The sequence below is a fragment of the Paenibacillus sp. FSL K6-1566 genome (genome assembly GCF_038050475.1).
Classification (GTDB): domain Bacteria; phylum Bacillota; class Bacilli; order Paenibacillales; family Paenibacillaceae; genus Paenibacillus_AQ; species Paenibacillus_AQ lactis.
In genome coordinates this window covers 4599789-4715131 of the sequence record NZ_JBBOSR010000001.1, presented here as the reverse complement: position 1 = coordinate 4715131, position 115343 = coordinate 4599789, and the positions used below count along the sequence as shown (strand labels likewise).

At 51.5% G+C, this 115343-nt stretch carries 105 protein-coding genes, 1 tRNA gene, 1 other RNA gene and 3 pseudogenes (1 of these 110 only partly in view); 84 read left to right on the top strand and 26 right to left on the bottom strand.

Annotated features, from left to right (window positions below):
- Together ssrS and NST08_RS20945 are read left to right on the top strand one after the other, a co-directional pair.
- A non-coding RNA gene (ssrS, locus tag NST08_RS20950) (6S RNA) lies at positions 1–130 on the top strand (it extends 62 nt beyond the left edge of the window).
- A gap of 143 nt (positions 131–273) precedes the next feature.
- Entirely contained in the window at positions 274–666 is a 393-nt protein-coding gene (locus tag NST08_RS20945) for a DUF1499 domain-containing protein (protein WP_007127702.1), read from the top strand.
- Between the two features lie 85 nt (positions 667–751).
- Here the strand turns inward: NST08_RS20945 and tpx are convergent, their stop codons facing one another.
- Positions 752–1270: a thiol peroxidase gene (gene tpx, locus NST08_RS20940; protein ID WP_007127703.1), complete on the bottom strand. Its 519-nt coding sequence runs from the start codon at positions 1268–1270 to the stop codon at positions 752–754.
- A 120-nt stretch (positions 1271–1390) separates the two neighbouring features.
- On the opposite strand from tpx, the gene NST08_RS20935 reads away from it, so the two are divergent.
- Positions 1391–2005 carry a rhomboid family intramembrane serine protease gene (locus NST08_RS20935; RefSeq protein ID WP_007127704.1) on the top strand — a complete coding sequence of 205 codons (615 nt, stop codon included), beginning with the start codon at positions 1391–1393 and terminating at the stop codon, positions 2003–2005.
- An 83-nt stretch (positions 2006–2088) separates the two neighbouring features.
- Positions 2089–3027, top strand: coding sequence for a LysR family transcriptional regulator (locus NST08_RS20930; RefSeq protein WP_007127705.1), 939 nt, complete (start codon positions 2089–2091; stop codon positions 3025–3027).
- A gap of 166 nt (positions 3028–3193) precedes the next feature.
- Here the strand turns inward: NST08_RS20930 and NST08_RS20925 are convergent, their stop codons facing one another.
- On the bottom strand, positions 3194–3874 hold the full coding sequence (locus NST08_RS20925; protein ID WP_007127706.1) for a zinc metallopeptidase: 681 nt from the start codon (positions 3872–3874) through the stop codon (positions 3194–3196).
- 42 nt (positions 3875–3916) lie between these two features.
- Entirely contained in the window at positions 3917–4363 is a 447-nt protein-coding gene (locus NST08_RS20920) for a MerR family transcriptional regulator (protein ID WP_007127707.1), read from the bottom strand.
- 331 nt (positions 4364–4694) lie between these two features.
- On the opposite strand from NST08_RS20920, the gene NST08_RS20915 reads away from it, so the two are divergent.
- The 3 genes from NST08_RS20915 to NST08_RS20905 are packed head-to-tail and all read left to right on the top strand — an operon-like array spanning position 4695 to position 8005.
- A complete protein-coding gene (locus tag NST08_RS20915) occupies positions 4695–6134 on the top strand; it encodes an ammonium transporter (RefSeq protein ID WP_007127708.1) in 1440 nt (479 codons plus the stop codon).
- Positions 6135–6179: 45 nt separating this feature from the next.
- Positions 6180–7268, top strand: coding sequence for a DUF294 nucleotidyltransferase-like domain-containing protein (locus NST08_RS20910; protein ID WP_341342262.1), 1089 nt, complete (start codon positions 6180–6182; stop codon positions 7266–7268).
- Positions 7265–8005 carry an exonuclease domain-containing protein gene (locus NST08_RS20905; RefSeq protein WP_007127710.1) on the top strand — a complete coding sequence of 247 codons (741 nt, stop codon included), beginning with the start codon at positions 7265–7267 and terminating at the stop codon, positions 8003–8005. Before NST08_RS20910 ends, NST08_RS20905 begins: the two co-directional genes overlap by 4 nt.
- Positions 8006–8083: 78 nt before the next feature.
- Here the strand turns inward: NST08_RS20905 and NST08_RS20900 are convergent, their stop codons facing one another.
- Positions 8084–8578, bottom strand: a complete 495-nt coding sequence (locus NST08_RS20900; protein ID WP_007127711.1) for a M67 family metallopeptidase — start codon at positions 8576–8578, stop codon at positions 8084–8086.
- Between the two features lie 148 nt (positions 8579–8726).
- Here NST08_RS20900 and NST08_RS20895 point away from each other — a divergent pair, with 148 nt between their 5' ends.
- A complete protein-coding gene (locus NST08_RS20895; protein ID WP_007127712.1) occupies positions 8727–9284 on the top strand; it encodes a TlpA family protein disulfide reductase in 558 nt (185 codons plus the stop codon).
- A gap of 77 nt (positions 9285–9361) precedes the next feature.
- Here NST08_RS20895 and cimA read toward each other — a convergent pair whose 3' ends face one another.
- Positions 9362–10978, bottom strand: coding sequence for a citramalate synthase (gene cimA / locus NST08_RS20890; protein WP_007127713.1), 1617 nt, complete (start codon positions 10976–10978; stop codon positions 9362–9364).
- Between the two features lie 334 nt (positions 10979–11312).
- Between cimA and NST08_RS20885 the strand changes: the two genes are divergently transcribed.
- The 3 genes from NST08_RS20885 (at position 11313) to NST08_RS20875 (ending at position 14760) form a co-directional block, all read left to right on the top strand.
- Positions 11313–12614, top strand: coding sequence for a DNA polymerase IV (locus tag NST08_RS20885; protein ID WP_007127714.1), 1302 nt, complete (start codon positions 11313–11315; stop codon positions 12612–12614).
- A 146-nt stretch (positions 12615–12760) separates the two neighbouring features.
- Positions 12761–13000: a ferredoxin gene (locus NST08_RS20880; RefSeq protein WP_007127715.1), complete on the top strand. Its 240-nt coding sequence runs from the start codon at positions 12761–12763 to the stop codon at positions 12998–13000.
- Between the two features lie 314 nt (positions 13001–13314).
- The gene (locus tag NST08_RS20875; protein ID WP_007127716.1) at positions 13315–14760 is read left to right on the top strand and encodes a L,D-transpeptidase; all 1446 of its coding nucleotides are present in this window, start codon (positions 13315–13317) and stop codon (positions 14758–14760) included.
- On the opposite strand, the gene NST08_RS20870 is transcribed toward NST08_RS20875, so the two are convergent.
- Complete coding sequence (locus NST08_RS20870) at positions 14757–14894, bottom strand: hypothetical protein (protein WP_007127717.1); 138 nt, start codon at positions 14892–14894, stop codon at positions 14757–14759. The two genes, NST08_RS20875 and NST08_RS20870, sit on opposite strands and share 4 nt — an antisense overlap.
- Before the next feature lie 187 nt (positions 14895–15081).
- Between NST08_RS20870 and NST08_RS20865 the strand changes: the two genes are divergently transcribed.
- From NST08_RS20865 to NST08_RS20855, 3 genes are read left to right on the top strand one after another with little or no spacing between them, the layout of a single operon-like run.
- Positions 15082–16176, top strand: a complete 1095-nt coding sequence (locus NST08_RS20865) for a quinone-dependent dihydroorotate dehydrogenase (protein ID WP_341342648.1) — start codon at positions 15082–15084, stop codon at positions 16174–16176.
- 26 nt (positions 16177–16202) lie between these two features.
- A complete protein-coding gene (locus tag NST08_RS20860) occupies positions 16203–17015 on the top strand; it encodes a GTP pyrophosphokinase (RefSeq protein ID WP_007127719.1) in 813 nt (270 codons plus the stop codon).
- Entirely contained in the window at positions 17008–17463 is a 456-nt protein-coding gene (locus NST08_RS20855) for a DUF309 domain-containing protein (protein WP_007127720.1), read from the top strand. Before NST08_RS20860 ends, NST08_RS20855 begins: the two co-directional genes overlap by 8 nt.
- 133 nt (positions 17464–17596) lie before the next feature.
- Here NST08_RS20855 and NST08_RS20850 read toward each other — a convergent pair whose 3' ends face one another.
- A complete protein-coding gene (locus tag NST08_RS20850; protein WP_007127721.1) occupies positions 17597–18055 on the bottom strand; it encodes a PCYCGC motif-containing (lipo)protein in 459 nt (152 codons plus the stop codon).
- Positions 18052–18579 (bottom strand): thioredoxin family protein, encoded by a 528-nt coding sequence (locus NST08_RS20845; protein WP_007127722.1) that lies wholly within the window; start codon positions 18577–18579, stop codon positions 18052–18054. The genes NST08_RS20850 and NST08_RS20845 overlap by 4 nt, the downstream gene beginning before the upstream one ends.
- A gap of 240 nt (positions 18580–18819) precedes the next feature.
- Here NST08_RS20845 and NST08_RS20840 point away from each other — a divergent pair, with 240 nt between their 5' ends.
- Genes NST08_RS20840 through NST08_RS20830 form a run of 3 tightly spaced genes read left to right on the top strand, consistent with a single transcriptional unit; the run spans position 18820 to position 22039 of the window.
- Entirely contained in the window at positions 18820–20424 is a 1605-nt protein-coding gene (locus NST08_RS20840; protein WP_007127723.1) for an RsmB/NOP family class I SAM-dependent RNA methyltransferase, read from the top strand.
- Positions 20421–21182 (top strand): pseudouridine synthase, encoded by a 762-nt coding sequence (locus NST08_RS20835; RefSeq protein WP_007127724.1) that lies wholly within the window; start codon positions 20421–20423, stop codon positions 21180–21182. The genes NST08_RS20840 and NST08_RS20835 overlap by 4 nt, the downstream gene beginning before the upstream one ends.
- A gap of 56 nt (positions 21183–21238) precedes the next feature.
- On the top strand, positions 21239–22039 hold the full coding sequence (locus tag NST08_RS20830) for a Cof-type HAD-IIB family hydrolase (protein ID WP_007127725.1): 801 nt from the start codon (positions 21239–21241) through the stop codon (positions 22037–22039).
- Between the two features lie 144 nt (positions 22040–22183).
- On the opposite strand, the gene NST08_RS20825 is transcribed toward NST08_RS20830, so the two are convergent.
- Positions 22184–23569 carry an RsmB/NOP family class I SAM-dependent RNA methyltransferase gene (locus tag NST08_RS20825; RefSeq protein WP_007127726.1) on the bottom strand — a complete coding sequence of 462 codons (1386 nt, stop codon included), beginning with the start codon at positions 23567–23569 and terminating at the stop codon, positions 22184–22186.
- A 267-nt stretch (positions 23570–23836) separates the two neighbouring features.
- Positions 23837–25003: a GGDEF domain-containing protein gene (locus NST08_RS20820; protein ID WP_007127727.1), complete on the bottom strand. Its 1167-nt coding sequence runs from the start codon at positions 25001–25003 to the stop codon at positions 23837–23839.
- A gap of 114 nt (positions 25004–25117) precedes the next feature.
- Between NST08_RS20820 and NST08_RS20815 the strand changes: the two genes are divergently transcribed.
- From NST08_RS20815 to NST08_RS20805, 3 genes are read left to right on the top strand one after another with little or no spacing between them, the layout of a single operon-like run.
- Entirely contained in the window at positions 25118–26254 is a 1137-nt protein-coding gene (locus tag NST08_RS20815) for a glycosyltransferase family 4 protein (protein WP_007127728.1), read from the top strand.
- Between the two features lie 9 nt (positions 26255–26263).
- Complete coding sequence (locus NST08_RS20810) at positions 26264–27577, top strand: metallophosphoesterase family protein (protein WP_007127729.1); 1314 nt, start codon at positions 26264–26266, stop codon at positions 27575–27577.
- On the top strand, positions 27574–30801 hold the full coding sequence (locus tag NST08_RS20805) for an AAA family ATPase (protein ID WP_007127730.1): 3228 nt from the start codon (positions 27574–27576) through the stop codon (positions 30799–30801). Before NST08_RS20810 ends, NST08_RS20805 begins: the two co-directional genes overlap by 4 nt.
- Positions 30802–30865: 64 nt before the next feature.
- On the opposite strand, the gene NST08_RS20800 is transcribed toward NST08_RS20805, so the two are convergent.
- Complete coding sequence (locus NST08_RS20800; protein WP_007127731.1) at positions 30866–31912, bottom strand: YkvI family membrane protein; 1047 nt, start codon at positions 31910–31912, stop codon at positions 30866–30868.
- On the bottom strand, positions 31909–32145 hold the full coding sequence (locus NST08_RS20795; RefSeq protein WP_210095058.1) for a hypothetical protein: 237 nt from the start codon (positions 32143–32145) through the stop codon (positions 31909–31911). Before NST08_RS20795 ends, NST08_RS20800 begins: the two co-directional genes overlap by 4 nt.
- 199 nt (positions 32146–32344) lie before the next feature.
- Between NST08_RS20795 and NST08_RS20790 the strand changes: the two genes are divergently transcribed.
- From NST08_RS20790 to NST08_RS20775, 4 genes are all read left to right on the top strand, one after another.
- Entirely contained in the window at positions 32345–32914 is a 570-nt protein-coding gene (locus tag NST08_RS20790) for a xanthine phosphoribosyltransferase (protein ID WP_007127732.1), read from the top strand.
- Positions 32915–33135: 221 nt separating this feature from the next.
- On the top strand, positions 33136–33465 hold the full coding sequence (locus tag NST08_RS20785) for a hypothetical protein (protein ID WP_007127733.1): 330 nt from the start codon (positions 33136–33138) through the stop codon (positions 33463–33465).
- Between the two features lie 127 nt (positions 33466–33592).
- Entirely contained in the window at positions 33593–33811 is a 219-nt protein-coding gene (locus NST08_RS20780) for a hypothetical protein (protein WP_007127734.1), read from the top strand.
- A gap of 123 nt (positions 33812–33934) precedes the next feature.
- Positions 33935–34258: a carboxymuconolactone decarboxylase family protein gene (locus tag NST08_RS20775; RefSeq protein WP_007127735.1), complete on the top strand. Its 324-nt coding sequence runs from the start codon at positions 33935–33937 to the stop codon at positions 34256–34258.
- Between the two features lie 130 nt (positions 34259–34388).
- Here the strand turns inward: NST08_RS20775 and NST08_RS20770 are convergent, their stop codons facing one another.
- Positions 34389–34805, bottom strand: a complete 417-nt coding sequence (locus NST08_RS20770) for a hypothetical protein (RefSeq protein ID WP_028405202.1) — start codon at positions 34803–34805, stop codon at positions 34389–34391.
- A 182-nt stretch (positions 34806–34987) separates the two neighbouring features.
- Between NST08_RS20770 and NST08_RS20765 the strand changes: the two genes are divergently transcribed.
- The 3 genes from NST08_RS20765 (at position 34988) to NST08_RS20755 (ending at position 36599) form a co-directional block, all read left to right on the top strand.
- Positions 34988–35071 (top strand) — tRNA-Leu (locus tag NST08_RS20765).
- 339 nt (positions 35072–35410) lie between these two features.
- Positions 35411–36370, top strand: coding sequence for an SGNH/GDSL hydrolase family protein (locus NST08_RS20760; RefSeq protein WP_276824952.1), 960 nt, complete (start codon positions 35411–35413; stop codon positions 36368–36370).
- A gap of 1 nt (position 36371) precedes the next feature.
- Positions 36372–36599, top strand: a complete 228-nt coding sequence (locus NST08_RS20755; protein WP_245255961.1) for a hypothetical protein — start codon at positions 36372–36374, stop codon at positions 36597–36599.
- Between the two features lie 221 nt (positions 36600–36820).
- Here NST08_RS20755 and NST08_RS20750 read toward each other — a convergent pair whose 3' ends face one another.
- A complete protein-coding gene (locus NST08_RS20750) occupies positions 36821–37546 on the bottom strand; it encodes a type II toxin-antitoxin system prevent-host-death family antitoxin (protein WP_210094803.1) in 726 nt (241 codons plus the stop codon).
- A 346-nt stretch (positions 37547–37892) separates the two neighbouring features.
- On the opposite strand from NST08_RS20750, the gene NST08_RS20745 reads away from it, so the two are divergent.
- The 4 genes from NST08_RS20745 (at position 37893) to NST08_RS20730 (ending at position 40973) form a co-directional block, all read left to right on the top strand.
- The gene (locus NST08_RS20745) at positions 37893–38450 is read left to right on the top strand and encodes an RNA polymerase sigma factor (RefSeq protein WP_210094802.1); all 558 of its coding nucleotides are present in this window, start codon (positions 37893–37895) and stop codon (positions 38448–38450) included.
- Complete coding sequence (locus tag NST08_RS20740; protein ID WP_210094801.1) at positions 38419–39426, top strand: DUF4367 domain-containing protein; 1008 nt, start codon at positions 38419–38421, stop codon at positions 39424–39426. The genes NST08_RS20745 and NST08_RS20740 overlap by 32 nt, the downstream gene beginning before the upstream one ends.
- A 116-nt stretch (positions 39427–39542) precedes the next feature.
- Positions 39543–40334, top strand: a complete 792-nt coding sequence (locus tag NST08_RS20735) for a hypothetical protein (protein WP_210094800.1) — start codon at positions 39543–39545, stop codon at positions 40332–40334.
- Positions 40335–40484: 150 nt separating this feature from the next.
- The gene (locus NST08_RS20730; protein ID WP_007127742.1) at positions 40485–40973 is read left to right on the top strand and encodes a hypothetical protein; all 489 of its coding nucleotides are present in this window, start codon (positions 40485–40487) and stop codon (positions 40971–40973) included.
- 336 nt (positions 40974–41309) lie between these two features.
- On the opposite strand, the gene NST08_RS20725 is transcribed toward NST08_RS20730, so the two are convergent.
- From NST08_RS20725 to NST08_RS20715, 3 genes are all read right to left on the bottom strand, one after another.
- A complete protein-coding gene (locus tag NST08_RS20725) occupies positions 41310–41816 on the bottom strand; it encodes a DinB family protein (protein WP_341342261.1) in 507 nt (168 codons plus the stop codon).
- Positions 41817–41945: 129 nt separating this feature from the next.
- On the bottom strand, positions 41946–42053 hold the full coding sequence (locus tag NST08_RS20720) for a rhamnogalacturonan lyase family protein (RefSeq protein WP_341342260.1): 108 nt from the start codon (positions 42051–42053) through the stop codon (positions 41946–41948).
- Between the two features lie 5 nt (positions 42054–42058).
- Positions 42059–42922 (bottom strand): AraC family transcriptional regulator, encoded by an 864-nt coding sequence (locus NST08_RS20715; RefSeq protein WP_028406322.1) that lies wholly within the window; start codon positions 42920–42922, stop codon positions 42059–42061.
- Between the two features lie 205 nt (positions 42923–43127).
- Here NST08_RS20715 and NST08_RS20710 point away from each other — a divergent pair, with 205 nt between their 5' ends.
- The 11 genes and pseudogenes from NST08_RS20710 (at position 43128) to NST08_RS20660 (ending at position 58106) form a co-directional block, all read left to right on the top strand.
- The gene (locus NST08_RS20710; protein WP_341342259.1) at positions 43128–44828 is read left to right on the top strand and encodes an ABC transporter substrate-binding protein; all 1701 of its coding nucleotides are present in this window, start codon (positions 43128–43130) and stop codon (positions 44826–44828) included.
- A gap of 107 nt (positions 44829–44935) precedes the next feature.
- A complete protein-coding gene (locus NST08_RS20705; protein WP_341342258.1) occupies positions 44936–46462 on the top strand; it encodes a glycoside hydrolase family 43 protein in 1527 nt (508 codons plus the stop codon).
- Between the two features lie 268 nt (positions 46463–46730).
- A complete protein-coding gene (locus NST08_RS20700) occupies positions 46731–47915 on the top strand; it encodes a GntR family transcriptional regulator (protein ID WP_341342257.1) in 1185 nt (394 codons plus the stop codon).
- Positions 47916–48531: 616 nt separating this feature from the next.
- Complete coding sequence (locus NST08_RS20695) at positions 48532–49824, top strand: ABC transporter substrate-binding protein (protein ID WP_251537732.1); 1293 nt, start codon at positions 48532–48534, stop codon at positions 49822–49824.
- Between the two features lie 27 nt (positions 49825–49851).
- Positions 49852–50739, top strand: a complete 888-nt coding sequence (locus NST08_RS20690; protein WP_028406317.1) for a carbohydrate ABC transporter permease — start codon at positions 49852–49854, stop codon at positions 50737–50739.
- Positions 50740–50767: 28 nt separating this feature from the next.
- Positions 50768–51700, top strand: coding sequence for a carbohydrate ABC transporter permease (locus tag NST08_RS20685; RefSeq protein WP_213614623.1), 933 nt, complete (start codon positions 50768–50770; stop codon positions 51698–51700).
- Positions 51701–51718: 18 nt separating this feature from the next.
- Positions 51719–52786 (top strand): glycoside hydrolase family 76 protein, encoded by a 1068-nt coding sequence (locus NST08_RS20680; protein WP_028406315.1) that lies wholly within the window; start codon positions 51719–51721, stop codon positions 52784–52786.
- Between the two features lie 17 nt (positions 52787–52803).
- Positions 52804–53889, top strand: coding sequence for a glycoside hydrolase family 76 protein (locus tag NST08_RS20675; RefSeq protein WP_341342256.1), 1086 nt, complete (start codon positions 52804–52806; stop codon positions 53887–53889).
- A gap of 27 nt (positions 53890–53916) precedes the next feature.
- Positions 53917–54036: pseudogene (locus NST08_RS20670) on the top strand (carbohydrate ABC transporter permease); the annotation flags it as partial.
- 25 nt (positions 54037–54061) lie between these two features.
- The gene (locus NST08_RS20665; protein ID WP_341342255.1) at positions 54062–55330 is read left to right on the top strand and encodes a glycoside hydrolase family 125 protein; all 1269 of its coding nucleotides are present in this window, start codon (positions 54062–54064) and stop codon (positions 55328–55330) included.
- 79 nt (positions 55331–55409) lie between these two features.
- Complete coding sequence (locus NST08_RS20660) at positions 55410–58106, top strand: carbohydrate-binding protein (RefSeq protein WP_341342254.1); 2697 nt, start codon at positions 55410–55412, stop codon at positions 58104–58106.
- A 94-nt stretch (positions 58107–58200) separates the two neighbouring features.
- Here the strand turns inward: NST08_RS20660 and NST08_RS20655 are convergent, their stop codons facing one another.
- On the bottom strand, positions 58201–59007 hold the full coding sequence (locus tag NST08_RS20655) for an N-acetylmuramoyl-L-alanine amidase (protein ID WP_341342253.1): 807 nt from the start codon (positions 59005–59007) through the stop codon (positions 58201–58203).
- Positions 59008–59168: 161 nt separating this feature from the next.
- Between NST08_RS20655 and NST08_RS20650 the strand changes: the two genes are divergently transcribed.
- Positions 59169–59360: a YqzE family protein gene (locus NST08_RS20650; RefSeq protein WP_340899939.1), complete on the top strand. Its 192-nt coding sequence runs from the start codon at positions 59169–59171 to the stop codon at positions 59358–59360.
- Between the two features lie 389 nt (positions 59361–59749).
- On the opposite strand, the gene NST08_RS20645 is transcribed toward NST08_RS20650, so the two are convergent.
- From NST08_RS20645 to NST08_RS20630, 4 genes are all read right to left on the bottom strand, one after another.
- Positions 59750–60100, bottom strand: coding sequence for a hypothetical protein (locus NST08_RS20645; RefSeq protein ID WP_341342252.1), 351 nt, complete (start codon positions 60098–60100; stop codon positions 59750–59752).
- Positions 60101–60205: 105 nt separating this feature from the next.
- Entirely contained in the window at positions 60206–61294 is a 1089-nt protein-coding gene (locus NST08_RS20640; protein ID WP_341342251.1) for a hypothetical protein, read from the bottom strand.
- Between the two features lie 142 nt (positions 61295–61436).
- Positions 61437–62399: a YqhG family protein gene (locus tag NST08_RS20635; protein WP_210094793.1), complete on the bottom strand. Its 963-nt coding sequence runs from the start codon at positions 62397–62399 to the stop codon at positions 61437–61439.
- A 1-nt stretch (position 62400) separates the two neighbouring features.
- Positions 62401–64158: a DEAD/DEAH box helicase gene (locus NST08_RS20630; protein ID WP_341342250.1), complete on the bottom strand. Its 1758-nt coding sequence runs from the start codon at positions 64156–64158 to the stop codon at positions 62401–62403.
- 610 nt (positions 64159–64768) lie between these two features.
- Here NST08_RS20630 and NST08_RS20625 point away from each other — a divergent pair.
- The 11 genes and pseudogenes from NST08_RS20625 to NST08_RS20580 all read left to right on the top strand — a co-directional run bounded on the left by NST08_RS20625 (position 64769) and on the right by NST08_RS20580 (position 79321).
- Positions 64769–67408, top strand: a complete 2640-nt coding sequence (locus NST08_RS20625) for an adenosylcobalamin-dependent ribonucleoside-diphosphate reductase (protein ID WP_445670727.1) — start codon at positions 64769–64771, stop codon at positions 67406–67408.
- 138 nt (positions 67409–67546) lie between these two features.
- Entirely contained in the window at positions 67547–68455 is a 909-nt protein-coding gene (locus tag NST08_RS20620) for a hypothetical protein (protein WP_340899945.1), read from the top strand.
- 31 nt (positions 68456–68486) lie between these two features.
- Complete coding sequence (locus NST08_RS20615) at positions 68487–68732, top strand: hypothetical protein (protein WP_340899947.1); 246 nt, start codon at positions 68487–68489, stop codon at positions 68730–68732.
- Between the two features lie 397 nt (positions 68733–69129).
- Positions 69130–69337 (top strand): annotated as a pseudogene (locus tag NST08_RS29950) (RNA polymerase subunit sigma-70); the annotation flags it as partial.
- Between the two features lie 586 nt (positions 69338–69923).
- The gene (locus NST08_RS20610) at positions 69924–71066 is read left to right on the top strand and encodes a LacI family DNA-binding transcriptional regulator (RefSeq protein WP_341342647.1); all 1143 of its coding nucleotides are present in this window, start codon (positions 69924–69926) and stop codon (positions 71064–71066) included.
- A gap of 632 nt (positions 71067–71698) precedes the next feature.
- Complete coding sequence (locus tag NST08_RS20605; RefSeq protein ID WP_341342249.1) at positions 71699–72649, top strand: ABC transporter permease; 951 nt, start codon at positions 71699–71701, stop codon at positions 72647–72649.
- A gap of 32 nt (positions 72650–72681) precedes the next feature.
- A complete protein-coding gene (locus NST08_RS20600) occupies positions 72682–73602 on the top strand; it encodes a carbohydrate ABC transporter permease (RefSeq protein WP_007127767.1) in 921 nt (306 codons plus the stop codon).
- A gap of 56 nt (positions 73603–73658) precedes the next feature.
- On the top strand, positions 73659–75350 hold the full coding sequence (locus NST08_RS20595) for an extracellular solute-binding protein (protein ID WP_244869163.1): 1692 nt from the start codon (positions 73659–73661) through the stop codon (positions 75348–75350).
- Positions 75351–75486: 136 nt separating this feature from the next.
- Complete coding sequence (locus NST08_RS20590) at positions 75487–76470, top strand: Gfo/Idh/MocA family protein (RefSeq protein WP_007127769.1); 984 nt, start codon at positions 75487–75489, stop codon at positions 76468–76470.
- 18 nt (positions 76471–76488) lie between these two features.
- Entirely contained in the window at positions 76489–77565 is a 1077-nt protein-coding gene (locus tag NST08_RS20585; RefSeq protein WP_007127770.1) for a Gfo/Idh/MocA family protein, read from the top strand.
- A gap of 382 nt (positions 77566–77947) precedes the next feature.
- Complete coding sequence (locus NST08_RS20580; protein WP_341342248.1) at positions 77948–79321, top strand: alpha/beta hydrolase family protein; 1374 nt, start codon at positions 77948–77950, stop codon at positions 79319–79321.
- Positions 79322–79398: 77 nt separating this feature from the next.
- Here the strand turns inward: NST08_RS20580 and NST08_RS20575 are convergent, their stop codons facing one another.
- The 3 genes from NST08_RS20575 to NST08_RS20565 are packed head-to-tail and all read right to left on the bottom strand — an operon-like array spanning position 79399 to position 82113.
- Positions 79399–80199: an ExeA family protein gene (locus NST08_RS20575; protein ID WP_251537695.1), complete on the bottom strand. Its 801-nt coding sequence runs from the start codon at positions 80197–80199 to the stop codon at positions 79399–79401.
- Positions 80192–81541, bottom strand: coding sequence for a DDE-type integrase/transposase/recombinase (locus NST08_RS20570; protein ID WP_251537694.1), 1350 nt, complete (start codon positions 81539–81541; stop codon positions 80192–80194). Before NST08_RS20570 ends, NST08_RS20575 begins: the two co-directional genes overlap by 8 nt.
- Before the next feature lie 41 nt (positions 81542–81582).
- Complete coding sequence (locus NST08_RS20565) at positions 81583–82113, bottom strand: DUF6431 domain-containing protein (RefSeq protein WP_285852639.1); 531 nt, start codon at positions 82111–82113, stop codon at positions 81583–81585.
- A 429-nt stretch (positions 82114–82542) separates the two neighbouring features.
- On the opposite strand from NST08_RS20565, the gene NST08_RS20560 reads away from it, so the two are divergent.
- From NST08_RS20560 to NST08_RS29945, 29 genes and pseudogenes are all read left to right on the top strand, one after another.
- Complete coding sequence (locus tag NST08_RS20560; protein WP_341342247.1) at positions 82543–83019, top strand: HAD-IA family hydrolase; 477 nt, start codon at positions 82543–82545, stop codon at positions 83017–83019.
- Entirely contained in the window at positions 83020–83565 is a 546-nt protein-coding gene (locus NST08_RS20555; protein ID WP_341342246.1) for a GNAT family N-acetyltransferase, read from the top strand. It begins immediately after the preceding gene.
- Positions 83562–84029, top strand: a complete 468-nt coding sequence (locus NST08_RS20550) for a DUF2691 family protein (RefSeq protein WP_341032839.1) — start codon at positions 83562–83564, stop codon at positions 84027–84029. Before NST08_RS20555 ends, NST08_RS20550 begins: the two co-directional genes overlap by 4 nt.
- On the top strand, positions 84023–85072 hold the full coding sequence (locus NST08_RS20545) for a serine hydrolase domain-containing protein (protein WP_341032840.1): 1050 nt from the start codon (positions 84023–84025) through the stop codon (positions 85070–85072). Before NST08_RS20550 ends, NST08_RS20545 begins: the two co-directional genes overlap by 7 nt.
- Before the next feature lie 190 nt (positions 85073–85262).
- Positions 85263–86807 carry a response regulator gene (locus NST08_RS20540; RefSeq protein WP_341032841.1) on the top strand — a complete coding sequence of 515 codons (1545 nt, stop codon included), beginning with the start codon at positions 85263–85265 and terminating at the stop codon, positions 86805–86807.
- A 22-nt stretch (positions 86808–86829) separates the two neighbouring features.
- Positions 86830–88650, top strand: a complete 1821-nt coding sequence (locus NST08_RS20535) for a sensor histidine kinase (protein ID WP_007127854.1) — start codon at positions 86830–86832, stop codon at positions 88648–88650.
- Positions 88647–90182: a response regulator transcription factor gene (locus tag NST08_RS20530; RefSeq protein ID WP_341342245.1), complete on the top strand. Its 1536-nt coding sequence runs from the start codon at positions 88647–88649 to the stop codon at positions 90180–90182. The genes NST08_RS20535 and NST08_RS20530 overlap by 4 nt, the downstream gene beginning before the upstream one ends.
- A gap of 125 nt (positions 90183–90307) precedes the next feature.
- Positions 90308–92002 (top strand): hypothetical protein, encoded by a 1695-nt coding sequence (locus NST08_RS20525; protein ID WP_007127856.1) that lies wholly within the window; start codon positions 90308–90310, stop codon positions 92000–92002.
- A gap of 86 nt (positions 92003–92088) precedes the next feature.
- A complete protein-coding gene (locus NST08_RS20520; RefSeq protein ID WP_007127857.1) occupies positions 92089–93048 on the top strand; it encodes an ABC transporter permease in 960 nt (319 codons plus the stop codon).
- Complete coding sequence (locus NST08_RS20515; RefSeq protein WP_007127858.1) at positions 93048–94007, top strand: carbohydrate ABC transporter permease; 960 nt, start codon at positions 93048–93050, stop codon at positions 94005–94007. Before NST08_RS20520 ends, NST08_RS20515 begins: the two co-directional genes overlap by 1 nt.
- 3 nt (positions 94008–94010) lie before the next feature.
- A complete protein-coding gene (locus tag NST08_RS20510) occupies positions 94011–95582 on the top strand; it encodes a glycoside hydrolase family 43 protein (protein ID WP_341342244.1) in 1572 nt (523 codons plus the stop codon).
- On the top strand, positions 95579–96601 hold the full coding sequence (locus tag NST08_RS20505; protein WP_341342243.1) for an endo-1,4-beta-xylanase: 1023 nt from the start codon (positions 95579–95581) through the stop codon (positions 96599–96601). The genes NST08_RS20510 and NST08_RS20505 overlap by 4 nt, the downstream gene beginning before the upstream one ends.
- A gap of 338 nt (positions 96602–96939) precedes the next feature.
- Entirely contained in the window at positions 96940–97686 is a 747-nt protein-coding gene (locus NST08_RS20500; protein ID WP_341342242.1) for a hypothetical protein, read from the top strand.
- Between the two features lie 13 nt (positions 97687–97699).
- Positions 97700–99388 (top strand): substrate-binding and vWA domain-containing protein, encoded by a 1689-nt coding sequence (locus NST08_RS20495; RefSeq protein WP_341342241.1) that lies wholly within the window; start codon positions 97700–97702, stop codon positions 99386–99388.
- A 33-nt stretch (positions 99389–99421) separates the two neighbouring features.
- Positions 99422–100561, top strand: a complete 1140-nt coding sequence (locus tag NST08_RS20490) for a toxic anion resistance protein (RefSeq protein ID WP_341342240.1) — start codon at positions 99422–99424, stop codon at positions 100559–100561.
- 901 nt (positions 100562–101462) lie between these two features.
- A complete protein-coding gene (locus tag NST08_RS20485; protein ID WP_341342239.1) occupies positions 101463–101909 on the top strand; it encodes a hypothetical protein in 447 nt (148 codons plus the stop codon).
- A gap of 590 nt (positions 101910–102499) precedes the next feature.
- A complete protein-coding gene (locus tag NST08_RS20480) occupies positions 102500–103480 on the top strand; it encodes an ABC transporter substrate-binding protein (protein ID WP_341342238.1) in 981 nt (326 codons plus the stop codon).
- Positions 103481–103560: 80 nt separating this feature from the next.
- Complete coding sequence (locus NST08_RS20475; RefSeq protein ID WP_445670728.1) at positions 103561–104517, top strand: FecCD family ABC transporter permease; 957 nt, start codon at positions 103561–103563, stop codon at positions 104515–104517.
- A complete protein-coding gene (locus NST08_RS20470; RefSeq protein ID WP_341342237.1) occupies positions 104514–105566 on the top strand; it encodes a FecCD family ABC transporter permease in 1053 nt (350 codons plus the stop codon). Before NST08_RS20475 ends, NST08_RS20470 begins: the two co-directional genes overlap by 4 nt.
- Positions 105567–105598: 32 nt before the next feature.
- Entirely contained in the window at positions 105599–106414 is an 816-nt protein-coding gene (locus NST08_RS20465) for an ABC transporter ATP-binding protein (RefSeq protein WP_341342236.1), read from the top strand.
- Between the two features lie 250 nt (positions 106415–106664).
- Positions 106665–107852, top strand: coding sequence for a GTP-binding protein (locus tag NST08_RS20460; protein ID WP_007127870.1), 1188 nt, complete (start codon positions 106665–106667; stop codon positions 107850–107852).
- Between the two features lie 34 nt (positions 107853–107886).
- The gene (locus NST08_RS20455) at positions 107887–108702 is read left to right on the top strand and encodes an AAA family ATPase (protein ID WP_341342235.1); all 816 of its coding nucleotides are present in this window, start codon (positions 107887–107889) and stop codon (positions 108700–108702) included.
- 93 nt (positions 108703–108795) lie between these two features.
- Positions 108796–108945 (top strand): 50S ribosomal protein L33, encoded by a 150-nt coding sequence (gene rpmG, locus NST08_RS20450; protein ID WP_007127873.1) that lies wholly within the window; start codon positions 108796–108798, stop codon positions 108943–108945.
- A gap of 77 nt (positions 108946–109022) precedes the next feature.
- On the top strand, positions 109023–109730 hold the full coding sequence (locus NST08_RS20445; protein WP_341342646.1) for a metal ABC transporter ATP-binding protein: 708 nt from the start codon (positions 109023–109025) through the stop codon (positions 109728–109730).
- Positions 109676–110539 (top strand): metal ABC transporter permease, encoded by an 864-nt coding sequence (locus tag NST08_RS20440; RefSeq protein ID WP_341342234.1) that lies wholly within the window; start codon positions 109676–109678, stop codon positions 110537–110539. Before NST08_RS20445 ends, NST08_RS20440 begins: the two co-directional genes overlap by 55 nt.
- Positions 110532–111776: a metal ABC transporter solute-binding protein, Zn/Mn family gene (locus NST08_RS20435; protein WP_445933636.1), complete on the top strand. Its 1245-nt coding sequence runs from the start codon at positions 110532–110534 to the stop codon at positions 111774–111776. Before NST08_RS20440 ends, NST08_RS20435 begins: the two co-directional genes overlap by 8 nt.
- 9 nt (positions 111777–111785) lie before the next feature.
- Positions 111786–111887: pseudogene (locus tag NST08_RS20430) on the top strand (30S ribosomal protein S14); the annotation flags it as partial.
- Between the two features lie 215 nt (positions 111888–112102).
- The gene (locus NST08_RS20425; protein WP_028404689.1) at positions 112103–112564 is read left to right on the top strand and encodes a Fur family transcriptional regulator; all 462 of its coding nucleotides are present in this window, start codon (positions 112103–112105) and stop codon (positions 112562–112564) included.
- A 458-nt stretch (positions 112565–113022) separates the two neighbouring features.
- Entirely contained in the window at positions 113023–113391 is a 369-nt protein-coding gene (locus NST08_RS29945; RefSeq protein WP_007127878.1) for a hypothetical protein, read from the top strand.
- A gap of 322 nt (positions 113392–113713) precedes the next feature.
- Here NST08_RS29945 and NST08_RS20420 read toward each other — a convergent pair whose 3' ends face one another.
- Positions 113714–114496 (bottom strand): M15 family metallopeptidase, encoded by a 783-nt coding sequence (locus NST08_RS20420; RefSeq protein WP_007127879.1) that lies wholly within the window; start codon positions 114494–114496, stop codon positions 113714–113716.
- Between the two features lie 367 nt (positions 114497–114863).
- On the opposite strand from NST08_RS20420, the gene NST08_RS20415 reads away from it, so the two are divergent.
- Positions 114864–115331 (top strand): NUDIX domain-containing protein, encoded by a 468-nt coding sequence (locus NST08_RS20415; RefSeq protein ID WP_341342233.1) that lies wholly within the window; start codon positions 114864–114866, stop codon positions 115329–115331.
- Positions 115332–115343: the final 12 nt, after the last annotated feature.

Sequence of the window (115343 nt, the reverse complement as noted above, 5' to 3'; positions counted from 1 at the left end):
ATCAATATGTAACCGTGGCTGGAAAGCCCTGTCTATATGACAAGGGGAATTCATAAGCGGTTCTGCGGTCACCCACCTGCTTAAGCAGGTTCGAAGACAATGTTTACCGGACGGCATAGGCGGGTTTCGTACTGATTATGAAGCGGCATCTCTTTATTTCGAATCCGAAGTGAAGAGATGCCTTTTTTTGCTGGATATAAAGGTTTGCTGAAAGCCTAAACAATGTTAAACTAGTAGGTAAAGGAACGGTCATTTATAAAGGAGGAACGGTCTTTGTCATTAAAACGAGTTCTAATCGGTATCGTGCGCAGCTATGACGGCACAAGCGACCGTGCGAAAGATCCCAAGCTGAAGACGCGTTATTACAATCTTTCAAAAGAAAAGTGTTTTGAAGAGGTTACCTCGACACTCAAAAAAATTCCGGGCTATAAAGTGCTGCATGAAGTAAAGTCCGTTGGAGAAATCACACTCGAGAAAAGAACGTCCTTCGGACGAACGCTGGACATTACCGTATCCGTGCTGGGCATCAGTCCCGTACGCAGCGCAGTTGATATGTATTCGGCCTCCCGCGGCTCGCTGGGCGACCTGGGGGCGAATTACCGGGTCATCCTGAACCTGTACGCTGTGCTGGACAAGAAGCTCGGCAAGTATAAAGTGGATGCTTAGGCAATAGATAAAAGCGGGAGAGCTGCTCTCCCGCTTTTTTAAAGGTGATGCTTTTATTTTCGTATGTAACCGCGGCTAAGCGGTTCTATCGAAGAGACTTCACGGCATCGACGGCCGCTTCGTAGTTCGGATGCTCTGTCATTTCACCGAGGTATTCCACATAGGCGATCTTGTCTTCCTTGTCGACCACGAAGATCGAGCGCATATCAAGCTGGAATTCCTTGATGAGCACGCCGTAGGCTTCCCCGAAAGAACGGGATTTGTAGTCCGACAGTGTAATGACACGGTCGACGCCGGCTGCTCCGCACCAGCGGGCTTGGGCGAACGGCAGGTCGGCGCTGATCGTCAGCACGACAACGTCGTCTCCGAGCCCTGCGGCTTCTTCGTTGAAGCGGCGGGTCTGCGCATCGCATACGCCGGTGTCGAGGGAAGGGACGACGCTGATCAGCTTGATTTTGCCTGCAAAGTCCTTAAGGGATGCATCCTCCAGCAGGTTTTTGCTCACCGTGAAATCAGGTGCCGAATCGCCAACCTTAAGCTGAGGTCCGATAAGTGTAATAGGATTGCCCTTGAATGTGGCAGCCCCCGTGCGTTCTTGAGCCATGAGAAATCTCCTCCTTGGATATCAAAGTTTGGTGATCAGGTTCATGGTACATTATAATCTTTTTAAAAAGGATATGTCCACTTTCCGGACGTCCTGTTTGGCTTGGAAGAGGAGGATGCTATGATATTTGTTCGTTATGAGAACTGGAGAAGCTATCTCCGTTATTATCCCGTCACTTCGCTGCTGCTGGTTGCAAACCTGGTGATGTTCTTTATTACGGTCTTCGACGGCGGCTCCCGAAATCCGATCACGCTGCTGAAATACGGGGCGCTGACGGATCTGCCGCAATTTACGGGGGAACCTTGGCGTTACGTGACGGCGATGTTTTTGCACAACGGGTTCGATCACCTGCTGTTTAACAGCTTTGCCCTGCTCGTCTTCGTCCCGCCGCTGGAGCGCATTATGGGAAGCTGGAAGTTCGGGCTGCTCTACCTGCTCAGCGGCATTCTGGGGAACGTGATCGCCCTGGCTTATTACGGCCGTATGGAAGGCTATGAGACTCTTGTGGGCGCGTCAGGCGCCATCTACGGGGCCTACGGAGCCTATCTGTATATTGCGCTCTTTCAACGGCATGTCATGGACATGGCGTCGCGCAGGACATTGTTCACTTTGCTGATCTTAGGGATTGTCCTCTCCTTTACGCCGGGAATCAGCCTCGTCGCGCATTTCGGCGGACTGATCGGCGGGTTTTTCCTCTATGGTCTGATGATTCGATTATTTAAGCAGAGGACTTAATCAGATCTGTAGAGGTGCTGTAACAAATATAATGAATGATCCGATAAAGTTTTCTAGGGAATGAGAATGGAGCGATAAAAGGCGTGGAATTACGACAGTTGCAATACTTTGTAAAGGTTGCGCAGAAGGAACACGTTACCCAAGCGGCGGAGGAGCTTCATGTGGCTCAGTCAGCCGTCAGCCGTCAGATTCATCAATTGGAAGAAGAGCTGGGTGTTAATTTGTTCATGCAGAAGGGCCGGAATCTGCAGCTGACTCCGGTCGGACAGCTTTTTTGCAAACGGGTGGAAAGCATCATGAAAGACTTGGAGCGGGCGGTCGTCGAAATTCATGAATTTCTGGACCCGGAGCAAGGGGAGATTCGCATCGGATTTCCTCACAGCCTTGGCATACACTTGATTCCTTCGATTGTAGCCGAGTTTCGGAAGAAGTATCCGAACGTCAAATTCCGGTTCAAGCAAGGCATGTTTCCGACGCTGATCCGGGATGTGGTGACGGCGGAGGTGGATCTGGCCTTCGTGTCGCCGTTTCCGGAACGGCATGAGCAGGTGGATGGAGATATCGTGCTGACGGAGGAGCTGTTCGCGATCCTGCCTCCGAATCATCCGCTGGCCGGCGAGAAGTCGATCAAGCTGGAGCAGCTCAAGGATGAGCGGTTTGTGCTGTTCAGCAAAGGCTACTCCCTCCGTCCGATCGTCTGGCATGCTTGTCTGGAAGCCGGATTCACCCCGAAGATCGCCTTCGAGGGGGAAGAGACGGATACGATTCGGGGACTGGTTGCAGCCGGCATGGGGGTTAGTCTGCTCCCCGAAATGGCGCTGTTTCAGACCAACCCGCTTCAGCCGGCCCGTGTTCAGATTTCCGAACCGAAGGTTACGCGTTCAATCGGCCTGATTCATCGCGCGGATGAGAAGCTTCCGCCTGTTGCCCAGGCCTTCCGCACATTCCTCCTTCAATATTTCGGGATTGATCCATCCGTCAAGCCGGAAGGAGAAGAAGGGGAGTCGGTTTCATCTCCCTAGTTAGCGCATTGCGGTTCGTTATTCGAATTATCATAAGTTTCCACAGAAAAAGGGCTTCCCTTTACGCCGGTAGCGGCTGTAAGGGGAGGCCCTTTGCTTGTTGCATCTTTGGATTGTCATCCGATCATGCCGCTAGCGGCCCGATCGGGGGTGATGGTAAGCAAGATTACTCTCGATTGCTTGTAAAGATCATAATGTAACGGATCAGCTCCAGCAAGGAAATCAGCGCTGCTGCGACATAGGTCAGAGCGGCAGCATTCAGTACCTTGGCCACACCGCGTTCTTCGTTGTTCGCAATATAACCTTCCTGAACCATCAACTGGCGGGCACGGCTGCTGGCGTTAAACTCGACAGGGAGTGTTACCAGCTGGAAAGCCACGGCGCAAGAGAAGAAGATGATACCGAGACCGACGAGGTTCATCGCCTGGAACAGGAACCCGGCAATTAGGAGAAACGGTGCGATGCCGGAAGCGAAGTTAACGACCGGGAACATCTTATGACGCGCCACCAGCATCGGATAATGCTCGGCATGCTGGATTGCGTGGCCCACCTCGTGACATGCTACCGAAACCGCAGAGATCGAACGCTCGTAATATACCGGCTCCGACAAGCGAACCACCCGTTTAACGGGATCGTAATGGTCGGACAGTGCGCCCGGCACCGGTTCGATCGGCACATCGTGCAGACCGTTGGCGTCGAGCATGCGTCGTGCGGCATCATAGCCGGTCAATCCGGTGCTGTTGTCAACCTTAGCCCATTTATTAAACGTTCCTTTTACCCGGAACTGTGCCCATAAAGAGAAAATAAAAGCGATGATAATAAGAACAAACATCCAGTCAGCGTACATTTATCATACCCCCATCGTAATAAGATTGTGACTGCTACATGACTACATCGACGTGAATTGATTCAGCAAAATTTGAAGTGACTCGATACATGCAGCTCCTTTGGGCAAAATATTCGCAAGTACCTCCCGGGCCTGACTAGGCTTCATCTCACGAAGAAGCGGATTGAGCTCCTTGACGTTGCGCTCCAGCTGCTTCATCTGGATTTCCAGTTCGGTCAGCTTTTCGGTCATTTCGGAATCATTCGGTACGGATTTCCACCGGTTCAATCTGTCCTTAATCTCTTCGAGAGTATATTTCTCTTGCTTCAACTGATTAATACGTTCGAGCGTGCTTAAGGTTTCGGAACTGTACAAACGGTAATTTTTTAACGTCCGTTTTTCAGGGGAGATCAATCCCAGCTTGGTGTAATAATCAATGGTTCTTTCACTGATTCCGGCTGCCTTCGCCAGCTCTCCGATCCGGAAAAGGTTTCCTTTCATGATCCCCATAATGAAATCACCTCACAGGTTCTTTGATTGGACATTAATGAAAGCAATATATTTTCATTTTAATAGAAATATGATACATGATTCGGAACCGTACAGTCAAACGTCATAGTTGTGACGAATATGCTGGCCGATGCCCCTATACCGCTTCCTAAGAAATGTACGGAGAGTTTGCACTGTAAACACTATATGTTATATTTTATTACATAAAACGGCGGTTTGTTATCATTTTTTTGAAAAAAGCCGTTGAAATCGCGAAGGATGCTCCCTATAATAACAATAAGAATTTGAACTTGTGTTATATTATATGACATGAAGGGGAGTGCAAGGCTTGATGAAAAAAAGATGGATTGGTTTAATGGTGGGGATGCTCGCATTACTGGTGTTTCCGGTTAATGCGTTCGCCGCGGAAGAAGGGGCCTCAAACGTTGAATTGACGGCGGGATTAAACTCCGTATTCGTATTTCTGGCTGCCTTGCTTGTATTCTTTATGCAAGCCGGCTTCGCATTGCTGGAGGCAGGCTCGGTCCGGATGAAAAACGCCGGGCACGTCGCTGGGAAGACCTTCCTCACCTTCGGCATTTCGATTGTCGCATTCTGGGCGTTCGGATTTGGTCTGGCCTTCGGCAACGGCAACAGCTTCTTCGGGTTTGAGGGCTTCTTCCTAAGCGGAGATAATGCCGCAAGCTCATTCGACTCATTGTCGATTTATGATGTGCCGACAACGATTATGTTCTTATTCCATCTGTCCTTCGCTGCCGTATCCTTGGCAATCGCCTGCGGCGGCATGGCAGAACGCGCTAAGCTCAGCGTGTATATCGTGTTTGGACTGTTGTTCACGATCGTCATTTACCCGGTCGTTGCTCACTGGGTATGGGGCGGCGGCTGGCTCGGTGCTCTGGGGATGCAGGATTTCGCCGGTTCGACCGTCGTTCACTTGACCGGTGCTACGGCAGCTCTGGTAGCTACTATTCTGCTGAAGCCTCGTCTTGGCAAATACAACAAAGACGGGAAGCCCAACAGCATTCCCGGCCATAACCAAGTGCTGTCGGTTCTCGGTGTATTTATCATTTGGATCGGCTGGTTCGGCTTTAATCCGGGCAGCACCATTTCGGCGCTGACGGACGGATTCTTCGGCTTCGTTTCTTTAAATACGAATATCGCAGCGGCAGCAGGCGCGCTGGCAGCCCTGCTCATTTCTTGGGCGGTGCTCGGCAAAGCCGATATTCCAAGCATGCTCAACGGTATTCTGGCTGCATTCGTTGCAATCACCGGCGCTTGTGCATTCGTAGAGCCATGGGCCGCAGTCGTTATCGGTGCGATTGCAGGAACGATTACCTTTTTCACGGCGCAGTGGTTTGACCGCAAAGGCATCGACGATCCGGTATACGCGTTCTCCGTGCACGGCGTCGCCGGAATGTGGGGGGCGGTATCCACAGGCCTGTTCGCGGCTCCACGACTTGTTGAAATTACCGGCGTCGGTAAAGCAGGACTGTTCTACGGCGGAGGCTTCGGCCAGCTTGGCGTGCAGCTCCTCGGGCTGATCGGCACATTCGCATTCGTGCTCGTGATCTCCTTTATCATTTTGTACATTATGAAAGTAACGATGGGTCTTCGCGTAACGGAGGAAGAGGAGTTGATGGGTCTGGACATCAGCGAGCACGGAACGTATGGTTATCCGGAGCAAATGAAGCTGATGACCGAATCCGAAGTAAAATCGGGCAGCTTCCGTACCGGACCGAATCCGGCACCGGGCAGTGATCCTGCGCTTTAAGCATTACTGTCATGTGAATGATTGAATAAATAAGGAGGCCGCAGCATGGAATCCAAAGCATCCGTCAACCGGCTTCCGGAGCATTCGGAAATGCCGGACATTCAGAAAGCAAATTCAGTCGAGCAATTGCGTGATGTACGGATTACATGTCAACAGCAGCTGCTTGATCTGCGCCCCAAGATGGAGTTTTTGGAGTGGGTCGCTTCCGTGAACAGCATGCATGACCAGATCAACAGGCGCGCAGCGGAGCTCTGTGAGCAGAACATGTGGGAGGCCGGCTTCGGACGGCTTCCCGCACGTTATGCTTTTGTTGCTTTTGGCAGCATCGGAAGGCAGGAGGCGACATTATGGAGCGATCAAGATAACGGTCTGATCATCGGCGATGAGATGCAGGGGGAGGATCTGGCATATTTCCGCGAATTCGGTTTGAGACTCGCCGACATGCTGGAAGTGCTGGGTTATCCAAAATGTCCGGGCAGGGTGATGTGCTCCGAGCCCTTGTGGAGTATGCGTCTTGAAGACTGGAAGAATCAGATCCTTGAATGGAGCAGTAATCACGAGTGGGAGCCGATCCGGAATCTGATCATAGCCTCCGATCTTCGCCTCATCGCCGGATGCCCCGAGCTTTCTGATGCATGGCTGTCCCATTTCCGAAGCTCGGTCGGGCAGCATCCGGGAATTACGCATGCCGTGTTGCGAAACACGGTCCGGCATAAAGCTACGCTAAACGTGATGGGCAGAATCGTGACCGAAAGGTTCGGCGAGCATGCAGGCGATTTTGACGTGAAATACGGGATGTATATCCCGCTGGTGAACAGCATTCGAACGATGGCGCTGCAGCGGGGAATTATCGAGCATTCCACCTTGAAGCGGATGGAGAAAGTGATGCTGCTCGAAGGGGATAATTTGCTGCTCGAGAGCGTGCAGCGCGCATTCCTTACAGCCTTGCGTTACCGTAACGATACTCCTTGGCGCATCGAGGATGGGCTAGTCAAGAGCAGCGGTTATATTCAGAAAGAGCAGCTTAAGAACAAAAACGTGCAGTATGAGCTCCGCGATACGCTGGGCGTGGTGAGACGGATTCACCGCTCCTTGCAGCGAGAGCATCGTTTTGCGGAAAGGAGGAACCTATGACAGAGCCAGTCCAACCGGGCGGAGGGTTCTGGAATATGCTCCGCCCCCGCAACATCCATTCCGCCATCACGTCAATGCGCGGTGCCCAGACGGCGCAGCAGCTTGCCTTTATCCGTTCGCAAATGAAGGATAACCGGAGGCCGGAAGCTTTGGGGACGCCCCTGAACGAGTTGGAGGTCGTCGTGTTCGATCTGGAGACGACAGGGTTCCATCATCAGCACGGTGATGAAATCTTATCGTTCGGAGCGGTCAGGGCCATAGGAGAGCGAATCATCGAAGAGGATGAATTCCACATGATCGTTAACAGCGGCGCTCCGGTGCCTCCTTCGATCACGGAGCTGACGGGCATAACGCAGGCTATGGTCGATGAAGCCCCGCCTTTAGTGGAGGGGCTTCGCGATTTCATGAGCTTTGTCGGCGGCAGTGTTCTGGTTGCCCATGCTGCCGCGCATGACCGGGGGTTTCTGAATGCGGCGCTGTGGAAAACGTCTAAGGTCCGTCTCTCCCACAGACTGCTGGATACGATGATGCTGGCACAGAAGCTCTTCCCCGGACAAACTGGCTACAGCCTGGATGAGCTGCTGCAAAGCAGCGGCATTCCGGTGGAAGGAAGGCACCAGGCATTGTCCGATGCCCGGATGACCGCCCGCCTGTGGACGCGCTATATACGGGAAATCCAGGAGCGGGGCTTTGCCGAAACGCTTGGCGATATGTACGTTTATTTAGGCAAGGATTGAATCGCAGCACGAGCCCCGAGCCGTTTCCGGCCGTTGAAGGGCCAGTAGCAGTATCGTTCAGCAGCCGGGGTGGGCTGTCTAACCATCGTCCCGGATCTCGAAGGTATGAGGGAGGAGCGATTGTATTTTCTTAACCCCTCGTTCATCCTTGTCCATGCGTGCTTCAACCCGGTAGGCGTTCAGCTTAAGCTCTTCTGTCCCGGTTCCAGCCGGTGTGCCGATGAGATAAATACTGAACAGGCCGCCGAAGGCCTGCAGGTCGGCAAGGTCCTTCCGTGAGGGCTCCGGGTGGGAGGAGGGATGGCTGTGGAACAAGCCGATGATGCCGCGCTTCGACAGGAGAAGGCGGGTCCATTCCGCCGGCTCAAGCCGAAAATGATGCAGCGGATCCTCGGCGGTATTCGGTACAGGTATAAATTCCGATACGCTTATCGGTGCATTTTGATGATTCCCCTGCCCGATAAGGATTCCGCATGCCTCTTGAGGAAGCGCGGCGTATGTATAAGCAGCCATCTGCTCGAATACGGGCCTGCAGAGGAGAATGGGGCGGAACGGATTCTCTGATTTATTCATGGTCATCCTCCAATTACTATCTTCGTGCTGCGTGGTTTGAAAGTTGCCGGTTTCAGGGTACAATAGGTATTGGATGCTGATTGATATTAGCGGGGATACGCTTCTTCAAAGCAGCATCCTACTAAGTATAGCAAAGGAATCCATACCCATGAAACGTAACATCATGATCCTGGTTCTGATCATTATCGCGGCGGGTGCCGTCATTTATAATCAGGCCGGCGACGATATCGAGGCCGTCTTCTTGCAGGAGAAGCCTCTTCCGACCGAGACGGGAGCCAAAGCAGGGCTGCTCGCCCCGACTTTTACGCTCCAAGGCTTTGATGACAAAGAGACGTATTCCGCCGGAGGCCCGCGTGATAAGGCGCTGCTGATCAACTTCTGGGCGTCCTGGTGCGGTCCCTGCCAGCAGGAAGCGCCGGAGCTTAACAAGCTGGCGGAGCAGTACGCAGATGAACTGGAGATTTACGGGATTAATGTAGGCAAATACGATAATAAGAAAAAAGCAGAGCAGTTTATTCAAGACTACAATCTTCGTTATCCGATCCTCACGGACCCGAAGGGGGAGGTGTTCGAGGGGCTGTACCATGGCCAAGCCTTCCCTACGAACGTCCTGATCGATCGCAACGGCGTCATCCAGGAAATCATACTCGGTGCGCCTGATCCGAAAGATCTGCACAAGAAGGTTGCGAAGCTTGTCAAGGAGTAAGCGGCGGCATATAAAAAAGCGCAGGTATCCGATCTTGCTTGGATACCCGCGCTCTTTTTCGTTAAGTGGAGTAGTGATTAGTGATTGACCAGCCCCTGCCGTTTCTCGGCTGCATGCACATGCTCCGGCGATATTTGGCCGAGGAGGGCATATCTCATACTGTCGACCAGCGCCTCCCAGCTCGCTTCGATGACGTTGCTGGATACGCCGACCGTATTCCATGAATTCTCGAAGTTTTTCGATTCGATCAATACGCGGACCTTCGCGGCAGTGGCGTCTTTATCATCCAGGACGCGCACTTTATAGTCGGCCAGATGCATTTCCTTAAGCGTTGGAAAGTATTGAACGAGCGCCTTACGGAGCGCGTTGTCAAGCGCATTGACCGGTCCGTTGCCTTCAGCCGCCGTGTAGATGCTCTCCCCGGCAACGTTCACCTTAACGAAGGCCTCGGAGACTACCGGCTGTCCGGCTGCCTTCTCGACAAGCATTTTGAAGGATTCGAAGGTGAACAACTCCTTCAGCTCCCCGCTCGCTTCCCGCAGCAGCAGCTCCAAGGATGCGTCGGCACCCTCGAACTGGTAGCCTTCATGCTCAAGCTCCTTGATCTTTCCGATAATATGCTTTGACTGCTCGCTTGCCGGATCGAGCGCTATGCCCATATCTTGAGCCTTGGAGACGACATTGCTCTGGCCGGCCAGCTCGGATACGAGCACCCGCTGCTTGTTCCCGACCTTCTCAGGCTCGATGTGCTCGTACGTCCGGGAATCGCGCAAAATGGCGGAGACGTGGATGCCGCCCTTGTGGGCAAAGGCCGCATTGCCGACATACGGCTGATTGACCGGCATGTTGACATTGGCAATTTCGCTGATATATCTTGCGGTATTGGTCAAGGTCCGCAGATTCTCTTCGCCGATGCATTCGTAACCGAGCTTCAGCTGCAGATTCGGGATGATGGAGCACAGATTCGCGTTACCGCAGCGTTCCCCGTATCCGTTCATCGTTCCCTGAACGTGGCGGACCCCGGCCTGTACAGCGCTTAGCGTATTGGCTACCGCCAGCTCGCAGTCATTGTGCGTATGAATCCCCAGGTTGGCACCTGGCAGAGGGCCTTGCAAAGAAGTGACGATCTGCGAAATTTCATGCGGCAGGCTGCCCCCGTTCGTGTCGCACATGACGAGCCAATCGGCGCCTGCTTCACGGGCTTTGGACAACACGGCAACCGCATACTCCGGATTATTCTTATAGCCGTCGAAGAAGTGCTCGGCGTCAAAGATAACCTCGAGTCCCTTCTGCTTAAGAAAGGCGATGGAATCATAGATCATGGACAGATTCTCTTCCAGCGTCGTCTGAAGCGCCGTATGGACATGGAAATCCCATGACTTCCCTACCAGCGTCGCGGCCTGTACGCCCGACTCCAGGATTCGCTTCAGATTCGCATCCTGCTCCGCAACGGAACCTTTGCGGCGGGTGCTGCCGAACGCCGTTATTTTGGAGGTTAAGCGAAGCTCCTGGACTCTTTTGAAAAACTCGATGTCCTTGCTGTTGCTTCCCGGGATCCCGCCTTCAATATAATGAACACCAAGAGCATCCAGCTTCTTGGCAATTTTGACCTTGTCGTCCGCTGACAGGCTGACTCCTTCGCCTTGGGTTCCGTCGCGAAGCGTCGTATCAAAGATGGAAATGGACTTAGACATGATGTCCTCCTTTTTGGGTGTCCGGGATGGACTGTTTTTAGTTTGTGTGTGATTCATTCATAGCGCTTGCATTCCAGATGCCGCAAGCCTGAAGCAGTGCTTCTTATGATGCTTGTTGGTATACGATTTTCTTATAATTTTGTATTATAGCATTTCTTTGCGGGAAAGTAACAGAGTAAAACAAACTTTTAAGAAAGCAAGCCGTCTTGACCGTTCGATTCGTCGAGGGGTATGCTGTAGGCGTCAGGAATGTAACCTTATCCTTATCGAATATGAGATTAACCGCGTCTCGGATTTAAGATAGAACCGTACCAAACAGAAAGAAGGTATCCCCATGGGACATATTGATGATTATTATCCGGCCAGCGGCCGCGTCATTCTACATGTGGATATGAATGCTTTTTACTGCTCGGTGCATGAGGCGGAAGAGCCGGAGCTGTATCGCGGCAAGCCGACGGCCGTCGCCGGGAGCGTCGAGCTGCGCAAAGGGGTCATCGTTACCTGCTCCTATGCTGCACGTGCCCTCGGCATTCGCACGGGAATGAATGTAAGGCAGGCGCTGCGGCTGTACCCGGACCTGATCATCATTCAGCCTGATTTCCATCTGTACCGGAAGTACTCCAATGCGTTTATGAATATAGCGTATGCTTACACGCCGCTGCTGGAAGCGACGTCGATCGACGAATGCTATCTGGATATTACCGGCTCCAAGCAATTCGGCACACCGCTCGATATCGCGAAGGAGATCCAGGAACGGATCCGCGAGGAGCTGTCCCTGCCATGCTCCGTCGGCATCGCGCCGAACAAGCTGCTCGCCAAGATGGCGTCGGACATGAAGAAGCCGAGCGGGCTCTCGGTGCTCCGGATCCGGGATGTGCCGAATGTGCTGTGGGGCAAGCCGTGCGCCGAGCTGTTCGGCATCGGCCGCAAGACGGCCGAGAAGCTTCGCAAGCTGAACATTCTCACCATCGGCGATCTGGCCAAAGCCGATGAACATTTGCTGACTTCGGCCTTTGGCGTGACGGGGGCTTGGATGAAGCGCGCCGCGAACGGGATTGACCATTCACCTGTCGTGGCGGAACGGGAGCAGAGCAAATCCATCGGGCACACGACGACGCTGCCGCAGGACGTCACCTCGAGTGACGAAGCGAAGCGCGTGCTGCTGAATTTAAGCGATCAGGTTGCGCGCCGGCTAAGGCGTAAGGGCTTGATGGCCAGCGGGATCCAGATTACCCTGCGCACGCCGGATATGAAGACGATCACCCGATCGAAGCAGCTTTCCGTTCCGACCGAGAATACGGAAGACATCTACCGGGAAGCCTGTGTATTGTATGATCGGCATTGGAAGCAGGAACGCCCGCTTAGGCTGCTCGGCGTCACGCTGCAGCAGCTTGCCCGGAAGGAGGAAGCGGCGATTCAGCTCGATCTGTTCGATTATGAGAAGCAGCCGAAGAAGGAGTCGCTGACCCGGGTTATGGACGAGCTGCGCAATAAATTCGGGGAGAGCGCCGTGCTGACGGCCGGCATGCTGGGTGATGATCCGTCGTCCCTCATCCGCGATCATAAACGGAGAGGAACATCGCTGCAGATGGACTTTGCCAGAGAGCATGGCCAATCGCGAAATAACGAAGATTAGACGTCGTTTTGTCGGAATATGTTAGGAAATTTATTTGTATTCCTAAAAAAATTGTATTAATATATGAAGATGGCGGAGCAAATCCGTTGGCTTGTATTTTGTTCATTTAAAAGAATGTTTATAGATATACAGGAGGAAGAGAGACTATGGCTAAATACACCTGGGTTGATAAAGATACATGCATCGCATGCGGCGCTTGCGGAGCAACAGCCCCTGATATTTACGATTATGATGATGAAGGCCTGGCGGAAGTAATCTTTAACGGGGACAATAACCGCGGGGTGACGGAAATACCGGAAGACATGCACGACGATATGCTCGATGCTTGCGACGGTTGCCCGACGGATTCGATCCGCATCGCTGACGAACCGTTCAACGCTGAATAATTGCGAGTCGGCTAAATACTATAACATCCTATATTTATGAACTCATAACTTACGTCCCCTGCCTGCAGCGGCAGGGGACGTTTTTCGTATGCGCAAATGACGATAATTGCGAGCGACATACACGAGAGAGTGGCGTAAGACTAAGATGACATGGGGCAGAAAATATGGGGCTAGCATGACATAAGGACATAAGGCTAGAATGACATATGGCATCAATCTGTAATTTATACATATTCCGGATGCAGGATCCGATATAAAGGATATGGACATATCCAGATCTAGATAACAATTGAAGCCGTATTGGAGGCTCTCATATGAACAATTCAATGTACCTTAAAAGGTATGTGGAGACCCATCCCGATAACAAGATGGCCTGGTATTTGCTGGGCAAGGAGTACGAGCGGGCAGGAGAGCAGGGCAAGGCCACTTACTGCTATAACCGGGCTGAGGAGGTATACGAGGCCTTCGAGCTAAGCAAAGTCCCTTCGGACATATGGAAAAATTACGAGCAGCGTCTGCTGCAGCTCGAGCGGGAGAAGGAGCTCAAGCGGAGGCGGAACCGGCGCTGGCTGGTAGCCCTCGCGCTGCTGCTCCTCGTTCTCATTCCGCCTGCGCAAGCTCCGGGATATCCGGGAGGATTGCCGGCGGAAGCCGATGCTCAGCCTGAAGCCCCGGCTTCCGCAGCGGCGATCAGGCAAGCGGTGGGCGAACGTGCGGGTAAACCGATGTTCACAGCTGTGGCCGAAGGCAGGAACGCAGTAGCCGGCGACGGGGCGGACGAAGAGGGAGACAGCGCATTGCCTCGCCTTCTAATGCATCCCGAGCAATTACCTTCATGGTCGGTTGCGCTTGGTATGCCTCTCCGGGGCAAGTGGCTGCTCTGGAGCAGCGATATGGAGCGGTTATATGCATTGCATCGGGACCGGGCAGGGGAAATAGCGATTACGCCGTTCGAAGGAGCTGCCGGAGAATGCGAGTGCGAGCCGCAAAGCAGTGCGGGATTGGCCCGCAGCGCGAAGCAGTGGGCGGATCTGCAATTGGAGACGGCCGTGCTGGAGAAGGCGGTGGAGAACTATCAAACACGGCACGGGCGGCTGCCGAGTTCGCTGGATGAGCTGACTCGGCCGTTTCCGAACAACTGGCTGTCCGGGCGCTCGACTGCGATGGAGGACATGTTTGATGTCCTGATTCAGCTGAAACAGGACGATGCCCCTCCCGGCAAGGTACAAGACGATGCCAAGGGGAATGCGGAAGAAGGAGAAGCGGCGGACAAGCCCGGATACTGGGGCACCTCGCCGGACGGAGCTCCGTATTTCAAGGAGCCGCTGCAGGTCATCATTGACAAGGACAAGCATCGCCTCGCCGTGGTCAGCGGTAAGATCATGCTTCGGAACTATGCGGTCGGGCTTGGCGGAGCCAAGACGCCGCTTGGGGATTTTCAGATCAGCGATAAGGTGGTTAACCCGAATGGGACGACCAGAGGCCCCTACGGCACACGAGGCATGCAGTTATCCGATACGCAGTACGCGATACACGGCACGGAGGATTTGGACAGCATCGGCGCGGACGAGTCCGAGGGCTGCATCCGGATGCTGAAAGAGGATGTCGAAGAGCTGTTCGATCTCGTTCCGATGGGAACCTCGGTGAAAATTCGGGAAGGGGTTCTGCCTGACGACCTGTGGACGCCGAAAGAGCGCTTCAAGCTGAAGCACAGCCAGGGTCAGACCAACCCCGCCAAAGTGTATCACTGGCTTGATTAAGGCTGGGAAATCACAATCAGTACGATAATGAGGATAACAAGGAGTGCGATGCCTGTGCCGATCCACAGCAGAGCTTTCTTGTTAACCTCTTCTTTTTTTTGCTGCAGGACTGGAGGCTTTCGTTTGGCTGACATATGGCGTTCCCTTCTTTCTCAATGAAATAATCGCTGATTTCCTTATATTGTATAGGGTTTGCGCCCAAAAATCCATAACATGTCCGTACGCAAGCGCGCCCGGTTTATGCCCAAAAACTTTCTTTTTGCGGCGGAAACGGATAAACTGAAGGGTAGAGAAATTAATTGGATGAGAGGAAGAGTCGATGTGCTGTACCGCAATATAGGCAAACCTTTATTTTTCAAAATGGACCCGGAAAAGGCCCACCATCTCGTGGTCGGCGGCCTTGGGCGTGCCTCCGGCGTCATCGGCGCGGAAGCGGTCATGCGGGGGATGTATGGCGTGAGCGAAACCCCGGATTTGGCCGTGGACCTGTTCGGACTTCACTTCCCGACACTGGTCGGGCTTGCCGCCGGTTTGGATAAAAATGCGCAAGCCGTCAAGGGATTTTCCTCCATCGGCTTTGGTTTTATGGAAGTTGGTACGGTTACGCCGAAAGCCCAGCCGGGTAATGAACAGCCGAGGCTGTTCCGTTTGCCTCCGGATGAGGCGCTCATCAATCGAATGGGCTTTAATAACGAAGGCGCCGATGCGATGGCGAAGAGGCTGTCCGCGCTCAAGGAGCGCCGGATTCCGGTAGCGGTCAACATCGGTAAAAATAAAGTTACGCCGAACGAGAAGGCGAATGGCGACTACGAGGCCTGCATCCAGGCTTTGTTTCCGTATGGCGATTTTTTCGTGGTGAATATCAGCTCGCCGAACACGCCGGACCTGCGGAGCTTGCAGCACGGCAGCGAGCTCTCGTCATTGCTGGAAGCGGTGATGAACGAGATGAACCGGCAGGCGGAGATTCACGGCAGCCGGAAGGCTGTGCTCGTCAAGATTGCGCCGGACGTGAGCGATGCCGAGCTGGAGTACATGGTGGAGACGATCCGTGCCAGCGGGGTGTCCGGCATTATTGCTACCAACACAACGCTCTCCAGGGAGGGGCTTACGCACACCAACGCCAAAGAGACCGGCGGGCTCAGCGGGAAGCCGCTGCGCGAGCGCTCGACTGAAATCATCTCCAGGATTTATAAGCAGACCGGCGGAGCGCTGCCGATCATCGGCTCCGGGGGAATCTTCACGGCAGCCGATGCCTATGAGAAAATACGCGCAGGCGCCAGCCTGGTAGAAATTTATACGGCACTTATCTATGAAGGGCCCGAGGTCAACCGCAAGCTGCACGCCGGTTTGAGGCAGCTGCTGGCCAAGGACGGCTTCAGCCATATTTCCGAAGCTGTCGGGGCGAATCATCGGTAAAGGGGTAAAGACAGGAGGCAAGGGCAATGGACGTTAGAGACTGGGGGACATTTTTGCTTCCGTACGAGCAGACCGTTGAAGAATTGAAGGTCAAATTCAAGACGATGCGCGCAGAGCTGAAGAAACGGGAGGAATATGCGCCTATCGAATTCGTAACGGGCCGGGTCAAGCGGATATCGAGCATTCTGGACAAGGCAAAACGCCTTAATGTTCCTATGGATCAGCTGGAAACCGGAATCGAGGATATCGCGGGCATCCGGATCATGTGCCAATTCGTGGAAGACATCCGGCGGGTTGCCGAGTATATTCGGGCACGGAAGGACCTGACGGTATTATATGAGAAGGATTATATAACAAACTTTAAGGAAAGCGGCTATCGCAGCTTCCATATGATCATCGAGTATCCGGTGCAGACCGCGCTCGGGCAGAAGAAGGTGCTAGCCGAGATTCAAATCCGGACGCTTGCGATGAATTTCTGGGCTACGATCGAGCACTCGCTCAGCTATAAATATAGAGAAAGCCTGCCTGACGATATCCGGGAACGTCTGAAAAAGGCCGGAGAAGCGGCGAACACGCTCGATACCGAAATGTCCAGCATCCGCGAGGAAATACTGGAAGCGCAGCGTCGGTTCGAGGATGATTCCAACATAACGACCCAGGTGCTGCATGCGATTCACCAGCTGTATTTTTTCCACCTGGTCAACGAAGCGATCTCCTTCCAGGAGCGCTTTAACGCCATCTGGCAGGAGCATGACATGGAGGAAATGAAGCTGCTCTTGGACGAGGTGAAGGAGCTGTTGTCACAGGCCAAGAAGAAAGTGAACGAGTACGATGTATGAGCGGCTGTACGTAGCGTTCCTCGTTTACTTCAACCGGGACCGGGACTATTTCGAATGTCATGAGGTGCTGGAGGAGCTTTGGCTCGATACGGATAAGGATCCGAGATACAAGGGGCTCCTTCAAGCGGCTGTCGCCTTGTTCCATTTCCGGAACGATAACATTCGGGGCGGATTGAAGATGTTTCGCAGCGCCGTAAACAAGCTCGAAGGCTATGCCGAAGATGAGCTGGGCATCCGGATGGGAAAACTGGTGGAGGAGATGCGGGAGTATGTCCGCGGACTGTCCGGGTACGAGCAATACCCGATTCCGTATCGGGATTTGACGATCGACATCGTGGATCCGAAGCTTCGGAAAGCCGTCGATGAGGCCTCGAGGCATATTCCTCCGAATGTGCCGCAGCGGCGTAAGCCGGAACGGCCGCGTGCGAAGCAAGGATTGTCCTCTTAATCCGGGAAGCGAAATGCATGGTCGGAAATATCGATCAAGGAGTTAGCGCAAGATATAGAAAAGATAAACAAGAGCTGCCCGTCAGTAGAATAATCTACTTGAGAGCAGCTCTTCTTTTTGCAAATATATCGAATCAGGACTCGGTGCCTTTATATTTATTGTCGATAAATTGCTTGATTTCATCGACGGATTTGCCTTCGTCATGAAGCCGCTTCGCATCCTGAAGCTCGGTAAGGCATATGCCGCACTGGGCGCCATGGTCCGTCCATTTCACCTCGCCGTCCTTGTTCTCGGCGATGAAGCAGCGGTGAAGGGAATCGTGATAGCCGGTTTCCTCGTCCATGCAGCCGCAGTAGCATTTGATCTCTTTAATGATATCTTCCAGTTCGCCGACCGTCGCATAGGTCGCCTGCGTATTGTCGGTGTAGCTTGATAGGAATTTCGGCATCTCGCTCACGCTTGCCGTTGTTTCATACCGTTCGGAGGCGGCCCCATGATGATGCCCTGCGGTAGCAGATTCCTTGCCGCCGCATGCGGCAAGTAGCATGCCTGACAGCATGAAGGTAAATAGGATGGCCCGAGTGCGCTTCATTTCGTCACACTCCCTTTATATTTGTCCAGGAATTGCTTGAAATCGTCCAAGCTGTACCCTTCCGATGCACCTTCCGGCTTCAAACCGCCGACCATGCGTTCCTTCTCCACACCGTTCTCGAAGTAGACAAGGGTAGGGGTGAACTCGATATTGTAATCTCTCCAGCCTTCCTGATATTCACGCAGATTGTACTGGTGCAGTGAAATGCCGGCGTCGCTGGCCAGCGGCATCAGTTCAGGGGTTGTCGCCCGGCAATGCGGACAGTCGGATGCGAAGAAGTATACGAAGAAGTTCTCCTTGTTGTTGACCTTGTCCTTCAACTGATCCGGAAGTATGATATTCTGATAGTTCGGATCATTCAGCAGCTCTTGCGTAGCCGGATTCAGGCTGGATATTTTCTTGCCGCCGTACAGGTCGCTCTTCCCGCCCGAGAGGTTCAGAATGACAAGCGCCGCAACAAGGACAACAAATACGCCTCCGAATGCGTAAAGCGCTGTGTAGTTATTCTTTTTTTTTCGATTCATGAATACACCCCTTAAGGATTAATAATAAGCGCACAAGTGAGAGTTCAAAAAGGTCGAGTTACTTTATGACCCCCTTCGTGATCAAAAGACGACTTTTTGAACAACCTCTATAAGGACTTGTCCTTTTTAATGTAGTTTATTATACAATATTAACGGTAGGAGCGGAACATGCGAAACGCCGCTACATATTGACGAAATAAGCGGGCAACAGATCTGATACAGAACAGGTAGGTACTAAACATGGCATTACGTCTGCCCTCGCCGTTTCAGGCGAAGATGAAAACACTGCTGGGACCGAACTATGACAATTTTATGAAATCCTACGAACAGCCTCCGTTTGCCGGGATCCGGGTCAACACGCTGAAGATTTCGGATGAAGATTTCCGCCGCATCTCGCCATATAAGCTGGACCCGATACCTTGGTGCAAGACCGGCTATTATATTGAAGAAGGGGAGCGCCCGGGACGGCACCCGTATTATCATGCGGGGCTGTATTATATTCAGGAGCCGAGCGCCATGGCTCCGGTTGAGCTCCTTGGCGTTGAGCCGGGCGATGTCGTGCTGGACCTGTGCGCCGCACCGGGCGGGAAATCGACGCAAATAGCTGCCAAGCTGCAGGGTAAGGGGGTGCTGGTCAGCAATGACCTGCATCCGGACCGCACCAAAGCGCTGGCCAAAAACTTGGAAATGTACGGGGTACGCAATGCCATTGTGCTTAATGACAGCCCGGAGCGGATTGCCGAGGCCTTTCCCGAGGCCTTTACGAAAATACTGATTGACGCACCCTGCTCAGGTGAAGGCATGTTCCGCAAGGACGAGTCGATGCTGAAATATTGGGAGGAGTCGTCCCCGCTGACGTTTGCCGAAATGCAGCGCGACATTTTGCATTCAGCCGTGAAGATGCTGCGTCCGGGAGGAACGCTTGTATATTCTACATGTACCTTCTCGCCGGAGGAGAATGAGGGAATGATTGCAGAGCTTCTGATGAAGCATCCGGATTTCCGGGTCATACCGATCGATCATTCGGGCCCGTTTTCGCCGGGGGAAACCGAGTGGTTAGCTCGGCACATGGAACATATCTCCGCTGAAGTGCGTGAGCAGGTCGCCGGAACAGGCAGGCTGTGGCCGCATAAAGTTCAAGGGGAAGGCCATTTTGTTGCCGTTCTGCGCCGGGAAGGCGAGCTTGCACGGATGGAGGAAGCTGATGAACAAGCGCCCCCTGTTCATGTGGATACTGCTGCCGGCGGCCACCTGGCGGTCTCATCCGGTAAGGAGAAGCGAAGCGAACGCAAGGGACGGGGGTCCCTCCGGGATCCGCGCAAAGGCAATCCGCGCGGAGGCGGAAGAGGCGGTCAGCATGATTCGACTCGCCAGCAAGGCTCCGGGCGTCCTGCCGACTCCATCTCGCTGGAACCTTTTACAACGTTTCTGAGGGAGGATCTGCCAGGAACTCTACATGGTTATACGGTTACCTACGGGAATCATGTGTATTTGTCCCCGTTACCGAAAGAACGCCTGGAGAGGCTCAAGGTGATTCGCCCCGGGTGGTATATGGGTCAGATCAAGAACGAACGCTTTGTTCCCGGCCACCCGCTGGCAACCGCTCTTCGCGCTGAGGAATTCGTGCGGACGATCAGCCTGCATTCGGAAGACGGGGAAGCGATCCGTTACCTGAAGGGCGAGACGCTGTCGATACCGGAGGAGCGGCTGCAAGTTTTCGGGGCTGCAGAAGGAAAGGGATATGTGTTAGTCTGTATAGATGGCTACTCGGCAGGCTGGGGCAAATGGCAGGGCGGCATGCTTAAGAACGAATATCCGGCAGGTTGGAGGTGGACATCCGTATGAGAGCAAAGGGAAAAACGACACAGCGGTTGGATAAGGTGTTGTCCAATATGGGGTTCGGCTCCAGGGCCGAGCTGAAGAAGAAGGCCAAGAGCGGCAGCATTGTAGTGAATGGCACTGTCGTAAAAGATCCGGGGAAGCATGTGGATCCGTATACGGATTCGATCGAAATCGATGGGGAAACCATCGCCTATCGGGAGTTTGTGTATCTCATGCTGCATAAGCCTCCAGGCGTGATCTCGGCGACGGAGGATGTGCGGGAACGGACGGTACTGGATCTTCTGGATGAAAAGTATCTTGTATTCGAGCCTTTTCCCGTTGGAAGATTGGATAAAGATACGGAGGGCCTGCTGCTGCTGACCAATGACGGCAAGCTCGCACATGAGCTGCTGTCACCCCGAAAGCATGTGCCTAAGACCTATCAGGCGATCGTCGAAGGACGGGTGGACGAGGAGGATATCCGGCAATTTTCCAGGGGCGTGACTTTGGATGACGGTTATGTAACCTTGCCGTCGGAGCTCGTTATCGACGCCTTGGAAGAGCAAGGCGATGGAAGCATCCGCTCCCGCATTACGCTGACCATCCATGAAGGCAAGTTCCACCAGGTCAAGCGAATGTTCGAAGCGGTCGGCAAAAAGGTGATTTACCTCAAGCGGATCAGTATGGGAACCCTCCGGCTGGACGAATCGCTCGAGATCGGCTCTTACCGGGAGCTGACGAAAGCGGAGCTGGCCGGGATCGGACGGGCGACGGACGAATAAAATGGACGAGCTAAAGATATAGACAACGATAAAAAGTGGATAAGGATGGGTAGAGAATGGCATACAAATTAGTAGCGCTTGACGTAGACGGGACGCTTCTGAATGATGAGCATGAAATAACCGAGGTAACCAGGAACACCGTGATGGAAGCTGCAAGGCAGGGGATTGAGATCGTGCTGTGCACGGGCCGCGGACCGCTCAACTCGATTCCGTTCATGGAGAGCATGGGGCTCGGCGGTTATGTAATCAGTCATAACGGGGCGGCTACGGTGGAGGTTGAAACGAAGCGAATCGTTCACCAGTTCGGCATGGAGCAGGCGGAGCTGGATCCGTTTATGACCTATTGCCGGGAGCGGGGTGTTCATTTCGACATCAATACAGCCTTCGAAATGTATGTAGACAATGTGGAGGAGCTTGCAGGCCCTGTCCGGCATATGTATGAAAATTACTTGATGATGCCGAGCAATCTCCCGGCCTGGGAGGAGCTGCCCGACCCGGTTGTCAAATTTACCGCCTTCGGCGAACCCGGGGATATGGACGCCGTCCTCAAGGACTGGAGCACATGGACGATGACCCTTAATATGCTCCGCAGCGGCGAATACTTCATCGATCTGATGCATGCGGAGGCCTCCAAGGGCAGTGCGCTGAAGCAGCTTGCCGCGAAAAGGGGATACCGGCAGGAAGAGGTGCTTGCCATCGGCAACTATTATAACGATATTACGATGCTTACATTTGCCGGCATGGGCATTGCCATGGACAACTCGCCGGTCGAGGTAAAGGCTGCTGCGAATGCGGTGACCGCGTCCAACAACGAAGACGGCGTTCACGAAGCTTTGGTCAAATACTGCTTGTCCTAGTGCTATTATGCTCCGCGCATAAAACAAGGCGCTGCTGCAACCACGGATATGTGGCTGCAGCAGCGCCTTATTTGCTTGAATGACGGCTCACATGAATCTACCGCAATGTCGTCAAGCATGAAGGAGCCTTAAATGTCACTGTCATTACTTAAACTGGCGCAGGCCCTTAGGCAGGTGATTCTTGAGCTGTCCGCCGCTGGCCTTGCCCCATCCGAGCGGCAGCCCGTCGGTCGTCACGAGGGTCCATCCTTTATAATCGGCTGGAACCGATAGCGTTTCACCCCTAAGGTAGGCCGAGACCTCGGCCGAATCCGGGGGCAGATCGACGGCGCGAGCGGCTTGCTCCGGCTTGCTGGCCATCGCGAGCGCGTGGGCGGGCTCGATCCGGTTCTTCTTGAGGTGGGCGAGATGAAGGCCGGCACGGAGAATTTTCAGCCCGCGCAGCTGATGCTCGCTCCAGCTCCAGCCTTCGCCGGCCGGCAGCCAATAGAGCTCATCCCCGAACAACAGAGGAGCGCCCGGAGGCAGCTCATGGCCCGGTAAGTCCTGCTCTGCCCACGCTTTAAACGCTTCAAGGGCGGATCGCTCCGCCGAGGGCTTGTCTCCTCGGCGTGATTTGCCGCCTCGCTTGGACTCTGCCTCCGTGTGAGGCTGCTCGCCCGCTGATCCTCCCTCCGCGTTCTTGACGAGGACGGCCACGAAGTGGCCTTCTCCCCGTTCCCGGTGCGGCCACAGGCGCTTCATGCCGCAAAGCTGAAGCTCAGGATACCGGGCGAGGATGCGCTGCACCATGTTCTCGTTCTCGTCTTCGTTGAAGGTGCAGGTGGAGTAGGCTAAAGTGCCTCCAGGCTTCAGCATGGCACAAGCGTCCTGCACAATGTCCCATTGCCTGGAGACGCATAGCTCCACGTGGGAAGGCGACCACTCTTCGATCGCGCCGGGATCCTTGCGGAACATCCCTTCGCCCGAGCAGGGGGCGTCCAGCATAATCCGGTCGAAGCATCCGGCGAAGCGCCGGGAGAGCTCGTCCGGTGCAGCACTGGTCACGACGGCATTGGAAATACCCATTCGTTCCACGTTCTCGGAGAGGATTCTGGCCCGCTCCGGATGAATCTCATTGGCGATGAGCAGGCCGCGTCCCGCCATTTTGGAAGCAATGTGGCTGGTTTTTCCTCCCGGCGCCGCAGCAAGGTCAAGGATCGTCTCTCCCGGCTGCGGGTCAAGCAGCTCTACCGCTGACATCGCCGAGGGTTCCTGAATATAATATAGTCCGGCAGTATGGTACGGATGCTTGCCGGGACGTACCGTTTCATCGTAATAATAACCTGTATCGCACCAGGGAACCGGTGTCAGCCGGAAATCCCGCAGGATGTTCCGTACAGGTTCAGCAGCCCGTTCCGCCTTCAGCAGATTAAGACGAAGGCCTTGCGTGCGGGGCATGTCATAGCTGGCAAAAAAATCGTCCGACTCCTCTCGAAGCAGCTCCTGCATACGGGAGACGAAGTCGGCGGGCAGTTGTTCCTTTCCCATCCGGTCAGCAGCTCCTTTTTCGTGCAAAATATCCGTTGTTCTCTCTCGTAACCACGAGCAGCTCACGCAGAAGCAACTATAAGGTAACGGCACTTAGGAAGGCGGCCGCGCCAGGACGAAACATCATGCGAATTCCATGCGGCAACTTCCCGGGCTCTTGAGGAACGGTCAATAGTTTATCACGCGGCAGCGGTGCTCGTAAAGAATACATTACGACCCGCTCTGCCGCAAAAAAAGACCGCCCTGATTAAGGGACGGCCTTGGCCTTTACTGGACGGCGGCTTCCTTCGGCTCATTGAGCAATTCCTCCAAAGAGCGGTAATCGGTAACCTTATTCTTACCCGTCGTTTTTGAATGATACATCGCTTTGTCGGCTTGATTCATCAGCTCGTCCCCCTGGACGCCCTGACGGAGCACGCTGTATCCGACACTGATGGTCACGATGGTCTCCGCAGCCACGCGGGCCCGGATATTCTCGGCAACCTGGGAGGGCTTGATCTTGCGATCCACCACGAGCGCAACCAGCTCCTCGCCTCCGTATCGGCCGGTAATCCCGATCCCGTCTAGCTCCTCTTCCATGATGGCAGCCACTTGCTTCAGCACTTCATCGGCTCTGGCGTGGCCCTGGGTATCGTTCAGCTTCTTGAAATTGTCAATATCGCAGAAGATCGCGGATATCTTCAAAGCCTGGGCAGTGTAGTGATCCAGGTATTTCATGAAATGTCTCCGGTTGTATAGGCCGGTCAAGCCATCCGTGATCGCCGAGCGATAGATGGATTGCATCAGTTCTACGATCCGCCGGAACAGGATGAAGAATACAAGGGTGTAGAACAACACCGGGAGCGCGAGCGCAAAGCCCTGCAGCGGGATGGATACGATGCCTGTGTAGGTTTGTACGGCTTGAAGCGCGAACCACAGAGCGTAGGCGGCAAGTCCGACCGCATATTTCACGGGCTGCCCGATGCGCGGAACCCCTTTCGTAAAGGCGACATATAAAGCGCAGAGCAAGATGACGTCAAAATATACGCTTTGCCAGACCGGATCAATGGTGAAGGACAGAAATGATGGAAGAATCAGCGGAAGCAATAGAAGGGCGGCGGTCAGCAGCGGGAGCCAGTAATGCATCGTCTTGATTTTGCGGTACAGCATGACAACGGACATATTGAGCAGCACGAATGAGAAGAGGCGGATGATGCGAAGCACGATCGGTTCTGGCGAAAAATCGACAATTCCGATCCATGCCGAATGGATGTTCAGACCCTCGTGTGTCATAATGAAAGAGAAAGCGGCCGCCATATAAATATATGCGCTCTTCCGCTGCCTGCTGTACATAAAAAGGCACATGATCAGCATCATGAACGCGATGCAAGCCCCGCAGACAGCGAATATCATTGGCAGAGGCGAAGTCGACCAAGAGGTCAAATCTGTGGACAAATGGCTTCACTCCTGTAGGTTTCCTTTGCATGAAACATATGTTCTAATATATCATATCGAAAAAGATTCTGGAAAGAGATTTAAAGAAAGAGATTTATAGAAAGGGAGATCCCCATGAAACTTCTTCAAGCATTATTCTTCCCTCCTGAACAGCCGGGCGGCGTATCGTCGATGATTCCATATTTGCAGGAACGGTTCCATTCCTCCCGATGGGAGATGGAGATGTTCTGGCTCCCGAAGCGGATCCGCAATAAAGGCCACGAGGATCCGGTCTTTCATACCTTTGATTGGAAGGAATTCGAGGAAAGTCCGATTGTTGCAAAATATATACAGACCTACCGGGATTATTTATGGTGGACCCGGCTGCGCATCCAAAAGCCTTATGATCTCATTCATAGCCATCATCCGATTGCAGGCATGTCCATGAAAGCCGTATTCCCGGAGGTTCCGCTTATCCAAACCGTCCATTCGAGTTATGAGCGGGAGCTGATTTTGAACGGAAAAATTCGAGAGGGCGGGCCTGAGCACCGTTTCCTCACCTCTCTGTACAAAGAGCTTGAGTTTATCAGCGACCGTCTGGTGACGGTGTCGGAATCCTTCAAGTCCTATATGTCTCCATATGTGGATCAAGCCGATTCGATCGAGGTCATCCATAACGGATTCGACGATCGGCGCTTTAAGCCGGTTCCCCATGAAAATACGGTCCCTCAGCTGGTGACTGTATGCCGCCTTGTTCCTGCGAAGGGACTGGATATTCTGCTCCAGGCTTGCGCCGAGCTGAAACGAAAAGGCCATGATTATGTCCTTCATATCATCGGAGACGGCCCTGCTCGCCAAGAGCTGGAGGAGATGGCCAAATCGCTGGGCATTTACCAGGAAACGATATTTTACGGTTATACGCTTCATCCCGAGGAATTCATGCCATTCTTTGATATCTTCGTTCTGCCATCGAGGGCGGAAGCCTTCGGCTCCGTATTCGCGGAGGCGGCGCTGAGCTGCCTTGCGCTAGTCGGCACCAATGTCGGCGGTATTGCGGAGCAGATTGAGGACGGGGTGAACGGGCTGCTGGTACCGACGGAGGATCCGAATGCGCTGGCGGACGCCCTGGAGAAGGTCATCGTGGACCCGCTGTACCGGTATGAGCTGGCCCGGACCGCGTCGGATAAGGCGAAAAACCAATATTCGTTGTCCCGTTCAGTCAATCAGCTGAAAAAAATGTATTTGAATTATCAACCGAAGAAAGAGAGCTAAAGAGCGGCTATGGCTTCATTTCGATTTATACATGCTGCGGACCTCCATCTAGACAGTCCGTTCATCGGCCTGCGGGGACTGGATGACGGGATGCGCTCCTTCATTCAGGATTCGACCTTCCGGGCGCTGGAACGGCTGGTTCGGCTTGCCGTAAGCGAGCAGGTGGATTTTATGGTCATTAGCGGCGATATTTATGACAGTTCCAACATTTCGCTCCGCGCGCAGCTTCGCTTCCTGGATGCGATGGAGTCCTTGGCGCGGGAGGGAATAGCGGTATACGTTATCCATGGAAACCACGATCCGCTGGACAGCGCGAAGCTTGCGGTGAAGCTGCCCCCGAACGTTCAAGAGTTCGGGGCCGAGCCTTCCCGGGTGACGGCCGTCCGGCGTTCGGACAAGCGGGAGGTGGCGCAGATCACCGGCATGTCCTATCCGACATCGAAGGTGACGGATAATATTGCGCTTACCTATCCGCAGGCAACCCGGGAGCTTTATCATATCGGGCTGCTTCATGCGAATGTGGATGGCGATGCCCAGCACGAAACGTACGCGCCGTGCACGCGTAAGGATTTGTCGCAGGCCGGTTATCACTACTGGGCGCTCGGGCATATCCATACCCGTCGGATGCTGCAGGAATCGCCCTATATTGTGTATCCGGGCAATATTCAAGGGCGGCATATCAAGGAAACCGGACCGAAAGGGTGCTATGTCGTCGATGTCGACGAGGGGTATAACACCGTGCTGAGCTTCCATGAGCTGGACTCCATGCGGTGGAGCCTGGTGCAAGCGCCGATCGATGGATGCGGCAGCGTGGACGAATGGAGGCAATACCTGGAGCGTACGCTCGGGCAGGTTGCGGAGGAAAACAGGGAGAAGCTCAGTTTGGTCCGGGTCATGATCACGGGCCGCAGTCCTGTCCACCGGCAGCTTGAAAACGGCTACGTGCTCGATGAGCTGCTAAGCGAGATGAGGAGAAGGGAAGCGGCTAAGGCGAAGACCCAGGGCTACGGCGGCTGCGTCTGGATCGAGGGCTTCGCGCTTCAATCCGGGGATGTGCTTGATCTGGACCGTCTGCTTGCCGAGGACAGCTTCGCCGGGGAACTGCTCCGTCTTGCTCGCAAGGAGCAGTCGGAGCAGCGCTTGCTTGCGGACGACGGGATTGTACCCTATGCATTGGCGCCGCTGATGGAGCATGCCGAAATCCGGGCGCTGCTCGAACGCATGCCCGCCGAAGAACTGCTGGACTGGCTGCGCAGGGCGGAGGAGCTGACGCTTACGCTGCTGACTCAAGAGTCTAAGCGGGGAGAAGGTGCCGGGATATGAGGCTTGAGCGGTTGCATATTCAGGGGTTCGGCGGCGTACAGGACAAGCGTATCCCGATCGAGGCGCCGGTAACGGTACTGTACGGGCCGAATGAAGCGGGTAAGAGCACGGTGCTGTATTTTATAAGAGCAATGCTGTACGGCTTTCCCGGAAAGAGTGTGCCGGCGGAGCGCGGTGAACCGGCGGATTCCGGCGTTCATGGGGGAGAATTGCGCTTCTTGGACGATGAGGGAACGTTATGGACGATCCGCCGCTTTGGTCAGCCGAGTGAGGGCTCTGCGGGAAGCCGGAAGGAACGCGTACATATCCAGAAGCAGGCCGGTGACGGCACGGTGCTTGAGCTGGGGCAGTATGACCTTGAACGGGAAGCGCTCGGCGGTGTATCGAAAGATATGTTCCGGCAGCTGTTTGCCATCTCGCTTAGCGAGCTGCAGGAAATTCGCAGCCTGCAGTCCGCCGAGATCAGCGGCTATCTGTTCCATGCCGGAATCGGCGGCGGCGCGAATATTTTGGAAGCCGAGCGCCGATTGACGCAGGAGATGGACAAGCTGTATAAGCCGCGGGGCAAAGTACAGCATGCGGCAAAGCTGCTGCAGTCCATCGAGCAGCTCAAGGCGGAGGTGACAGAGAGCAGGACGTATGTCCCTCGTTATAACGAGGTCATCGATGCTATCCGGGAAACGGAGGACCGGCTGGAGAGGCTGGAGCTTGAACGCGCGGACACTGCAGAGGATCTAACGCTGCTGCGCAAGGCGATTGATATCCGCCCGTTGTGGCTGGCTTGGCGTGAGGCCAAGCTGGAGCTGGACGGCTTGCCGGATTGCGGCAGCTTCCCGCCGGAGGGTGCCGCGAGGTGGGAGAGAATCGAAGAGGAGCTGCTGCAGCTGGAGGCGCAGATCCAGCGGATCGAGCGTGCGCTCGGGGATACCGAGGCGAAGCTTGCCGACATGCCCCGGCTGACATGGCTGGAGGAGCAGGGACAGCGAATTGAGGATTTATGGGGCAAGCGGAGTTTGTATGAGGCGGGAAACCGCGAGCTTGCACAGCTTACGGCAGAGCAAACGGCCCAGGCCGACCGTCTTGCAGGGCTGCTGCGAAGCATCGATCCGGGCTGGACCGAGGCGGAGCTGCTCGCGCTGTCCACCTCGGCGGCCGAACGCGAGGAGGTTCGGCGGCTCGGAGCTGCCTTTGCCGGCTATGACCGCCGGATGGAGCAGCTGTCGCTGGAGCTGCGCGGAGCCCAGCGGGCGGCAGTCGCTGCGGAGTCTGAATTAAGCGAAGCACGGCGGCAGCTGCGCGAGGAGATGGAGCGGGGGAAAGAGAATTTTGCGATGCTTAAGCCCCGCTCGCCACAAGAGACGGCCATGCTATGGAGCCGGCTTCAGCAGACGGCGGAGCGCTGGCGGGAGCGAAGGCTCAGCCAGGCCCTGCCTGAGCTTAAGGCTTCCGGGGCAAGCGAGCATGGCTGGCTGCCGTCCGCTTATTCGGGCCTGCTTGCCGTCATGGCCATATTAACGGTTGTCCTGGTGTCCTTCCTGTTCTGGAGCGGTGCGAACGGCGCAGCAGCTATATCCGGCGTGCTCATGCTGGCGGGTATGGTCTATGTGATCTGGAGCGGCCGAAGAAATGTGAAGGACAGTCCTTCCCGGGAATCCTCCCCTTCTGCCGGGGAGCCCGGCGGAGATGATGCCCATGAGGTTGAACAACTGTTGTCGGAGCTTGTTTCCAGTCCATACCATGCTGCCGCTGCGACGCTGGAGTATCGGGGGAGCCGACGGGCGAAGACCGAAGCGCGGCCTGCGCGGGATCCGCTCGCGGTGGAGGCTCAGCTGCGGGAGCTCCGATCGGTCATGGATGCCTGGCAGGCATGGCGTCAGCGGCTGGACCGCTTGACGTCCGAGTGCCTTTCGGCCGAGGAGAAGGTTAAGCTCCAGGCTGCCGAGCGATCGGCGATCGAGAGTGCAATTCAAAGTGAAGAGAGGCGGTTTGTCCAGCTGGAGCGGCAGTGGGAATCCTGGCTGATGCAGCGTTTGCTGCCGCAGAGCCTGTCGCCTGATGCGATGCTGGATATGTTTAGTGCGATTGAGCAGGGGCAAGAGATCGTGCGGCAGCAGAGAGCGAGAGCGGCAAAGATCGCTGAGCTAACGCGAGATGCCAAGGCTTATGCGGCTTCCTGCCTTGAGCTGGCTCAGGGCGAACAGGACCCGGAGCGAAACAGAGAGTCCCTGACTACCCCGGATGCCATTCTGTCTTTGCTCGGCGATTTGCACCGGCGCTGGAAGCAGTATCAAGAGGCTTCGGCACAGCGGGAATCGCTTCGGCATCGGCTCTTGGAGCTGCAGGAAGAAGCGGCAGCCGCGGACGAAGCCCGCTCGGCAGTGCTGCAGCGGAAGGAACAGCTGCTCGGCTTGTCCGGGGCAGCCGACGGGGAAGCCTATCTGCGGATGGGCGCTGCCGCACGGCGAAAGGAAGAGCTGGAGCGCACGGTCCGTCATCATGAAATCACGATGTTCAGCGGGCTGGGCAGCCAGCTCCGAAGCCAGGTCTTACAGCTGCTTGAATCGGCCGACGGTGCGGCGCTGGAGGCCATGCTCAAAGAGCGGGAGGCGGCCGATGCCTCTTTGGCTGAGCTGCGGGATGAGCTTCAGGAGCGGCGCGGAAGATTGCTGCAGGAGCGGGAATCGCTGGAGGCCGCCGGGAATCGCGACTCTGCGAACCAGCAGCTGGAGGAGCAGCGGGCAGAGCTGAAGGAGCTCGTCAGCCAATATGCCGTTCGCGCCATTGCAGCTGGGCTGATTGAGCGCACAAGACGCTTCTATGAACAGGAGAAGCAGCCGCAGGTGCTGCGGCTTGCTTCCCGCTATTTCTCGAAGCTTACAGGCGGCACCTACAGCAGGATCGTTATGCGCATGGGAGATCATGCCCTATTAGCCGAGCGGCCGGACGGCGGGCTTGTCGAGAGCGCGAAGTTGAGCCGGGGGACGGCGGAGCAGCTGTATCTGGCGATGCGGCTTGCTCTGGTACAATCCATGCCGCATGCGGCGGGCATTCCGCTTATGCTCGATGATCTGTTCGTCAATTTTGACAGCCGGCGGCTCGGGTATGTCCTGGAGCTGATATCCGAGCTGTCGCACAGCCGCCAGATCGTCATGATGACGTGTCATCCGCACGTTACAGATCAGATCCGGCAGCGTATTCCCGGGGCGCAAGTCATCGTAATGTAAATATAAGGGAAGACCGGTTCCAGTCGGAGGAAACCGGTCTTTTTTTCGATTAAATGCTGGTCGCTTACTTCGTGTTCGTCAAGGGGGTGCCGAACAAGGTGAGGCGCAGCACCCACAGCAGGCAGAGGCCGCCAAAGATCGGATAGAGCAGCGACAGCAGCGAACTGAAGCCGAATTGGCTGAAGAAATAGCAGAACAGCATGATCCCGAAAGTGATCGTTCTTGAGGACCATGAGGTCCACTGCTGCACCTGCAGTGTTATCCCGTATATATTCGCCACGAAGGTGCTGAAGATTTCGAGGAAGATCAGGATCAGGTAGATCATTTGCACGAACCAGCCGAGATGAGCGGCAATGCTCCCCATCGGAATTTCAAACTGGGCGATGCCGGGCATCTGCGCGGATAAGGCGAAATGGGCAGCCATCAGCATAAATCCAACCCCCGCTCCGCCGAGGATGCCGCCCCATTTTACGACATTCGTATTTTCGGTCTGATTGCCGAGGGGCACCAGTACGGGCATCGCCAGCACCAAATTAAAGGCGGTGTACAGAAGCGGGGCCAGCCATGCCGCGGGCAGGCTCTGATCCGTCGTTAAGGTGAGAAACCGGGTGGCGCCGGGAGCCTGGAACGTCTGCGAGATCACCGCAATGGATAATGTAATCATCATGGGGACGACGAGCGAGTTCATGGTCATGATGGACTGGATGCCCTTTCTCAGAATGAAGTAGGCCCCGATCATGGTTACGAACAAGCCGGTCTGATAACCGATATTTAAATGCTCCACGAACACCGACCCGGCGCCGGCCAGCATGATGCTGTTGACGCCAAGCAGAATGACGAACATGAACACGCTGATCCAGCTCCCTGACTTCGAGCCGAACAAAAATTTATTTAAATCCTCGAACGATTTCGCGCCGATCCGCCTGGAGATCATCAGGATTTTCGTGCCGAGCCAAATGAACAAACCGGTTGCGAGAATGATGGTAAGGGTTGCCCAGTGACCGTATTGGGTAAAAAACTGTAGGATTTCACGGCCGGTGGCAAAGCCTGCGCCGACGATGGTTCCGATATATGTGAAAGCGATCTGGAAAACACGGATAATATCCTTCAAGCGCTAAGCCCCCTTGCTAATGGTGTGATCGGCACATCTGTGTATAGTACAAGGTATGCCTGACCGCGCATGGACATGACTCGAACCTGTCCTGCCACGCTGGGTTTAGGGGGATTGTGCTTGGTGCTTGCGCTTCCCAGCACACTGGCGGGAAGCGCACTGCCATGCAGCGCACTGCCATGCAGCACACTGCCATGCAGCACACTGCCATGCATCGCACAAGCGAGCATCACACTGCAACATCCTTACACCGTGCTTCAGAAGGGGCACATGGTAAGGTGAACCGATGGCTCCACTCCCAATGTCAGGTATAATGACGAATTCCCGTGTAATTACATGACGGATAAGTGACGGGTGGAGCGTTTGTACTTGCCGTACAAGGGTTGAATATGTTACTTTTACGACAAAGGAATGGGTGGGAGGTCATTGTGGATGGATTGGTTAAAGGAGCGGATTGTTAAAGAGGGGGTCGTGCTGTCGGATCAGGTGCTGATCTTGGACGCCCTGCTGACGCATCAAGTGGACCCGGCTCTTATTATGGATATGGGCAGGGAATTTGCTAGGCGTTTTCGGGATCAAGGCGTGACGAAGGTGATTACGCTGGAATCCTCCGGCATATCGGTCGCGTTTGCGGCTGCGCTGGAGCTCGGGGTGCCGATGGTGTTCGCCCGGCGGAAAAAGACGCTGCTCGCCGATCCGGATGCTTTATGCGAACGGGTTCCGTCTTTTACAAAAGGGATTGTGACCGACATCATGGTGTCCAGGCAGTATATACGGGATAATGACAGAGTACTCTTCATTGACGATATTATTGCCAATGGCGATGCAGCCAGAGGCTTGATCAAAATTATCAGCCGGGCCGGCGCGGAGCTTGTTGGTCTTGGCGTCGTGATCGAGAAAAGCTTCCAGGCGGGTGCGCGGACACTCCGCGAGCAGAATGTTCGCGTGGAATCCCTGGTCACCATTTCTTCGCTGGAGGACGGACATATTCATTTCGACTAGCCGGGATGCAGGTGATCCCGATCGATCCTGCCGATGCAGTCGCATCCGCGCGCTGCCGATACCAACTGCCGCCCTAAGCGAAGCTTGGCGAACCTTGTTTTTTTAAGTGGGCAACCGCTTGTCGATTCGAATTTTCGGCCTAAAATCACAACAAATTCTTTTCGCCCCGGGCATTTTCGCTTATAATAAAGAGGTATAGGCAAGAGAGAGGAGGCAGCAACATGGGGAAACAACCTGTAACCGAGCCGTTTATGATTGAGAAGCTGAATGAAGCGAAGGTACACTTTGAACGTGCTTTGGACTGTAAACATACGGAGTTCGATGATCTATATCCCTATATGATTGAACATCCTCAGTTTTTCTGGTACAAACGATATGTTGCCTGGTCCGAACTTCTGACGATTGCCGGTCTATGCGAAGAGCTTTCCTTCGAGTGGAAGGAGCAGTTTACGCCGCAGCAAGTGGAATATATCGAGAAGCGCGTCATGTCTTCGACGGTGCTGGATTTCTGGTACGAGAAGAATGACAGCATTGAGCCAGCGCAGCGTTAATGGGAATATAGAACATCTGAGGCTTCAGATGTTTATCCATATCGTACAGGAAGACCTAAATGGTTTCATTTAGGTCTTTTTGTTGCAGGAAATGCGCATCCTATTCTAAGGGAGGGAATGATCGACTATGATTAGCGATGAACGGCTGGACGAGCTTCGCTTGTCCGGCGACCTTGTTCGGGTTGTCCGGGACGGCCTCGAGAGCAATGATATTATCGGCTTCGTCGTGGCATGGGATCCCCAGCATGTCATTATCCGCCGGAGAAATCGGCGCGTTGTGAAGCTGGACCGGAATTACAGCTACCAGCTCAAGAGCGAGCCGCGGGTAAGCCCGATTGAACCATAGGGCAGAGGATAAGCAGATGATAAGCAGGCAATAGGCAGGGCATAAGGCATAGATCAGCCGAACGTCGGACATCTTAAGCTGGACGCATGATTATTCAGAAAAGGTGTGATTAGACGCTTGGACATGATCAATGACAAAGTAACAGCTTACAAGAATGAAATTCTCAATCTGAAGCAGAGCATGCCGGAGATGGCAGAGGCTTATCATCATTTCACGGGCGTGTGCTTCCGTGAGGGAGAGCTGGACGAGAAGACGAAGCAGCTGATTGCTCTTGGCATCGGTTTGTTCGCGAACAATGAGCTGTGCACGTTCTATCATATGGAGGAAGCTCGCTCGAAGGGGGCTACGGAGGCTGAAATTATGGAGGCCGTAGCGGTCGCTTCGGCTGCAAGCGCAGGACATGCCCTGTCGCAGGGTCTGACCCGGGTACAGCACCATCTGCAATAGCCTCTAAGGAAACAACCGTCTGTTCCGAATGGATTTCGGGGCAGACGGTTGTTGTTATGTTGTGGACACCGATGGGACCCGATTCATTAAGATCAAGCAAGGTCATCCGTGTAGTCCAGTGGTAATCCGCTCAGCGGACTGGGGCGGCCTCAGCGGGAGTTAGGACGCCTTCTTCCGCCTCCGAGGTGGGCAGATTGAGGTAGGCCCGCATGCGGTCCATCATCTCCTCGCGAAAGGAGGGCCATAGAATGTTGATCGATCCAATGTAGCCCCTGCACGCATAGCGCGCCTCGATTCCTTCCTTGCCCTGACCGATGTCGAACACCTTGATCGCCCGCTTCGCGAATTCCTGCTTCACTTCACGGAGAAGCACGGCCGCCCGCTTCGCTCCGTTGCCGACCACCTCCACATACAATTGCGGGGTCTTGAAGACACCGCTCTCCTGAATGATTCGGCAATCCCGCTCAAACACCTTATGAATGAACATCAGAAGCAGGTAGCTCTTAATCAACGCCCGCTCCTCTGAGGTAACAGCCGGTATGGCCATTAACTTCACCGCCTTTATATAGAAATTGGATATATTATACGAACTTATGTTCTTATTTTAACCGAACATCCATGGTTTAATCAAGTTTTAAAAAAAGTGTTGACTCCCTATTATTACCGTGATATTATATATCTTGTCGCCGCTGATAAGAGCTTGTCTCCGAATAGCGAAGAACATGATACGCGGTCGTGGCGGAATTGGCAGACGCGCACGGTTCAGGTCCGTGTGGGCTAACCCCCGTGGAGGTTCGAGTCCTCTCGACCGCATACCTTATTTACCATGAAGAAGCTCTTGAATTTCCCTTGTGGGAGTTCAAGAGCTTTTTTGTGTGCTTCCCAAAAAAGCCTTAAACTGGTTGCTGGGTTCCAGGAGGCGCCGGGCAAGCTGTTAGCATCATGATGCGTAAAAAAATGAACACAATTCCACCGGATTGATCTACAATGAGCATTAGGCCGGATAACAGGACAACTGGCGGCCATGAGCATCGGCCGATTATCAGCAGTCGATGCCGGTGGGGAACGAGGCCGACGATAGATTAAGCAAGAAGCGGAACTGCAAACGATTCCCGCAGATTCCCAAGATCATAGAGCTGAGGGTGAGACATTGTGAGAGGAAGATATGCATCATTAACGGTAGTATCAACGGCAACCAATTTTATTATGGAGCAAGGGGATGGAAGTACACGTACATATCGAACCTATATGAAACCGAGAGAGTCCGGGCAGCTGGAGCTGAGATTTTGGCATAGCAACTCGGTCGATTCTACTTGGGATGTTGGTTCGGTCGCAAAAGGGAGCATGCCTGGGGGAGCGTGGCGCATTGAAGCGGCTTATGCTGCCGATGGCGGCATGGGCCGAGATGGACAGGTTGTACCTGGAACCAGCGTACAAATTACTTTTGACGGGAAGTCCGGTAAGGAGGTGGCTCCCGGCGAGACGTTCTGGAGCGATCCGGTACAGCTCGAACTGCCCGATGGACATGATCTGGCGTTCACGTGGACGATTAGGACGCTCTCCCCGGGGAAATCGGTGCCGTACAATACGGAGGGGCTGCTCGTATCAGCTTATGAGGCTGAGGGAAACCTGACGGATGACGAGCTTGGAACAGCGTTCATGCCGGCAGAGAACCGTTTGGTCATGCCAGCATTTATAGGATACGCCCGACCGGTCAAGCAGCGGATGATCTTCCTGGGCGATTCCATTACCCAAGGCGTAAGAACGGCTAAAGACGGCTACGATTACTGGGTAGCCCGAATTGCGGATGGCCTATCGCCGGACTACAGCGTATGGAATCTGGGTTCCGGCTGGGCGAGAGCTTATGACGCTTCGGCAGATGGCCCGTGGCTCGCGAAGGCAGCGAAAGGGGACGTTGTTGCGATCGCGCTCGGCGTCAACGATATCGATATCGGAGCGAGAAGCTCCCGGGAACTGCTGGATGACTTGTCCGCGATTGTAAGACGCTTAAAGCAGAGGGAGGACGGGACGAAACCGCGGATTATCCTCTTCACTGTACCTCCGTTTCAATTTTACCGGAGACAGGGAAGAGGTATGGCGTACCGTCAATGAAGTGATTCGCACCCGTCCTCCGGAAGGCGTGGACGCCGTGTTCGATATCGCGGAGATCCTGTCCTGCCCGGCTCCGGAGGAGCATCAGATCGAGCCGAAGTATATGAGCTCTTCCGATGATCCGCATCCGAACGGGCTTGCGGGTGCGGTGGTTGCCGAAGCTTTCCTGAAATGGTTTGAAGCGCAGCCGAAAGACCAAAACGCCCTCATGCAAGATTTATCCAAGTAAACAGCAGCAGGTATGCCTGATTCCGGAAGGTAGTTAACCGAGCAGTTAACTGATCTTAAGGGAAAGCTGGTCCCTTTTGTACAGATCTGCGAATATGGCGGCAATAACCGGCGTTTTCGCTTACCAGCCTCAGCACCAATCTTTTATCGCAGTGTAGCGGCGGTTTCATAAGCTAGGAAGCAGGTGGCCGAAGGGGCCCCTGCTTTTTTTATATGCAAAGCTCAAGCAAATAAATCTTGCGTTGAAACCTGTAAGCCCGGGTAAAGTGCGGATTCCACAAAAGGATCATGGGCCCCCGCGTAATAGCTCACATCCGCAATCTCCCCGTCTAACAAGGAATACACCGTGACTAGAGCTTTCATCGGATCGACGATCCAATACTCCTTCAAGCCGCATTGCCGATAGAGATCAAGCTTCGGGATCATGTCCTTGCTTCGCGTGGACGGGGATAGCACCTCGATGACGAGATCAGGCGTGCCCATATATTTTCCCCTCTCATCGATCCGATCTTTGTCGCAAATGACGACCAGATCCGGCTGCACGACACAGATGTTTGTCTTCTCCTTCTCTAACGTAATATCGAATGGAGAAGTCAGGGGAGTGCAGGGTTTTCCTTTAAACCAGTTGTAAAAGCTGCCGTGCAGTTCAGTGACCGCGTGTTGGTGTTTGTATGAAGGGGAGGCCAGGTTATAGACGATCCCGTCGATCAGCTCGTAGCGCTGTTCCGAGCTTTCGGTCAGCTCCAGAAATTCCTCGTAGGTGACTCTGTCGTTGTCAGCCGTATACCTCGCAGCTCCCTCCCTTAGTACAAGTTCATTTGCGTCGGTATAGGTTGTTAATTTGGCAACATCTCTGCCGTTCTTCGTCACGATGATTTCCTCGCCCGCCTCGGCAAACTTTAGATATTTTCCGAAATGGTTTTGCATATCGGTGGAAGGCACTCGCATACATTTCACCTCGAATTAGCTAATTTAATGATATATTAGCTAATTCTGAGATGGGAATCAACGAAGATAGCTAATTTGTTGACGAAATCCATATTCCGAACTAAATTGGAAGAAGAAGGATTTCGGTTTTGGGCCAAAGCATAGTTACATCAAAGGATGAAGAAGAGGCGGCCATGCATTAGGAGGGTCGTCTCTTTTTTTGCGCGGTTAAGCGGTCATCGCGTTTGTCCGCATGGCTTCCCTATGGGGCGTCTATTGGAAGCATCGTTCATGAAATAACGAAAGCGGGAATAAGTGTCCCTTTTGCTGCCGCTGAAGTGTTTTATAGTAGGAAGGAGGCGGCTTCATGGAGTCTGCGGAAAAATGCGTAATGGAAGTCCAAGCGGGCGAAATTCAGAAGTATGTACATATCGTGGAAGCATTCCAGGCTCCGCTGTACCGCTACTGCACCCGGATGTTGGGGAACCGGCAGGAGGCGGAGGATGCAGTGCAGGACATTTTGATCAAAGCGTTTGAAAAAATAGAAGGGTATGAGCCGACAGGCAGCTTTTCATCCTGGTTATACAGAATCGCATATTACCATTGTCTGAATTTACTTCGTAAGCGTAGCGTTCAGCGCAAGTTCCAGCGTTGGTTCCGGCAGGATACAATAACCGAAAGCGCAGAGCAAACGATAACCGGACGCTTATTCGGGGAACCGCTGGCTTCCGCCATCACCTCGTTAAATGCGGAGGAGCGCAGCTTGCTGATCTTACGGGCGCTTGAAGAGAAGTCTTTTGCCGAGATAGGAGAAATTTCGGGGAAGAGTGAGGGAGCGGTCAAGAAAAAATACGGCCGGTTGAAGCTGATGGAGCAGAAGGGAGGAGCAGGTTATGCGCAAGGCCAAAGCTACACTTCAAGATGAAACGATCAAGGGACTTCTCGTTCGGGGGGAGCCGGAACCCATTGATGTACGCCTAAACGTGATGGACCGGGTTCGGGAGATTCATGAGCGGCGCAGCGGCAAAAACAAGGCTCGGCACCGGACTGGAGCTGTTGTTACAATCACCTGTCTCGTTCTTGTGCTGACCTCCTTAACCGGCTACGCGGCTTCCCGGTATGTGCAAATTTTGAACTCCAAAGGGGAAGTGGTCGTTCAAACGAAGGAAATTCGAGAAGATAAGTATACGCCGCATGCCAAGACGTATATGAAGATGCGGTCCGCATACAAAGAGGATGTCCTGAAGCAGCTCAAACCGGGAGAACTGGCGGCTTATTATGTCCATGACGAAACACTGAATGCTTACGATACAGGCAATAGGGTTCAGACCGTATACCAACCGATTGTGTACAAAACTTATGCGGAATTGAAGAAGCAGCTTGAAAACACGGCTGGGCCGCTGCTTCCTGAGCCCAGATATTTGCCAAAAGGTTACACCTTTGCAGCAGGTAAGTTATTTCCTAGTATTACGGAAGGGGAGGCCGATCTGGATCATCTGAAGAAGCTGGAGCCGGAATTTATCCGGATGGCGGAATCCTCCTCCAACGGCACCAAATTGTTCATCAAGAAGTTGTCTTGGAATAAAGCGGGCAGTGCGAATGTCAGCTATACCAACGGGGAGGATACGATCCATATAACCGCCTTCGTACGGAAAAAACAACCCTCCTCGGTAGTAACCAGGAATCCCAAGGGCGTGTCCGTTGAGAAGCTGACGGCAGGCGGGCATGAGATGGTTTATATGGAGGCATCGGCAGCTGCATCGGTTGACGAAGTTTACTATAAACATAAGCTGGAATGGCTTGATGAGGAGGGTGAGGTCTTTTATAGCGTTTTCGATAATCAGGGCAGCACTCTGTCCAAGTCCGATTTCATCCGGATCGCAGCAAGCATGGTGCAATAATATCATTCCAAAGTGTCCCTTTTCAGGCGGTACAGGTGTTATACAAGTAAGGGTTTTGCAAATAACCCGAAGGAAATAAAACCATGTGCCTGTTTTGGCCGAAAGGAGATTTACCCGTGAATCTTACGAAAAAAACGATTATTGTCGCTGCAGGTTTCCTGCTGGCGCTGAGCTCGGCAAGCGGTTATACGGCGGGTGCCGCCGCCGCACCGCAGAAAGCGTCCAAAGCCCAGACCGCTTCGAGTAAGGAGCGTCTCGAGCTGCAAAAAAAAGAAGCATTTGCCATACACTCCAAAGCGAAGAAGCCGGGCGAGTTAACCGTTATGTATGATGGGACTGACAATACGCTTTCATTTAGCTTTTACTCCATAACCAGCACGGATTACGATGATTATTCGAAGCTGGTGTCTAAATACAAAGCCCCGGCGTTAAAGCAGCCGGAATGGCTTCCGGAAGGGTATGCTTTTCAATCCGGCGATATCGTCCCTCCATACTACGATTCTTATAGCGAACCGTATCAAGATATGCTAAAGGAACTCAAGGCCGAAGCGAAAGGAAAGAAATATTACGCGAAAAAAGTAAAATGGAGCGAAGCAGGGGGAGCGGCTCTCCTCTTCTCGAGAGATTCAGATATCATCCGCATCAGCGCCAAAAAGATATACCCGTTCGTTACCGAAATTACACGGGTGCCCGGGAAAGGCGAGAAGTTTGAAAGGCTGAGCATAGAAGGGGTCGATGCTCTATACGCTACGAACTCGAACGCTCTTTATTCCACGAAGTTAACATGGGAGGACCCGGAAAAAGGGCTGGAATACGAGATTTCTACCTATAAGACAAGTCCTCTGACGAAAGAAGCGCTCGTATCGATTGCGGAGAGCATCATATCGAGTAAATCTCAGAATCCATAAATCTGATCCAAGAGTCTGCCTTCCAGGCAGGCTCTTTGTCAGCTTCTTCGAAGGGGATTACCCAAACTATAACAAATATCTGTTTTTTATATTCCAATTGAAAACAAAAGCACCTCTTATTACGTCAGTGTGATTAGGAGGTGTTTAATCTTGAAAAAGTTCGCTATGATCTTCCTGTTGTTTATACTCGGTTGTCAGTCTGTTGAATCCGAACGATCCCTGGCTGATAAAGCAGAGACCATTCCTTCATCTACGTCAGAAGCAGAGCAGTATCCAGTTGCGGTTGATGTTATTGTTCCGGAGCAAGTGGGGGTTAACGAGTCTTTTACGATGAATGCGGAAATTAAAAATACAGCGGATGAAATGCTTGAAATTACTACTGGAGATCCAGTGTTTTACTATATTATTCGGGACAGCACGGGCAAGGCTATAAATACGGTTGCCAGAACGGATATCGGAATTGTACGGACTATAGATATGAAAGAGGTAATAGTAGAGAAGCATTCTTATCGGTTTAAAAATCCGGGGATATATGAGATCTCGGCAGTCCTTGAATTTACACTTCATTATGGAGACGGGAGCAGTAAAGTATACGAATTGGAAACCGAGCGAAAGAAGATTCAAGCGCTTGAGGATTGAGCTCCGTTAGGACGATTGCACTCCCGCCGAAGGAACAACTGCAATTTGTAACAGCGGCAATCCTGCGCTTATTATTCCAATATCCAACTAATAGCTTTTACATAAAGCTGTTGGTTATCTTTTGTGTGATTCGCAGTTTTGCAGTAAATTGCAGTACAGAAGCAAGTGGTAATACACCGAATGTCTTAACTATTCCCCACCGGAATGTTCCATGTCCCCTGCAGCAACAACAAAAAGGGCCGCCCCCCAGGCAGCCCTTTTTTCTCCCACCGTTAATATAGCAATCCGTTTAAAACAGCGAAGCAGTGAGCACTGCTCCTGCCACAGCGACAAAACTTAAGCCTGCTCTCTTGCCGCTTTCATCGCTGCGGTCTCTTCCTCATTCGGTCCATACACGCCCGGCGCTGCCAGTCCGGCTTGACGCATCAGGATCGTGAGCTGGCCGCGATGGTGGATCTGGTGACGCACCATTTTGTCCAATACGCCGGCATTGGTGGTGTCGATGAAGCCAAACAGCTTAACAGGCTCCCGCAGCTTGTCCTCCTGACCCTCCCATTTCGTGCGGAATTCCGCAATGGACGATTCGTTGGTACGGCGGTAAGCTTGGGCGATGGCCGCCGCGGAGCTTCCCTCGGCTGCCGGGATCTCCTGCTCCAGCCCGATTTGATTAAAGAATACGCTGATGCTCTGGGTGATATGCCATGCGATTTCGCCGAGCGTACGCGGCTGTGCCTCTGACACCGCCTGGCTCAATGAGTCGTCTGTCAGCTTGTCCAGCACCTGCAGAGTAAGATCAGCTTCCTGTTTCCAATCGTTCAGAAATTGTTCGATGGTTGCATACATGATACATCTCTCCCTTTTATTCATGATCAATTCTTAAGCAATGCTTTCAATTCTTATAGCTTCTCCAAAAAAATACTACATCTATATTGTACTGCAGTTCGCCGTTTATTCAATTCTTCCCTGCAGGGATTAGTACACCTGGATAATCGGTTTGGTAACAGGGCCCATGCCATTGTCCAGGAAGAATTCCGCATGCGGCGGCTGGTTATAGACGGTGTTCTGCCAGGCGATGCTCATAGCACTTATCTCCTCTTTCGATATACTTTTGGCGATAGGCCAATCACCTTTGTGAACTGACGAGTAAAATAATTGCTGTCATTAAATCCGCTCTGATAAGACACTTCCGAAATGGGAAGGTTGGTCGACTTCAACAGCCGGCACGCATGCTCCAAGCGAAGCTGCAGGAGATAGGCGGAAGGGGTCGTTTTGTAATAGGATTGGAAAATCCGGTTCAAATGCCTGACGGAAATATTCGATTTGGCCGCAATTTCTTCGCGTGAAATTGGCTGCAAATAGTTATCCTCCATAAAGGAAATGGCCTTGGCCAAATGCATCAGATGATGTTGGACCCCTTGACGCTCCTGGTTCTCATACTGCCTGGACAATTGGACGACGAGCTCCATAAAACGCGAACGCAGGATGGTCTGGTAACCCTGCTGCTTGTTCGTGTATTCCTCAATCATGAAGTCAACGACGGACGCTACGTATTCCAGGCTTGAGATTGATAGGCTCATCTTGCTCAAGGCGTGGTTGATATTGCGGTAATACGGTTCCAGAACGAACAGCGCCTGATACCCGTTCGATCTTTTGAAATCAGGACCGGCCGATTCCAGCATCTCGGGTTTATACATGATGTTGCAGATACGAAACTCATGGGGGTCTTTATATCCATGGGAGGTTTCGCCGTTAATGACAAATACGTCCCCTTTCTTGATGAACGATTCCTCGGAGTTGACGATATGGGTGGCATTGCCGTGTAAAACGATCACAAGCTCGGAGAAATCAACATGCTGATGCACATACATATCCTCTTCATGCTTGCCGTACTGAATAAAAAACTTAAACTCCTCATCGTCTGTAAACCAATTCAGGGGAACGCTTCGCATTTGATTTCCCTCCCACTCAGGTCTTGCATTTTATGATGTCCTTATCATGCTATTTTTGGACTCTAAAATCAAGGATTGAGGACATTGCTATCACTATAATAGATTTCGTGAAGTGAAGCTCTGAACGGTTCATACCTAGAAAGACTTGAGAAGCGGGAGCCGAGTATGACCTGATCGCTAAGATATTTGGAATGGGGGTAAATCCATGATACACAAGAAGAGACTGTCACTATTTCTTGTAATGATCATGCTTGCCGCATTTAGTCTAGCTGCATGCAGCAGCGGTAATGAAGGCAAAGGCGCAACGTCCGCGAGCAGCGGGGAAGGCAGCGAAGGAGATGTTTTGGAACCGATTACAATCACTTATTTCAGCGCGGATTCGAATGCCAACTGGGCCAATATGCAGGATGCCGTCGGCAAGAAGCTGACGGAGAAGACCGGTGTCACGATCCAGGCCGAATTCGCGGTCGACGGCTCCAATCAGAAGCTGCCGTTGATGGTAGCGAGAGGTGAATATCCGGATCTCGTTTTCGCTAAAGGCGATGCGAATCTGTTTGTTGATTCGGGCGCTTTTATCGACCTTACGGATTTGATCGAGGAACATGCACCGAACCTGAAAAAGCTCTATGGGGATTACATGAACCGTTTGAAGTGGAACAATGAGGATGAGTCGATTTATGTCCTTCCGACACTGAATGCCGTGGATCATCAGCAGCTGGATGCCGGAGGAAACTTTCATATTCAGCATGAAGTGCTGAAAGAGCTCGGTTATCCGGAAATTAAGACCGTAAAGGATTTTGAGAAGGCGCTGGAGGATTATTATGAGAAATACCCGACGATCGACGGTCAACCGACGATTCCGCTCACACTCAATGCAGACGGCTGGCGGTTCATGATCTCCGTCACGGATGCAGCCGTCATTGCTACGGGGTTGTCCGGGGATGGGGAGTATTATATTGATCCGGAAACGTATGAGGCGAAGTTGCACTACAGACGCCCGGAGGATAAGGAGTATTTCCGCTGGCTGAATCATCTCAACGCCACGGGCCTGCTGGATAAAGAAACGTTCGTTCAGAAGACGGACCAATACGAAGCGAAAATCGCCTCGGGCCGCGTCCTTGGCGTCATTGACGCCGATTGGGGATTTGGAAACCCGACGAATGCGTTGAGAACGGCCGGCAAAGAGAATCGCACCTATGCAAGATTCCCGATCCAATTGGATGAGACGACCAAGGATGCTTCGTTCCAGGATGCAGGTTATGCGGCTGGCTGGGGCGTAGGGATCACAACATCCGCGAAGGATCCGGTGCGAATCATCAAGTTCCTCGATTATTTGGCTTCCGAGGAAGGGCAAGTTTTGATGAACTGGGGGATTGAAGGAGAGCACTACCAAGTTGTGGATGGCAAGCGCGTGATCCCGGAAGACGTGCAGGACCGTAAAGTTAACGATAATGCCAACTTTACCAAAGAGAGTGGAATTGGATTATACAACAGTTTGTTCCCACGTTACGGCGACGGCGTGATGGATTCGACCGGCAATTATTATACGACCAATTTCCCGGAACAAATTAAGGCCAACTATACGCCATCCGCCAAAGAAACGCTGAAAGCCTATGGTGCGGAAATGTGGAAGGATCTCTGGCCGAAATCGGAGGAATTTCCGCAGAAGCCGTGGGGAGCGGCATATCTCATTTCCCCGCCGGTTGACTCCAATATAACGATCACCTACAAGCGGGTTGAAGAGATTGTTCGCAAACGGATCCCGGAGATCATCCTTGCGGACCCGTCCCAGTTCGATACGCTTTACGATCAGTTCATCCAAGATTTGAACAACGCCGGGGCGGAAAAAATGGAGCGGGAATATTCGGAGCTGGTCCGTGACCGGGTGAAGCTGTGGAATAACTGATCCGTTTGATATACAGGGGCAGGCCATTCGCTGCCTCTTTTTTATGCCGAGTGATTTGGCAATTGTGTCTAGACATAAATATGGCATGCAGAGGAGTGTTTTCTTTCATGAAATTCAACAACCCGATTATACCCGGCTTTTATCCTGATCCGAGCATCTGCCGCGTTGGTGAAGATTATTACTTGGTTACGAGCACATTTGGATATTTTCCAGGCGTTCCTGTTTTTCATAGCAGGGATCTGGTAAACTGGCATCAAATCGGGCATTGCCTGACATCGGCAGAGCAGCTGCCGCTTGCGAATGCTTCGACTTCCGGAGGCATTTATGCGCCGACCCTTCGTTACCATGAGGGCAGGTTTTACATGACAACCACCAATGTTAACGGAGTCGGCAATTTTATAGTCACAAGCAAGGACCCAGCCGGTCCGTGGTCTGATCCGGTCCCCGTCGCCCAGCAGGGCATAGACCCTTCGCTTTTGTTTGATGACGATGGCCGCGTGTATTTTCAGACAGCCTGTTTAGGCGACGAGGGAGAGGGAATCTACCAATGTGAAATTGACATTTCAAGCGGCAGGAAATTAACGGAGACCCGCTTAATCTGGAGAGGAACGGGGGGAGCCAGCCCGGAAGCCCCGCACTTATATAAAATGAATGGCCTGTATTACTTAATGATTGCCGAGGGCGGAACCGAGTATGGTCATATGGTTACGATTTCGCGCAGCCATCATCCTTACGGACCGTTTGAGCCATGTCCCCGTAATCCCATCCTGTCCCATCGAAGCCGGAGAAGCAGCATACACGCGACCGGACATGCGGATTTGGTACAGGCTCAGGATGGCACGTGGTGGGCCGTTTTCTTGGGGATCAGGCCTGTTTCATACCCGATGCACCATCATCTTGGCAGGGAGGTTTTCTTGGCTCCTGTAACCTGGGCGGACGACGGCTGGCCGAGCATCGGCATCGAGGGGCGGGTTGAAGAGACGATGGAACGTCCGCAATTGCCGGAATGCCGGTGGCCAGGAAAGCCGATCCGGGATGATTTTGATAGTAATGCGCTGGGCCTGGACTGGATCTTCTTGCGCAATCCTAAACAAGGAAGCTGGTCGCTGCGCGAGCGTCCGGGCTCTCTGGTGCTTCGGGGCAACGCATCCTCTTTAAACGATGCAGGCTCCCCGGCGTTTGTCGGGCGACGGCTAAGCCATTTTTCCAGCCATATCTCTGCCGCACTGGACTTTGAGCCTGCGTACGAGGGGGAGGAAGCAGGATTAACGGTGTTTATGAACGAAAGGTATCATTACGATCTTGCTGTAAAGTTGATTAACGGGGAGAAATCCGTCGTCTTCAGACGAACAGTAGGCTCGCTCCGTTCAGAGCAGACCCGGCGATGCTCAGAGGGACCTGTCGTATTCAGGGTTGACGCAAAGCCCGAGATCTTCAGTTTCTCCATTGAGCAGAACGCGTCCGATGTCATCGATATGGGATCAGGCGAGAGCCATTTGCTTTCGACAGAAGTTGCCGGCGGCTTTACAGGCGTCATTATTGCGATGTATGCACACGGTGAGAATGGAACCACGCCTGCGGCGTTTGACTGGTTCGATTATGAAGTTGCTGATAACCATGCCAGCGGAGTGTGATGAAGTTAAGGCTCGACCAGAGTGAGCATAAGCGCCACAGCTCGGGGGCTTCAGCAGGGAATTAATGAGAGGGTCTGTGACAAGGTTCAGCCAAGTCACGGGCCTCTTTTTTTCACACGATGTTCCTGGAAGATTGACTCCTTGTCGCCCCGTTTTCACTAACATGGGAGATACGGCTGGCTGCTCGCAACGATTCGACAATGATAATATATCATGATATATTATAACATATATCAATTTCTTTTGGAGGAAACACGGGAGGATTGTCATGAATGAAACGACCTCGTCCAAACCGATGTACGAGAAGATATTCGATGATGTAAAGCACCAAATTATGTCCAATAGCTATAGACCCGGGGACCGGATTCCTTCGGAGAAGGAGCTGGCTGAAGCGTACAATGTGAGCCGGATCACCAGCAAAAAGGCGATGGAGCTGCTGGCAGCCGAAGGGATGATTGTGCGGAAGCCGGGGCGCGGCTCGTTTGTCGCCGATCCGGAGACAGGCATGCAGGAGGCGGCAGTGCCCGGGCGGCAGGACGGAAGCCGGGGAGTAAACGGGCATGGCCAGGAGCAGGCCGTGAAGCTGATCGGCGTTGTGCTGACCGATTTTGCCGGCAGCTACGGCACCCGGCTGATCTACGGGATGGAGGATGCCGCGCGCGAACGGGATTGCTTTCTGGTGCTGCGGCGGACATTCGGCGTTCAGGAGAACGAGGAGGACACGATCCGCAAGCTGCTGCAGCTTGGGGTGGACGGACTGATCGTGTTTCCCGCGCAAGGGGAGTTCTTTAATGCCGAGATCCTTAAGCTGGTGATCGAGCGATTCCCGCTTGTCCTGATCGACCGTGAGATCAAGGGAGTGGCTGCGGCGTCGATCAGCACCGACAACACGAAGGCGGCAACGGAGGCGGCGGAGCATCTGTTCGATCTCGGGCATACCCATATTGCCCTGTTGTCCCCGCCTCCGGTGGATACGTCTGCGGTGGAGGATCGGATTGAGGGCTTCGTCCAGGCCCATGCCGGACGCGGCGTGGCCGCAGACCGGAGCTTGTGGATTTGCGATCTGACCTCCACGCTGCCCAACTCGTTCAACGACGAGAACATCGAGCGGGATATCGGGAGAATTATGAAGCATCTGCAGGAGCAGCCGGCGATTACGGCTATTTTTGCCATCGAATACTATATCGCGCTGCTGGCGAAAGAAGCGGTAACCCGCCTTGGACTTAGCATCCCGGAAGATATTTCGATTATTTGCTTTGACAGCCCGCAATTCCGCATCGGAGAAGGGTATGCCTTCACGCATATGCGACAAAGCGAGGAGGAGATGGGCAAGCTGGCCGTAGAAAACGTGCTGGCGATCATGGAGCAGGAAACGGTCGCGAACAAAATCAAGCTTCCTGCACAGCTCATCCCCGGGGAATCCACCGGTCCTGCCCGCGATCAGGGCAAGTAGCAAGTTATCTAGCGATTGCTCTAGAGGGTCGGACACATGGTGCGCGGCATACAAGTATCCTCATAACGGAAGTTAAAAGGGTGGCTTCGATTGTTGAAGTCACCCCTTTTCAATCCTAATCTCATGTGGTGCACGTTATTCCATATTTCATGTAGTAGATCCTTATTTCAAGAATTATGGCGAGCATTATAAATAATTCCGCATTCCTTAAGCCCCAGTCTTAAACTTGTTTAGTTTTTCGCTTAATTAAAACTTCTACAGATCCCCCCCCTTTCCGTCAAACATTCGCTCATTTGGTAGCCTTCCTTTAACACATACCAATTATATAACATGATATAAATATGCTATGATGTTCACACTGGTTTGCAGCCAGGCTTATTTTCTTTCTGTGTCTATGCTTCCGCTAGCAAGATCCATTGAAAGTTCCCTATGCCATTTTTGCAGAAGCAGCCAAATTACGTTAGCGGATGTAATAACATACTCACCATATTCATTTTTATACCAGGGAAATCTCATTTTTCTTTATTGACATAATGATATGCTGTTAATATACTATATTTACTGAAAGCGCTTTATAATTATCTTTATGAACTTAAATCAAAAGGGAGGTTTATGTATGAGAAAGTGGCTGATCATGATGCTGACGATAGTGATGTTCGGAGGGCTGCTCGCCGGTTGTGGAGGAAGCGGGGGGAGCAGCAGCGGGGACAACGGGGGCGACGGTAAGAGCGGCGGTAAGGTTCAATTGACCTTTTGGGGCGATTGGGGCGGAGAGGGACAGAAGCAGTTTGAGACGATGGTGGATGCGTTCAACAAGTCGCAGGATAAAATTGAGGTCAAATATATGCTGCAGCAGGATATGGTCACCAAGTTTCTGACGGCTGCAACGAGCGGCGGCGCGCCGGACATTCTGTTCTGGGACCGCTGGAGAACATCGCTGTACGCCCCGAAGAACGTGCTGCGGCCCATTGACGAGTACATGACCAGGGATGGTTTGAACCCGGATGATTTTTACGAGGAATCGTTAAAGGAGCTCACGCATGATGGCAAGCTCTACGGCCTGCCGTTAACGGTTGATGCACGCGCGCTGTTTTACAACAAGAAGATGTTTGCGGACGCGGGATTACAGCCGCCGACAACATGGGACGAATTGGAACAGGCGGCCAAGACGCTGACGAAATGGAATGGCAGCAAGCTGGAGGTCGCCGGCTTCTCGATGGGCGATCCGGGACTGTTTAACATGTATCTGCAGCAGGCCGGCGGCCAGATGCTGACCGAGGACGGGAAGACGAATTTCAACAACGAGCAGGGCAAGCAGGTATTGGAGTTTTGGCAGCGCTTGCTGAACGAGGACAAAGTGTACAAAATCGGCTTTGAAGAGGGGCTTGGCGAAGGCAACGACGCATTTGTTACCGGCAAAGTGGCCATGCTGTACACCGGACCTTGGATGATGAGCACCTATAACAAATACGGCAAGGACCTTGATTACGGCATCGTGCCGCCGCCGAGCGGGCCAAACGGGGATCGGGGCAGCGTGATGGGCGGCTTCGGCCTGGTGATCCCGCAAGGCTCCAAGCATCCGGATGAAGCGTGGGAGTTCATCAAATGGTGGACGGCGAATAAGGACAATGCGCTGCTGTGGGCCAAGACCAGTCTGAATATGCCTGGCTTCAAGCCGGCGCTTGCGGATCCGTTCTTTACGGAGGACCCGCTGTGGAAGCCGTTTACGGAGACGCTGGAGTTTGCCAAGACACGTCCGACGCATCCGGGCTACTCCGTGATGGAGGAGAATGCCGTAATCCCGAATCTGGAGCTGTTCATGCAAAACAAGCAAAGCCTCGAGGATACGCTGAAAAAAGCCCAGGAGCAAGGCGACAAGCTGCTTGCGGACAATGCGTCCGTGGAATAAAACGGGCCGATGAAAGGGGAGGAAACTATGGCATCCGTCAATAAGCTGGGGCGGCATCAAGCCCGAATGGCCTATCTGTTCATTACGCCAACGATGCTGCTGTTTGCCGTGTTTATGGTCATTCCCGTCGTAATGGCCCTTTATCTCAGCTTCACCAACTATGACGTGCTTAGCAGTCACGATTGGGTGGGGCTGGACAATTACCGGCGGCTGGCGGGCGATACGCTGTTGTGGCAGACGTTTCTGAACGTCATGTACTACGCGGTGGTGTTTGTGCCGCTGAATCTGATGATTTCCCTGCTGCTGGCGATGCTGCTTAACAAAAGAAAAGCCGGGGTCAAGCTGTTTCGCACATTTTACTACTTGCCAACGCTGACCTCGGCCGTCGCCGCCGCGACCGTATGGATCTGGATGCTGCACCCGGAATATGGCCTGATCAACGGGCTGCTGGGGTACTTCGGCATGACGGGACCAGCCTGGGTGTCGCAGACGGAAACGGCCATGTTGTCCATCATCGTCATGACGCTATGGCAATCGGTCGGCTCCAATATGATCATTTATTTGGCCGGTCTGCAGGGTGTGCCGGATTATCTGTACGAGTCGGCCCGTCTGGACGGCGCGTCGCGGTTCGCCTGCTTCCGCTACATTACCTGGCCGCAGCTGCGCCCGACCACGTTTCTCGTCAGCGTCATGGCGATCATCGGTGCGCTGCAGCTGTTTGACCAGGCCTTCGTCCTGACGCAGGGCGGTCCGGCCAACGTCACCAAGACGCCGGTCTACCTGATCTATCAGCAGGGCTTCAACCAATTGCAGATGGGCTATGCCTCGGCACAGGCATTTGTGCTGGCGATGGCGATCCTCGTGTTTTCTATCATCAGCATGAGATTGACCAAAGCGGAGGAGCCGATCGTATGAGCCGGCAGCGGAAGGGAGGTCGAAAGCGATGATGGCGGAACATGTTCCTCAATCGAACGGGCGTCCCCGGCCCGGTACTGAAAGGCTGGGAGCGCCGGCGAGAAAGAGAGGGCTGAACTTTATTTTTTACCTGATCAGCAGCGTGATTGCCGTGATGATGTTTTTGCCTTTTTACTGGAGCGTGCTTACCTCCTTTAAACCGGATAACGAGATGTTCAGCATGCCGATCAAATGGATAACGACCAATATCACGTTCGAGCATTACTACAATGCGTTTACAACGGTCCCGTTCGGCCTGTATTTCTGGAATTCCTTTGTGCTTGCGACAGCCGGGGTGCTGCTCAACCTGTTCTTCGGCTCGCTAAGCGGCTATGCGTTTGCCAAACTGGATTTCAAGATGAACCAGCCGTTCTTCCGGATATTGCTGGTGTCCATGATGGTTCCAGGAATTGTGACGATGATTCCGAGCGTGTACGTGCTGCGGCATATTCCGTTTGTCGGCGGGAACGACCTGTTTGGCAGCGGGGGGCACGGACTGATGAACTCGTTTTGGGGCATTATTTTGCCAGGAGCCTCGGGGACGTTTGCGGTGTTCTTCATGCGCCAGTTCTTCCTGACGCTGCCGAAGGACATGATGGAGATGGCCCGGATTGAAGGCTGCGGCGAATTCAAAATATTTTGGCGAATTTATTTGCCGCTGACGAAGCCGGCACTGGCTACGCTGGGTATCTTCACCTTTCAGGCAGGATGGAACAGCTTCCTGTGGCCGATGATCGTGCTGAACGACCCGGCCAAGGCGACGATTCAGATGGGATTGCAGGCGTTCTCTTACAATTATCAGACGGATTATGGACCGATGATGGCGGGGGCGCTGGTGGCGATTTTGCCGATCCTGGTTCTGTTCCTGATGCTGCAGCGGTATTTTATCCAGGGCATTGCATTTAGCGGAATCAAGGGTTAGGAGATAGGAGAGATCAAGATGAATGCAGCGATGACAGAGGTATGGCAAGAGCGGGCGGACCGGGTTCAGCGGGCGCTCGATAAGCGGTTCTGGAACGAGTCGATCCGCATGTACAACATTGAGACGCCGTGCGAGGGCGGGAAGTGCAATGATATTTTTCATTATTGGTGGATGGCCCATGCGGTTGATGTGCTGGTTGACGGACTCGTGCGCACCGGGGATCAGCGATATGCGAAGCGGCTGCGGGATTTCCATGAAGGCATTCTGGCGCGGAACGGCGGCGTCTGGCCCAACGAGCTGTACGACGATATGGAATGGATGGCGCTTGCCTGGCTGCGGGCGTATCAAGCAACCGGCGAGCCGAAGTACAAATCAGCGGTACAGACGTTATGGGAGGACATCAAGACCGGCTGGAACGAGCAGATGGGCGGCGGGATCGCGTGGCAGAAATCGCAGCTGGATTATAAAAATACCCCGGCCAATGCCCCCGCGGCCATTCTGGCCATGCGGCTGCATAGGGAGTTCGGCAATCCGGATGATCTGGCATGGGGTAGGCGGATTTACGAATGGCAGGAAGCGAATCTCGTCGATCCGGATACGGGACTCGTCTGGGATGGCATGAACCGGACCGGGAATGGAGCGATCGACAAGGATTGGAGATTCACCTATTGCCAGGGCGTGTTCATCGGGGCTGCAGTGGAGCTGTACCGGGAGAGCGGGCAGCCCGCCTATTTGGAGGCGGCCATGCGGACGTTCCGTGTGGTGCAAAGCGAATTCACCGCACCGGAGACCGGCCTTCTGCCCGATGAAGGCGGCGGGGATGCCGGGCTGTTCAAAGGCATCCTGATCCGTTATTTGGCAGAGCTGGCACGATCCGCGCCGGAGGCGGGGGACGTTGCGGCGTTCATCGCGGCTCAGGCGGAGGCGGCCTGGCGGTCGCAGGATGATGCGGAGGAGCTGCCGCTCCTCGGCACCGATTGGGGGCGCAGGCCTGAGCCGGACGAGACGGTGCAGCTTAGCGCGCAGCTTAGCGGCGCGATGCTGCTGGAAGCGGCAGCGAAGCTAAAGCCCGGATTGCGGGGATAGGGAGAGGAGGGAACGGGATGGAAGCACAGCGAAGCGGGCGTTTGGCGGCCGGGCAGGCCGCCCTTTGGGCGGAGCGGGCGGCCCGGATGCATCAGGACATGTTCACCTCCTATATGAACGATGAGACCGGTATTCTCGATCAATGGTATCCCCGTTCGGAGAACCGGCCTGGCGACAACTTCTACTACTGGTGGCAGGCGCATGTCCTCGACGTCCTGGTGGACGCCTATGAGCGCAGCGGCGATCCGGCACTGCCGGAGCGGATTGGGCGGTTCTGCCGCAGTCTGGAAAGCTATAACGGCGGTACGTTCAAGCATAATTATTACGACGATATGGAATGGACGGCGCTGGCGCTGCTGCGGGCCTATAACGCATTGGGCGATCCGTGGTACAAGGAGAAAACGCTGGAGCTGTGGGCGGATATCCAAACCGCGTGGAACGGGCATTGCGGCGGGGGAATGGCCTGGAAGAAAGACCAGCTCGATTACAAAAACACTCCGGCCAACGCCCCGGCCGCCATTTTGGCGGCAAGACTCTACCGGCGCTTCGGCGATGAAGCGGATCTGTCCTGGGCTAAGCGCATTTACGATTGGAACAAGGCTCATCTTGTCGATCCGGAGACAGGTTTTGTCTGGGACGGCCTCAACCGGCTGGGCGACGGCCGGATCGACAAGGACTGGAAATTCACCTACTGCCAGGGCGTGTTCATCGGTGCCGGGGTCGAGCTGTACCAGTGTACCGGCAGCGCGCAATATCTGGAGGACGCCCGGCGGACCGCGCAAGCTTGTTTCGACGAGCTTGCCGATCCGGACAGCGGCCTGCTGCCCGATGAAGGGATCGACGATACCGGGCTGTTCAAGGGCATCCTGATCCGCTATTTGCTGGAGCTGCTGCGGCTCGACCCGGAGGTTCCCCGCGTCCGCGGCATCATCGCGGCCAATGCGGAGCGCCTGTGGCGCGAAGGCATGCAGCCTTCGCCGCTGCTGTGCGGGCCGGACTGGGCAAGACCTCCGCGTCTGCCGGTGCAGCTCAGCGTCCAGCTTAGCGGACTGATGCTGCTGGAGGCAGCGGCCGCGCTGGAGGCGGAAAGTGATCAGCCGTGAAAGGAGATGGCGGGATGATGAATGTGCTCCAATACGACCTTGAACTCGGCCAAAATCCTTGTGTCGATGATTCCGATTATGCTGATCTATCCGTTTCTGCAGCGGTATCTCATCCATGGCATCGTATTGGGGTCGGTAAAAGAATAATGGAAGTGAGCAGAGGAGAATGAGCATGACCAAACCCCTTAGTCAAACCGAGATTATCGCCCTGGTTGAACATACGATGGGGCATCGCCCGAAGATTGTAGACATGTTTAAACGCTGTTACGAAAATACGCTGGAAACGACGATCCGCCGTCATGAAGACGGCACCGTATTCATGTTGACCGGCGATATTCCGGCCATGTGGCTGCGCGACTCCGTCAATCAGCTGCGGCCGTATCTGATTCCGGCAGCCGGGGACGAGGGACTGCGGGAGATTATCGAAGGCGTGCTGAAAAGGCAGTTCGAGTGCATCCTGCGGGATCCCTATGCCAATGCATTTAATGAATTCGAGAACTTCCACGGCCACCATGACGATCTCACCGACATGTCCGGCTGGATCTGGGAGCGGAAATATGAGGTCGATTCGCTGTGCTATCCGATTCAATTGGCCTATTTATATTGGAAAAACACCGGAGAGACAAAGCATTTCACGGCAGCGTTCAAGCAGGCGGCCGAGCTGATTGTGCGCACGTGGCGGACGGAGCAGCGGCATGAGGAAATGTCTCCCTATACGTTTGAACGGCCGGGTGGCGGCCCTACGAATACGCTGCCAGGCAAAACCGCCTATACCGGCATGACCTGGTCGGGCTTCCGCCCAAGCGATGACGCGTGCGAGTACGGTTATCTGGTGCCGTCCAACATGTTTGCAGTCGTGGTGCTGGGGTATTTGCTGGAGGTAAACGAGCAGTTTTACCGGGACGAGGCGTTTGCGGAGGAGGTCCGTGCGCTGCGGGAGGACATCCGGCAGGGCATCGAGGAGCATGCCTTGATTGAGGATGCGGAGTTCGGTCAGGTCTACGCTTATGAGGTTGACGGACTTGGCGGGGTCAATCTGATGGACGATGCCAATGTGCCCAGCCTGCTGTCCCTGCCTTATCTCGATTATTGCGCCAAAGACGATCCCGTTTATGTGAATACGCGCAAGCTGATCCTCAGCCGCCGCAATCCTTATTATTACGAAGGGACTTATGCGAGAGGCATTGGCAGCCCGCATACGCCGAAGGACTACATCTGGCACATCGCCCTGTCCATTCAGGGCATCACGGCGACCGGGGAAGCGGAGAAGCTGGAGATTCTGGGCATGTTCGAGCGGACGGATGCCGATACGGGGCTCGTCCACGAGGGCTTCCATAAAGATAATCCGCAGCAATTTACGCGGGAGTGGTTCTCCTGGTCCAACGCCATGTTCGTTGAATTTGTGTTAAGCCTGTGCGGTTTGGAAATCAAAATGCGATAGTTTTGAAATAGGAAATCGAAACGGAGGTAATGTCGTGAAAGGGAATCCGGGAAAAAGGTCGTTATTGAGGTTGACTGCATTGCCATTGATCATGGCCCTTCTGCTGACATCAGTTATCGGGGCCGCCCCGGTCCGTGCCGCTTCGTTCGGACCGGCCGACGCGGACGCGGCGATTAAAGCGTTCAACGCCAACTTTTGGGACCCGCAAGCGAAGTACTTCTGGGCCAATTCGAACCGCGGCGACAACTACCAGAGCTTCTGGGTCGAAGCGGAGCTGTGGGAAATGGTGATGGACGCCTATCTGCACACATCAGACCCGAAGCTGAAGGCCGAGCTTCGAACCCAGATCGACGACATCTTTGACGGCACGGTGGCCAAGCACGGCGAGGACTGGACGAACAATCCGTTTAACGATGACATCATGTGGTGGGCGATGGGCAGCGCGCGGGCTTATCAGATTACCGGCGAAGCCAGATATTTGGAGAAGGCCAAGTATTACTTCGATTTCGTGTACGATACGCAGTGGGACGACGAGTTTGCGGGCGGCGGCATTTGGTGGCTGAACAGCGAGCACAACACGAAGAACGCCTGCATTAATTTCCCGGCTGCCCAGGCGGCTGTATTCCTGTACGAAATTACGGGAGATCGGCATTATCTCGAGGCGGCGACCCGCATTTTCAGCTGGGGCAAAACGATGCTGACTGACGGGAACGGCAAAGTGTTCGACCGGATCGAGCTGGAGCGCGGCCCGGTGCCGGATTCCACGCATTATAATCAAGGGACATTCGTCGGTGCGGCGGTGGGGCTGTACCGGGCAACCGGGGACGAGACGTATCTGGAGGATGCCGTGAAGGGTGCACGGTTTACGATGGACCGGCTGGTGGACGACAACCGACTGCTCAATTATGAAGGGCCGAACGGGGATTTGAAAGGCGGCAAAACGATTCTGATCCGCAACCTGGCCTATTTGCAGCAGACGCTGGACGATCTCGATGACCGCGCCTATGACGATTTTGAGCGTGAATTCGACGCCTGGCTGGCCTTTAATACGGCTACGGCCTGGAGTCATCGCGGCGAAGAGGGGATCGTTGACGGCAACTGGGTGGGACAACTGCTCTCCGGCACCTATGAGTCTTGGTCGTCCGCGGGCGCGGTTCAGGCACTTACGGTTGTGGAGCCGCAGGAGGCTGCTCCGCGTTATCCGGTTAGGATCGCCTATTCAAGAATCGAAGCGGAAAAATACAATATCGGTAAAGGGTTCGTGCTGGAGGGGGGCCCGGAAGGCACGCTGCAGCTCGGCGGCATCCGTTCCGGCCATTTCGCTGCCTATAAGAACGTTGACTTCGGAACGGACGGCGCGATCGGGTTTATTGCCCGGGCCGCCAGCGGGGCGGGCGGCGGCAATATCGACATCCGGCTGGATGGGCTGGATGGACCGCGGGTCGGCACGGTCCGCGTGGAAGGCACCGGCGGCTGGCATCAATTTATCGATGCAGTCGGCGTGCTTGAGGATGAGCAGGGGAATCCTGTGACCGTAACTGGCACGCATGACGTATATTTGGTGTTTAACCAAGTCGACGACGAATATCTGTTTAACTTGAACTGGTTTCGGTTTACCGAGAACGATCCGAGACAAACCGATGCCTATGCCAAGCTGCGGGCCGGTCAGCTGGATGGCGGCTCGGGCTTAAGCGTTAACGCCGAACACGGCTACCTGGAGGGAATTGCGGACGGCGCTCATGCCATCTATCGGGATATCGACTTCGGCAGCAGTGGTGCATCCGGCGTAACGATGCGCGTATCCAGCGGCCATAAAGGCGGCTCGATCGAGGTGAAGCTGGATAGTCTGGACGGTCCGACGGTCGGCGTTGCCCGGATTCCTGCCCTGGGCGGCTGGGACGACTGGGTTGATCTGATGGCGCTCGTAGATGGGGAACAGGCTGTCGGCATTCATGACGTGTATCTTGTTTTTCACGGGACGGACGGCCAGGATTATCCTTGCAATCTCGATTGGTTCAATTTCACGACGGTCAAAGGCACGGACCGGGATGCCTTCGGCAAGCTCGAAGCCGAACATTATACGATCGGCAACGGGTTCGGCACAGAGCAGGGCGGAGGGCAGACGTATCTGGCGGGGCTGTTCGGCCCTAACCAGCCTTACGCGATGTACAACTACGTCGACTTTGGCGATACGAGCCCGGAACAGTTCCATGTTCATGCGGCCAGTGATACGGGCGGCGGCACGATTGAAGTGCGAATCGACAGCATGAACGGCCCGCTGATTGCCGCCGCTAAGGTCGACGGCACCGGCGGCTGGCATAACTTTGAAGTGTTCTCGGCGAACATTGCGACACCCGTCACCGGCAAACATATCGTCTTCCTGATTTTCAAAGGCTCGGATTGGCTGTATAACCTGGACAAATTTACGTTCGGCGATCCGGCCGTATTTACGGCCCCGACTACTCCGCCGGCGCCTGTGCCGGACGATGTGCCGCCGGGCGAGGTGGAGAACGTCCGGGCCCTTCGGGAGAACGGGCACATCCGGCTGTACTGGGATGGGCCGTACGATATGGACGGCAAGCTTGTACAGATCCGCCTGTTCAAGAACAAAAAGCAGGTCGGCGATACGCTTGAGGTAAGGCGCGGGATTCAGACTGCGCTCCTGCCGGAGGTGAAAAATCCCCGGAACCATACCGTCACCTTCGCAGCCGTGGACCATTCCGGAAATGTCTCCAAGGGGCACACCGTCCGGCTGGATGATTTAATAAAGAAATGACATGAACCAGACCGGCGTACCGCTTAAGCGGGCGCCGGTCTATTTTTGCTGGATCGTCTTCGGCCCATGGTCATGAGGCAGGCCCCGGGCCGACTCACAGGGCTGTTAAATAATGGACAATGCCTGCCGCAATTGCTTCGGCCAGCTTCATCTGCCCGTTGCGGCTCGTCAGCAGCTGCCGGTCCTCGGGATTGCTGATGAAGCCGGTCTCCACAATGACGGCGGGAACGTCGGTCGTATTCAGCAAATAGTACGGCTTGCCGACCATGATCTGGTTGCGGTTTCGGTATACTTGATTCAACTGCTGTTGGATTGCATCGGCCAGAGCCTTGCTGCGCCCTTCCGATTGATGCAGCACGATGCCGCCGCGTTTCGAGCTGTTTCGGCCCCAGTTCACATGGATGCTTACGACAAGCTCGGTCGGGATCTCTTCGCTAAGCTGCTTGCGCTGCGAAAGGTCGCGCCGATGCCTGGAGGACGTCCTGTGCCACCGGTTGTCGTCGCTTAAAGCGTAATCGCCGTCGCGATTGAGCACGGCAGGATATCCCTGCTGCCGGAGCAGCATAAACAGCCTGCGCGATATTTCAAGATTGATATCCTTTTCCAAAATATCGCCATGGGAGGTTCCCCCGTCGATGCCGCCGTGCCCCGCATCGATCAGTACGACGTCCTGGGCAAAAGGATGCAGATGGCGTGTGTGATGCTGGTTGTTTTCCCGGCCTGACAAGACAGGGGATTCTGGGATCTCTATATGCAGGCTGCGGGCGGCGGCCTGTGTGCGATTGTTATGGCTTGCGGCCTGCCCCACGGCCTGAACATGCTCCGAATGGAAAGCTGCGGCCATATGATCCGGGCATGCCAATGCCAGGAGAAGCATCCATATTCCTGCTGCCTTAACCATGATGGACTCCTTCTTTCTCGTGGATTTCGACTTCTTTAGAATGTGCAATTTGCGGAAAATCATCCCGATTCCTAAAGCTGTGAGTCTAGAAACGATTGAAACGGAGCAAACTGATAACGGGATGCGGATAAACCCTAAGAAGATCCAAAGGAGATGATGAGATGGCCAGCGGAGATGAACTGATTAAATACATTACGGAGCGATTCGTAACCTATATAGATACGCCGAAGGAGATCCGCCGCCAGTCCAAGGTGAAGGAATCGTGGACAACGAAATGGTTCGGCATGATTCCGTTCTCCGTATCGCTGTGGAGAGAGGACATATCGTCCAAGCGTAAGCGAAAAACCAAATAGGGTGATATGGACCGTTCAATGGATGGGCAATAGCACACGATGAGACGTCGGCTCCCTCATGACAAAGAAACAAACACAGGGATGGATGCTTTCCGGTGTTTGTTTTTGTCTGATTTACCTAAATCCGCAAGCATGTTTAAAAACATCTTATTTAAAATAATAAATTAGCTCTCCATCTTTATCGTAATACTTATATGAATAATGACTTTTTCCAGTCTTAGGGGGAAACATCCAGGTGACACTGGCCTTATAAGGCGTAAACTCTTGTTCTATTTCCTGTCCATTTACGCTTACCTGCATTTTCGCTATTTTATTTTCCTCATTAGTGACAATCAAAAACAAGAGAGGTTCTGGGGCGAAGACGCTAAATGCTTCATTAACGTCTACTTCTATTTGCTGCCACTTATAATTTCCGTCTTTGTTTTTTGAAATTGAATGTAGCCTGGATTATTGTCAGATAAGAAACCGGCATATCTTCGGTCATTCATGTCTTTAATTTCTACAATTTCTATTGAATTATTTTCATACCCTTCAATTGAATGAATTACTTTCAAAATAGATTCTTCATCGTTTCCATATAATTGCTGAGTATCATTAAAATAAAACGCGAAGAACCCCAGAAGAAGTAAAAATGCACCTATAAGTAATCTTTTGGGTGATCTTTTGGCTTTTTTCAACGGCTCTCGTTTTTTGCTATCGTCCAAGGCATCGGCATGCTTTTTCATTTCCTTCAAATCCACGGGCAATCATCTCCCAAACCAAGGATGTTACCTTAATTATTAAATGAATGCTCGTAATGATCAATGAAATGTCAAAAATAAAAATCAGTAAATTGCTCATGTCGATTATCCTGGATAAACATAGAACTTGCCTTGACCCACTAATCGGGGTGCCGGCAGAAACCGGGTAGTGTCCGTATTCCGGAGCGGAATCGCTACATAGATGGCTGCAGCATCAGCAGCGCTGCCGGAGACGGATGACCAGCGCTGCCATCCGGTCAAGCTGAACGGGGCACCGAAAGCGGCATTGCCATCGCCCTTCGATTTAAACACCAGTGAAGGGTGCTTTTGCAGCAGCCTTCTGAGCTCGCTGCTGCTTCGGGCCGTGAGGCTGGATGAGGTCAGCCATTGAAGATTATCATACGGGTCGGGACGATGCTCCGTGATGGACGGAGCGTCCGCCGACCATCCATGTGCAGATCCGGCTGCAACAACTCCTTTGCTGATGCCGGAGCGGTCCAATGTGCCGGAGGCCAGCGAGACGTTCGGGAGCAGCTCGCTATTGAAGCCGCTGATATAAAGCGTATCTTGGTTTGGAAGGGTGACCTCCCATACAGGAGCTCCCGTATATCGTTTACGAATCAAGCTGCCTTGCGGGAGAGATCCCTCGGGATCGGTAAGCCCCTCGGCGGCTAGACGCTGCTCCAGCGGTCCCAAGCTGAAGGGGAGGGTACCGCCGATTCCATATTCACTGAGCACATACCCTCCATCCTCGGAGGCGCTGATAATGAGGTAACCTTGAGGCAAACCTTCATCGGTTACCGTGACCAGCCAGCCGTGCGTCCCGGGTCCGAGCGGGGTGTATTCCAGCTCGGCCTCGCTCCAGGCTGTAAACGGCACATGGGCCGAGAGCTGCTCCACGGTGTCCTCCGTGAAATGGAGCAAGCTCTGCGGAACCGCGGCGGAGACTGCGGACTTCCGAATGGAGCTGTCATCCGCGAGGGAGAGGGATGGATCGGCGGAAGCGGGAGTGATTATCGCCGCTTCACTGCCGGCCGCAGCGACCGCAAGCGGATGGATGAGGGCCGCCGTACATATGGCCGCCAGCAGCAGGGCAGACCTTGCGCGGGATCGATTGGACCGGCTGTCGTTTTCGTTATTGAAAGAGCCTCCATGGAGGACGTTATTTTTATGCCAATGCAACAAATGGATCAACCGCCTTTCCTTCCCGCCATCCTAAGCGATGGGGGATATGGTGGTTCTATCATATCGGACAAGCTGTGCAAACGCTGTTGCAAGGTGTCGCGCCAGGACAGAAGGGAACGGTTCTTTTTTTGCCTTGTTTTGTAGAGGAGCGTCAAGAGGACGCGCTCACGGGCGAACACAGGTGAAAGAGGCCGCAGGTTATGGCGGAGAAGCTGATTTTCGGCTCATACTGCCACTGCATTTCCGACCTCCGGTTCCGGTATTGTTCCTCGATTTGAGCTTTCTTTTCCTCATCCTGCTCTTTCAGCAGGTCCTCGTAATAACTGTCGATCACCGCAAGTTCCTCCGCCAGTCGTTCGCGTGCCTTGGATGCCCATGTATAATCCAGCTTGCTTAAGCTGACGATCAGATGCTCCTCAAGGAGCCCCGCCGCCTCGCGCAGCGAAACGGCCGCAGGACGGACGTGCACGCTTTCGGGCAGGCGGGGCGTCAGCTCGCGGCCATTAAGCACAGCCGGGAAATCTGTCACGATCTTCCGGGTGGACAGCGAGATGCCAACATAATGGAGCTCCTCGCGCTTCAGATCACAGCTGAACTCTACCTTGAAGCAGACGCCGAGCCACTGCTCGTACGGCGTTGACCTTGCCCGTGGGCGCGGCTCCGTGACGGGCTGCTGGAACAGATACACGCATTTGCCTTCCTCTCGGGCCGCGTTCCAGATTTGAGCCAGCCTGCTGCTTCCGTAGCTGACGTTCTCGCGCTGGATGCGGCCGGGACCGAGCACGGGGAGCACGGGAGCGTTGCCGTAAAAGCGGGCCAGCAGCGGGTCCTGCTGCGGCGCGGACAGCTGCGCCTTGCTCTCGGCGAGCTTGGCCTTGGCCATCCGCTCGTCGTAGGCTTCCGGATCGAACACGAACTGGAAGGAGAGAGTCTCGGCCGGCGCCCCGGTACGTTCCACAAAGCTCCAGTAGTAAGGGCGGTTGGTGAGCATTTTGTCGGCTTGGGGCGACAGCTTCACGGTAACATGCTCCGGTGATTTTTCAATGACGGTGCATTCGGTGGCTTCCAAATAGGCCATGAAGTGCTTCTGCACCTCCTGCGGCGTCATGGTCATATCAGGCTTCTTCCTCTCTTAAGGTTTCTCCGCTCGCTTCCTGCTCGATATCCTGCTTGATATGGTGCAGCGAGTCGCCGAGCGTATTGATGCTCCTCCGGATCTCTTCGTCGTTGCCGGACTCCAGCATGATTTTGTACAGGCTCTTCTCGAAGGATTCGTTCTTCTCGTAGCGTTCCAGAATGACATCCAGTCCTCCGATAACCATCTCGAACATATTGATCTTCTCATGCAGCAGATTCAAAATATGCTCCTCGATCGTACCTGCAGTGGACAGGTTGAAGATTTGCACATCGTTGGTCTGGCCGAGACGGTGCACGCGTCCGATCCGCTGCTCCACTCGCATCGGATTCCAGGGCAGGTCGAAATTGATCATATGGTGGCAAAACTGCAGGTTAATTCCTTCGCCCCCGGCTTCAGTTGCGATCATAACCTGAGCTCTCCCCCTGAACAGGTCCATCATCCAGTCCTTTTTCCCCCGGTTCATGCCGCCCCGGTACGGCACCGATATGAGTCCGTGATCCCGGAAATAGTTAAGCAGATATTCCTGGGTGGCCCGGTACTCGGTGAACACGATCACCTTCTCGTTCATCTGGCGGATGAGCTCGATCGTTTTCTCGGCCTTGGTATTGGCTTTAATCGCTTTGATCAGATACACCAATTCCCAGATTTTATCGCGGAGCGGGGAGTCCTCCGGCAGCTTCTTGGACAGATTGACGAGCGTAACAAAGACCGCATCCCGGCTGCTGCACACCTCGCGCTGGAGGGTGACGAGGGACAGCATGCTGCTTAAATTTCCCCCTGCTGCCTGATACTGATCTTTGACGAAGGACGTGACCCCGTCGTATAATGACTGTTCTTCGGGCGATAAAGTCAGCCCGACATTGCGGACGGAACGCTTCGTAAACTTCACTTCGCCTTCGCCCCGCCGGTTTCGGATCATGACCTTGGACAGCTCGTCCTTGAGCTGCTCCTGGTTCTTCGGCTTTCGTTTATCCACAACGAAATTGGCCGCAAACTGCCCCTGGCCGCCAAGCTGGCCCGGCTTCAGGAGCGTGATCAGGTTGAACAGCTCGCTGAGGTCATTTTGTACAGGCGTAGCGGTGAGGAGCAGGCAGTATTTTTTGCGCAGCTTCTGAATGAATTGGTAGTTGGATGTTTTCTTGTTTTTGAGCTTGTGGGCCTCATCGATGATGAGCATATCGTATTCCTGATTCAGGAGATATTCGCTATGCGGATCCCGTTTGGCGGTGTCCATGGAGGCGACGACGATGTCATTCGCCCAGGAATAGGCTTTTTTCTGCGCAATGGCCGGAATGCCGAACTTGGAGTTCAGCTCCCGGACCCACTGGAGCACCAAGGAAGCAGGTACGAGAATCAGCACTCTGGATACGAGCCCGCGGAGAATATATTCTTTTAAAATAAGACCGGCTTCAATCGTCTTCCCGAGTCCAACCTCATCGGCCAGAATCGCCCGGCCCGACATCTCGAACAGCACCCGCTTGGCGGTGTCGGTCTGATGCGGAAGCGGGGACAAATCACCCAGGTGCTTGAGGCACTGAAGCTCTTCGAAGCTCGTCACCAGGCGGGATTGCTCGCCCTCAACGGCTAGCTGAGACAGCCTGAAGTCCCCCCACGGACCGCCTTTCTCAAGGCGCCCTTCGAGATCGTCCAGCCAGGAACGGTCCATCTGAAGCGGTACGGGCAGGCGCGGATCCGTCGTCATGTCTGGACCGGCAGTGGATGGCTGATGATTCATGGTGATCCCCTCCTGTTATGAAAGTTTCCGGACAGCGGTGTATGAGTAGTATGGACGAAAAAAGAAGTCTTCATAACTTGCACCTCCCTTTATGGGGTGCGAAAGGGCGGAGAGAGCGCACGGCTGCTGGAATTGGCAATTTTCAACGTGTTTTTCATAGGAGACAAGTGAAAAAGAGAGCGGGACGAAGAAAGCGGAAGCAGGAGCGGACAAGCATGGGGTTTCGCCCTTAATTTTCACATTATCGGCATAGTTTTACTATATATAGTGTAGTATAATGAATTCATTGCACTATATATGGTGTGTTTCGGCGTTTTGTATGTTTGATCCGCTACATATGAGGTTATGTTGATGGTGAGCCCGCTAGCAGTATTCGTGAAAAAGCGGCAGCTGCACGGGGATCCTTACTACTGCGGCATAACTGCGGAAATTTTGGCAGTCTTATCGGAATTTGCCCGGATCGGTACATGATCACGGCATCTGATATCGACGCAGGATAACCGCTCAGGGCGGTTCGTTTTTAAACGCGGTCTGTCTTCTTAGAGAACGTCGATCAATGTTTTATTTATAATCGTTATATTTTAATTAGGAGGAGTTGCTCTTGAGTACGATGCAAAGTCAGCGGCTGGAAGGTTTGAGCGAGAAGATCTTTTTGGACCGGTATGCGTGGAAGGATGCGGACACCAATAATGCGAAGGTCGGCGATGTGGTGCTCGTTCTGACGAAGGACGACCCGAAGTTCCCGACGAAGGAAGTCGGCGAAATCGTGGCTCGTGAAGGACGGAAGGTAACGGTTCGTACGCGCAAAGGCGAGCTGGTGGAGTCGGAGGTGGAGAAGCTGACGCTGACCATCGAGAAGACGCCGGAGGAAATGTGGGATCGGCTTGCGGCCGCGATGTCATCGGTTGAGGCAACACCGGAGCTGCAGGAGGAATGGCGGGAGAAGTTCCGTTACATTCTGGACGACTGGAAGCTTGTTCCGGGCGGCCGGATTGCAGCAGGCGCGGGAGCCAGCGACGAGCTGACGCTCTTCAACTGCTATGTCATCCCTTCTCCAAAAGACAGCCGTGGGGGCATTATGGAGACGTTGACCGAGATGACCGAAATTATGGCCCGCGGAGGCGGCGTAGGTATTAACCTGTCATCGCTGCGTCCTCGCCGCGCGATCGTCAAGGGCGTCAACGGTTCCTCCAGTGGCGCCGTATCCTGGGGCGGCCTGTTCAGCTACACGACAGGACTTATCGAGCAGGGCGGAAGCCGCCGCGGCGCGCTGATGCTCATGATCAACGACTGGCACCCGGATGTGCTGGATTTCATTACGGTGAAGCAGACGATGGGCCAGGTGACCAACGCGAACCTGTCGGTATGCGTCAGCAACGGCTTCATGAAGGCCGTGAAGGAGGATCTGGAGTGGGAGCTGGTATTCCCGGACACGACCGATCCGGATTACGACGAGGTGTGGGACGGCGATCTGGACAAATGGAAAAAGGCCGGACGAAAGGTCATTCCATACCGTACGGTAAGAGCGCGCGAAGTGTGGCATACGATTATCGAATCGGCCTGGAAATCGGCCGAGCCGGGCGTTGTCTTCATGGAATATTACAACCAAATGTCGAACAGCTGGTACTTCAACCCGATTATCTGTACGAATCCTTGCGGCGAGCAGGGGCTTCCGGGCTGGGGCGTGTGCAATCTGTCCGCGATGAACCTGTCGAAGTTCTACGATGAGGAGAAGCACGACGTCGCTTGGGACGAATTGGCGGTAACGACGCGTTACTCCGTTCGCTTCCTGGATAACGTCATCGACCGGACGCCTTACCATTTTGAGGAGAACGAGGCGAACCAGAAAAAAGAACGCCGCGTCGGCCTTGGAACGATGGGTCTCGCCGAGCTGATGATCAAGCTGAAAATTCGCTACGGCAGCCCGGAATCGTTGGAATTCCTCGATAAGCTGTACGGCTTCATCGCCCGCGAAGCGTATCTGGCATCCGCCGACATCGCGGCGGAGAAGGGCTCGTTCGAAGCGTTCGATGCTGAGCTGTACCTGCAGAGCGGATTCATGAAAAATATGGCGGAGGTTTATCCGGAAGTGGCTGAGGCTGTACGTGCCAAAGGCGCACGGAACGTTACGGTCATTACGCAAGCCCCTACAGGCAGTACCGGCACTATGGTCGGCACCTCGACGGGGATCGAGCCGTACTTCGCCTTCAAATATTTCCGTCAAAGCCGTCTTGGCTTCGACGAGCAGTTCGTTCCAATCGCTCAGGAGTGGCTGGACAGCCATCCGGGTGAAGAGCTTCCGGATTACTTCGTGACGGCGATGGATCTGTCCGCCGAGGATCATATCCGGGCGCAGGCAGCCATCCAGCGCTGGGTAGACAGCTCGATCTCGAAGACGGCCAACTGCCCGGCAGACTTCACGGTTGAGGATACGAAGCGCCTCTATGAGCTGGCCTTTGACCTTGGGTGCAAAGGGGTAACGATCTACCGCGACGGCAGCCGCGACATCCAAGTGCTGCAGACCGAGAAGAAAGAAGACAAAGCAGCGGAAGCTGTAACCGCGTCTTCCCAGGAAACGGCGCTTGAGCAAAGCGCGGCAGGTCAAGCAACAGAGGATGCCGCCAGCGTTCAACCTTCGGCAGCTGCCCCTGCGGCACCGGCTGGAAGCAAGAGCGGACTCGATAAGCAGTACAAGAAGCGTCCACAGGTGCTGCGCGGCGCAACGTACAAAATGAATACGCCGTTCGGTATGGCGTACATTACGATCAACGACCTGGACGGCATCCCGAGCGAAATCTTCCTGAACGTCGGCAAAGCCGGTTCGGACGTGTTCGCGATGGCCGAGGCGCTTGGACGCGTCTGCTCCCTGTTCCTGCGGTATGGTGACCATGGCAACAAGGTGGAGTTGCTGATCAAGCATCTGAAGGGCATCGGCGGCACCGGCGCGATCGGCTTCGGCGCGAACCGCGTGGAGTCCATCGCGGACGCCGTAGCGAAGGCGCTGGAGACGCATGTGGCAAGCGGAGCACCGGATCATGACCATGATCCTGCGCCGGTTGCGGCCACCATGGCTCCGGCCGAGCCTGCGGTTGCCAGCCACGGCGCACCAGCAGCCGACCATGGCCATGGCGGCGCTCACACCGGCGGCTCGATGTCCCTGGACCTGTGCCCGTCCTGCGGCGGCGCGTCCCTGATCAACATCGAGGGATGTAAGACTTGCGGGAACTGCGGGTATAGCAAGTGTTCGTAAGTGGGGATTGATGACAAAAATCGTTTTATATTTTAAAAAATGTAAAATTTAAAGTGTTATAGGCCCGTACCTTGGTGGTACGGGCTTTTTGAATGAGAATAATGCGCAGAAGGAAGCCGTGATCGAGGATAAAGCGAGTTGATTTCATTAGTCTCCCGTTATCCTGACGCTTTTTTGTTGGCAAATCTAGGAATATCCTTTATCATAAAAATAAAACTTTCGGGGGTTGAAATGGGCGGCGAATTAGTTAAGGCAGTTATAGAAAAGATACCTAGCTGGGTGTTTAGCGTTATCGGAATAGGTATCGTTGGTTTATTTTTTTATGTTTCATATTTATTGTCCAAGGGGGCTCGTAAGATATCCAGCGTGTTGGATAAGGAAAATAATATTAAAGAAATGCAGGAACAGATTAGAGAACTTGAGAATGAAAATGAATATTTGAAGGGCATATCCTCTCAATTCAGCACTGCAGTAGAGAACCTTACCACTCATATCAAAACATTTGATGCTATAAGAGTACTGTCCGACACACCAAGTGAAGCTAGATACAAATTATCAAATCTATTAGGGAGAATGACTGACTCTCTAGCAGCAGATGTTAAATTTACACCAGGAGAAAAGCATAGATGTGGATTTTGGCTTTATGATAATGAAAACAGAAAACTTGTGTTGTCACATGCGAGTTCGGGATTTCCTTCAAACTACATAAATTCTAGGTCGCTTGATGTTGATGTATCAATCGCAGGGAGAGCTTACAGGCTACGAAAAACTGTTTACGAACCTAATGTTGAAGACTCAATGGAATGGTCAAGAAATCCAGATTCATTAAGTCGTTATAAATCGATTGTAAGTATACCAGTTGTACCATTTGGGGTATTAACTATTGATGCAATGAATCCCATGATTAAGGATTCGATTGAAATTGGCGAAGCATATGCAGCTTTGTTCGTGATTGTTTCATCACAGCTGTTCATTTTTTCCGAAGATGATTTAACTGATGAAGACTTTTTTGACAGTGAATCATCATTTGATGAAGAGCTAGCATAGAGTTATAATATAAAGCAAAGGAGTGATAAGGATGATTCGAGATGAACAAGCTTTTCTAAAGAAGATCCTCGAGCTCTCTACAGAACGTGGTAAGATTGATGAAAGCTCTTATTCAAATGCACTGCGGAGGATGTTGCGACAGAAGCAAATACATGAAAAAGAGCTCGATAAAATTTACTCAAACGTCAATAAATTTCTGAGAGAAAATAAAAAGTTAGACGTACCGGACGATTCCGAAGTTGAAGATTCGCCTCGAGAGAACCATCAATATGCATGAACCTTTAAGAGCGCCAGCGGCGCTCTTTTGTATATGGAGGAATGATGTCTGTGCAATCATCACCATTTTATCACCCTCATAGCCAAAGAAGTTGCGACCACCTGATTGGGACAGGACAATTCCAGACTGCATACCCAAAGAAATCATCGAGATGGCGACAGGTTATGAAGAGCTGCAGAAATGGCGAATCAATGGGCTTTTGACTAAGAGTCCGGATGGTGTTGTGAACGTAACCGTATTGCCTCCCAATTCGATGGAAGGGCAAGTGAACTATGATGGGTATTCTTATTATTTTTGGGGCGGACACTGGAGATGCGTTGAAACGAGAAGAACGGGGATAATTTAGAACCCCTTATGGCACTAGGGAAGATATTAACACTGATACCCCCCTAACATTAATGAGATTACGCTCATCGACATTCTTGGTTCGGAGAACGGACGATGTCGTGGAGAAGGTGCAGCTGAAGATCGAGAAGAGCCTCATCTACCGCAACCTGAATATTTTTGATGACGGTGAGAGGAGGTCATAATCGGCCGATTCTGCCTAAGAGCATGGTTAGGATGAGTGGACTCAGCGGGAAGTTGCGAAAGCTAAGGATATCGCGCATGGGGGGGGAAAGTATTAGAAATTGGTTTACAGAACTTGCATTTGGAATATTGGATGTTGAAGAAGGTGAGTATTTACATTCTTTTTTGCATCATTTATGTGAACTAGCCGAAGTTGTGGAGATATTGTGGGAGAGCCGATGCAGCTCTATTGGGGTACAATGCTTCAAATTAATAAGTAGAGAAACATCTCGACTATCTATGTGGTAAAAATCCCCTCCTCCGTATCAATTAAACTGATCAATGCAAAGTGAAAGATATGTTATTATTACTGACATTATGATCGTACAAGTAGGTCTTGTTGAAACCTAATTTAGTGACAAAACTAATTACAACGGGCATTTATTATAGATTCAAATATATAACGTAAGGCTGAAACGGCTCTGGTGCCTTTTTTTAAGCATTTTCTCACGCAAGCTAACGAATACGATAGTTCAATAAAAACAGCGGCAGTCTAGGACTTTATTTTCTCGTCCATGGCTGCCGCTGTTTCAATTATTGGAATAAAACGCTTGCGCCATTCGTAATGTATATATTAAACATATTCAATGAAATGTGGTGATTCGATTGAGCTCTACGGAAAGAATGCCTTTGTATCAGAGGGTTCAAGAGTATATACGCGACTTGATATCGTCGAATGTATTGAAGGTTGGAGACCGTATTCCTACGGAAAAAGACCTCATGGAGCGTTTCGGAGTCAGCAAGATTACGGTTGTGAATGCCCTGGCCGGCTTGGTTAACGAAAAAATCATAACCAGGGTGCCCGGGAAGGGGACTTTTGTAAGTGAGCCTGAACCTGAAATGTCGGCGACTTTTCCAATAAACTCCGTGAAGCCTGTCGATAAAGCTAGCGGAGAAATGGGGACGCGGCTAATAGGCCTGATTCTGCCCAGCATTTATGATTATTTTACGATTCGGCTTATACAAGGCATTCAGCAAGCACTCAACGAGAACGATTACCGCTGCGTGATCTATTTGTCGGAGGGCGATATTGATAAGGAAAAAGAAGCGATCAAGACATGCAGTAGCATCGGAGTGGAAGGCTTATTGATCTTCCCGGTTGACGAGGAATTATTCAACGAGGAAATCCTAAGCATGAAATTTGCGGGGTTTCCGTTTGTTCTCATTGACCGTTATCTTCCCGGGGTGGAAACGCACTATATAGCATCAGACGGCAGGCTCGGCGCTAACATGGCGGTCAATTACCTGTGGGAGCTGGGGCACCGTGAAATCGCCATCTGCTCCGATTCGCCCATACAAACCGTTACCGTCCAAGAGCGGATCGATGGATATATGAATGCCTTCAAGGAAAAGGGAGCACTCATTAACCCAGCCCACATCGTAACCGGCTTTGAACTCGGAAGTCTGGAGCAAGCGGAAACCCATCCGCTGTACCGCTATATCAAAAACCGGATGGCAACGGCCTATATTACGCTAAATGGAAGTCTTGCCGTAAAAATCTACCAGATTGCGCGTCAGGTTGGATTGAAGGTGCCGGAGGACATTTCCATCATCAGCTTTGACGATCCGACTTCCATCATCGAAGGCTACAGCACGTTTACGCATGTTAAACAGTTTGAACGGGACATGGGCTACCGAGCGGCCTATACCCTGCTTGAGGTCATTAACGGTGATGACGGACATCAAGGAAAATATTTCAAAACCCTCGTGGAGCCGGAATTGGTGATTGGCGAGACGACGGGAACAAACGTCTTCTCCGCTTTGTGATATCAACCCCCGTTTCCTCTATATAAAAGGAACCTAATTACGAGTCCGACGCGCTTTCGATCGAATCTGACCATGGAAGCGACGGCTCTCCGGACTCTTCTACTAGGTCATCTGCAACTCCATCCCATGAAATCCTCCCATAAGAAGTCCTAGCTCCATAAAGAAATTCAGCAGAAGCCCTCCCAACCATGTCCAGTCTGTTTGACTTCGTACCACATTTTTGATCACACAATTTCATGTGGATATATTGAATATAATGTGCCTTCGCTTAAGGAATGCCTGAAAGGTGGAGAAGGAGCCCCCCCCATTTCTCAATAACCTAAAGAACAGGAGGTCACTCTAGGCCACCAGCAGCTTCTTTTTGATGTAACCCCCGATTATTAATCAACGAAACCACCCGTATTTTATCGGCCAAAAAATACTTTTACCGGAATGAAGAAATTATGGAATGATTCCAACAGTATATTGAATATATTTAAACTAACGTTTAATGAAACCGCTTGCAGTAAGGAGGGGGGCAGTCGATATATATAATCGAAAATCGAAGCCAATGACATTGGCTCTATTCCCAATCGATCGGGAATGGATTCGTAACCATCCGATCCGACGAAGGTAGAGGAGGTGTTCGGAGAGTGGTACTCAAAGGTGCTGTTATCCCTGGATTTGAGCAATTAAAAAAGAATAAGAAGCTCTCTAAAATCTGGCAATTCAGGCACATCTATTTATTTTTGCTTCCTGCGATTATCTGGTTTCTGGTGTTTGCCTATTATCCGATGTACGGCATCTTAATCGCATTCAAAGACTTCAAATTCAATCTGGGGATCTTGGGGAGTCCGTGGGCAGGCTTTAAATATTTCGAACAGTTTTTGAACGATTCCAGCTTTTACGATGTGCTCCGAAATACGTTATCCATTAGCGCCCTGAAACTTATTTTCGGATTTCCGGCGCCATTGATCCTGGCCTTAATGCTCAATGCCGTCATGCACAAAAGAATCAAAAGAGTGTTTCAGACGATTTCCTATCTGCCGCACTTCGTGTCGTGGGTCGTTGTCGTGACCTTGCTTCAAAAAATCCTGTCTCCGAACGTAGGGCTTATCAATGACATTCGATTCCAAATGGGTTTGGATCCGATCTTTTTTATGGGAAAGCCGGAATTATTCTATCCCTTGGTTATCATCTCCGACATCTGGAAGGGTGTAGGCTGGGGTTCGATCATTTATTTAGCCGCGTTAACGAATATCGATCCGCATTTGTATGAAGCAGCCGAAATCGACGGGGCTGGAAGGTGGAGCAAGCTATTTAAAATCACGCTGCCATGTCTTACTCCTACGATTGGCATACTGCTGATCTTCTCCCTCAGCGGAATCCTGAACGCCGGCTTTGACCAAATCTGGCTGATGCAGTCCCCGGCAACCTTAAGCGTCTCGGAGATCTTGGACACCTATGTCTTAAAAACCGGCCTCCAGCAGGGGCAACTCGCCTATTCCACGGCGATAGGATTATTCAAGTCCGCGATTTCGCTGCTGCTCATTGTGGCTGTCAACAATATATCCAGACGTGTGAGTAACGTATCGCTATGGTAATAGGCTGGCACTCAAGATAAGGAGGTGTGTGTATGGGTGCGAGGAGGCTGACGCCGGCAGATAAAATGTACATGACGCTCAACTATACGGTGCTGTTTTTATTCTGCGCTACGGCGCTATATCCATTTATCTATTTCCTGGCCCTATCTTTCAATGACGGCTACGATGCGATGAAGGGCGGAATCTATTTTTTTCCTAGAGTGTTTACATTAGAAAACTATGCGAAAGCGTTCAGCAACTCATTGATCTTGAATTCGTTCTTCATTTCCATTACCCGAACCGTTGTCGTAACGGTAGTCTCCGTATTTCTGACGGCCTTATTAGCCTACGCGCTTTCGCGGAAAGGGCTGCCCGGAAGAAAATATATCGTATTCTTCTTTTTCTTCACCACGTTGTTCAGCGGAGGGCTTATCCCGACGTTTATCCTGTTCCGGCAAATCCACATCCTGGATACGTTTTGGGTGCTGGTGCTGCCCTCGCTATACAATTTCTTCAATGCGATTATTATGAAAACCTTCTTTGACGGGATCCCGGAGGGGCTCTCGGAATCGGCCCGAATCGACGGAGCAAGCGAGTTGTCCGTATTTGCAAGAATCATCCTGCCTCTCTCGATGCCGGTGCTTGCTACCATTGCCCTGTTTGTCGGGGTGGGCGTGTGGAATGACTGGTTTACCGGGCAGTTTTTCATACAGAATGAGAACCTGCAGCCTGCCGCCACGTTCCTGAACAAGATGATCAGCGAAGCGTCCTTCCAGTCGATGACGTCGTCGTCGGGAAATAGCGGATCTGCGATTCAGAACATGACCGAAACCCAGATGGAGCTGCGAGGCGTAACGCCGGAAGCCTTGAGGATGACGTTCGTCATCATTATTACGACCCCGATCATCTGTGTGTATCCATTTCTTCAGAAATATTTTGTCAAAGGCGTGTTGGTCGGTTCTCTTAAGGAGTAGCTGGTATAAAAGGCTAAGCCTCTTATATAAAACTTCCAATGGAAGGGGATTGTAGGATGAGAAAGAACAAGCGCAGGAGTGTTCTTGGCATGGCACTAATCGCTTTGCTGCTTTTCATGACAATGACGGCATGCACAGGATCGGGCGGTAAAGAGGAAGCAGGCACGAATGAACCGGGTCCAAAAGAGTCAGGGACTGAAGAAATAAAGCCGGTCACCTTGACTTTCCTCAGTGCCTGGAATGGCGGCGGAGCCGGTTTCCCGCAGGACCAGGAGAATAATCCCGTTGCCGGGCAGATCAGGGAGAAAACCGGGGTCACATTAAAACTTGAATCCATTACAACGAGCGAAGTCGAGAAACTGAACACCATCTTTGCTTCCGGTACGGTTCCGGATATCGTAAACGCACCTTTCTGGTCTACGACAGGAGGAGAAGGACAAGTCATCAAGAAGGCGGCCACGGAAGGACAGCTTCTGGATTTAACCCCTTATCTCGATAAATACCCGAATGTAAAAAGACTTGTGACGACCGGGATTGCGAAGGATTTTGCCGAGTTCGATCTCAACAGCCCCGAATTTGAGGGCAAGACATATCTCATTCCTACGGAGACCCCGGACGGAACCCCGGAGAGCATTCATAATTGGAACTACGGCCTGTTTGCCAGGGGAGATATCCTGAAAGCCTTAAATGTGAAAGCGGAGGATATTGATACGCAGGAAGAGCTATATGAGCTATTGGTCAAGATCCGGGATGGCGGTTTCAAGGATATTGGCGGAAAGCCGGTTATCCCGGCCGGAACCATGTGGAATGGATGGGATTACGGCCAATTCCTTGCCGGGTGGACGGATTACACGATTTCGGACTACCGTGAAGTCGACGGAAAACTGATCCACTGGACGCAATCCAAGGATCATGAAGCCAGACTGTTATACATGAGAAAATTAATAACGGAAGGTTTGTTCGATCTTGAAGCCTTTAACAATACGAGCACAACGGCGAATGAAAAGCTGACGACCGGCAAGCTTGCCGTATTCGGAGCCCAGCCGATGCTGGCGGATTTACAAAAAACGCTGTATAAGACGAATCCGGAAATGCAATATGAGCTGCTCGGACCGATGAAGAACAAGAGCGGAAACATTCGAACGCAAGTGGAAAAGCCGGGCCGTTCCGGGTTCCCTGTCCTGTTCTTAAGCGCGGACATTAAAGATCCTGATGCGGCATTGCGGTACATTGATTATGTCAACAGCGAAGAGGGCCGATTGCTTGCGTATTTCGGGATCGAAGGAACGCACTACACGATGGAAAACGGGATCCCTCAATGGATTCCGGATGTGAAAAAGCAATTCGATGACAACCCGGATCTGAAAAGAGACGCAGGGCTCAATTATCTTCCGGGAAGATTTATCGGGGCCTTCTCCTCGGAAGTCACTTGGCCTACGCCTGAGGATCAAAAAACCGAGTGGCAAAAGCTGGAGGAGAGCTTCTCAGCAAGAATGCCGATCAAAATCATAGATAAAGTAAGCGTGAGCTACCTTGCAAGAGAGTGGCCTAAATATCAGGAATATATCGATAAAACCAGCAGTTTGAATTTTGATGAGGAATTTAAGAAGGCCTTTTTTGCGGCGTCCGATGAAGAGGCTCTAAATATGCTTCATAGTGTTCAGGAAAAATTCAGAGCGGCCGGCGTGGAGGAAATGGCGGAGTTCGTGGCTCAAAAAGCTGCGGAACGGGATGATGTAGGGTTCTAATGAAGGAAGATTGCGGGATGGTGTGGATGGTGCCGCTCCATCCCCAATCACTTTCTTAACCTTGTTTATATCGCCGCCTCCCTTTGAGTGTGTAAAATTCGGTGAAAAAATATAAACGGTTACGGAGGGAAGAAGCATGTTGAACGTTGCGATGCTAAGTAAGTGGCATGTGCATGCAGAGGATTATGCAAGAAAGCTGCAATCTCACGGTAACGTGAAGCTCGCGGCCGTCTGGGACGAACAGCCTGAACGCGGAAGGGAATGGGCTGCCCGATTGGGAGCGGATTTTGAAGCGGATTTGGATAAGCTGCTACGGCGGGAAGACATCGACGGCGTTGTGGTGGATGCCCCTACAAGCATGCACGCCGACGTCATGGTCGCTGCCGCGGAGGCCGGCAAGCATATTTTTACCGAGAAAGCGATGGCTCTTACTGTTGAAGAATGCAATCGGATTTCTGCGGCGGTACGCAAAGCAGGCGTCAAGTTCTGCATTTCTTTTCCCGCCCGTACAAGGCCGCACCAATTGTTTGCGAAGCAGCTGATCGATGACCATGTATTAGGGGACGTGACGCTTTTGCGCATTCGAAACGGCCACGACGGTGCTCTGAATAATTGGCTCCCCGACTACTGGTATGATGAGAAGCAAACCGGGGGCGGAGCCATGATGGATTTGGGATGTCATCCGATGTACTTAGCCAGTTGGATGTTGGGTCAGCCCAAAAGAATCACATCCATGTTCCATTACTTCACCCATCGGGCAGTAGAGGATAACGCGCAGTGCTCCATTGAGTTCGTCAACAACGCGGTCGCATTGGTCGAAACGAGCCTTGTGACGTACAGAACCCCTTCGGCCCTTGAGATTTACGGTACGGAGGGCACCTTGATGATCTCGGATGATTCCGTTCGAGTCATCTCGAAGAAGCTCGAGCTACCTTTTTCGGGATGGATCTCACCGACTCAGCTCCCTAAAGAGCAGCCGCTTCCGATCATCCAGTGGGCAGATGCGTTGCTTGATGACAAGCCGATGCCTTTCGGACTGGAGGACGGGACGAAATTGACGGAGCTGCTGGAAGGGGCCTACATCGCACATAAGGAAAACCGAACGGTGGAGTTCAAATAACGCGGGGGAGGGGATTCCATGAGAACCGTAAAAGTCGGGATTATCGGCTGCGGGATGATTGCGGGCGGGAAGCATATGCCATGTTTGTCCAAGTTGGATAACGTACAGATGGTGGCCTTCTGCGACTTGAAGCCGGAACGAGCCGAGGAAGCCGCCCAAAAATACGGCACGCCAGACGCAAAGGTGTTTACGGATTACAAGGATCTGCTGGCGATGGAAGAGATCGAGGTTGTTCATGTGCTAACACCGAACAGCTCACACGCGGCAATTTCCATTGATGCGCTCGAAAGCGGCAAACATGTCATGTGCGAAAAACCGATGGCCGTCACAGGCGCCGAGGCCAAAGCGATGTACGAAGCCCACTTGCGAACAGGCAAGAAGCTCACCGTCGGATACCAGAACCGTTCCAACGCCAAGAGCCAGCTGCTAAAGAAGATGATCGCCGACGGGGAGCTTGGGGATATCTATTTTGCCAAAGCGGTCGCTACCCGAAGACGAGGCGTGCCTACCTGGGGCGTGTTTCTGGATAAAGAGAAGCAGGGGGGCGGTCCGATGATCGATATTGGAACCCACTCCCTGGATCTGATCCTGTGGCTGATGGATAACTATGAGCCGGAGAGCGTCGTCGGTAGTACCTTCCATAAGCTGAAGTTTACCGAAAATGCCGCGAACGAATGGGGATCCTGGGATCCGAGCGAATTCGAGGTCGAAGATTCGGCGTTCGGGTATGTGAAATTTAAAAATGGTGCGACGGTCATCATTGAAACCAGTTGGGCCCTCAACATTGCGGAAAGCGGCGGCAACCTGCTGTGCGGAACGAAGGGCGGGGCGGATTTTGCCAAAAATGAACTGCGGATCAACGGCGAGCGGGACGGAAGCTTGTTCCTCAATAAAATCGAGGTGAATCCGAATGCAAGAGAGCTGTTCAGGGGAGAAGAATTAACGGATTTCGAATATGAAGCCAAACAATGGATTCACAGTATCGTGAACGATACCGAGCCCCTGGTTAAACCGAGGGAAGCGATGATTGTTTCGCAAATATTAGAAGCGGTATATATATCGGCGGAAACAGGAAAAACCGTTTATTTTGATTAGGGAAGGGTCGTGAAACGCTGACCTGTCATAGCGGGTCGCCAAGCGCCGATTATTTTTCGTTTTATTAAGAATGTATTCGATCAAATACCGATCTTTATACGTATCCTTGTCTTCGTGGATGCCTCTGCATTTCGTCGAACGCATTCAAGACTGTCGATAGACAAGGAAATCGTCCATTGGAACCCGCGCCTTGCGCGGGTTATTTTAATGACTAAAGAACGTCTTATCGGCGTTAATATCCATGGATGATCCGGGCCTTTCCCGCACATCATCGTGCATCCTTACAAGCGTGTAAGGGATATGTCACCTAAATCAATGGTACCAACCTGGCGGCTCCTCTAAAATACTCCCTGGATAGGATTATTATTAAGGGGGAGTTGGCGTGAGGTTTTTTGAAATACTGCTATTCTTTTCGAGTGCGTGTTTGTTGGCATTCCAGTTCGTAGTCAATCCACGTATCCGAAGATCAGCTTTGCTCCTGACAAGCGGAGCAGGCTCCATTTTTATAGTGATCCATTTGCTTGTCGAAGGATACAGGGTTCAGCTATTGTTTTTATACGGATTTACGCTCCTGATGCTTATTCTTTCACTGATCGACGCTTTCAAAGCACCGGCAGTCGTTCAGACTGCTTCGAGAATCCGCGGGATGCTGGGCCGCCTTTTTATTGGGATGGGGTTAATCGCGACAGCGTGCTTTCAGTATGTGTTTCCCGTATTCAGCTTTCCGGAGCCAACCGGCGAGTTTAAGGTAGGCACGCAAGCTTTTCATTTCATCGATTCAAGCCGGGAGGAGACATTCGGTACAACCGCGACAGGGAAGAGGGAATTGATGGTTCAGGTATGGTATCCGGCTCAAGCCGGCACCGGGCAGTACGCTCCTTTTATCCCTGATACCCGGATTCTAAGTTACATGGCGGCGAACTACGGCCTTCCCGGGTTTACTTTTCAACACTTGAAGTACGTATCCAGTCATGCTTATTCCGAGGCCGAAGTCTCTTCAGCACAGACTACATACCCGCTGATCCTTGCGAATCCCGGCTTTGGCTCCTCCAGGTTCCTCCATACGTCGCAAGCCGAAAATCTCGCGAGTCACGGATATATCGTCGCCGTGATCGACCATACCTTCAATACATTTGCAACAGAGTTTCCGGACGGTCGAATTACGACCAGCACAACCAACGACTTATTTTCGCCCGACCACGATTACCGAACCGAAAGCGGAAATCGCGACAAATTGGGAAAAGTTTTAACAGATGATGTGGCCTTTGTGCTGGACCAGTTCGAGCTTATCCAATCGGGGCAGATTCCAAGTCGTTTTAAAGGGAAAATGGATCTCAAGCATGTCGGGGTGTTTGGTCATTCCATCGGCGGAGCGACGGCCTATGACGCTGCTTTCGATCCGCGAATCACGGCTGGAATAGACTTGGACGGAGGCCTTTACCGACTGCGTGACAGAGAGGGGCTGAAAAAGCCGTTTTTATTCATCCACTCGGAAACCGAATATGAACGATTAAAAATGGTGAGGGATGACCGGGTTTACACGGATGCAGAGCTTGACCGTATGGGCTCAACAAGAGAGTGGATGGATCAAGTAACGGAAGATAAAAAGCTGGAGCTTAAACGGATGCGCGAAACGGTCGGCGAAGGGGGACAAGTCCTCTATATTGAAAATACGGAGCATTTGAATTTTACCGATGTCCAGTTCATTTCTCCTATTTTCAAATTGCTGGGCATTACTGTTATTGCTAACGCATAATGTCCGGAGATTGATGGTGTAAGTTATCCTGCTATTGACGGTTAATCTGACCGCATCCGGATATACGAGAGGGAGAATTATGATAATTCTCCCTGAATGACGCGCTTAACCATATGATCGTCGATAATGCGGTGTTTGTTCTGTGCGCCGTAGAGCATGCAATGAGTACATACTTTGTTAATTAGCCTAGCTGCTCCGCCAGAGTAACGATAGATGTCGTCAATAGCTCCGTCAGTGAAGATGTCTCGTTCCGCACCGGCATAAGTCATGTGTCTCTCGATGTAGGCTCCTGTTTGGGCCCGGTCATAATGCGGAAGTTTGCATTGAAGATCGATGCGTTGACGAATCGCAGCGTAGGCTTGTAGGTTAATGCGATCCCACAATTCACTTTGCCCGACGAGGATGAGGGCCATTGGGCTTTGAGCATCCATCTTGAAATTTAGTAGAAAGCGAACTTCCTCCAGCATCTCTCGGTCCAAAAGATGACTTTCATCCACGACCACGACGGGCTGCAGTCCATGAATTCCCCGCATGAGCTCGATCTCTCGATGCAGCTGACGTTTCGCATCCCCGCGATAAAACTTCGATTCACAACCGAGTTGTTCCAGCAGCCCCTTGTAGAAGTGCCGCGGTGTCAGTTTTGAATCCGACAGATAGAGCACCTTGAACTTCGCAGGATCCAGTTCTTCGGCAAACCGCCGAATCGTTGTTGTCTTTCCGGTTCCGCAGTCACCGGTCACGACCGCAAACCATTGCCGTTCTGCCGCATATTCTAGCCGCCCCAGCGTCTCCTCCAAAATTTCCGACTCATATAACTCACTAGGCAGAATGTCCCTGGAGAACGGTGAACGGCTAAGCTCATAGAATGCCTCAAACATTGCCATTCACCTTGCCTTTCTTACGGAAGCTGATGGCCGGCACTTGCTCAGCGCGGCGCCCGCGACTTTGTACTTCAGCAACGCTTAACAGCCGCGATGAATCTGCCGGCAGCGGCTGAAGTTGATCCGGCAGTGGAGGACGTTTCCCGACACGTTCCCCGATTACGAGTTCCTTTACCTTCCATGGTTCGTGACCTTCGTACTCGATCACGAGCTCGGTGATGTCCGCCGGGTCATACACGACATCCACGGTACATCCGATGAACGGAAGCCCCACTTCATATTTACGCTCCAAGAAGCTGATGCACCCGGTTTTGTCGACTTTGCGGGTTTCGCAATGAAGGAATGCATTGGCGAGTATCTCTAGTTCCACAAACCGAAGCGCCTTCTTGTCACTTCGAAAGGCGGTTTCAGGGCTTCGTTTGTCAAGTGCTGAATGCGGCTTGTTCTGGTAGCATTCCGAAAGCCAAACTTCGAACAATTCATTCAGGCGGTCAAGCGTCTTTGGTTTTTCAAGTGCTGCTTCGCTAAGGAAAGAATCTACCACCCGGTTGAAGCGTTCAACTTTCCCGGTTGATTCGGGCGAGTATGGCCTAGCAAACAGAAGGCGAATGCCGAGCTTGGAGCACGTTCGCGTCATCCACTTAGTTCGATACTGCTTCCCGTTGTCGAAGTACACGGCTTCCGGAACACCGTACTTCTGAATGGCCTTTCGGAAGCTGTCTTCAATGATCGTCTTGTCCATGACCGGGTAAAACTCACCGTGCAGGACAAACCTCGTCGCGTCGTCGATAAAGGTAACGAGAAACACTTGTTTCATCGCTCCGTCCGGTCCAATGGGCAGATACGGACCGTACTTTATGTCCGAGTGCCATAGACGATTGCGGTGTGGCTGTTGGAATCGTCGAGCCGCTACACCTGAGTTTGCATACATTCGCATATGCCTTGTGCTATAACCACGTTCAGTGAGCTTCTCTTGAAGCGTGCTCCGTTTGATTTGACCTGGCTTAACGCGGCCTTCCCATTCCAAGATCTGAATGATCTGGGCAACACTGCGACTTGGCACTTCCCGCCGCAGCAAGATCGCTTGCTCCAAGACCTCCGGTGGAATGGCGGGGGCTGTGGGTTGTTTTCCTTTGCTCTTCGGCTTTAATCCGCCAAAGCCATCTTGCCGGTAGGCTGCTAAATACCGCCGCAGCGTTCTCTCCGATATTCCGATTTGCTCGCAAATTCTTTGCTTGATTTCCCTCGCCTTTGCCGGGTCGAGCCCTTCCGTAAGCAACGGGGCAAGGAGCTGCACACGATCCGCAGCGATCTGTTCCGCTTTCTTCTGATCTTTCATCCGTTTACACCTCTTTTGGTAGATTCGTTTACGAGTCTATCTCAGAGGGCTTCGGACAAGAATGCAGAACGGGTATGTACCCACAATTTTGAATTCACAACAGGTCGGACAACTCTTGCTAGCCATCCATCGGCATCTCCGACATAACGTCCGAATCTATGGTGTGCAGTTTGTGAAGGTGCGGACGGTTCCTTCACAACATCTAGATGAAAGCGAATGGCGATGGACTCTAGGCACCCTAACCAGTAGGTAGCCATTGAGCAAAGCCAAGTCCGCCAACGGTACAGTGTGGAGTTGTCTGCGGCAACATCTACTTCCGTGGGTTCAGACGCAATGACATTCTCCACACATTCTGATTCGTAACGCTTGTAAGGCACAATGCAGTCCGGTAACTCATGATGAATCTTCCGGCAAGCCGTACAACGTAGTCTTCGGATGACCAAGACGCTCTTTTCTCCCGTAGCATGTACAAGCTTCCGTTTTCGGCTCCCGATCACCGTCAAACTCGCAATGCAACAAGGACTAGGAACAATTTCTGCACACCTAACAAAAAACGCCGGGGATCTTCTCAACCAGCTCGTAATTTGATACAATGATCATACGTTTTGTGAGGGGATGTCTCCAGTGAGCTTGCGCGAACAGGCTCACGCTATATGGAGGCATCCTTTTCCTTTTCTGTGATACGGACATTATATTCGTCAATCCCCGGACAGGCAACACCGTCAGCTTTCGGGCATTATGCTTCAGCGTAAACACCAATCCTTTTTTTTATCGTAATCGTGAGGAACGACCATGTACACATCTTGCTCATGCATACAATGCTATCACCCTTCGCCAATGGGATGTATAATAATGGAAAGTTGAATGGCATAAGGGTTACGATGTACTAACTATATGGTTGTAGTGGCCTAAATTAACAATGAATTGACGGCCCTTGGCTTCCGCTTCTATAAATCCACTACTTATAAGGGGGATGTGCGATCATAAATATCACCCATGCTGTGAAGCACTTTAAATTATCCGAATCGCAAATTCGGGAAATTTTTAGAAGAGAAGAACGGCTCCTGCCTGAACAACCCCCGCCATTTCCTCATGTAGAGAACATACTATCAGCGGCTAATAAGAGCGTTATCATGACTCATAAGCCTCGAAGGGAAGTGGAGTCTATTATAAAGCATTATGGATGGGAAGAATATTTTGTGGATTTTGTTGCAGGTGATGATGGGTTCGCGAGAAAGCCAGATCCGGAATCTTACCTGTATTTGCATAAGAGAAATCAAATTGACCTTGTTATCGGTGATCGGGAAATTGATATTATCCCTGGAAAGCTCTTAGGTATTAAAACCTGTTTGTTTCAAAACAATACACCCGGAGCGGATTATTATTTATGGGATTATCGGGATTTTTTCAAAAACATTCATATATTATTAAATTCCAATCGAAGCTGGCTAGAATTTAAAATGAAAGGATACTTGTGAATGAAAATAGTGGATCTAACTAGAGAAGACAGGGATTGGACCCATCAAACAGCTAGCCTTTTACAGGAGAGCTTCGAAGCTTGGTCTACATATGAAATGGCAAGGGATGAAGTAATCGATTCATTACAAGAGGAGAGAATTAGCCGTGTATTACTTAGCCATGAGGGTGAAGTCATTGGGTGGATCGGGGGTCAAAGTCAATATGGCGGAAATGTATGGGAACTCCATCCCTTGGTAATCCGTGAAGCTCATAGAAGAAAAGGGCATGGAAAACGGCTGGTTCTGGATTTTGAAAAGCAGGTTGCCCAAAGAGGCGGAGTTACGATCATGCTAGGCTCGGATGACGAACATAATCAAACGAACTTGTCTAATCGGAATATCTATACAGATGTTCCTGCGTTCATTAAAGAATTTCGAAGTGAAGATCATCCCGCAAATTTCTATTTCAAGTTGGGATATGTCATTGTCGGGATTATACCGGATGCAAATGGAATGGGAAAACCAGATATTTTAATGGCTAAGAGAGTAGAAGGAACAGCCACATGATAAGAGGAATTAGCTTTGAAATACCAAATAAGTATGGCAGGCTCCTTGGAGATATTTTGAAGCCCTTTGAAACCGATGAGTATAACTGGCTTGTTGGTGGTGAGGAAGCCTATTTCATCGTTGACGGTCAATTTGAGGAAACGCTCTTTGCAGGGGCGGGGGAGATTTGGGATGGAATAACCTTAAAAAAGCTTCTGGAGGAAAACGAATACTATATCATCTTCCAGGACTTGAAAGCCTTTCCTCAAGGAAAAGACATCGTAGAAGTAAAAACATATGAGGAATTTCTAAATAGTGATTGTCAGCTCGTGCTTCTGGTGGTTGATAGCTGCTTCGTCAGTATCTACTGCAAGAACAATAAGTTGATAGAAGACCTATTTAAGAATGCGCAGCATCGAGGATACGATCATGTAAGGTACATAACGGATGCAAACGATACAAGAACCGGCTTATCCGTATGGTGAAGAGAGAATGTGAACTAGAAAATAAAAAAATGAGGTGGAGTTCCATGCTAAAAAATGTAGACGAAATCGTGGAAGCGTTTAGCAAGGAAAATTATGTATCGGGCAACCTATTGATTTCAAGAGGGGGAAAAGAGGAGTTTAGCCGGTCCTTCGGTCAGGCGAGCATTCAACTAGGGGTTCCCAATATGCTGGATACGAAGTTCCATATTGCATCCGTAACGAAGATGGTTATTGCCGCTGCCATCCTCAAGCTCTATGAGCAAGGGCTTATCGATCTTGAAAATCATCCTGGCAAATATGTTGAAAAATTCAACGTTCTTCACCCGAAGATTAACATTCACCATTTATTGAGCCACTCGTCGGGGCTGCAAGATATTTATGGCGTGCCTAATTTGCGTTTTGAGATGAGTCGATTGCAAGTGGAGAACCAAGATTTTATCGATTATTTAACGCGCCTTAAGCAGCAGTTTAATCCGGGTGAACAGTGGAGCTACAACAGTACGGGGTTTATCATGTTAGGATATATAATAGAAGCAGTGACAGGGATGAAGTATGAGGAAGTATTGCATACATGGTTTTTTGCCCCGCTGAAGATGAGCTCCACCGGCTTGGATAACCCGCGGAAGATAACCCTTGGACGAGCATACGGACACACGTTGGAGAACGGCAAAATCGCCAATGCCGACAACGATAAATTAAGCGGTATTGAAGCACCGGGAGAGCTGTATTCTACGGTTCATGATTTGGACAGGTGGTGCGAGGCCCTTTTTAAGGGGGAGCTGCTTCAACCGGAAACTATGGATAAGATGTTCACGCCCTACTATGTTACAAGCTTTGACCCGAACCTCAATTATGGATATGGTTGGTTCTTGGGGACGGACTTTCGCTTGATCGGGGGAGGTACCCCGGGATTTCGCTCAGAAATCTGGTACTACCCTGCAAGTGATTTACGAATCATCATGTTATGGAATTACGAAAAGGTAGATTCGCATCAATTATTCCATAGGATGAAGCCTGTACTGTTCGGTATGCAGCAGCAATAGGCTCGCTTAAATGATGGCGAAAACTAAAATTTACCGGGTATGACCTTTATTTCGGCTATAGACGATTACGTAAGTTCTAATATAGGTTGAGGATACAGATTTCCCTGTTCTTGAGTTGTCATAAGTTAGCCTAAATCATGAGTGCGCTTACAAATTAGCATTATAGTCCAACTTCAGGGGAGCGATATCGATGATGAATGTGCTTTTGGTGGATGACGAGCCGTGGGTAATCGAGGGGCTTCGCACGATGGTGAATTGGAGAAATTTCGGTTTCCAGATATGCGGCGAGGCTTCGAGCGGCTCCGAAGCATTCAGCATGATTCAAGAGCTTAAACCGGAGCTGGTTCTGACGGATATCAATATGCCGGTGATCAATGGATTGGAGCTGATCGAGCGCTCGAACAAAAAGCTGGCAAGACCACCGAAGTTCGTCATATTGAGCGGTTACGATAATTTCGATTATGCGCTTACCGCAATGCAGCAGCGGGTCACGGAATATTTGCTCAAGCCATTCGACGAAGAAGAAATTGAGGCAGTCCTGATACGCCTGCGCACGAAAATTCAAGAGGAGCTTAAAGCGGAGCAATGCCATAGCCGCATGCAATTTTTGTTTACCAACAATCTATTGATCCGTTTAATTCAAGGCGAAGACAACGAGTCACTTAAGCTGCAGGCTGCAAAGGCCCTTCTTCTGCAGAAGGATTCGAAGCTGCGGTGCGTTGTGGTTGAAGCTTCCGGGCCATCCGACGCTCTGGCCGGACGGGTTAAGAAATATTTCAAGCAGGAACCCGATCGTATTTTCGAGGACAGCGCGGGGAGGATCGGGGTGATTCTGCCTGATGATGAATTCCCCTCTTGCCGGGTACATGAGCTCAGCGTGCAGCTCCACAGGGAGCTTGAGGATCCGTCAAGCCAGCCGGTCATCGTGACGATCAGCGGCGTTCTGCAAGGGATCGAGTCGATTCGAGAGCTGTATTTACAGGCGTTGGAGGTTAATAAATGCAAACGTTGTCAAGGCAGAGAAGGTGTGTATCTTTATAGGGATTTAAGGCAAGGCGGAAAATCGCAGGAGCTCGCAAAGGAGAAATTCAAGGAGCTTACGGAGCTTGTGACGGCGTCCCGAATCAACAAGATTCATGCCGCTGTTGAAGCCGCTTTGGACTCCATGTTGGAAGGCATGCTTGATTTGAAAGAGGCCATTTCCCATGTGGCTGACCTGGAGTGGAGTCTTTGCAGGCGGATCGGAGAAATGAACGGGGATCCGGATGCTTTGATGAGAAAGCTTCACGACGGCCATGGCGCCATCGACAGTTTCGGGAACTATTCCGCACTGAAAACCTATGTCCTTGAACTTTGCTTGGAGGCGGCCGATATCCTGGCAAGGCTTGAGGCCAAGAACGAGAACAATACGATATTTCACGTGATTCAATATGTGGACCGGGAGTTCCGCAGCAAGCTTCAGCTGCAGGATCTGGCCAAAATGTTTCACATGAACACCGCCTATTTGGGCCAGTTGTTCAAAAAAGAGACCGGTAAGCCGTTTAACGACTATCTTAACGAGAAAAGAATCGAGGAAGCAAAGCGATTGCTAAGACGCACCCAAATGAAAATTTCGGACATTGCGCTTCAGGTCGGATATCCGAATACGGACTATTTTATCATCAAATTTAAATGCCTTACAGGAGTGCTGCCATCGGCGTACAAGCAGAAAACCGAGAGGGAGCCGGCTGATTGAACGGCGGGACGGTGCCAAAATCATGAAAAAACGTTTCAGATTCCGATCATTTATTAACGATATACCGCTGAACTATAAATTCATACTCATCTACGTGATTGGCGTGCTGCTCCCGATCGCGGTTATCAATATCGCGTTTATGGACCGGATGACCGGCATCATCAAAGACCGCGAGGAACAAAACCTCCAGATCTCGCTGGAGCGGGCCAGAAAAGATATTCATGAGTTCATTGACGGCGGTGTAGCGGTCAGTCATGCGCTCAATACGGACAAGCTGCTGTATGAAACGCTGGACCGAACTTACGAAAGTCCGATCCAGTTTTACGAAACGTTCGACGAACAGCTTCGAAACCGGGTGACCAGTTATATTCCCGTCAACAATCAGATTCAGCGAATCAGCATATTTACGGAGAATGATACGATCATGCCCGGCGGGAATTATCAAGTGCTCGATGCCAATGCGAAGAATAGCGATTGGTATCGGCTGTGGGAACAATCGACGTCCCCTGTTATGGTAGCGGCTTACAGGGCGACAGAAGCAAATAACCGCACAGCTACGGTCCCTTATCTGAGTGTTATCGAAAAAATGGACTATTTTGACATATATAGCAAGTATGATAAATTGCTCCGGATCGATATTGACTTAAACAAAATTTACGATGTCATCCTGCGCGAGCAGGACTATTTAAATCTCTATCTGGTCAATGAGCATAACCAAATCATTATGTCTGCGGACAGCGGGTACCAGCGGGACGTCACCGATGCTTATCCTGTGTTTCAGCTTGCTGATCACGACAAGGACAAAGACGTACATGTCGTCTCCATCGGAACGGCAAGTTACGTAAAGGGCTGGAAGCTGGTTGGCGTGACGCAGGGAACCCGTTTATCCCAAGCCATGCGCGAAATGCAGCTTTATGTGGGGATGATCGCAGCTGTCATTACACTGTTTTCGTTTATATTTATTTACATCATGCTCAGATCATACAATTATCGGGTTAAACGGTTGTCCAGACATATGCAGAAGGTTACCAACGAGAAGTTCGACCTGATCCGAATGGATGAGGGCCGGGACGAGATCGGTGGCTTGATCCAGAATTTCAATAGGATGACAGCCGAGATTAACTCTTTGATCAACAATGTGTACAAGCTCGAAATTCAGAAGAAGAACCTGGAGATGGAGCGGGTACGGGCAGAGCTGAACTTTTTGCAAAGTCAGATGAATCCGCATTTTTTGTTTAACACACTGAATGCCATATTGGTCGTCTGTACGAAAAACAATTATTCCGACGTGACGGATATCATCAAGAACCTGTCCAGACTGCTTCGCAGATTGCTTAGCTGGAAAGCGGACATCGTCACGCTTGAGGAAGAAATCTTGTTCATCGAAATGTATCTGAAGATCGAGAAATTCAGATTCAGGGACAAGATTGAGTATGAGCTTGATATCGACCGGGAAGCGCTGCTTTATAAAATACCGAAGATGAGTATCCAACCATTGGTGGAAAATGCGTGCAAGCATGGCATTCAGGCTGTGGATGGGAAAGGCGTGGTCAAAATCAGCGCGACGGTAATAGACGGCAACCTTCGTGTATCCGTGCAGGACAACGGCAAAGGCATGGTCCCGGAAAAGCTTCGAGAGGTTCTTATTTCCATGCGCAACGAGAATACGTCCGGCACCAGCATCGGAATCCGCAATGTATATTGCAGGCTTGAGCTATATTACAACGACCTCGTCCGCTTTGATATTTACAGCAAACCGGATCAGGGAACGACGGTGTTCTTCGAGATTCCCGTCAGTCTGTTGGATCATCAGGATTACGAGCAAGGAGGGGAACGGAATTGAGATTTAAAGTTCTGCTGATCGATGACGAACCCGGAGCTTTGGAAGGCATGCAATTATGGATCAATTGGGAGGAGCTTGGCTTTGACATATGCGGCACATGCGCCAACGGCGCGGAGGGGCTGAAATTGATGGCTTCCCTTGCGCCGGATTTAGTGGTCACCGATGTACATATGCCGCTCATGGACGGCCTTGAAATGATCGGGGAGTGGCAGAAGAACGGCAACAAAGCAATCAGCTTCGCCATCGTTAGCGGATACAGCGAGTTCGAGTATGCAAGAAAAGCGATGCGTTACGGAATCGCGCACTATTTGTTGAAACCGATTGAAGCGGAAGAAGCCTCTCACGTACTGCGCGAGATTTATCGTGAATTGCTGCATGAAGCCGAGAAGCAACAATGGAGCAGTATTGCTTCCCGGGAAGAGCAAGTTTCAAAGATCCGTCAGCTGCTAGGGCACAGTCCGGCTCCGGATAGGGACGGACCGGACGGTCTGGAGCCTTTGTCAGCCAGCCGGGACGCATGGAACATCTGCCTGGTTCAAACGGAGCCAACGAGTTACGCGGAATTGAGGGGAATCGCCAGCTCCCTGGTTGAGCAGCAAAGTGCCATGTTTTTGATTGACCTGGACAAGAACCGCTTCGGCATCGTTCTCGGGTATTCGCCGGATGACGGTCAGGAGGATCCCGCGCTCCGGATGCTTGCTGACTTGTCTGCCCGATTCGCCGGTCACCGGGTGTTTATGGCCGTGGGCTCACCGGAACAATCGATCATGCGTCTTGCCAGCTGCTACAGCACCGCGGAAGAGGCGATAAAGCATAAGTTCTATGACCCCGATTATGCCGGGGTCATTTCTTACGAATCGGTCGATAACAGAAAGCTGGAATATCGTTACGCCTCGATACGCTTGGTGGACAGCGTGATGGAGGCGTTCAATCTTCTAAATGCCGCCGGTTATCAAGATACGATCGCTGCGGAAGCGGAGAGGTTTCGCAACTTGCGGCTCGCCCCTGAAACGGTGAAAAAGACTGTCATTCATTTGATCTACAAAATGAAAGAGTATATGGAGGAATCCGGCGAGCAGGCTTCGGATGTGCTGGCGAAATATGATGTATCCGCTTTGGCCGATTCGGTGATGAATCTGAACGATCTTTTTGATCTTCTGCTTAACTTCGGCCTCGAGTGCATTGATTTGCTGAGCCGGGAGCAGGCTCGTAAATCGCAGGGAATCATTCAGGAGATCAACGAATACATCCGGGAACATTACCGGGAGGGACTGACGATCAAGAAGCTGGCCGAGCGTTTTTATTTGCACCCGGTGTATCTTGGGCAATTGCTCATGAAGAAGAACGGTGTCGGATTTAACGAATGGGTGCATAATCTCCGGATTGAGGAGGCCACCCGGCTGCTTCGGCTAAACCAATATAAAAACAGCGAAATCGCGGAAAGGGTAGGTTATGTGAACTACAGCCAATTTCTGAAACAATTCGAAAAACGATTGGGTATGTCCCCCAATGAATACAAAAACAGGAACTAAAGTTTTTAGGGGAAAAGCTTTAATTGTGTTATAGTTCGCGTTTGGCAGCGCTTTTACAATAAAGATAAGTTATTGAAAGGGCTTACAGTCCTTGAAGTAACCATATCATTTCGGAGGTGCTTTAAATGGGGGGAAAGAAAAAGTCGGTACTCCGGTTCAGCATGGTGCTGCTGCTTTCGCTCGGTCTCGTACTATCGGCTTGCAGCGGCGGTAACAACAAGGGAGCCGCCAAGAACGATAATAACGGACAGGAAGCCGGGGAAAATGTCGCGAATGGAGTGGAGCCGTTTGAAATTTCGGTTTTCATCGGTCAGCCCGACCAGCAACCAACACCTGACAACAAGATTTATAAATTAATCAGGGAAAAGACAGGGGCATCCTTCAAATTCGAGTTCCTTGCTGGCGATATTGACCAGAAGCTCGGCGTTATGATCGCAGGGGGCGATTATCCGGACATGATGACAGCAAATCAAAAGCTGACAGCTGCCGGTGCCTTTATCCCGCTCGAGGATTTGATTGAAGAGCATGCGCCAAACTTGAAGAAGCATTATGAGAAGTACTGGAACATGATGAAAGACCCGAACGACGGTCATATTTACAATCTACCAAACTACGGCGTAACGAATGCTGACGTTACCTCGTCTTGGTATTCGGGCCCGGCCTTCTGGATTCAGAAGGACGTTTTGGCAGAGGCGGGATATCCAGAGGTTAAAACCTTGGATCAATATTTTGACTTGATTAAACAATACAAGGAAAAGCATCCGACCATCGACGGTACGCCGACGATCGGCTTTGAAATTCTGAACTATGACTGGAAAAACTGGGGTCTGTTCAATGCTCCTCAGCATTTGATCGGTCATCCGAACGATGGCGGCGTAGTCGTTAAAGACGGCAAGGCGGAAATTTTTGCTGATAAGGACTATGCCAAACGCTATTATAAAAAGCTGAACGAGATGAATGCCCTGGGCATCATCGACAAAGAAACGTTCACTCAAAACTTCGACCAGTATATGGCGAAAATCTCCAGCGGCGCAGTCCTTGGCATGTTTGACCAGCACTGGAACTTCCAAAGCGCTGAAAACGCGCTGATTACCCAGAAGAAAGATGAAAGAACATATGTCGGTCTTCCGCTTGTCTTTGATGAAGGCATCCGGGATCATTACAAAGATCGTCCAGCTCTGAACCTCAATAACGGGTTCGGGATTACGGTCAATGCATCCGAAGAGCAGGCTATCCGAATTATCAAATTGTTGGATACGCTGATTCAAGAAGATTGGCAAAAAATCTTGGCCTGGGGGATCGAAGGGGAAGATTACATCGTTAAAGACGGCCGATTCATGAAAACGCAAGAGCAGCGCGACCAGTTTACCGATGCAACCTGGAAGCTCGCGAATAAAGCCGATTCCTTCTACGGCCAAGCCCCAAAAATGGAAGGTTTATTCTCGGACGGCAACGCTACGGATGCGGCTGCCCAGCCTGAAGAAATTCTGGCAGGCATGAAAGAGTATGACAAGAACTTCCTCGCCCAATACGGATTCAACAGCTATGTCGACTTCTTCAGTCCGGCTCCTGAGAACGACATCGCGTACCCGGCATGGTCTGTCGACCTGGTAGACGGATCTGAAGCGAAAATCGTGAATACGAAGCAAAATGAGTTGTCCACGAAGTACTTACCGAAAGCCATTCTAGCTAAACCGGAAGAATTCGACAGCGTCTGGGATGAGTACGTCACTGAAATCCGCAAGCTCAACATCAAGGCTTATGAAGATCGGATTAATGAAGTGCTGCAATGGAGAAGAGACACTTGGTCTGTTAAGTAAGGCAGCGGAAGATACATGAATCGGAAACGGGAAGGCTTCATGCCTTCCTTGTTTACGAAATATGGGGTTTTGGGGAGAACAAACTTATGGAAGAGACCTTTGTCAAAGACTCTGCCGTCCGGAAGCCTAAGAAAAACAAGAAAATCACCTGGGCCGTCCTCAAAGAACAGAGACAGTTGATCTATATGTCAGTGCCTCTGATGGCTTACATCATCTTGTTTGCCTATGTTCCCATCTGGGGATGGACCATGGCTTTCCAGGACTACAAGCCGGCTAGAGACTTTAGTGAACAGAAGTGGGTAGGATTTAAACATTTTGAATTTCTTTTTAAGGATGATAGTTTCCTGCAAGTGCTTCGCAATACGCTCGCAATGAGTGTTATCAATATGATTCTCGGCTTTACGACTGCAATTATTCTTGCGTTATTACTGAATGAAATCAAGAAAGTATTTTGGAAAAGAACCGTACAGACGATCTCCTATCTTCCGCACTTTCTATCCTGGATCATCGTAACCGGGATTGTGGCGACGAGCTTGGCTTCAGACGGAATCATCAATGATGTCCTTATGAAGCTGCATCTCATCAAGGAGCCGATCCAATGGCTCAGTGAAGGCAAATACTTCTGGGGAATCGTCGGAGCGTCGCATGTTTGGAAAGAAGTCGGCTGGAATACGATTATATATTTGGCTGCGATGGCATCCATCGACCCGGCGCTTTATGAAGCTGCCGATATGGACGGGGCAAGCCGCTATCGGAAAATGTTCCATGTCACTTTGCCGGGCATTAAGCCAACGATTATTATTCTGTTGATCATGCAGGTCGGTCACATTCTGGAGGCAGGCTTCGAGGTTCAATACTTGCTGGGCAACGGTCTTGTTGTCGACTGGTCGCAAACGATTGACATATTCGTACTGAAGTACGGGCTTGCCCAAGGCAATTACTCATTAGCAACGGCTGCCGGTATATTTAAAACGGTCGTTAGCGTGACGCTGTTATTGATTGCAAACGGAGTCGCGAAACGGCTAGGGGAAGAGAGGCTGCTATAATGGCAAATCAAACAATCAGCCCTGGGCCAGCAACTGCTGCCGCAGCGCCTAAATCCGTCAGAAAAAAAAGAGTAGAGCCGATCCTTTTTAATACCTTCAATACCTTGTTTATGATTGGTCTTGTCGTTGTCACATTATATCCGTTCCTGAACACGATCGTCGTTTCCCTGAATGCGGGGAATGATACGATCCGGGGCGGAATCTATCTCTGGCCGAGGGAATTTACATGGCAGAATTACAAGGCGGTATTCGCTTCGGGAACGATATATGACGCGTTCTGGATTTCCGTGGCACGAACGGTGCTTTCAACGCTGCTGAATCTGGTCTTGACCACGATGCTGGCGTATACGCTGAGCCGTCGGGAATATGTATTCCGCAAGCCGATTACCTTGATCTTTATTCTGACGATGTACTTTAACGCCGGTTTGATTCCTGGATATTTTCTGATGAAGGACTTGCACCTGCTGAATTCGTTCTGGGTATATGTGATCCCGTCGATGATCAGCGCATTCAATATGATCGTTATCCGGACGTATATCGGAACGATTCCGGAAAGCTTGGTTGAATCGGCAAGAATTGATGGAGCCGGAGATTTTAAAATCTTCATTCGGATCATCTTCCCGCTGTGTAAACCGGTGCTGGCAACGATTGCGCTGTTCGTGGCCGTGGGGGCTTGGAACTCCTGGTTCGATGCATTCATCTATACCTCCTCCCGCCAAGAGCTGAGCACTTTGCAGTATGAGCTGATGAAGCTGCTGTCATCCAGTATGAACGCGAACAGCAACCCGGCAGTGGCTGCCGGAGCCGGGATGACGCAGGACGCTGCGGTGAACATGGTAACGCCGATTTCAATTCGCGCTGCCGTAACGGTCGTGGCATCGGTTCCGATTCTGCTGGTTTATCCGTTCATGCAAAAGTACTTTGTTGTCGGTCTGAATGTCGGCAGTGTTAAGGAGTAGAACATGACGATACATGCAATCAGTTATGCGAACCCGGTTCTTCCGGGGTTTTATCCAGACCCGAGCATTGTCCGGGCAGGGGATGACTTTTATATGGTTTGCAGTTCATTTGAATATTTCCCGGCCGTGCCGATTTTCCGCAGTCGTAATTTAGCAGATTGGGAACAAATCGGGCATGTGCTGGACCGGGACAGCCAGCTGGATCTGAGGGCACGGCGAAGCTCGGACGGAATCTATGCACCGACGCTAAGGTACCATAATGGAACGTTCTATATGATTACGACGGATGTTTATGGAATTGGGAACTTTTACGTAACCACCCAGGATCCGGCCGGCCCATGGTCCGATCCGATCCTGGTCCCGTATGGCGGGATCGATCCCTCTTTGTTCTTCGACGATGACGGCAAAGTATATGTGACCGCCCAGCAGGGTGCTGATTACGACTCCCATGCCATCCAGTACGAAATTGACATTGCCACCGGAAAAGCGTTGTCCGAGCCGGTAGTCATCTGGAGGGGGGACGGCGGTCCATGGACGGAAGGGCCCCACTTGTACAAAATAAACGGCATGTATTACATCATGTCCGCTTCCGGCGGCACGGCGAAGGATCACCGGGAAATTATCGGACGGAGCGCGAGTCCCTATGGGCCGTTCGAGCTGTATCCGCATCCGATTCTGACACACCGGGGGATCGAGCACCCCATTCAGTATTTAGGCCATGCGGACCTCGTGGAGGATATGAACGGTGATTGGTGGGCAGTATTTCTTGGCGTTCGACTTGTTGATTCGGGATACAGCGTACTCGGCAGGGAGACATTTCTTGCTCCCGTAACCTGGAATGACGAGGGATGGCCGATGATCGACAACAATGAAGGCACCGTAAATCTCGATATGCGCGTAAAACGGTTACCGGGGACGCCAGAGAGGATAAAGTCCGGGCCGATGGCCCTGTTCGAAGGCAAGGATGATTTTGATGAGCCTAAGCTCCGGCATGGCTGGACCTTCCTTCGGAACCCGGCGGAAGGAAGCTGGTCGTTAACCGAGCGAGAAGGCTGGCTTACCTTGAGAGGACAGTCCGCCGGCTTAAATGACGTGGGTCAGGTTGCTTTTGTAGGCAGACGCCAACAACATGTCCGGGCGGAATGGAGGACTTTGCTTGAATTCGGTGCGATCCGCGATGGCGAGGAAGCGGGGATATGCGCAAGAAGGGATGAGGACGCCCATTATGAAATTTTTCTAAAGCAGGAAGATGGGCGGAAGATGATCGGCGCCAGACTGACCGTAAGAGGCGAATCCAAATTGGCGGCGGAAGCACCGGTCCATGCGGACTCGGTATATTTAAAGATTAGCTCGGACGTAACCGGCTATTCGTTGTCCTATTCGCTGGACGGGCTTGAGTGGATCCGGCTCGGCAAGGGAGCCGCCAAGCCGCTGTCACCGGAGGATTTCGTAAACAAAATGTGCTTTACCGGAGTGCTTATCGGACTCTACGCAAGCGGTAATGGGAAACCCGCTTCGGGCTCAGCCAGCTTTGACTGGTTTGAGACCAGGATTGACAAGGAGGAAGAGATATGAATGTATCGGTACCGACCGAGTCCGCACTTAAAGACATCTTCGCGGAAGACTTCCATATAGGTGCGGCGGTCAGTAGTAATACGATCAAGTCGCAGGAGAGTCTGCTTACGCATCACTTTAACAGCATTACGGCGGAAAACGAAATGAAGTTCGCCAGCGTCCATCCAGAGGAAGAGCTGTACACCTTCGAGGAAGCGGATCAGATCGTGGACTTCGCGCGCAAACACGGGATGGCTGTCCGCGGACATACGCTGGTATGGCATAACCAGACCACCGATTGGTTGTTCCGCGACAAGCAGAATCAGCTCGTGAGCAAGGCCGTGCTTTATGAAAGAATCCGTTCGCATATCCAAACGGTAGTAGGCAGATATAAGGGCGATATTTACGCTTGGGACGTTGTGAACGAGGTCATTGCCGATGACGGCGATCAGTTGCTGCGTACCTCCAGCTGGACGGAAATCGCCGGGGACGAATTCATCGCCAAAGCGTTTGAATACGCGCATGCTGCCGACCCGAATGCGCTGTTGTTCTACAACGACTACAATGAGTCCCATCCAAGCAAACGGGATAAAATTTATACCTTGGTCAAGTCTCTTCTGGACCGGGGAGTACCTATTCACGGCATTGGCCTGCAGGCACACTGGAATCTGTTCAACCCGTCCTTGGATGACATCCGGGCAGCCATCGAAAAATATGCTTCGCTAGGATTGCAGCTCCAGCTCACGGAACTGGATGTGTCGGTATTCCGTTTCGAAGATAAGCGGGCTGATCTGACCGAGCCTGAACCGGGAATGCTGGAACAGCAGGCTGAATTCTACGAGGCCGTGTTCAAGCTGCTTAAGGAATACAGCGATGTAATTAGCGCGGTGACGTTCTGGGGAGCTGCGGACGACCACACCTGGCTCAGCGATTTTCCGGTACGTGGGCGCAAAAACTGGCCGCTGCTGTTCGATGAGCGGCACAGGCCGAAGCCGGCTTATTATCGCTTAGCTGCTCTTGCCAATCATCTTCGGCGTTGATGATAGCTGAATTTATTAAATATGGAATAGAGCTGTGCCCTCTGAATCAGGTGGGTGCAGCTCTATATTTTTATTGGGAGATTGTTGCGGTTCCTCTATACCGTTAAGACGGATTTCCTTCCATTACGAAACTAACAGGAAACCTCCGGGCAGGAGGACCGTATAATATTGGTAAATGCGGAGAGGTTCATTCGAGTTTTCTCCCCAAAAAGTGACTACTTCTTCCAATTCTCGATTAAAATGCAAAGAAAAGTAGGCTTGTCTATGGTATAATTTGCTAACAAAACAGGACATCAAAAGGGTGGTTTTATAACGATGCGTGAAGTTGGTGATGGGTATTGAGCGAGCCTAAGTTCAAAAAGTTCTTCCTCTTGATCACAATCGTCATTGTCACAAACATATTGGTTTGGTCCAGAGGCTTTCTTGGGGTATCTCTTAGAGCCGAGAGTCCCCTGATCGTTGCTTTCGGGGCTGCTTTTCTTGCAGCGAGCTTGATCGCTTTAGTTTATGGAAGTTATACATACCTGTTTAAACCGAAGCCGGTTGTGGAGACGAAGAAAGAGGTTGTTACGCATGAGGACTACGTGGAGGCCATGAGCCGCAACCGTTCCATTGCGGTGCTTAAGCAAGATGTAGAGCTTGCGTTAAATCAGCTGGACCGGATGAAGAACCGGAAGCTGAAACTGCTGGAGGTATTGGAGCAGCGATTTGATGCGTCCGAATTGAGCTATAAAAAGTTCAATTCCGTAATCCATGAGGTCGAGAACCTGTTTTACATGAATATCAAAAGCATTCTCAATAAGCTTGGCGTGTTCAGTGTCTCTGATTTTGCCGCGATTGCTGATTTGCGAAAGAACAAAAAGCTCTCAGCGCGAATCATTGAGGAGAAGATCGAGGTTTACAATGAGTACCTTAATTTTGTGAATGAATCCTTAAATACGAATGAAGAAATTTTATTAAAGCTAGATAAGCTCCTTCTTGAGATTGCTCGTCTAGGAAGCTTGGATTTAGAGAGCATTGAAAACATGGCTTGCATGAAAGAAATCGATGCTCTGATCAGCCAAACCAAACTGTACAAAGACTGAAAGGGGTCATGGAATGTCCGGCAGAGGTAAAGTCATTGGTTTTCTTGCCGCAATTGTAGTTGTCGTTTTTGCAGTCGTCTATTTCGGAATCAGTGCCACTTCGAATCTCGGGAGCGGGGCTCAGCCGCTAACACCTGAGGAGGCCGCGAAGAAGCTTGATAAGCTGTACAGTAAGATTAAAGTCAAAACACCAGAGCCCATTAAAGGACAGATTGATTTAAATCCGGTGGACGTGGCGGAATCCCTGCCCGACATCGATAAGTTCCCGGTCTCGGTCAAAAACTCCACACCTCATTTCGTTGAAATCTTCTCTTCACCCGAGAAAGCAGGGTCAGGTGTCGACGGATGGTTGAATGAGGTGGCGACGGATTTCAATAAAGCCAAAGTCACCGTCAATGGAAAGCCTGTGTCTGTGATGATCCGAAGCATTAACTCGGGAACTGCGGCAGACTACATAAAGTCCGGCAAATACGTGCCGGATGCCTTTACGCCATCCAATGAATTGTGGATGGAGATGATCAAATCGGGCGGTATTAAGACCGAACGGATCTCGAAGAGCCTGAACGGGAATGTTCCGGGCATCGTGATCGATAAAGGAAAATATGATGAGCTGAAGAGCAAGTATGGCGAGGTTAACATCAAAACGGTAACGGAAGCGATTGCAGCCAGCGAGCTGTCGATGGGCTACACGGATCCGTTTGCCAGCTCGACCGGACTCAATTTCCTGGTCGCTGCGCTTAGCGCGTTCGACAGCAAAAATCTGCTGAGTGACAAGGCCGTCGAAGGATTTGAAAAATTCCAGGCCAACGTCCCATTCCTTGCATTAACCACACTGCAGATGAGGGAAGCCGCCGAATCCGGGCGATTGGATGCTTTTGTTCTGGAATATCAAACCTTCTTTAATGAAGCCGAGCTTCGGTCAGCCTATGAATTCGTTCCGTTTGGCGTAAGACACGACAGCCCGCTGTATGCCCTTGGGGATACCCCGGCGCTTAAGAAACAAATCTTGAAGAAGTTTGCCGAATTTGCCGCTCAGGATAAATATCAGAAGAGCGCGAGCAAATACGGTTTTAACCAGCTGGCAGACTATAAACCGGAAGCCAAAGTCGTGAACGGCGGAACCATTTCCCGGGCGCAGAAGCTTTGGAAGGACAAAAAAAATGGCGGAGCCTCCATTACGGCTGTGTTTGTAACCGACGTGTCGGGCAGTATGTCCGGTGAACCGATTAATCGCTTACGGCAATCCTTGATTCAAGGTCAGAAGTATCTGGGTTCACAGAACAGCATCGGTCTTGTCTCCTATTCGGATGATGTCACCATCAACCTCCCGATCGGGAAGTATGACACGAACCAGCAGTCCCTGTTCGTCGGTGCCGCCGAGAACCTGGTTCCGGAGGGCAACACCGCTACATTTGACGGGATTGTCGTAGCCATGAAGCTGCTGCAGGATGAAATCGCCGCGAATCCGAATACGAAGCCGGTCATTTTCGTACTGAGCGACGGGGATACGAACCGGGGCAGTAAGCTAAAGGATGTCCAAGGCTTGATTGAGGCGTTTAAAATTCCGATTTACACGATCGGCTACAACGCGGACATTGAAGCTCTTCAGAAGATTTCAAGCATCAATGAAGCTGCAAGCATCAATGCCGACACCGACGACGTTGTCTATAAGATCGGCCAATTGCTGAATGTGCAAATGTAACGCATTATATATTCGGTTAAAGGGGGTTTTTGTATGACTTTTACAATGACTGTACCAAATGAGAATGAAATCAAGACGGTGCTGGAGGAACAAGTCGCTCCTGTCGATGAAGAAATGAAGCAGCTGATGACGCAGGCCGAGACCAATGTAAAGTCCTTGATGGACATTGACCTGGACTCGCTTGAACAGCGCCGGGGTATTCTGACCAGCATCGATTCTTTCGGGATGGGCACGATGCGCCAGTCCTCTGACAAAAACTCCTTGCTCAAAGTAACCGTCGGTAAGCTGTCGAAGGCCGGCGATGAAGGCGGGCCTGTAGCCAAGGGACTCACGGAGCTTCATCTTCATCTGAAGGATCTGGATCCCAGCGGGATTGATTTTCTCAAAACAGGCTTTCTCGGAAAGCTCTTTAATCCGGTTCGTGCCTACTTTGTGAAGTTCAAGAAAGCGGATGAAGTCATTTCGGAAATCGTAGAAACCTTGGATAAAGGCAAGGCAACCCTCAAAAACGATAACACGACGCTTGAGATTGAACAGCAGTTCCTTCGCGATCTTACGAAACAGCTTCAGAAGGAGATTCAGCTCGGAATGTTCATGGACCAGCGGATTGAGCAGGAGCTGACTTTGGAGCAGGAGCGCGGCGGCGATCCGCAGAAGATTCGTTTTATCTCGGAAGAGGTCCTCTTCCCTCTGCGTCAGCGTTTGATGGATATGCAGCAGATGCTTGCGGTGAATCAACAGGGCTATTTGGCCTTTGAGGTTCTGATCCGCAACAATAAAGAGCTGATTCGCGGGGTAGATCGGGCGAAGACGGTTACCGTGTCGGCATTGCGTGTCGCGGTCACGGTAGCGAGCGCCCTGTACAATCAGAAGATTGTATTAGAGAAGATTGAGGCGCTGAACAAGACGACAAATACCTTCATCGAAGGGACAGCGAAGATGTTGAAATCCCAAGGAGTGGCCATCCAGAAACAAGCCATTAACAGCAGTGTTTCGGTGGACGTTCTGAAGAAGGCATTTGCCGATACATTCGAGGCGATGGAGGCCATCAGCACCTTTAAGCAGCAGGCCCTTCCGAAGATGCGGGAGACGATTGATCAGTTCCGAGAGCTGGCTGACAGCGGTGAAGAGCAAATTGTCCGGCTTGAGCGTGGGAAGAAGATTGCGGGTTAAGCGTGAAGGTTGTTCGGCGTAGCACGTGCAAGTGCAGGGCTTCGATAAGTGGAGGTTGCTCAGTGTGCGCGCAGGTGCAGCTTCGAAGTGTGAAGGTAATTCATCACTTCGCATGCGGATGGTGCCTCCGATCGCTGTTGTCTCCGTATTTCTTTAAATGGGTTTGGGAAATGGCTAAAATCCGGAGACAAAGGCGACCACTCACGTTTCTCCAGCTCCATTCCGCCTGCTCCGTTGAAGTCTTACCGTTCGAGGCCAACCGTTGGTGGAAGCGGCCCTTCCCCCATATCAGTGGGGGAAGGGGGAAAGCCGCTCAGGTGTACACGTCCTGAGCGGCTTTTTGCTGTGCTGGTGGTGGTGCTCCGATGCGTGAAGGTAGCTCAGCGGGGCGTGCAAGTGCTAGCCTTGATGAGTGGAGGTTGCTCGGTGGAGCGTGCAAGTGCAGGCTCCGATGCGTGAAGGTAGCTCAGCGGGGCGTGCAAGTGCAGGCTTCGCTGAGTGGAGGTTGCTCAGTGGGGAGTGCAGGTGTAGCTTCGAAGTGTGAAGGTAATTCATCACTCCGCATACGGAAGGTGCTTCCGATTGCTACTGAATGGTAATTTCCCCAAGATCCGTTATAGTATGGTAGAATGAGCGGAGAAACTTGAGGGAACCTGCTCCTGTCCGAGTTGAGGTTTAAGTATGAGCTGGGCGGTGTTTAGGTTTGAACGGCACTGAACGAAATGAACACCATTAAAGCTATGTTGGGTTCAATACTTTTTACATTCAGGTGAATGGTTCCGTGCTGGAAAGGCACGACCCCGGACATTAGATTAGCTAATCTACGTTGGGGGCGGGCTGTTTTTGCACCAAGATGCGACTTCGGGAAAACAATTGGAATCAAAGGATGAAAGGGAGAGCGATGAAATACATTATAGGTTTCATTTTGCTGATGCTGTTGATGACGGGATGTTCAGGCAAAGAAGCCAACGTGCCTGATCTGGACAATAGGATGTCTAAGATTATTTCTTACGAGTTAAATCAAGTTGAACCTGAACATAGTGAGCAGGTCCGTGATTGGTTGGCTAAAGCTAGACAAAACGGGAAAGAGGGGCAGTTTTTTGTTCATTCATTCAGTAATGACACAGATGAATACGTGTATAACTATGTGTACAAAAAAGGGGCTTCCGATTATGAAGTTTCCTTTATTTATAATCCCGATGACCCGAGAAGTAAAGGAAGCGTACATGTGTCAGGGATCAACCATTCGGCGAATGACTCTTTTGTTAAGATCAAATTAATTAACGATTTATCGATTCTGGTAAATCTGTCCGATGACCCCATTGGAAAGAAACTGCAAGATCAATAAGGACAACGGGATCAGCATGCCACTGATGTCGGCAGATCGGAAGAATGGATAACCGAAAGAAGGTTAAATGAGGCGAGGGATCGGTAACGGTGAGAAGACAATAGCATATTAGTCCAAGAGGCCGCGTTGCCGCGGCTTTTTTGTATGTAAGCGATCGGGATTTTTGTCTAATTCCGCGACGAATCTTCTTGGAAAAATATGTTGACTATTTCATGGCGGCATGCTATATTTCTTTCGAATTTAATAGTAATAATTACAATTTAATTACCTCGATAATGTATTTTAGGTGGTGGAGATCAATGTGATTATGAAGGGAATACATATCATTTTCATGGGCAGTTCAGTGATTTTCATGCGTCTAATTCGTAATTATTACAACTATAGGTAAGGGGATGTACCATATGCGCAAACGTCTAGGTATCGTATTTTTGATAATTGCAGCACTCATTTCTGGCTGCGGCAGTGTTCCTCAAAAAACGGCGACTGAGACCGCAACGGACAGGACGAATTCAAATGCTGAAGAGGCAGTGCCAAACGCTGGAGGAGCAGCGCCAAATGCTGATGGAGCAACGCTAAATGCTGGAGGGGCAGTGCCAAGTGATGAAGAGGCAACGCTAAATGCTGGAGGGATGGCGCCACATGGTGAAGGGGCCGCGTCAAATGCTGAGGAGACAGCGTCAAATGAGGAAGGAACAAGCGCCGAAGCGACATTCAAGGATGTAACCGGAACGGAGATCTCCGTTGCCCTGCCGGTGGAGAAGGTGGCGTGTTTAACAGAGATCTGCGTAGATGCCCTGGTTGAGCTGGGATTGAAACCTGCTGCGGTAACGGCGGGAGGACTTGCGCCAGAACCGGAATTTTATGGTGAGGAAGCAGCAAGCCTCGGAATAATCGGAGGAAGCTTCTTTGAACCCAATTTGGAGGATATTTCGTTGGCGGGACCGGATCTTGTCATTGGATTGGAAGGAACCCATGAAGGGTTGCGGGAAGGCTTAGCCGGCATTGCTCCGCTGTACATCGTCCAGCCCAAGAGTATGCAAGAATCGATCGAGTTCCTGCAGCATATGGGCCAGCTGACCGGAAGAGTAACTGAAGCCGAAGCGGCCGAGAAGCGCTTGCTGGATAAATTCAATTACTACAAGGAACACAGTCCGAAGGATAAGACCGCATTGGTGATGTACGGGTCTGATGTAAATTTCGGTATCGATACGGCCGGGTCGCTTGTGGGCTCGATGCTGGCGGAAGTCACGCAATACCCATGGCCCGCACCCGAGGCTGACGGCGGCCACCAAGCAGGGGGGATGGCTTACTCGTTGGAAAAGGTGCTTGAGAATGATCCGGATTATATTTTTGTCGAAACCTTCACGTTCAGCCCCGACTCACAGCCATTATCCGAGCAATTCAAGACGAACCCGCTGTGGTCCAGACTCCGCGCGGTGAAGAATGGACAAGTTCATGAGATGCGCACATCCGTATGGGCCAGCGGCAGGGGAACGCGGTCGCTCGGCATCATTTTAGACGAAGCGATGAGCCACATGTATCCCGAGCTTTACATGAAAGCGGTGGAATAGCATTGCAGCGTATCGATTCCACCATAATCAAGAGAGCAAAAATAGGGGGAGCGCCCCTTTTTTTTGCATTGTCTTTCATGATGGCTGCTGTGATATCAATAGGCATGAAGCACGGCTACCCGGAAATATCCTGGTCAAGCTTGCAGCAGCTGCTGTTCTTTAACGGGGGAACCGAACTCGAGAGGGTGTCCGTTCTGGAGATCAGGCTTCCCAGAATCGTACTAGGATGCATGGCCGGAGCGATGCTGGGGTTATGCGGCGTTCTTCTGCAGGATGGACTTCGAAATTCATTAGCAGGTCCGGAGTTGTTAGGTGTTTCTTCGGGAGCTTCGTTTATGATGGCTCTTGTTACGGTTTTACATGTTCCCGTCTCCTATGGCATGCAGCCATGGTTTGCCCTTCTTGGAGGACTTATAGGCGGGGCTGTGGTTATCTTGGCAGCCGGGGGAAGAAATGGAGGCATACATATTATCCTTATCGGCGCTGCTGTCACTGCGATCATGAACGGATTGGTGGTATGGGTGATTACGATGGGGTCATCCAATAGTGCGAGCCTCTTGTTTACGTTTCTGATGGGGAATTTGGCGAACCGCAATTGGACTCATGTCGGTCATCTGTTGCCTTGGGCGCTCGTTACGATTCCCCTTTCCTTAAGCTTCGCCAGATCGTTGAACGTACTGCGCTTGGGGAGCGAGACGGCCGAAGGGCTGGGACTTCATGTCATGCGGGTGCGTATTTATCTGCTCATCGTATGCTGCGCGATGACGGCAGCGGTTGTATCCCAGTGCGGACCTATTGGCTATATTGCCTTGATCGCTCCACACCTGATACGGAGCTTATCACAGCAATATGACGCAAAGTTCGTTCTTCCATTCTCGGCAATGCTCGGAGCCGTCCTGTTAACAACGGCCGATATCCTGGCACGAACCATGTTTATGCCCAGGGAAGTGCCTGTCGGGCTTTGGACGACTCTAATCGGCGGACCTGTTATTATCGCATTATTTTTGCGTAAGCTTGGGGGGCGGCCTTCAGAATGAACAAGCTGATCCGTAATCGCAATCCCTATGAGATGACATATAAGATCGGACTCCTGGCAGCCTTGCTGCTTGTCCTGATTCTGTGTGTCATGCATATCGCATTTGGCAAAGTGGTGATTTCACCGCAGCATATTCTGCGTGCTTTGGCGAACGTACAAGAAGAGGAACACCATCGACAAATCATATGGCAGCTTCGATTGCCAAGGACTTTGATTGCGCTTGTAGCGGGCGCCATGCTGGGCTTGGCAGGAGCGATTCTTCAGTCCATAACCCGCAACCCGTTGGCAGAGCCGGGATTACTCGGCGTATCGGCAGGCTCGGTGTTGATGATCGTCATTTGGATCACATTTGCTGACGGTTTAGGGGATGCGACGAGGTATCTTCCTTTGGTTGCATGGACCGGCGGCATCGGCACCGTCCTTTTTGTTAACGCATTAAGTCTTGGCAAGGGAATGGATATCACCAGGCTTGCATTAGTCGGAATACTGACGGGCAGCGTATTGCAATCCTGCACCTCGTTAATCCTGCTCAGGCATACGGAAGCAGTCGGCAGCATCTTGTTATGGATGATCGGATCCCTTAATGGCCGGGTATGGGTACATTGGGATATGCTTTGGCCTTGGGCTTTACTCATCATTCCTCTGGGTCTGCTTAGCGCAGGAGCTGCGAATGCCTTGCAATTGGGGCAGTCTACGGCAGCTAGTCTGGGCGTACAAGTTCGTCGAATGAGATGGATGATGCTCATCCTGGCGGCAATGCTGACCGCCGGAGCGGTTGCAGCCGTTGGCGCAATCGGATTTATCGGTCTTATCGGCCCTCATATTGCAAGGAGACTGGTAGGCCAAGATGCAAGAAGATTATTCCCTTTCAGTACGGTTGTCACAGGTCTGCTGCTGCTCGGCGCCGATGTCATTGCCCAGGCCGTATCGTTCGAGCTGCGTGTATTCGGTTTAAGCTCGCAAGTTTCCCTTCCGGTAGGGGCAGTTACTGCCTTTATGGGGGCTCCTTTTTTTCTGTATCTCATTAAGCAAAAAAGAAAATCACATTAAATGTTTCAACGAACAAGGAGACAGAGACGAAGATGAAAGAAGATCAATCCCAAAAACCCTTGCTGGAAGCTCAGAAAATAGAGCTGCGATATAACGACAAACCCATCCTCAAAGAGCTGTCCATGGATATCCTATCGGGTGGTGTGACTGCGCTCTTGGGCACCAACGGATCCGGCAAATCCACGCTGCTTAAAACCATGGCACGGCTGCTTATGCCGCAGAAAGGGTGTGTATATCTGGATGGGCATGCCATTGCAAAAGAATCTCCGAGGTCCTTGGCAAGGAAGATGGCGATACTCCCTCAGTCACCGGAGGTTCCGATGGCCATTACGGTCAGAGAGCTGGTAGAGCAGGGACGGTATCCTCATGTAGGTCCGCTGCGGATGTTGAAAAAGCAGGATCATGCTGCGATCGAAGAAGCGCTTGAAGTTACCGGTATGCAAGCTTTCGAGCAGCGGCCGCTGGATTCTCTCTCGGGGGGAGAAAGGCAGCGAGCGTGGATTGCCATGGCGATCGCGCAGTCGACTCCCGTGTTAATGCTGGATGAGCCCACGACATTTCTGGATGTTCGACATCAGTTGGAGATACTGGAGCTCGTTAGGAGGCTGAACCAGGAGAGGGGGACTACGATCATTGTTGTGCTTCATGATTTGAATCAGGCGGCGAGATACGCGGATCGCATGGTTGTTCTAAAGGACGGGCGGATTGTACGGGATGGTACGCCGGATCGAGTGCTGACTGAAGCTGTGCTGCAGGAAGTGTTCGGAATACACGCTACGGTGTTGAAGGATCCTGTGGCGGGAACGCCCATATTCCTGCCCCATTCAGTCGTTCATCGTGAAGGATGAGGAATTGCTCAACGCTTACAAAATCAAGGGCTGGTAGACCAGGGATCCATGATCATCTTTGGTCTATTCGCTGTGGTTTTTTTGGAGCCAAGATGATTTGTGATCCTAACGAACTGCCGTATCGAAATATGGACGTTTGACATTTTGAATAAAAGCAATTATATTAGGGTTGTCATAAATCGTAATCATTACGAATAAGATGGATTAGTCTATTTTAAGTCCAATATCAAGTCACAAGGAGAAGAATGCAATGACACAACAACAAATCCCCGTAACGGTACTCAGCGGGTATCTAGGCTCGGGAAAAACGACGGTATTAAATCACGTACTGAATAACCGGCAAGGCCTGAAGGTCGCTGTCATTGTAAATGACATGAGCGAGATTAACATTGATGCAGCACTGGTTAAGGGAGAGGCGTCCTTATCCCGCACGGAAGAGAAGCTGGTTGAGATGTCCAACGGATGCATATGCTGCACGCTGCGAGATGATTTAATGAAGGAAATCGAAAAACTCGCGAGCGAACAACGGTTTGATTACATTCTGATTGAATCCACAGGCATCAGCGAACCGATCCCGGTCGCTCAGACATTTACATATGCCGACGAAGAGACAGGGATCGATTTAACGAATCTGGCCAAGCTCGATTGTTTGGTCACCGTCGTGGACGCGAATCGATTCTGGCAGGATTTCGCATCCGGTCAGAGCCTTCTGGACCGCAATCAGGGCGCGGGAAGCGAAGATGATCGTGATGTCGTGGATTTGCTGATCGATCAGATAGAAACCTGCGATGTACTGCTCCTAAATAAATGTGATCTCGTGGATGACGCGGAATTGAACAAGCTTGAAGCTGTCCTTCGAAAGCTGCAGCCAAGCGCCAAGATCATTCGTACCCTGCATGGACAGGTCGATCCGTCGGAGATCTTGAATACGGGATTGTTTGATTTTGAACGTGTAAGTTTGTCAGCCGGATGGATCCAGGAATTGCAAAAAGAAGCGCATGTCCCGGAGACCGAAGAGTATGGAATCAGCTCCTTCGTGTATCGCCGCAGAAGGCCCTTTCATCCATCCCGGTTGGCTGAATTCATGGGGGAATGGCCTGAACAGGTTGTTCGAGCCAAAGGACTGGTGTGGTTGGCTGCAGATGGAGATGTTGCGGCAAGCTTAAGCCAAGCTGGCCCTTCGATTCAGTTTGGACCCGCCGGATATTGGGTTGCCGCGCTTCCTGCAGCCGAAAGAGAGGAGATTTTACGAACCGAGGAGGATGTACGGGTGAAATGGGACACCCATTGGGGAGACCGGCAAACCGAGTTGGTGATGATCGGGATCGATATGGACCGAGAGCATATTGAGGCTGCGTTGGATCAGTGTCTGCTTACCGATGTGGAAATGAGCTTGAATTGGGCGCGCTTTGAGAATCCATTGCCTTGGATTGCATAACTGATTATATACACTGAAGGAGCAGCAGCCATTCATGAGTAAAAGTAATGCGAGCCAGCGTCTTCCCCGTGCGAAGGGAATTGACATGGCAAATCTATATTCACCCAAAGACTGTGCCAAAAAGGCAAAGCATCTCATTTTGTCAGAAGTCAATCAAAGAATTGTGAAAGAATTTATTGAAATTTTAGGGATGAGGGAGGAGTTTGAACAGCATGGCGTGCCGGTTCCAAACAAGATTGTCATGTTCGGACCTCCAGGAACAGGTAAGACGTTAACGGCTTTTTACATGGCTAAGGTCCTTGAGCTTCCACTTGTCTTGGTTCGCTTGGACGCGATCATCCACAGTCATTTGGGGGAGACCGGAAGCAATATCCGTAAAATATTCGATTATGCCAGCGCATTCCCATGTGTCCTGTTTCTGGACGAATTCGATGCCATTGCCCGTACTCGAGACAACAACGATGAAGTCAAGGAGATGGCACGTGCGGTAAACACGCTGCTCCAATGCTTGGATGACTTTGGAGACCGGAGCATTATTATGGCGGCCACCAATTTGGAAAAGGATCTGGATCAGGCGATATGGCGCCGGTTCGATACGAAGTTAATCTATAACGTGCCTGAGCAGGAGCAACGGAAGTTATACATTGAAATTCTCATTGGCGAATTTGAATGTGATCCGTCAATTTTCACTGAAACTTGCCGGCAGCTTGCAAGGTGCAGCTTTGCTGATATCGAGCAGATTGTGCTAAAAGCAAAACGTAAAGCGATTATTGAGCGAATGCCTCTTCAGATGAAGCATATGCAGAACGCGATTGAAGAGTATAAACCAATAATTGTCGCTGCTTATTAATAGAAGTCATCATCCGATTGGGGATTGACAAAGGATACACATAGAGATTAGCGTTTTTAATCGTAAATATTACTAATAAGGAGGGTGCAAAATATGAGAGTCATCGTTACCCTGGCATGCACCGAAACAGGAGATCGCAATTACACGACAACCAAAAATAAGAAAAATCATCCTGAGCGTTTGGAAATGCGCAAGTATTGCCCTAGATTGAAAAGATATACGCTGCATCGCGAGACACGTTAATATAAGCAGCGTTATTAATCGTAATTATTACGCAATACAGTGTTGAATGTTCTGTCATGAGGAAGGAAGAGATTGAAATGATTTTGTCCTCCATGCGCGACGTCGTGTTTGGATACGGAGATCGAACTGTTATCCAGGACCTGTCACTGGATATCCATACCGGGCAATTTATCGCGATTTCAGGTCCCAATGGTGCAGCGAAATCGACCCTGCTGAAATTGATGCTGGGCTTGATCAAGCCTTGGAGCGGAACGATTGAAATGAATCGTGTATCGGAGGATGGATCACCAATAACGGTTGGTTATGTTCCCCAGCTTGTGGCTTCGTTTAATGCCGGTTTCCCCAGCAAAGTCATCGAACTTGTTCGTTCAGGCCGTTATCATCGTCTCGGGTTGTTCAAACGGTTTGCAGCCAGCGATCATGAGGCCGTCAAGCAAAGCCTGATGGAAGTGGGAATGTGGAAATATCGCAACCATAAGATTGGTGAATTGTCAGGCGGTCAGAAGCAGAGGGCTTGTATTGCAAGAGCATTGGCTCAGGAGCCGGAGGCGCTGATCCTTGATGAGCCAACAACCGGGATGGATGAAGCGAGCCGTAAAGAGTTATACGAGCTGCTGGATCGCTATGTGAAACAAAGAGGAAAAACGGTGATCATGGTTACCCATGCATTGGAGGAAATCGATCCTTACCTGGACCGGGTCGTCCATCTGGAACGAAAGGAGGATACGGGATGGCGATGCTCGGTTACGAATTCATGCAGCGTGCGTTTTGGGCAGGAGGCCTGATCGGTGTAATCGCTCCGATCCTCGGCGTATATTTAATGCTTCGTCGGCAGGTGCTTATGGCTGATACCCTCTCGCATGTTTCGCTGGCAGGGGTGGCATTAGGATCGTTCCTGCATCTTAATCCGACGATAAGCGGATTTGTCGTCGCCATCATCGGAGCGCTTGTCATTGAACAGCTTCGAAGGGTATACCGCACCTACACCGAGGTGCCGGTCGCCATTATCATGACCTCCGGACTGGCAGTGGCCGTCGTCCTGATGAGTGTGAATCCGCATTTGAACAAAAGCGTCAGTTCCTACCTTTTTGGATCCATCGTTGCGGTCAGTGATACACAGCTCGCTTTGATTGCCATCGTAGCCGCATTAGGGCTGGTGTTTTTTGTAGCCTTACGCCGGCCCCTGTATAACTTCGCCTTTGATGAGGAGACTGCTGCAATCTCAGGAACTCGGGTTTCGCTTCTTTCGTTTTCATTCGCCGTGTTTACGGGCATGACGGTCGCTGCCTCCATGCCGATCGTTGGCGTATTGCTAGTATCGGCGCTTATTGTGCTTCCAGCCTCGATCGCGCTTCGGATTGCTCCCGGATTTTTAGCTGCCATGGGCGTAGCCGTCCTTACAGGATGGGTTGGCGTTTTCTCGGGACTAACCGCCTCCTACTATTTGAATTCGCCGCCTGGTGGCACCATTGCTCTCATTTTGGTAGGGTTCTTGCTCATAGCTGTATCCATTCAGAAGCTGCTGCAATTGCGAAATCGAAGAGCTGTACAAATAAACAAACCGAAAGTAAGAGGAGTTATTAATCATGATTAAGAGTTATAAACGAATCCTTGCCGCTTTTTCATTATCCGCAGCATTGGCTGTCGCGGGCTGCGGTTCTGCCAAGCCAAGTGAATCCAATGGAAGTATGAATACAACGGAAAGCCAAGTAACAGATACATCGACAGCAGCAAAATTAAAGATTAAAACAAGCTTCTATCCGATGTATGAATTCACGCGCCAAGTTGCTGGTGATATGGCGGATGTCGAGAATTTGGTTCCGGCAGGGGTTGAACCGCATGACTGGGAACCTACGCCGCAGGATATGGCAGGCATTGCTGATGCTGACGTGATTGTGTATAACGGTGCCGGTATGGAGAGTTGGATTGATCAGGTACTGGATAGCGTTAAAGATCGCGATCTGAAGGTAATTGAGGCAAGCCAAGGAATAGAGATCATGGAAGGCGAAGGGCATTCCCATTCGCATGACCATGGCGCAGAGGGCGAACACAGCCACGAGGATGAACATGCGCATGACCATGGCGCAGAAGGTGAACATAGCCACGAGGATGAACATGCGCATGACCATGGCGCAGAAGGTGAACATAGCCACGAGGATGAACATGCGCATGACCATGGCGCAGAAGGTGAACATAGCCACGAGGATGAATATGCGCATGACCATGGCGCAGAAGGTGAACATAGCCACGAAGATGAGCATGCCCATGACCATGGCGCAGAAGGCGGGCATCATCATGATCACGGCGGTCTTGATCCCCATGTGTGGCTTTCGCCTGCTCTTGCTATTCAGCAAGTGCGTAATATTGAACAAGGCCTGGCTGAAGCAGACCCTGATCATAAGGATGCCTACAAAGCGAATGCAGATTCTTACGTAAGTAAGCTGGAGGCGTTGGATCAGGAGTTTAAAGAAGGCTTGAAGGATTCCAAGAGAAAAGACTTCATCACCCAGCATGCTGCGTTCGGTTACTTGGCCAAAGAATACGGCTTAACCCAGGTACCGATAGCAGGCCTGTCCCCTGATCAGGAGCCATCGGCATCGCAAATGGCCAAGATTATTGAATTTGCCAAAGAAAACAATGTAAAAACTATTTTCTTTGAAACGCTCGTAGCCTCAAACGTTGCAGAAACGATTGCCTCAGAAATCGGAGCATCCACCGCTGTATTAAATCCGATTGAAGGGCTGACGGATGAGGATATTTCCAAACAGCTTGATTATATTGCGATCATGCGTCAAAATCTCCAAGCGCTGCAGGCTGCTTTAAATGAATAGATTTCGACAAGACTTCACAATCGCTGCGCGGTGACCGGCAGACCCCGAGGCTACATTAGCAAGTTTGGCGTGTCGCGGATCGTGTTTCGCGAGCTAGCCCACAAAGGATAAATTCCAGGTATCAAGAAGTCCAGCTGGTAAGACGCACGTTTGAGTAAAGATAGAGGGCGAGGGCTAACGTACTCATTGTTTGACATCCATTCATTTCATGATAGTAGCCATATATGACATTTCCCTTCATTCTTGATAAAATACAAGGATAAATCTTTTTCAAAACATGGAGACGGTATTATGCAGGATGTTTTGTATACTCAGGAAGGGAACGTATGGTAATGAAGGAGAACAGCCAAGCCAAAGTGAAAGACATGCTGAATACGATGGCGCGAAATGGATGGAGAGTAACGGAACAAAGAAGGACGTTAGCTCAGATCTTCGCTGACCACGACGGTTATTTATCACCCAAAGATGTATATGATCAAATGTCCGTCTATTACCCGAGCATGAGTCTGGATACGGTTTATCGTAATCTTCGCATGTTAAGTGAGATGGGGGTTTTGGAGCATTTCTATTTTATGGACGGGGGTTTAAAGTTCAAAGAGAACTGCACGACCCACCACCATCATCATTTGATTTGCGTTAACTGCGAAAAAACACTTCCCTTTGATTACTGTCCAATGGACCACGGTTTTGTATTACCCGGGAATTACAAAGTCTTGCGGCATCGCTTTGAGGTTTATGGATTATGCGAAGGCTGCCAAGCACTTGAGAAGGAAGAGACTTTGGAATAAGGAAAGTCCATGATAAAAAAATAATAGGCCTCTCAGCTGGAACGGGCGTATGCCTAGAGCTGGGAGGTCTTTTAGCGTAAATCGGGAAATAGCTTATGCAGCCGCATAACCAGCAAGCTGTTCATGGAACCAGTCCTCGTCAAAGTTGAGGTTACTATATCGTTTTGATAAGTTCACCTCGTATCGTGCAGCGGAAAGCAGCACATGTAAGGAGTTACCCATAACAACTTGGGATATCAGAAGTTGGGTGAGAAAGGTTCCTGTTGTTGTATTGTCCGGATTTCCTTAAATAGTTAAATCGATGACTATGAATCTTGTAAATAGACTTGAGAGGATTTAAGGATAACGAAATCTATGTTTATACGAAAAAACAAACTTTTAAACTGATATTTTTGCCTTATACCATTCTCTCAACTTGGTAATATACTATATCATTCCCAAGAAAAGGAGTGGTATAGATGGCAAACAGCGATTTACGTCTTGCTCTTTGGTCTGGCCCTAATTTTTCTGTTCGTAGGATTCTCTTCAGACGCGGAGGTGTTGCAATTCGCGATCTTGGAGCATTTCGATTTGACAACATCCTTTCGAGTTTTCGGCTTAGAAATGTAGTGGAAAGCTCTCAAGTAACCCTTGTACTATTTTCGAGAATTAACTTTCAGGGATCATTCCGTGTATTCCGGGGAAGCCAAAATGTAGCGAACTTAGGCAATTTTGATAATGTAACATCTTCGCTCATTTTGGTAGGACGAAATCTTACGGATGCTGAAATTTCTCAAATTCAAAGCACAGGCAGACCGCCTAGAGACATCCTCATCATAAGACAGTAATTCCTGCAAAAGGGAACTCTCGATTTGGTTGGCAATATGCATCAGCATTATGGAACCGTGTAATTTAGGATGTAGGATTCATGGTCAACGAAAAGCAGCTCACTCCTCATTAGAGGATGGGCTGCTTTTGTGATTTTTCAAATCATCGAGAAAGAAATTTTCGATGCAGAAAGGGAAAGCTTCCATACTACGCTATCGGAATTGAACTATGATCAATCTGAATTGGAATAATACATTATTATTTGTCCTGATGAGTTAGATGATGTTCATGTCTAAGAGGCGCTTAACACGAAACGGGCAGCAGGGCTGCCCGTTCTTAAAGTTAGATGGATTTCTGCAAGTATTGCTCAAGCGTCAAGTTCTGTCTCGTGATCTCTCCCGCAATATAAACGCCGACATACCGAACATGCCAAGGCTCGTACGAATAACCGGTAAGCTTTTCCTTGCCCTTGCCATAACGAATAATGAAGCCGTATTTATGGGCGTTGGCTTTCAGCCACTTGCCTTCCTTCGTGCTGCCGAAGCTTTGCTCCAGTGCATATCCAACCGAGGCGCTGGAGATGTCCATGCTTAGACCGGTCTGATGCTCGCTCTGTCCCGGGCGCGCGCTGGTCTTGTTCGCTACGGCTTCGCCTTTGATGCTGGCGTTGCGTTCAAAGATCGATTTTTGCGTGGCGTACGAACGGTAGCCGGAGACAGCTTTGAGCTCAATGCCGTCCTTTTTAGCAGCAGCGAATAAATCCTCCAAGGCATTGGCCGCGATTTTTCTCAACTGCTTCTTAGGGCTTGGCCCAGAGAAGCTGAACGGAACATTGGGAACGACCAGATCCTTCGGAACATAAGTGGAAGGTAGATTTCTCTGCTTGTTTACCAGTACAACCGTGCTGGAAAGGTTCGTGACCGTTTGAATTCCGCCTATGGTTTTCACGGTCCGGCTCGGAGCGTTCATCTGCATAAATTTCGCGAAGCTCTGCGACGAGCGCGATGCAGCGGCAATCGCTTGATCAGCTCCCTTTGGAAAAGGCATGCAGGTTAAAGCCAAGCTTGCGACCAAGGAACCGATGACGATTTTCGGCATGAACGACGTTAATTTGCTATTTTTCATATGCTGTATCCCTCCTGATCCCATTACACATAGAGTATATAGGAGAAACATGTCGAAATAATATCTAAAATGTTTCCGACATGTAACAAGAATCATAGATGCTTAGACGGAGGAGTCTTTAGGCAATTCCTATGAATCTACCGTCTTTTGACATTTAGATGTATAATTCAGGAAGTAAGCTATATAAACAACCAACGACCCAGCCTAGATTAATAGCGATCTGTGGCTGGGTCATTTTTATAGATTACAGAGAACCTAAGAAATATAAAGAACACCTCAGAGCTAAATAAGCCCTGTAAGAACGCAGGAATGTGGGCTAAACTGGTGAAATAATGAGGCTCAAACCAATTGATAAGGATGATTTTTTATGAAATATAGGGATATCAACAATCAAAAATATCATGTGCTCGCCAGAGGGGTTATTCTCTCGGATGGTAACCTATTAATCGCGCACTGTAAGGGCATGGACAACACATTTCTTCCAGGCGGTCACGTAGAGTTTAAGGAAGGCATGAGAACCACGTTATCCAGGGAGATTAAAGAGGAGTTTGGACAAGAGAGTATCGTGGGGGAATATATAGGGTGTGTTGAAGCTGATTTTGAGCTTCCCACGACCTACCATCAGGAACTCAATCATTTATTTCGAGTCGAGTTACCACATATCGATCATTCAATAAACCCTGAATCCCAAGAGAACCATTTGGAGTTTTACTGGATTCGAATGAATGACATGGAGCAGCATAATCTGCAGCCATACCCCGTAAGAGAGGTTATTCAGAGATATTTTAATAAAGAGGAAGGACCGTTCTGGGAAAGTACATTTGAAGACCACTGAAAGAAACAGCAT

Bases quoted from the DNA above. Each gene is read 5' to 3' on its own strand.
- NST08_RS20845 (WP_007127722.1), bottom strand. From the start codon at position 18,579: ATGAATCGAAAAAAAAAGAATAACTACACAGCGCTTTACGCATTCGGA.
- NST08_RS20545 (WP_341032840.1), top strand. From the start codon at position 84,023: ATGGTGAAGAGAGAATGTGAACTAGAAAATAAAAAAATGAGGTGGAGT.
- NST08_RS20925 (WP_007127706.1), bottom strand. From the start codon at position 3,874: ATGTACGCTGACTGGATGTTTGTTCTTATTATCATCGCTTTTATTTTC.
- NST08_RS20860 (WP_007127719.1), top strand. From the start codon at position 16,203: ATGGACGTTAGAGACTGGGGGACATTTTTGCTTCCGTACGAGCAGACC.
- NST08_RS20935 (WP_007127704.1), top strand. From the start codon at position 1,391: ATGATATTTGTTCGTTATGAGAACTGGAGAAGCTATCTCCGTTATTAT.
- NST08_RS20705 (WP_341342258.1), top strand. From the start codon at position 44,936: ATGAAATTCAACAACCCGATTATACCCGGCTTTTATCCTGATCCGAGC.
- NST08_RS20825 (WP_007127726.1), bottom strand. From the start codon at position 23,569: ATGGGAAAGGAACAACTGCCCGCCGACTTCGTCTCCCGTATGCAGGAG.
- NST08_RS20420 (WP_007127879.1), bottom strand. From the start codon at position 114,496: ATGAAAAATAGCAAATTAACGTCGTTCATGCCGAAAATCGTCATCGGT.
- NST08_RS20895 (WP_007127712.1), top strand. From the start codon at position 8,727: ATGAAACGTAACATCATGATCCTGGTTCTGATCATTATCGCGGCGGGT.
- NST08_RS20665 (WP_341342255.1), top strand. From the start codon at position 54,062: ATGACCAAACCCCTTAGTCAAACCGAGATTATCGCCCTGGTTGAACAT.
- NST08_RS20465 (WP_341342236.1), top strand. From the start codon at position 105,599: ATGAAAGAAGATCAATCCCAAAAACCCTTGCTGGAAGCTCAGAAAATA.
- NST08_RS20850 (WP_007127721.1), bottom strand. From the start codon at position 18,055: ATGAAGCGCACTCGGGCCATCCTATTTACCTTCATGCTGTCAGGCATG.
- NST08_RS20550 (WP_341032839.1), top strand. From the start codon at position 83,562: ATGATAAGAGGAATTAGCTTTGAAATACCAAATAAGTATGGCAGGCTC.
- NST08_RS20745 (WP_210094802.1), top strand. From the start codon at position 37,893: ATGGAGTCTGCGGAAAAATGCGTAATGGAAGTCCAAGCGGGCGAAATT.
- NST08_RS29945 (WP_007127878.1), top strand. From the start codon at position 113,023: ATGGCAAACAGCGATTTACGTCTTGCTCTTTGGTCTGGCCCTAATTTT.
- NST08_RS20875 (WP_007127716.1), top strand. From the start codon at position 13,315: ATGAACAATTCAATGTACCTTAAAAGGTATGTGGAGACCCATCCCGAT.
- tpx (WP_007127703.1), bottom strand. From the start codon at position 1,270: ATGGCTCAAGAACGCACGGGGGCTGCCACATTCAAGGGCAATCCTATT.
- NST08_RS20685 (WP_213614623.1), top strand. From the start codon at position 50,768: ATGATGGCGGAACATGTTCCTCAATCGAACGGGCGTCCCCGGCCCGGT.
- NST08_RS20490 (WP_341342240.1), top strand. From the start codon at position 99,422: ATGACTTTTACAATGACTGTACCAAATGAGAATGAAATCAAGACGGTG.
- NST08_RS20780 (WP_007127734.1), top strand. From the start codon at position 33,593: ATGATTAGCGATGAACGGCTGGACGAGCTTCGCTTGTCCGGCGACCTT.
- NST08_RS20600 (WP_007127767.1), top strand. From the start codon at position 72,682: ATGGGTGCGAGGAGGCTGACGCCGGCAGATAAAATGTACATGACGCTC.
- NST08_RS20435 (WP_445933636.1), top strand. From the start codon at position 110,532: ATGATTAAGAGTTATAAACGAATCCTTGCCGCTTTTTCATTATCCGCA.
- NST08_RS20790 (WP_007127732.1), top strand. From the start codon at position 32,345: ATGGATTGGTTAAAGGAGCGGATTGTTAAAGAGGGGGTCGTGCTGTCG.
- NST08_RS20750 (WP_210094803.1), bottom strand. From the start codon at position 37,546: ATGCGAGTGCCTTCCACCGATATGCAAAACCATTTCGGAAAATATCTA.
- NST08_RS20815 (WP_007127728.1), top strand. From the start codon at position 25,118: ATGAAACTTCTTCAAGCATTATTCTTCCCTCCTGAACAGCCGGGCGGC.
- NST08_RS20855 (WP_007127720.1), top strand. From the start codon at position 17,008: ATGTATGAGCGGCTGTACGTAGCGTTCCTCGTTTACTTCAACCGGGAC.
- NST08_RS20910 (WP_341342262.1), top strand. From the start codon at position 6,180: ATGGAATCCAAAGCATCCGTCAACCGGCTTCCGGAGCATTCGGAAATG.
- NST08_RS20510 (WP_341342244.1), top strand. From the start codon at position 94,011: ATGACGATACATGCAATCAGTTATGCGAACCCGGTTCTTCCGGGGTTT.
- NST08_RS20590 (WP_007127769.1), top strand. From the start codon at position 75,487: ATGTTGAACGTTGCGATGCTAAGTAAGTGGCATGTGCATGCAGAGGAT.
- NST08_RS20455 (WP_341342235.1), top strand. From the start codon at position 107,887: ATGAGTAAAAGTAATGCGAGCCAGCGTCTTCCCCGTGCGAAGGGAATT.
- NST08_RS20920 (WP_007127707.1), bottom strand. From the start codon at position 4,363: ATGGGGATCATGAAAGGAAACCTTTTCCGGATCGGAGAGCTGGCGAAG.
- NST08_RS20595 (WP_244869163.1), top strand. From the start codon at position 73,659: ATGAGAAAGAACAAGCGCAGGAGTGTTCTTGGCATGGCACTAATCGCT.
- NST08_RS20535 (WP_007127854.1), top strand. From the start codon at position 86,830: ATGAAAAAACGTTTCAGATTCCGATCATTTATTAACGATATACCGCTG.
- NST08_RS20610 (WP_341342647.1), top strand. From the start codon at position 69,924: ATGCCTTTGTATCAGAGGGTTCAAGAGTATATACGCGACTTGATATCG.
- NST08_RS20540 (WP_341032841.1), top strand. From the start codon at position 85,263: ATGATGAATGTGCTTTTGGTGGATGACGAGCCGTGGGTAATCGAGGGG.
- NST08_RS20460 (WP_007127870.1), top strand. From the start codon at position 106,665: ATGACACAACAACAAATCCCCGTAACGGTACTCAGCGGGTATCTAGGC.
- NST08_RS20445 (WP_341342646.1), top strand. From the start codon at position 109,023: ATGATTTTGTCCTCCATGCGCGACGTCGTGTTTGGATACGGAGATCGA.
- NST08_RS20740 (WP_210094801.1), top strand. From the start codon at position 38,419: ATGCGCAAGGCCAAAGCTACACTTCAAGATGAAACGATCAAGGGACTT.
- NST08_RS20655 (WP_341342253.1), bottom strand. From the start codon at position 59,007: ATGGTTAAGGCAGCAGGAATATGGATGCTTCTCCTGGCATTGGCATGC.
- NST08_RS20715 (WP_028406322.1), bottom strand. From the start codon at position 42,922: ATGCGAAGCGTTCCCCTGAATTGGTTTACAGACGATGAGGAGTTTAAG.
- NST08_RS20870 (WP_007127717.1), bottom strand. From the start codon at position 14,894: ATGTCAGCCAAACGAAAGCCTCCAGTCCTGCAGCAAAAAAAAGAAGAG.
- NST08_RS20505 (WP_341342243.1), top strand. From the start codon at position 95,579: ATGAATGTATCGGTACCGACCGAGTCCGCACTTAAAGACATCTTCGCG.
- NST08_RS20840 (WP_007127723.1), top strand. From the start codon at position 18,820: ATGGCATTACGTCTGCCCTCGCCGTTTCAGGCGAAGATGAAAACACTG.
- NST08_RS20625 (WP_445670727.1), top strand. From the start codon at position 64,769: ATGCAAAGTCAGCGGCTGGAAGGTTTGAGCGAGAAGATCTTTTTGGAC.
- NST08_RS20915 (WP_007127708.1), top strand. From the start codon at position 4,695: ATGAAAAAAAGATGGATTGGTTTAATGGTGGGGATGCTCGCATTACTG.
- NST08_RS20805 (WP_007127730.1), top strand. From the start codon at position 27,574: ATGAGGCTTGAGCGGTTGCATATTCAGGGGTTCGGCGGCGTACAGGAC.
- NST08_RS20700 (WP_341342257.1), top strand. From the start codon at position 46,731: ATGAATGAAACGACCTCGTCCAAACCGATGTACGAGAAGATATTCGAT.
- NST08_RS20440 (WP_341342234.1), top strand. From the start codon at position 109,676: ATGGCGATGCTCGGTTACGAATTCATGCAGCGTGCGTTTTGGGCAGGA.
- NST08_RS20630 (WP_341342250.1), bottom strand. From the start codon at position 64,158: ATGAATCATCAGCCATCCACTGCCGGTCCAGACATGACGACGGATCCG.
- NST08_RS20690 (WP_028406317.1), top strand. From the start codon at position 49,852: ATGGCATCCGTCAATAAGCTGGGGCGGCATCAAGCCCGAATGGCCTAT.
- NST08_RS20675 (WP_341342256.1), top strand. From the start codon at position 52,804: ATGGAAGCACAGCGAAGCGGGCGTTTGGCGGCCGGGCAGGCCGCCCTT.
- NST08_RS20475 (WP_445670728.1), top strand. From the start codon at position 103,561: ATGGCTGCTGTGATATCAATAGGCATGAAGCACGGCTACCCGGAAATA.
- NST08_RS20555 (WP_341342246.1), top strand. From the start codon at position 83,020: ATGAAAATAGTGGATCTAACTAGAGAAGACAGGGATTGGACCCATCAA.
- NST08_RS20635 (WP_210094793.1), bottom strand. From the start codon at position 62,399: ATGACCATGACGCCGCAGGAGGTGCAGAAGCACTTCATGGCCTATTTG.
- NST08_RS20585 (WP_007127770.1), top strand. From the start codon at position 76,489: ATGAGAACCGTAAAAGTCGGGATTATCGGCTGCGGGATGATTGCGGGC.
- NST08_RS20485 (WP_341342239.1), top strand. From the start codon at position 101,463: ATGAAATACATTATAGGTTTCATTTTGCTGATGCTGTTGATGACGGGA.
- NST08_RS20720 (WP_341342260.1), bottom strand. From the start codon at position 42,053: ATGAGCATCGCCTGGCAGAACACCGTCTATAACCAGCCGCCGCATGCG.
- NST08_RS20470 (WP_341342237.1), top strand. From the start codon at position 104,514: ATGAACAAGCTGATCCGTAATCGCAATCCCTATGAGATGACATATAAG.
- NST08_RS20725 (WP_341342261.1), bottom strand. From the start codon at position 41,816: ATGTATGCAACCATCGAACAATTTCTGAACGATTGGAAACAGGAAGCT.
- cimA (WP_007127713.1), bottom strand. From the start codon at position 10,978: ATGTCTAAGTCCATTTCCATCTTTGATACGACGCTTCGCGACGGAACC.
- NST08_RS20680 (WP_028406315.1), top strand. From the start codon at position 51,719: ATGAATGCAGCGATGACAGAGGTATGGCAAGAGCGGGCGGACCGGGTT.
- rpmG (WP_007127873.1), top strand. From the start codon at position 108,796: ATGAGAGTCATCGTTACCCTGGCATGCACCGAAACAGGAGATCGCAAT.
- NST08_RS20615 (WP_340899947.1), top strand. From the start codon at position 68,487: ATGATTCGAGATGAACAAGCTTTTCTAAAGAAGATCCTCGAGCTCTCT.
- NST08_RS20905 (WP_007127710.1), top strand. From the start codon at position 7,265: ATGACAGAGCCAGTCCAACCGGGCGGAGGGTTCTGGAATATGCTCCGC.
- NST08_RS20900 (WP_007127711.1), bottom strand. From the start codon at position 8,578: ATGAATAAATCAGAGAATCCGTTCCGCCCCATTCTCCTCTGCAGGCCC.
- NST08_RS20880 (WP_007127715.1), top strand. From the start codon at position 12,761: ATGGCTAAATACACCTGGGTTGATAAAGATACATGCATCGCATGCGGC.
- NST08_RS20810 (WP_007127729.1), top strand. From the start codon at position 26,264: ATGGCTTCATTTCGATTTATACATGCTGCGGACCTCCATCTAGACAGT.
- NST08_RS20425 (WP_028404689.1), top strand. From the start codon at position 112,103: ATGGTAATGAAGGAGAACAGCCAAGCCAAAGTGAAAGACATGCTGAAT.
- NST08_RS20650 (WP_340899939.1), top strand. From the start codon at position 59,169: ATGGCCAGCGGAGATGAACTGATTAAATACATTACGGAGCGATTCGTA.
- NST08_RS20515 (WP_007127858.1), top strand. From the start codon at position 93,048: ATGGCAAATCAAACAATCAGCCCTGGGCCAGCAACTGCTGCCGCAGCG.
- NST08_RS20775 (WP_007127735.1), top strand. From the start codon at position 33,935: ATGATCAATGACAAAGTAACAGCTTACAAGAATGAAATTCTCAATCTG.
- NST08_RS20710 (WP_341342259.1), top strand. From the start codon at position 43,128: ATGATACACAAGAAGAGACTGTCACTATTTCTTGTAATGATCATGCTT.
- NST08_RS20770 (WP_028405202.1), bottom strand. From the start codon at position 34,805: ATGGCCATACCGGCTGTTACCTCAGAGGAGCGGGCGTTGATTAAGAGC.
- NST08_RS20785 (WP_007127733.1), top strand. From the start codon at position 33,136: ATGGGGAAACAACCTGTAACCGAGCCGTTTATGATTGAGAAGCTGAAT.
- NST08_RS20520 (WP_007127857.1), top strand. From the start codon at position 92,089: ATGGAAGAGACCTTTGTCAAAGACTCTGCCGTCCGGAAGCCTAAGAAA.
- NST08_RS20575 (WP_251537695.1), bottom strand. From the start codon at position 80,199: ATGTTTGAGGCATTCTATGAGCTTAGCCGTTCACCGTTCTCCAGGGAC.
- NST08_RS20415 (WP_341342233.1), top strand. From the start codon at position 114,864: ATGAAATATAGGGATATCAACAATCAAAAATATCATGTGCTCGCCAGA.
- NST08_RS20885 (WP_007127714.1), top strand. From the start codon at position 11,313: ATGGGACATATTGATGATTATTATCCGGCCAGCGGCCGCGTCATTCTA.
- NST08_RS20525 (WP_007127856.1), top strand. From the start codon at position 90,308: ATGGGGGGAAAGAAAAAGTCGGTACTCCGGTTCAGCATGGTGCTGCTG.
- NST08_RS20495 (WP_341342241.1), top strand. From the start codon at position 97,700: ATGTCCGGCAGAGGTAAAGTCATTGGTTTTCTTGCCGCAATTGTAGTT.
- NST08_RS20835 (WP_007127724.1), top strand. From the start codon at position 20,421: ATGAGAGCAAAGGGAAAAACGACACAGCGGTTGGATAAGGTGTTGTCC.
- NST08_RS20695 (WP_251537732.1), top strand. From the start codon at position 48,532: ATGAGAAAGTGGCTGATCATGATGCTGACGATAGTGATGTTCGGAGGG.
- NST08_RS20570 (WP_251537694.1), bottom strand. From the start codon at position 81,541: ATGAAAGATCAGAAGAAAGCGGAACAGATCGCTGCGGATCGTGTGCAG.
- NST08_RS20830 (WP_007127725.1), top strand. From the start codon at position 21,239: ATGGCATACAAATTAGTAGCGCTTGACGTAGACGGGACGCTTCTGAAT.